The organism is Paenibacillus sp. GbtcB18 (assembly GCF_019091125.1).
Classification (GTDB): domain Bacteria; phylum Bacillota; class Bacilli; order Paenibacillales; family NBRC-103111; genus Paenibacillus_F; species Paenibacillus_F chitinolyticus.
Window position 1 is genome coordinate 287,825 of the sequence record NZ_JAGXJX010000001.1, and the last position, 115,343, is coordinate 403,167.

The 115,343-nt window shown below is 54.3% G+C and carries 97 protein-coding genes and 3 pseudogenes (2 of these 100 running past the window's edge); 72 read left to right on the top strand and 28 right to left on the bottom strand.

Features of this window, described 5'->3' with window-relative positions; translation table 11 throughout:
- The 4 genes from KVT34_RS01485 to KVT34_RS01500 form a co-directional block, all read left to right on the top strand.
- Positions 1–597, top strand: partial view of a 3-hydroxyacyl-CoA dehydrogenase family protein gene (locus KVT34_RS01485; protein ID WP_217556310.1) — the 3' portion only. Its footprint begins 276 nt before the window's first position; only the last 597 of its 873 coding nucleotides appear in the window; the start codon falls outside the window, past its left edge; it ends in the stop codon at positions 595–597.
- Positions 594–1,811, top strand: coding sequence for an acetate/propionate family kinase (locus tag KVT34_RS01490; protein ID WP_217556311.1), 1,218 nt, complete (start codon positions 594–596; stop codon positions 1,809–1,811). The genes KVT34_RS01485 and KVT34_RS01490 overlap by 4 nt, the downstream gene beginning before the upstream one ends.
- Positions 1,812–1,910: 99 nt before the next feature.
- On the top strand, positions 1,911–3,206 hold the full coding sequence (gene asnS / locus KVT34_RS01495) for an asparagine--tRNA ligase (RefSeq protein WP_217556312.1): 1,296 nt from the start codon (positions 1,911–1,913) through the stop codon (positions 3,204–3,206).
- Positions 3,207–3,279: 73 nt separating this feature from the next.
- Complete coding sequence (locus KVT34_RS01500) at positions 3,280–3,969, top strand: DnaD domain-containing protein (protein ID WP_217556313.1); 690 nt, start codon at positions 3,280–3,282, stop codon at positions 3,967–3,969.
- 115 nt (positions 3,970–4,084) lie between these two features.
- Here the strand turns inward: KVT34_RS01500 and mtnB are convergent, their stop codons facing one another.
- The 8 genes from mtnB to KVT34_RS01540 form a co-directional block, all read right to left on the bottom strand.
- On the bottom strand, positions 4,085–4,723 hold the full coding sequence (gene mtnB / locus KVT34_RS01505) for a methylthioribulose 1-phosphate dehydratase (protein WP_217556314.1): 639 nt from the start codon (positions 4,721–4,723) through the stop codon (positions 4,085–4,087).
- Positions 4,720–5,388, bottom strand: a complete 669-nt coding sequence (locus KVT34_RS01510; protein ID WP_217556315.1) for a 2-hydroxy-3-keto-5-methylthiopentenyl-1-phosphate phosphatase — start codon at positions 5,386–5,388, stop codon at positions 4,720–4,722. Before KVT34_RS01510 ends, mtnB begins: the two co-directional genes overlap by 4 nt.
- Positions 5,385–6,689, bottom strand: coding sequence for a 2,3-diketo-5-methylthiopentyl-1-phosphate enolase (locus tag KVT34_RS01515; protein WP_217556317.1), 1,305 nt, complete (start codon positions 6,687–6,689; stop codon positions 5,385–5,387). Before KVT34_RS01515 ends, KVT34_RS01510 begins: the two co-directional genes overlap by 4 nt.
- 42 nt (positions 6,690–6,731) lie before the next feature.
- Positions 6,732–7,586, bottom strand: a complete 855-nt coding sequence (gene proC, locus KVT34_RS01520; protein WP_217556318.1) for a pyrroline-5-carboxylate reductase — start codon at positions 7,584–7,586, stop codon at positions 6,732–6,734.
- 64 nt (positions 7,587–7,650) lie between these two features.
- On the bottom strand, positions 7,651–8,898 hold the full coding sequence (locus KVT34_RS01525; protein ID WP_217556319.1) for a glutamate-5-semialdehyde dehydrogenase: 1,248 nt from the start codon (positions 8,896–8,898) through the stop codon (positions 7,651–7,653).
- Positions 8,899–9,044: 146 nt separating this feature from the next.
- Positions 9,045–10,169: a glutamate 5-kinase gene (gene proB / locus KVT34_RS01530; protein ID WP_217556320.1), complete on the bottom strand. Its 1,125-nt coding sequence runs from the start codon at positions 10,167–10,169 to the stop codon at positions 9,045–9,047.
- A gap of 519 nt (positions 10,170–10,688) precedes the next feature.
- A complete protein-coding gene (locus KVT34_RS01535) occupies positions 10,689–11,945 on the bottom strand; it encodes a pyridoxal phosphate-dependent aminotransferase (protein ID WP_217556321.1) in 1,257 nt (418 codons plus the stop codon).
- 112 nt (positions 11,946–12,057) lie between these two features.
- Positions 12,058–13,341 (bottom strand): right-handed parallel beta-helix repeat-containing protein, encoded by a 1,284-nt coding sequence (locus tag KVT34_RS01540; protein ID WP_217556322.1) that lies wholly within the window; start codon positions 13,339–13,341, stop codon positions 12,058–12,060.
- Positions 13,342–13,553: 212 nt separating this feature from the next.
- Here KVT34_RS01540 and KVT34_RS01545 point away from each other — a divergent pair, with 212 nt between their 5' ends.
- Positions 13,554–14,369 (top strand): carbon-nitrogen family hydrolase, encoded by an 816-nt coding sequence (locus KVT34_RS01545; protein ID WP_217556323.1) that lies wholly within the window; start codon positions 13,554–13,556, stop codon positions 14,367–14,369.
- A 100-nt stretch (positions 14,370–14,469) separates the two neighbouring features.
- Here the strand turns inward: KVT34_RS01545 and KVT34_RS01550 are convergent, their stop codons facing one another.
- Positions 14,470–14,634, bottom strand: coding sequence for a DUF1328 domain-containing protein (locus tag KVT34_RS01550; RefSeq protein ID WP_042228371.1), 165 nt, complete (start codon positions 14,632–14,634; stop codon positions 14,470–14,472).
- 103 nt (positions 14,635–14,737) lie between these two features.
- On the bottom strand, positions 14,738–15,175 hold the full coding sequence (locus KVT34_RS01555; protein ID WP_217556325.1) for a YflT domain-containing protein: 438 nt from the start codon (positions 15,173–15,175) through the stop codon (positions 14,738–14,740).
- Positions 15,176–15,629: 454 nt separating this feature from the next.
- Between KVT34_RS01555 and KVT34_RS01560 the strand changes: the two genes are divergently transcribed.
- The 7 genes from KVT34_RS01560 to KVT34_RS01590 all read left to right on the top strand — a co-directional run bounded on the left by KVT34_RS01560 (position 15,630) and on the right by KVT34_RS01590 (position 25,309).
- A complete protein-coding gene (locus KVT34_RS01560; RefSeq protein ID WP_217556326.1) occupies positions 15,630–16,769 on the top strand; it encodes a SpoIIE family protein phosphatase in 1,140 nt (379 codons plus the stop codon).
- A 49-nt stretch (positions 16,770–16,818) separates the two neighbouring features.
- Positions 16,819–20,496: a response regulator gene (locus KVT34_RS01565; protein ID WP_217556327.1), complete on the top strand. Its 3,678-nt coding sequence runs from the start codon at positions 16,819–16,821 to the stop codon at positions 20,494–20,496.
- Positions 20,497–20,581: 85 nt separating this feature from the next.
- Positions 20,582–21,451: a CheR family methyltransferase gene (locus KVT34_RS01570; RefSeq protein WP_217556328.1), complete on the top strand. Its 870-nt coding sequence runs from the start codon at positions 20,582–20,584 to the stop codon at positions 21,449–21,451.
- 46 nt (positions 21,452–21,497) lie between these two features.
- Entirely contained in the window at positions 21,498–22,682 is a 1,185-nt protein-coding gene (locus KVT34_RS01575; RefSeq protein ID WP_217556329.1) for an ATP-binding protein, read from the top strand.
- 339 nt (positions 22,683–23,021) lie between these two features.
- Positions 23,022–24,203 carry a glucose-1-phosphate adenylyltransferase gene (locus KVT34_RS01580; RefSeq protein WP_217556330.1) on the top strand — a complete coding sequence of 394 codons (1,182 nt, stop codon included), beginning with the start codon at positions 23,022–23,024 and terminating at the stop codon, positions 24,201–24,203.
- A 13-nt stretch (positions 24,204–24,216) separates the two neighbouring features.
- Positions 24,217–24,609 (top strand): YflT domain-containing protein, encoded by a 393-nt coding sequence (locus KVT34_RS01585; protein ID WP_217556331.1) that lies wholly within the window; start codon positions 24,217–24,219, stop codon positions 24,607–24,609.
- Between the two features lie 64 nt (positions 24,610–24,673).
- Positions 24,674–25,309, top strand: coding sequence for a hypothetical protein (locus tag KVT34_RS01590; protein ID WP_217556333.1), 636 nt, complete (start codon positions 24,674–24,676; stop codon positions 25,307–25,309).
- Between the two features lie 417 nt (positions 25,310–25,726).
- Here the strand turns inward: KVT34_RS01590 and KVT34_RS01595 are convergent, their stop codons facing one another.
- Positions 25,727–25,885 (bottom strand): hypothetical protein, encoded by a 159-nt coding sequence (locus tag KVT34_RS01595; RefSeq protein ID WP_164977122.1) that lies wholly within the window; start codon positions 25,883–25,885, stop codon positions 25,727–25,729.
- A gap of 40 nt (positions 25,886–25,925) precedes the next feature.
- The gene (locus KVT34_RS01600; RefSeq protein ID WP_217556335.1) at positions 25,926–26,387 is read right to left on the bottom strand and encodes a Dps family protein; all 462 of its coding nucleotides are present in this window, start codon (positions 26,385–26,387) and stop codon (positions 25,926–25,928) included.
- A gap of 194 nt (positions 26,388–26,581) precedes the next feature.
- On the opposite strand from KVT34_RS01600, the gene KVT34_RS01605 reads away from it, so the two are divergent.
- From KVT34_RS01605 to KVT34_RS01630, 6 genes are all read left to right on the top strand, one after another.
- Positions 26,582–27,040, top strand: coding sequence for a DUF948 domain-containing protein (locus KVT34_RS01605; RefSeq protein ID WP_042228358.1), 459 nt, complete (start codon positions 26,582–26,584; stop codon positions 27,038–27,040).
- Positions 27,041–27,186: 146 nt separating this feature from the next.
- Positions 27,187–27,522, top strand: coding sequence for an STAS domain-containing protein (locus KVT34_RS01610; RefSeq protein WP_217556336.1), 336 nt, complete (start codon positions 27,187–27,189; stop codon positions 27,520–27,522).
- A gap of 20 nt (positions 27,523–27,542) precedes the next feature.
- A complete protein-coding gene (rsbW, locus tag KVT34_RS01615) occupies positions 27,543–27,992 on the top strand; it encodes an anti-sigma B factor RsbW (protein ID WP_042228356.1) in 450 nt (149 codons plus the stop codon).
- Positions 27,989–28,768, top strand: a complete 780-nt coding sequence (locus tag KVT34_RS01620) for a sigma-70 family RNA polymerase sigma factor (protein WP_103995048.1) — start codon at positions 27,989–27,991, stop codon at positions 28,766–28,768. Before rsbW ends, KVT34_RS01620 begins: the two co-directional genes overlap by 4 nt.
- A gap of 93 nt (positions 28,769–28,861) precedes the next feature.
- On the top strand, positions 28,862–29,803 hold the full coding sequence (locus tag KVT34_RS01625) for a magnesium transporter CorA family protein (RefSeq protein WP_217556337.1): 942 nt from the start codon (positions 28,862–28,864) through the stop codon (positions 29,801–29,803).
- A gap of 147 nt (positions 29,804–29,950) precedes the next feature.
- Positions 29,951–30,265 (top strand): hypothetical protein, encoded by a 315-nt coding sequence (locus KVT34_RS01630; protein ID WP_217556338.1) that lies wholly within the window; start codon positions 29,951–29,953, stop codon positions 30,263–30,265.
- A 102-nt stretch (positions 30,266–30,367) separates the two neighbouring features.
- Here the strand turns inward: KVT34_RS01630 and KVT34_RS01635 are convergent, their stop codons facing one another.
- The 4 genes from KVT34_RS01635 to KVT34_RS01650 form a co-directional block, all read right to left on the bottom strand.
- Positions 30,368–30,697: a DUF5665 domain-containing protein gene (locus tag KVT34_RS01635; protein WP_042228351.1), complete on the bottom strand. Its 330-nt coding sequence runs from the start codon at positions 30,695–30,697 to the stop codon at positions 30,368–30,370.
- 130 nt (positions 30,698–30,827) lie between these two features.
- Complete coding sequence (locus KVT34_RS01640) at positions 30,828–31,193, bottom strand: YtxH domain-containing protein (RefSeq protein ID WP_217556339.1); 366 nt, start codon at positions 31,191–31,193, stop codon at positions 30,828–30,830.
- A gap of 79 nt (positions 31,194–31,272) precedes the next feature.
- Entirely contained in the window at positions 31,273–31,533 is a 261-nt protein-coding gene (locus tag KVT34_RS01645; RefSeq protein ID WP_009675502.1) for a GlsB/YeaQ/YmgE family stress response membrane protein, read from the bottom strand.
- A gap of 101 nt (positions 31,534–31,634) precedes the next feature.
- Positions 31,635–32,549: a LysR family transcriptional regulator gene (locus KVT34_RS01650; protein ID WP_217556340.1), complete on the bottom strand. Its 915-nt coding sequence runs from the start codon at positions 32,547–32,549 to the stop codon at positions 31,635–31,637.
- Between the two features lie 129 nt (positions 32,550–32,678).
- Between KVT34_RS01650 and leuC the strand changes: the two genes are divergently transcribed.
- The 11 genes from leuC to KVT34_RS01705 all read left to right on the top strand — a co-directional run bounded on the left by leuC (position 32,679) and on the right by KVT34_RS01705 (position 50,533).
- Positions 32,679–34,100, top strand: a complete 1,422-nt coding sequence (gene leuC / locus KVT34_RS01655; protein WP_217556341.1) for a 3-isopropylmalate dehydratase large subunit — start codon at positions 32,679–32,681, stop codon at positions 34,098–34,100.
- Positions 34,101–34,135: 35 nt separating this feature from the next.
- Positions 34,136–34,744, top strand: a complete 609-nt coding sequence (leuD, locus tag KVT34_RS01660) for a 3-isopropylmalate dehydratase small subunit (protein WP_217556342.1) — start codon at positions 34,136–34,138, stop codon at positions 34,742–34,744.
- 298 nt (positions 34,745–35,042) lie between these two features.
- Entirely contained in the window at positions 35,043–36,455 is a 1,413-nt protein-coding gene (locus KVT34_RS01665) for an N-acetylmuramoyl-L-alanine amidase family protein (RefSeq protein ID WP_254634499.1), read from the top strand.
- 21 nt (positions 36,456–36,476) lie between these two features.
- Positions 36,477–37,061 (top strand): GerMN domain-containing protein, encoded by a 585-nt coding sequence (locus tag KVT34_RS01670; RefSeq protein ID WP_217556343.1) that lies wholly within the window; start codon positions 36,477–36,479, stop codon positions 37,059–37,061.
- Between the two features lie 38 nt (positions 37,062–37,099).
- Positions 37,100–39,787: an S-layer homology domain-containing protein gene (locus KVT34_RS01675; RefSeq protein WP_217556345.1), complete on the top strand. Its 2,688-nt coding sequence runs from the start codon at positions 37,100–37,102 to the stop codon at positions 39,785–39,787.
- A gap of 153 nt (positions 39,788–39,940) precedes the next feature.
- A complete protein-coding gene (nth, locus tag KVT34_RS01680) occupies positions 39,941–40,600 on the top strand; it encodes an endonuclease III (protein WP_042228337.1) in 660 nt (219 codons plus the stop codon).
- A 29-nt stretch (positions 40,601–40,629) separates the two neighbouring features.
- On the top strand, positions 40,630–40,908 hold the full coding sequence (locus KVT34_RS01685; RefSeq protein ID WP_009675599.1) for a hypothetical protein: 279 nt from the start codon (positions 40,630–40,632) through the stop codon (positions 40,906–40,908).
- Between the two features lie 199 nt (positions 40,909–41,107).
- Positions 41,108–44,890: a dynamin family protein gene (locus tag KVT34_RS01690; RefSeq protein WP_217556346.1), complete on the top strand. Its 3,783-nt coding sequence runs from the start codon at positions 41,108–41,110 to the stop codon at positions 44,888–44,890.
- A gap of 710 nt (positions 44,891–45,600) precedes the next feature.
- On the top strand, positions 45,601–47,385 hold the full coding sequence (locus tag KVT34_RS01695) for an ABC transporter ATP-binding protein (RefSeq protein ID WP_217556347.1): 1,785 nt from the start codon (positions 45,601–45,603) through the stop codon (positions 47,383–47,385).
- Positions 47,378–49,228, top strand: coding sequence for an ABC transporter ATP-binding protein (locus KVT34_RS01700; RefSeq protein WP_217556348.1), 1,851 nt, complete (start codon positions 47,378–47,380; stop codon positions 49,226–49,228). Before KVT34_RS01695 ends, KVT34_RS01700 begins: the two co-directional genes overlap by 8 nt.
- A gap of 168 nt (positions 49,229–49,396) precedes the next feature.
- The gene (locus KVT34_RS01705; protein ID WP_217556349.1) at positions 49,397–50,533 is read left to right on the top strand and encodes an acyltransferase; all 1,137 of its coding nucleotides are present in this window, start codon (positions 49,397–49,399) and stop codon (positions 50,531–50,533) included.
- Positions 50,534–50,600: 67 nt separating this feature from the next.
- On the opposite strand, the gene KVT34_RS01710 is transcribed toward KVT34_RS01705, so the two are convergent.
- Complete coding sequence (locus KVT34_RS01710; RefSeq protein WP_217556350.1) at positions 50,601–51,284, bottom strand: hypothetical protein; 684 nt, start codon at positions 51,282–51,284, stop codon at positions 50,601–50,603.
- Positions 51,285–51,538: 254 nt separating this feature from the next.
- On the opposite strand from KVT34_RS01710, the gene KVT34_RS01715 reads away from it, so the two are divergent.
- Genes KVT34_RS01715 through gyrA form a run of 5 tightly spaced genes read left to right on the top strand, consistent with a single transcriptional unit; the run spans position 51,539 to position 58,844 of the window.
- The gene (locus KVT34_RS01715) at positions 51,539–52,348 is read left to right on the top strand and encodes a GDSL-type esterase/lipase family protein (RefSeq protein ID WP_217556351.1); all 810 of its coding nucleotides are present in this window, start codon (positions 51,539–51,541) and stop codon (positions 52,346–52,348) included.
- A 15-nt stretch (positions 52,349–52,363) separates the two neighbouring features.
- The gene (locus KVT34_RS01720) at positions 52,364–53,350 is read left to right on the top strand and encodes an ABC transporter ATP-binding protein (RefSeq protein ID WP_217556352.1); all 987 of its coding nucleotides are present in this window, start codon (positions 52,364–52,366) and stop codon (positions 53,348–53,350) included.
- A complete protein-coding gene (locus KVT34_RS01725) occupies positions 53,343–54,335 on the top strand; it encodes an ABC transporter permease (RefSeq protein WP_217556353.1) in 993 nt (330 codons plus the stop codon). The genes KVT34_RS01720 and KVT34_RS01725 overlap by 8 nt, the downstream gene beginning before the upstream one ends.
- Before the next feature lie 48 nt (positions 54,336–54,383).
- Positions 54,384–56,357: a DNA topoisomerase IV subunit B gene (gene parE, locus KVT34_RS01730; RefSeq protein WP_217556354.1), complete on the top strand. Its 1,974-nt coding sequence runs from the start codon at positions 54,384–54,386 to the stop codon at positions 56,355–56,357.
- A gap of 24 nt (positions 56,358–56,381) precedes the next feature.
- Entirely contained in the window at positions 56,382–58,844 is a 2,463-nt protein-coding gene (gyrA, locus tag KVT34_RS01735; protein ID WP_217556355.1) for a DNA gyrase subunit A, read from the top strand.
- A gap of 17 nt (positions 58,845–58,861) precedes the next feature.
- On the opposite strand, the gene KVT34_RS01740 is transcribed toward gyrA, so the two are convergent.
- Entirely contained in the window at positions 58,862–59,029 is a 168-nt protein-coding gene (locus KVT34_RS01740; protein WP_009675479.1) for a hypothetical protein, read from the bottom strand.
- A gap of 96 nt (positions 59,030–59,125) precedes the next feature.
- Here KVT34_RS01740 and KVT34_RS01745 point away from each other — a divergent pair, with 96 nt between their 5' ends.
- Positions 59,126–59,293 carry a hypothetical protein gene (locus tag KVT34_RS01745; RefSeq protein WP_217556356.1) on the top strand — a complete coding sequence of 56 codons (168 nt, stop codon included), beginning with the start codon at positions 59,126–59,128 and terminating at the stop codon, positions 59,291–59,293.
- A gap of 314 nt (positions 59,294–59,607) precedes the next feature.
- Positions 59,608–60,012 carry a MarR family winged helix-turn-helix transcriptional regulator gene (locus KVT34_RS01750; RefSeq protein WP_009675620.1) on the top strand — a complete coding sequence of 135 codons (405 nt, stop codon included), beginning with the start codon at positions 59,608–59,610 and terminating at the stop codon, positions 60,010–60,012.
- Here the strand turns inward: KVT34_RS01750 and KVT34_RS01755 are convergent.
- Together KVT34_RS01755 and KVT34_RS01760 are read right to left on the bottom strand one after the other, a co-directional pair.
- Positions 59,977–60,714, bottom strand: a complete 738-nt coding sequence (locus KVT34_RS01755; RefSeq protein ID WP_217556357.1) for an RluA family pseudouridine synthase — start codon at positions 60,712–60,714, stop codon at positions 59,977–59,979. The two genes, KVT34_RS01750 and KVT34_RS01755, sit on opposite strands and share 36 nt — an antisense overlap.
- A gap of 3 nt (positions 60,715–60,717) precedes the next feature.
- Positions 60,718–61,584 (bottom strand): class I SAM-dependent methyltransferase, encoded by an 867-nt coding sequence (locus KVT34_RS01760; RefSeq protein ID WP_217556359.1) that lies wholly within the window; start codon positions 61,582–61,584, stop codon positions 60,718–60,720.
- Positions 61,585–61,835: 251 nt separating this feature from the next.
- On the opposite strand from KVT34_RS01760, the gene glgB reads away from it, so the two are divergent.
- From glgB to KVT34_RS01795, 8 genes and pseudogenes are all read left to right on the top strand, one after another.
- Positions 61,836–63,785 carry a 1,4-alpha-glucan branching protein GlgB gene (gene glgB, locus KVT34_RS01765; protein WP_254634567.1) on the top strand — a complete coding sequence of 650 codons (1,950 nt, stop codon included), beginning with the start codon at positions 61,836–61,838 and terminating at the stop codon, positions 63,783–63,785.
- Positions 63,775–64,923, top strand: coding sequence for a glucose-1-phosphate adenylyltransferase (locus KVT34_RS01770; protein WP_217556361.1), 1,149 nt, complete (start codon positions 63,775–63,777; stop codon positions 64,921–64,923). The genes glgB and KVT34_RS01770 overlap by 11 nt, the downstream gene beginning before the upstream one ends.
- A gap of 7 nt (positions 64,924–64,930) precedes the next feature.
- Positions 64,931–66,040: a glucose-1-phosphate adenylyltransferase subunit GlgD gene (gene glgD / locus KVT34_RS01775; RefSeq protein ID WP_217556362.1), complete on the top strand. Its 1,110-nt coding sequence runs from the start codon at positions 64,931–64,933 to the stop codon at positions 66,038–66,040.
- Between the two features lie 111 nt (positions 66,041–66,151).
- Positions 66,152–67,573: pseudogene (gene glgA / locus KVT34_RS31660) on the top strand (glycogen synthase GlgA); the annotation flags it as partial.
- 225 nt (positions 67,574–67,798) lie between these two features.
- A pseudogene (locus KVT34_RS31665) lies at positions 67,799–69,487 on the top strand (glycoside hydrolase family 13 protein); the annotation flags it as partial.
- A 266-nt stretch (positions 69,488–69,753) separates the two neighbouring features.
- Positions 69,754–71,022: a hypothetical protein gene (locus KVT34_RS01785; RefSeq protein ID WP_217556364.1), complete on the top strand. Its 1,269-nt coding sequence runs from the start codon at positions 69,754–69,756 to the stop codon at positions 71,020–71,022.
- A 116-nt stretch (positions 71,023–71,138) separates the two neighbouring features.
- On the top strand, positions 71,139–71,756 hold the full coding sequence (locus tag KVT34_RS01790; protein ID WP_217556365.1) for an NUDIX hydrolase: 618 nt from the start codon (positions 71,139–71,141) through the stop codon (positions 71,754–71,756).
- A gap of 97 nt (positions 71,757–71,853) precedes the next feature.
- Positions 71,854–72,306 (top strand): DUF4362 domain-containing protein, encoded by a 453-nt coding sequence (locus KVT34_RS01795; RefSeq protein ID WP_217556366.1) that lies wholly within the window; start codon positions 71,854–71,856, stop codon positions 72,304–72,306.
- A gap of 253 nt (positions 72,307–72,559) precedes the next feature.
- Here the strand turns inward: KVT34_RS01795 and KVT34_RS01800 are convergent, their stop codons facing one another.
- On the bottom strand, positions 72,560–75,322 hold the full coding sequence (locus KVT34_RS01800; protein ID WP_217556367.1) for a discoidin domain-containing protein: 2,763 nt from the start codon (positions 75,320–75,322) through the stop codon (positions 72,560–72,562).
- 250 nt (positions 75,323–75,572) lie between these two features.
- Between KVT34_RS01800 and KVT34_RS01805 the strand changes: the two genes are divergently transcribed.
- From KVT34_RS01805 to KVT34_RS01855, 11 genes are all read left to right on the top strand, one after another.
- Positions 75,573–77,876 (top strand): DUF4962 domain-containing protein, encoded by a 2,304-nt coding sequence (locus KVT34_RS01805; RefSeq protein WP_217556368.1) that lies wholly within the window; start codon positions 75,573–75,575, stop codon positions 77,874–77,876.
- 97 nt (positions 77,877–77,973) lie between these two features.
- Complete coding sequence (locus KVT34_RS01810; protein ID WP_217556369.1) at positions 77,974–78,291, top strand: cupin domain-containing protein; 318 nt, start codon at positions 77,974–77,976, stop codon at positions 78,289–78,291.
- Between the two features lie 40 nt (positions 78,292–78,331).
- Positions 78,332–80,170, top strand: coding sequence for an alpha-L-fucosidase (locus tag KVT34_RS01815; RefSeq protein WP_217556370.1), 1,839 nt, complete (start codon positions 78,332–78,334; stop codon positions 80,168–80,170).
- Positions 80,157–81,179, top strand: coding sequence for a glycoside hydrolase family protein (locus tag KVT34_RS01820; RefSeq protein ID WP_217556371.1), 1,023 nt, complete (start codon positions 80,157–80,159; stop codon positions 81,177–81,179). The genes KVT34_RS01815 and KVT34_RS01820 overlap by 14 nt, the downstream gene beginning before the upstream one ends.
- Positions 81,173–81,808, top strand: a complete 636-nt coding sequence (locus tag KVT34_RS01825; protein WP_217556372.1) for an SGNH/GDSL hydrolase family protein — start codon at positions 81,173–81,175, stop codon at positions 81,806–81,808. The genes KVT34_RS01820 and KVT34_RS01825 overlap by 7 nt, the downstream gene beginning before the upstream one ends.
- Positions 81,809–81,869: 61 nt before the next feature.
- Positions 81,870–82,820, top strand: a complete 951-nt coding sequence (locus KVT34_RS01830) for an ABC transporter permease (RefSeq protein ID WP_217556373.1) — start codon at positions 81,870–81,872, stop codon at positions 82,818–82,820.
- 16 nt (positions 82,821–82,836) lie between these two features.
- The gene (locus KVT34_RS01835) at positions 82,837–83,709 is read left to right on the top strand and encodes a carbohydrate ABC transporter permease (protein ID WP_217556375.1); all 873 of its coding nucleotides are present in this window, start codon (positions 82,837–82,839) and stop codon (positions 83,707–83,709) included.
- Positions 83,710–83,821: 112 nt separating this feature from the next.
- On the top strand, positions 83,822–85,372 hold the full coding sequence (locus KVT34_RS01840; RefSeq protein WP_217556376.1) for an extracellular solute-binding protein: 1,551 nt from the start codon (positions 83,822–83,824) through the stop codon (positions 85,370–85,372).
- Between the two features lie 134 nt (positions 85,373–85,506).
- The gene (locus KVT34_RS01845; RefSeq protein ID WP_217556377.1) at positions 85,507–86,526 is read left to right on the top strand and encodes a response regulator transcription factor; all 1,020 of its coding nucleotides are present in this window, start codon (positions 85,507–85,509) and stop codon (positions 86,524–86,526) included.
- Entirely contained in the window at positions 86,523–88,451 is a 1,929-nt protein-coding gene (locus KVT34_RS01850) for a cache domain-containing sensor histidine kinase (RefSeq protein ID WP_217556378.1), read from the top strand. The genes KVT34_RS01845 and KVT34_RS01850 overlap by 4 nt, the downstream gene beginning before the upstream one ends.
- 243 nt (positions 88,452–88,694) lie before the next feature.
- Positions 88,695–91,253: a glycoside hydrolase family 95 protein gene (locus tag KVT34_RS01855; RefSeq protein ID WP_217556379.1), complete on the top strand. Its 2,559-nt coding sequence runs from the start codon at positions 88,695–88,697 to the stop codon at positions 91,251–91,253.
- A 136-nt stretch (positions 91,254–91,389) separates the two neighbouring features.
- Here the strand turns inward: KVT34_RS01855 and KVT34_RS32315 are convergent.
- Positions 91,390–91,551 (bottom strand): annotated as a pseudogene (locus tag KVT34_RS32315) (manganese catalase family protein); the annotation flags it as partial.
- 302 nt (positions 91,552–91,853) lie between these two features.
- Between KVT34_RS32315 and KVT34_RS01865 the strand changes: the two are divergent.
- Both KVT34_RS01865 and KVT34_RS01870 read left to right on the top strand, forming a co-directional pair.
- Positions 91,854–93,038: a hypothetical protein gene (locus tag KVT34_RS01865; RefSeq protein ID WP_217556380.1), complete on the top strand. Its 1,185-nt coding sequence runs from the start codon at positions 91,854–91,856 to the stop codon at positions 93,036–93,038.
- 20 nt (positions 93,039–93,058) lie between these two features.
- Positions 93,059–93,787, top strand: a complete 729-nt coding sequence (locus KVT34_RS01870; RefSeq protein WP_217556381.1) for a L,D-transpeptidase family protein — start codon at positions 93,059–93,061, stop codon at positions 93,785–93,787.
- A gap of 80 nt (positions 93,788–93,867) precedes the next feature.
- Here the strand turns inward: KVT34_RS01870 and KVT34_RS01875 are convergent, their stop codons facing one another.
- Complete coding sequence (locus tag KVT34_RS01875; protein ID WP_217556383.1) at positions 93,868–95,763, bottom strand: MHYT domain-containing protein; 1,896 nt, start codon at positions 95,761–95,763, stop codon at positions 93,868–93,870.
- Between the two features lie 282 nt (positions 95,764–96,045).
- On the opposite strand from KVT34_RS01875, the gene KVT34_RS01880 reads away from it, so the two are divergent.
- From KVT34_RS01880 to cysK, 5 genes are all read left to right on the top strand, one after another.
- Positions 96,046–97,557 (top strand): sensor histidine kinase, encoded by a 1,512-nt coding sequence (locus tag KVT34_RS01880; RefSeq protein ID WP_217556384.1) that lies wholly within the window; start codon positions 96,046–96,048, stop codon positions 97,555–97,557.
- Positions 97,535–98,224, top strand: coding sequence for a response regulator transcription factor (locus KVT34_RS01885; protein WP_217556385.1), 690 nt, complete (start codon positions 97,535–97,537; stop codon positions 98,222–98,224). Before KVT34_RS01880 ends, KVT34_RS01885 begins: the two co-directional genes overlap by 23 nt.
- 114 nt (positions 98,225–98,338) lie before the next feature.
- Positions 98,339–99,634, top strand: coding sequence for a hypothetical protein (locus KVT34_RS01890; RefSeq protein WP_217556386.1), 1,296 nt, complete (start codon positions 98,339–98,341; stop codon positions 99,632–99,634).
- Positions 99,635–99,699: 65 nt separating this feature from the next.
- Complete coding sequence (locus KVT34_RS01895; protein ID WP_217556387.1) at positions 99,700–100,473, top strand: ankyrin repeat domain-containing protein; 774 nt, start codon at positions 99,700–99,702, stop codon at positions 100,471–100,473.
- Positions 100,474–100,577: 104 nt separating this feature from the next.
- Positions 100,578–101,513 carry a cysteine synthase A gene (cysK, locus tag KVT34_RS01900; RefSeq protein ID WP_217556388.1) on the top strand — a complete coding sequence of 312 codons (936 nt, stop codon included), beginning with the start codon at positions 100,578–100,580 and terminating at the stop codon, positions 101,511–101,513.
- Positions 101,514–101,610: 97 nt separating this feature from the next.
- Here cysK and KVT34_RS01905 read toward each other — a convergent pair whose 3' ends face one another.
- Positions 101,611–102,486, bottom strand: a complete 876-nt coding sequence (locus tag KVT34_RS01905) for an SDR family oxidoreductase (RefSeq protein ID WP_217556389.1) — start codon at positions 102,484–102,486, stop codon at positions 101,611–101,613.
- 268 nt (positions 102,487–102,754) lie between these two features.
- Between KVT34_RS01905 and KVT34_RS01910 the strand changes: the two genes are divergently transcribed.
- The 6 genes from KVT34_RS01910 to KVT34_RS01935 all read left to right on the top strand — a co-directional run bounded on the left by KVT34_RS01910 (position 102,755) and on the right by KVT34_RS01935 (position 107,503).
- Positions 102,755–103,723 (top strand): helix-turn-helix transcriptional regulator, encoded by a 969-nt coding sequence (locus KVT34_RS01910; protein WP_217556390.1) that lies wholly within the window; start codon positions 102,755–102,757, stop codon positions 103,721–103,723.
- Between the two features lie 14 nt (positions 103,724–103,737).
- Complete coding sequence (locus KVT34_RS01915; RefSeq protein ID WP_254634500.1) at positions 103,738–104,052, top strand: hypothetical protein; 315 nt, start codon at positions 103,738–103,740, stop codon at positions 104,050–104,052.
- Positions 104,053–104,073: 21 nt separating this feature from the next.
- On the top strand, positions 104,074–104,286 hold the full coding sequence (locus tag KVT34_RS01920; RefSeq protein WP_217556392.1) for a hypothetical protein: 213 nt from the start codon (positions 104,074–104,076) through the stop codon (positions 104,284–104,286).
- Entirely contained in the window at positions 104,287–104,703 is a 417-nt protein-coding gene (locus KVT34_RS01925; RefSeq protein WP_217556393.1) for a hypothetical protein, read from the top strand.
- 367 nt (positions 104,704–105,070) lie between these two features.
- Positions 105,071–105,727, top strand: a complete 657-nt coding sequence (locus KVT34_RS01930) for a formylglycine-generating enzyme family protein (protein WP_483311424.1) — start codon at positions 105,071–105,073, stop codon at positions 105,725–105,727.
- A gap of 297 nt (positions 105,728–106,024) precedes the next feature.
- The gene (locus KVT34_RS01935) at positions 106,025–107,503 is read left to right on the top strand and encodes an Lsa family ABC-F type ribosomal protection protein (protein ID WP_217556394.1); all 1,479 of its coding nucleotides are present in this window, start codon (positions 106,025–106,027) and stop codon (positions 107,501–107,503) included.
- Positions 107,504–107,792: 289 nt separating this feature from the next.
- On the opposite strand, the gene KVT34_RS01940 is transcribed toward KVT34_RS01935, so the two are convergent.
- Both KVT34_RS01940 and KVT34_RS01945 read right to left on the bottom strand, forming a co-directional pair.
- The gene (locus tag KVT34_RS01940; protein ID WP_217556395.1) at positions 107,793–108,158 is read right to left on the bottom strand and encodes a hypothetical protein; all 366 of its coding nucleotides are present in this window, start codon (positions 108,156–108,158) and stop codon (positions 107,793–107,795) included.
- A 263-nt stretch (positions 108,159–108,421) separates the two neighbouring features.
- Entirely contained in the window at positions 108,422–109,081 is a 660-nt protein-coding gene (locus KVT34_RS01945) for a helix-turn-helix transcriptional regulator (RefSeq protein WP_217556396.1), read from the bottom strand.
- 166 nt (positions 109,082–109,247) lie between these two features.
- Here KVT34_RS01945 and KVT34_RS01950 point away from each other — a divergent pair, with 166 nt between their 5' ends.
- The 3 genes from KVT34_RS01950 (at position 109,248) to KVT34_RS01960 (ending at position 111,884) form a co-directional block, all read left to right on the top strand.
- Entirely contained in the window at positions 109,248–110,606 is a 1,359-nt protein-coding gene (locus tag KVT34_RS01950) for an MFS transporter (protein WP_217556397.1), read from the top strand.
- A gap of 146 nt (positions 110,607–110,752) precedes the next feature.
- Positions 110,753–111,109, top strand: coding sequence for a HesB/IscA family protein (locus KVT34_RS01955; RefSeq protein WP_217556398.1), 357 nt, complete (start codon positions 110,753–110,755; stop codon positions 111,107–111,109).
- 247 nt (positions 111,110–111,356) lie between these two features.
- Positions 111,357–111,884 carry a GNAT family N-acetyltransferase gene (locus KVT34_RS01960; protein ID WP_217556399.1) on the top strand — a complete coding sequence of 176 codons (528 nt, stop codon included), beginning with the start codon at positions 111,357–111,359 and terminating at the stop codon, positions 111,882–111,884.
- Positions 111,885–112,005: 121 nt separating this feature from the next.
- Here KVT34_RS01960 and KVT34_RS01965 read toward each other — a convergent pair whose 3' ends face one another.
- Positions 112,006–113,637, bottom strand: a complete 1,632-nt coding sequence (locus KVT34_RS01965) for a glycoside hydrolase family 10-like protein (protein WP_217556400.1) — start codon at positions 113,635–113,637, stop codon at positions 112,006–112,008.
- Positions 113,638–113,843: 206 nt separating this feature from the next.
- Here KVT34_RS01965 and hmpA point away from each other — a divergent pair, with 206 nt between their 5' ends.
- Positions 113,844–115,061: an NO-inducible flavohemoprotein gene (gene hmpA, locus KVT34_RS01970; protein WP_217557222.1), complete on the top strand. Its 1,218-nt coding sequence runs from the start codon at positions 113,844–113,846 to the stop codon at positions 115,059–115,061.
- 42 nt (positions 115,062–115,103) lie between these two features.
- On the opposite strand, the gene KVT34_RS01975 is transcribed toward hmpA, so the two are convergent.
- Positions 115,104–115,343 carry the 3' end of a Crp/Fnr family transcriptional regulator gene (locus tag KVT34_RS01975; RefSeq protein ID WP_217556402.1) on the bottom strand. It continues 258 nt past the right edge of the window, so 240 of the gene's 498 nt are visible here — the last part of the coding sequence; its start codon lies beyond the right edge, outside the window; its stop codon occupies positions 115,104–115,106.

The window sequence follows — 115,343 nt, forward strand, 5'->3', positions numbered from 1 at the left end:
GATCTGGATCTTAAAAAGAGCTTGTTCCGGAAGCTGGACGAAATTTGCGGCCCGGATCTGATTCTGGCTTCCAATACGTCCACGCTCAGTCTTACGGAACTGGGCGCTTCTACGAAGCATCCGGAGCGTGTGATCGGCCTTCATTTTATTCATCCGGTTGCGAAAATCGACCTTGTCGAAATTATCCGCGGTCTGAAAACCTCGGAAGACACGTACATGCTGACACGCCGCTTTGTGGAAGATGTGATTCAGAAAACGGCGATCAAGGTGTACGAGTCGCCCGGTTTTGTCACGTCCCGGCTTATCTGCCTGCTCATTAACGAAGCGGTTCATACGCTCGCCGAGCGTGTGGCTTCGGCGGAAGATATCGACCTCGCGATGCGCAAAGGCTACGAGTTCCGGCACGGGCCTCTTGAAATGGCGGACCGCTTCGGACTGGACTCGGTGCTGGCCGCGCTGGACCGGATGTTCCGTGAATTCGGCGAATTGAAGTACCGTCCGTCCTTCCTGCTGAAGCAGATGGTGCATGCCGGACATTTGGGCGTTAAAACCGGCGAAGGATTTTTCCGGTACGATAAGGAAGGTGACAGAATGTGAATATTCTCGTCATTAATGCAGGAAGCTCATCGGTCAAATATCAGTTGTACAATATGAAGGATGAGAGCGTACTGGCTAAAGGCCGCGTAGAGCGGATCGGGCTGGATTCGGCCATTCTCACCCACGAGCCGGAAGGAAAGACCGAGGTCCGTGAGGTCAGCGAAATTCTCGAGCATACGACGGCGATCAAAAAAGTGCTGGATAAGCTCGTCCATAAAGAGCACGGGGTTTTAAAGTCGGTGAATGAAATCGATGCGGTGGGTCACCGTATCGTACATGGAGGGGAAGCGTTTTCTTCCTCGGTAGTCGTCACGGACGAAGTGAAGAAGGAGATCAAGCGCTTGTTCGACTTGGCGCCGCTCCATAACCCTGCTCACATGCTGGGGATTAACGCCGTCGAAGCGAACATGGGCGACGTGCCTCAGGTGGTCGTTTTCGACACGGCTTTCCACCAGACGATGCCTTCTCACGCTTACATGTACGCGATTCCGAAAATCTGGTACAGCAAACATAAAGTCCGGCGCTACGGCTTCCACGGCACCTCTCACCAATATGTGAGCGAGCGTGCCGCCCGGTTCCTGGACCGTCCGCTGGAAGAGCTTAAAATCGTGTCGGCCCATATCGGGAACGGCGCAAGCTGCACGGCTATTCAAGGCGGCAAATCCGTGGATACGAGCATGGGGCTTACCCCGCTTGAAGGCTTGATGATGGGAACGCGGAGCGGAGATCTCGATCCGGCAGTCGTCACATTCGCGATGGGCAAAGAGGACTTATCCCTCAATGAAGTGAACTCCATGCTGAACAAGCACAGCGGGCTGCAGGCCATATCCGGACTGAGCAGCGATATGCGTGAAATTACGGAAGCGATGGACAGCGGCGACAAAAACGCGAAGCTGGCGTTCGACATGTATACGTACAGGCTGCGTAAATTTATCGGTTCTTATGCGGCGGCGATGAACGGCATAGATGTATTGATTTTTACCGCCGGCGTAGGCGAAAATTCCGTTATTTTGCGCAAAGCGGTATGTGAGGGATTGTCCTATCTCGGTCTTGAACTCGACTCCGAGCGCAACATTAACGGATGGGGAATCGAGAAGCGTATCTCGACGGACGATTCGAAGGTAGAGGTGCTGGTCATTCCGACGAACGAAGAGTGGATGATCGCGCGGGATACGTTTGAACTGGTGAACGGACTGAACGAAGCGAAGCGGTAAAATGATTTTTTTTACCACTGGTTTATAGTACAATAGGTGGATGGGAGAAGACGGCCATAGAGCCGTCTTTCCATGTCAACCCAAGGAGGAAGACGTTAGATGAGCAGTGTGAGTACGATTCATGAAGTCAAGGACCATGTCGGCGAATCCGTAAGAATCGGATGCTGGCTGCACAACAAACGCAAGAGCGGCAAAATTCAATTTTTGCAGCTGCGTGACGGAACCGGCTTTATTCAGGCGGTTGTCGTAAAAAGCGAAGTGAGCGAGGAAGTCTGGGAAGCCGCTTCGAAATTAACCCAGGAAAGCTCGCTTTACGTGACGGGCTCGGTTCGCGAAGAACCGCGCAGCAAGAGCGGGTATGAACTGACGGTTGAAGGCGTGGAAATAATTCAGATTACCCAGGATTATCCGATTACGCCGAAGGAACACGGCGTCGATTTCTTGATGGATCACCGCCACCTGTGGCTGCGTGCTCCGCGTCAGCGCGCCATTCTCGTTATCCGCGCGGAGATTATCCGTGCGATTCAGCAGTTTTTCGATGACAAGGGCTTTCAGCTTGTCGACCCGCCGATTTTGACGCCATCCTCCTGCGAGGGGACGACGAATTTATTTCATACGAAATATTTCGATGAAGACGCTTATTTGACCCAAAGCGGTCAGCTTTACATGGAAGCCGCCGCTATGGCGCTGGGGAAAGTGTACTCCTTCGGGCCAACTTTCCGTGCGGAGAAGTCCAAAACGCGCCGTCACCTGATAGAGTTCTGGATGATCGAGCCTGAAATGGCGTTTGTCGATCACGAAGAGAGCCTTCGCGTACAGGAGCAGTTCGTTTCCCATGTGGTTCAAACCGTTCTGAAAAACTGCCGCAGCGAGCTTGAGACGTTGGGCCGCGATATCTCCAAGCTGGAGAAAATCCAGGCTCCGTTCCCTCGCATCACATACGATGAAGCGGTTCAGTTCCTGCAGGACAATGGCCATGAATTCCCTTGGGGAGAAGACTTCGGCGCTCCTCATGAAACGGCTATCGCCGAGAAGTACGAGAAGCCCGTCTTCATTACGCATTATCCGACGGGCATTAAAGCCTTCTACATGAAACCGGACCCGAACCGTCCGGAAGTCGTGCTCTGCGCCGATATGATCGCACCCGAAGGGTATGGCGAGATTATCGGAGGAAGCCAGCGGATCGACGATCCGGAGCTGATGGAAGAGCGCTTCAAGGAACACGAGCTGTCTTCCGAAGCGTACCAGTGGTATATGGATCTGCGCAAATACGGCACGGTTCCGCATTCCGGATTCGGACTCGGTCTGGAGCGCACGGTCGCCTGGATCTGCGGTCTGGAGCATGTGCGTGAGACGATTCCGTTCCCGCGTCTGCTTTACCGTCTTTACCCGTAATACCCGGATGGGACACGTCCCGCACTTACGGGCTGGCCGGGCAACCGGCCGAATAGGATAGAGGAGGATGGATTTGAAACCGAACGATAACGATCGCAAGCGGGTAGAGCGGGCTCTCCTTGCAGGTATGACAGCAGGAACCGTGGCCGTTCCGCATCTGCTTTTGAGGTATTATCACCGGATGAAGCTGTCCGAACTTGAAGCCATGCTGCTTATTCATATCCTGGCTTTCCAGGAGAATGAAAAGAAAGATTTCCCGACGCACGATGAGATTCAAGACCGGATGACTGCTCCGCAGGATCAAGTGATCGAAGCGATTCAAAAGCTTGTGAACAGCGGTGTGCTCCGGATTGAGCAGGAAATCGACAGCGTGTCGGATATCCAGTACGAGCGGTACAATTTGAGGCCGATGTACGAAAAAATCGCGGGCTGCTATGCGGAAGACCTCCTTCAGAAAGCGGCCAGGCAGGCGGAGGCCCAGAAGACGGAAGCACAGCCCGGACGGGAAAAGGACGTCTATTCGATCTTCGAAGCGGAATTTGCCCGGCCTTTGACTCCGATGGAGCTGGAAACGATAACGAGCTGGCTGGATAGGGACGGCTACAAGGAAGAGCTTGTGCTGGCCGCCCTCAAAGAGGCCGTTTTCGCGGGCAAAGTCCATTTCCGCTATGTGGACCGCATTTTGCTGGAATGGAGCCGGAACCGGATTACGACAGTGGAGCAGGCGAAAGAATTTACGCAGAAGTTCAGAGGCAACCGCTAGTCCGGTCCACTCGTTCTTACAGAACAGTCCGCCCCGCTAAACAAGAAACCCCCGATTGGATTCTCTTCATGAGATTCCTTCGGGGGTTTTTGCGTGTTGTTAGGGCGAACACGTCTTATTTTTTTAGAAGGTGCCAGCGGTATACATATTCGAACATGAATTCGAATGCCTCCAGATGCCGCTTGGCTTCGGCCACGCTTGCGCCCCAGGCGTAAATCCCGTGCTTGCGCAGCACGATCCCCGGAATGCGCGGAACAATGGCGCCCTGCACCAGCTCGGCGATTTTCGGAATGTCGGCGTAATTCGGCAGGACGGGAATTCGGATAGTGGCATCTTCTTCCCAAATGTTGAGCGCTTTAATGATTTCGATACCCTCTACCGGGATAAAACCTTCCTCGCCGTACAGTTCGGAGGCCAGGTTGTTGAACATGGTATGCACATGTAAAATGGCGCCTGCACCCGTATACTTGTAAATTTCACAGTGGATCAGGGTTTCGGCGGAAGGTTTCAAACGGGTCGCCTCGACCGGTGTTCCCTTTTCATTGACGAGAAGGAAGTCTTCCGGCGATTGGAGGGACTTGTCTTTCCCGCTGGATGTCACGGCAAACGTGAAGTTCTCCGGGGTGAACTCGCCGACGCGTACGGACAGATTTCCGCTGGTAGCCGGAAACCAGCCCCGGGCTGCCAGATTTGCTTTGATCTCGCGCAGTTCGTCATACGCGTGCTGTTTTTGCTCCAAGGTCAATTCGGTCATGCTTGTATCGTCGCCTCCAGGTCGCGGATAATATCGTGGAACGTTTCGAAAGGCACGTAAGGCAGCTTCAGTTCCTCGCAAAGCTCAATAAGATGAGAGCGGGCATAGACGTTCTCCACCAGCTTCGCTCCCTCAAAATCGGTTACGCTGTCCCCGATAAGAATGCGCTCATAGTCGTCTGCGGGATAGGAACGGATAATCGACGTTTTGCACATTCCGCAGTCCGCTCCGCAGTGCTCGTCACAGGCGTGCGGCCACAAAATTTCGATGGTTTCGCCTTCAAATGAACTTCCGTTGCAGTAAATATGCTCACGTGGGATATCAAACGATTCCAGGAGCGGATAGACGAAAAAGTCGATCCCGCCGCTTGTCACGAGCAGTTTGATGCCGTTTTGTTTGCAATAGGCGACGAAATCGGAAAAGCCTTCGCGGATGACCGCATTCGAGATGGCAAACTCGATTACTTCTTGTTGACGGGAAGAAGGGAGCAGCCGGAACATTTCGCCGACCGCGTGTCTGACGGAGATCGCCCTTTCTTCCACGAGACGTTTCACGATCGCTTCCCAGCCGGGCGGATCGAAATGTTTCATAATCGCTACGATGTTGTCGCTAACGGTAATCGTGCCGTCGAAATCACAGAACACGATCTTTTGTCGGGTACTCAAGATTTAACCCCCCAGGCTTCGATTGCGGCTTTCAATTCCGGATGCTGCTGAGCGGCTTCCTGGAGCGGTTTCCCGTCCAGCGTCGCGCGGATCGCCTGCCGGAAAGCTTGTCCGCCGGCAATGGCGCCCATGGGATGGCCATGAATCCCGCCGCCGGCGTTAACCACGACATCCGTGCCGAAATCACGCAGGATGAGCGGAACAAGTCCGGGATGGATTCCGGCCGAAGGGACGGGGAAGCTTGTTTTAAGCGCTGCGCTTACGTGTGCGGAAGCGGACGGCTCACGTTCAGGGCCTTCCGCCGCGGAATGCCGATACAGATAGTCCTGCTCGAGGTTCTCTGTAAGCAGGACCTGTTTAATCGCCAGGTTCTCTTCACGCGGCATCACGACGGAGCCGTACGGGGAAGGGAACAGGACGAGATCGGCCCCGGCTACCCGCATCAGCTTACCGAGCAGCAGGGAGGCGGAAATGCCGTACTCCGGAGAAGGATAGAACGCACCGGCCATAGCGGGATGCGCCATAATCGGCACGGAGATGTCCGGGTCGGCGCTGAGCTCGCACAGCGTATCGAATCCGTAAGCGAGCACATTGAACAAAAGCGCGTTCGCCCCGGCCTGGATCGCTTTCTTCGCCTGATCGGCCAGCTTGGACGTCGGGCCGGTCAGATTCGTCGCGTAGAGCAGCTTCTGTCCCGTCACTTCGTATGCGCGGCGTGACGCTTCCATGCAGACGGCTACCCTTTTCTCGATAGGGGTAAGCGGGTTCTCGAACAAAATCTCGTCGTCTTTAATGAGATCGACGCCGCCTGCCGCCTGCGCGTAGAACTGTTCCCTTAGTCCCTCTAGATCCTGGCCGATGACGGATTTGAAAATGCTCATCAGAAGCGGCCGGTCGTGTACGCCGAGCAGCTCTCTTACGCCTTGAAGACCGAATTTGGGACCGGCAAAAGCCGAAAGAAACGACTCCGAAAAGGACAGGTCGGTCAGTTTGATTTTCCCGTCCATGGACAGCTTGCCGAAAACGGTGACAAGCAGGGCGGGAAGGTCCCGGCTGAAATTCACATCGGGATAGGCGATACGGATGTCCGCGTAACGTCTGGATTCGGGTGAAACTTCCCCGGCTTCGCGGACGTCGACGGAGACTACATGACCCAGATGCTGCTGCATCTGGGCTTTGCGGGCTTCCGGCAGAGCGGTCCAGCTTCCTACGGTCAGACCGACCGCGATCCCCTGCGCTTTTTTGTTAAAATCGGCTGTATCGTCATAACAGCGGTAAGTCGCCAAACAGTAGGAACTCACAACATATCACCTGCTTAAGAAAAGAATAGGAGGCAGAACGCCTTAACGGATATGGGGAGCGATTTCTGCGCCCATTTCCTTTGCGCGTTTTGCGGAGCTGAAAACAGCGGCGGCTACGGCTTCCGGGAACTTGTAGCGTTCCAGCGTCTGCAGAGCGGCTAAGGTCGAACCGTTCGGGGAAGTCACTTTGCGTCGGAGCTCCGCGGGTTCTTCTCCCGTACGTTCCACCATGTGAACGGCTCCGAGCAGTGTCTGCATGGTGAGCCGGCGCGCTTCGTTCTCGTCGAGTCCGCCCGCGATGCCCGCCTGAATTAAGGCCTCCATAAAATAGTATACATAAGCGGGACCGCTTCCGGAAAGTCCGGTTACGATTTCTAAGTAATCTTCAGGAACGGCCGTCACCATTCCGACGGCTTCGAACATTTTCGTCGCGAGCTCCTGCTGCTCCTCGGACACATTTTCGGAGAAGCTCATGCCGGTTGCGCCAAGGCCGATGGTCGACGAAGTGTTGGGCATGGTCCGTACGACCGGCATTTGGGTATCCAGCAAAATTTCGATTTTGCGGATCGTCAGCCCGGCGATGACGGACACGAGAAGCTGGCTGCCGTTAAGCATCGGTTTAAGCTCATCGAACGAAGCTTCCACGTCTTTGGGCTTCATGCAGAGCACGACGATGTCTGCGGACGAGATACGTTCTCTTTTGACCGCCGGATCACAGCTCGCTTCGACGCCGTACCGCTCTCTCAGCTCTTGCAGCCGTTCTTCATTTTGCCGGTTGGATGCAAAAACTTGCCCGGGCGTCGTGATTCCCCGTTCGATGAGGCCGCGCAAAACAGCCTCAGCCATGGAGCCTGCACCGATAAAAGCGATGCGTTTAGTGTGGATTATGCTGTTCACAAGTCTCACTCTCCTGTATGTGAAGACCCGTTCCTTCGCGGAACGGATCTCTTTATTCATGGAATTATTCCCGGATTTGGCCGTCGCCATAAATTCTGTATTTGGTGGAAGTCAATGCGGGAAGTCCCATCGGGCCTCTCGCATGAAGCTTTTGTGTGCTGATGCCGATTTCCGCTCCGAAGCCGAATTCGAAACCGTCCGTGAAGCGGGTGGAGGCGTTGTGATAAACGGCGGCCGCATCGACTTCCTGCAGGAAGCGGGATGCGTGAGCTTCGTTCTCCGTCACGATACATTCGGAGTGCATGGTTCCGTGATGACGGATATGAGCGAGAGCCTCATCCAGGGAGTCCACGACTTTGACATTCAGGACATAGTCGTTGTACTCGGTATCCCAGGCTTCGTCGGCCGCCGTTTTAATTTGCGGGGCCAGCTCGCGGGATTGCGGGCAGCCGTACAGCTCGACACCCAGAGCGGACAGCTTTCCGACCAAGGCGGACAGATGTTGCTCGGCGTGGCTGCGGTGTACGAGCAGCGTTTCCATCGAATTGCAGACGGAGGGGCGCTGCACTTTCGCGTTGATGGCAATCTTCTCCGCCATCTCGGGTTTCGCCGATTCGTCGACGAACGTGTGGCAGATCCCGGCTCCAGTTTCAATAACGGGCACTGTCGCGTTTTTGACCACGTTTTGAATGAGAGAAGCTCCGCCTCTGGGAATGAGCACGTCAAGCAGTCCGTTCAGCTTAAGCATTTCATCAACCGAGGCCCGGTCGGGATCGGAGATAAGCTGCAGGGCGCCCGGAGGAACGTCCGTGCCTGCCAGCGCGGTTTGCAGCACTTCTACGATCCGTTCATTGGAGCGCAGCGCTGAAGAGCCACCGCGCAAAACGACCGCATTTCCCGTTTTGAGGCAAAGTCCGGCGGCGTCGACGGTCACATTCGGGCGGGCTTCGTAAATCATGCCGATGACACCGAGCGGCACGCGGATTTTCTCGACGCGCAGACCGTTGGGCCGGGCAAACGATTCGAGCTGATCGCCGATCGGATCGGGCAGCTCGATGATCTGGCGGAGTCCTTCGGCCATACTTTTGATCCGCTCGGGCGTGAGGGCCAGCCGGTCCAGCAGAGAAGTGCTAAGGCCGGTATCGGCGCCCCGCTTCAGATCCTCGGCGTTGGCTGCGATAATGGAGTCTTGCTCGGCGACCAGGGCCTCCGCCATTCTTAAGAGAGCGGTATTCTTCTGACCGGTGGTTAAGTTGCCGAGACGGGAAGAAGCTTCTTTCGCGATGGTTGCTTTTTGTCTGACTTCACTCATGAGGCTCACTCCTTAGCTAATCGAATTGGATTTCATTTTTCAATAAAAACAACGGAGCCGAATCCTGCAATTCTGCAATCCGGCGTTCCGGGATTTTTTCCGCCTTACGGCAGATGCCCTATAAAGGCAAGGGATCGCCGCAGATATCACGTGTTTTGCGAAGCGCGGTAAGCTTGAAGCGTGACCCACTCATCCCGGTGAATGACCTCGATGCGGGGAACCTCGACTCTACGCTGGATTTCCCCGGTGCCCAGTCCCATAACGGCTTGGAGCTGCCAAGCCACGTAATTGGCGACGCCGCGCCCGATCACGGAACCGTCTTCGCCGCGCACCTCGATTACATCGCCGGGGTGGAAATCGCCTTCGACGGCGGTGACGCCCGCAGGCAGCAGACTTTTGCCTCCGGACAGGAGAGCATTCTCCGCGCCTTGGTCGACGGTTACTTTGCCCTGTGGAACGGAGTGAAACCCGACCCACTGCTTTTTGATGGACAGCGTATGGTCGGCGGCGGAGAAATACGTCCCCCGGCCGTTCCCTTCAGCGGCCAGCTTCAGATCATGCGGTTCCGTGGCGCGTCCGACGAAGACGGGAATCCCCCCGCGCATGGCGATGCGGGCCGCTTCGATTTTGGAGCGCATGCCGCCGGTGCCTACGGAGCTGCCGGACCCGCCGGCGATCCGGTAAAGCTCGTCGCTGATTTCATCGACACGCTCGATCCGGCGCGCGTCTTTGTTTTTGCGTGGGTCGTCCGTATACAAGCCGTCTGTATCCGTAATGATGATCAGTTGCCCCGCTTTGAGCAGATTGGCTACGAGAGCCGACAACGTATCGTTATCTCCGAATTTGATCTCATCGACCGACACGGTGTCGTTCTCGTTGATAATCGGAATAAAGCCGCGCCGGAGCAGCTCTTCCATCGTTGCGGTCGCATTGGAGACCCGCTTGCGGCTCGTGAAATCGTCCCGGGTCAGCAGGATCTGGGCAGCGCCGATACCGTGTTGGTGAAAAGCTTCCTGATAAGCGCGCATGAGCAGCGCCTGACCGACGGAAGCGGCCGCCTGCTTTTCGTGAAGCAGCTTCGGCCTTGTTTTATAGCCGAGGAAAGAGAAGCCTGCCGCCACGGCTCCCGATGTGACGAGCACGACTTCGAAGCCGTTTTGCTGAAGCCGGGCGAGTTCGGCGGCAAAATAGGCGATTGGAGCCGGGTTTAATCCTCCGGCATCCGAGGTAAGCGAGCTGCTTCCTATTTTTACAACGATTCGCTGCTGCATATTTTCACTTCCTTAGGAAAACGGTCCGTACGACCGTCTAATTTACGATTGGTTCCGGTCTTGCTGTGCCTTCTTCAAAAGAACGCGGGCCGGACGGCAGGGAAGAGCCGCATGAAAGAATGCAAAAAAGGCTCTCGTCCTCGTAAAGGACGAAAGCCTGGGCTTCCGCGGTACCACCTTCGGTTGACGCGCCGTCCGAGCGGACCTGCCGGCACCATTTGAGAACAGGGGCCATACATAAACAAAGTCCGATCGAGATGCACATCCATCTCTGTCCCTGATAACAGCAGGGGACTGTTCAGCTCGTCGCTGACCGTTCCGGGGCGGGTTCGGGAAAACTGCTGCAAAGCTCTTTCAGCCGGGGAGCTTTTCTCTGAAGCAAAGCGGGTGATCCTTACTATTCCCATCACAACGTTCGATGTTTTCTTACTAGGATAGCACGCGTGCCGCCGGTTGTAAAGAAGGGTTCTCCGGGAAGGAGAACCCGATCCGTTTCGGCGGATTATTGCGGATTACTTGTCACTTGTCGAACAGATGAAGCTTGCCGATGCGCCGGACGGCTTCTTGCAGGCGTTCTTCACCCGTCAGTAATCCGAGTCGGACGTACCCTTCGCCGTGTGTGCCGAACCCGATGCCGGGTGCCACGACGACTTTGGCTTCGTTCAGCAACAGATCGGCAAATTCCGCCGAACTGTATTTGCGGGGCACGGGAAGCCAGGCGAAGAAGGACCCCTGTGAAGGCTTGGCTTCCCAGCCGATTTCGTTCAGCGCGCCGAAAAGCGCATTGCGGCGGCTTTCGTAGACGGCTCTAAGCTCGTGCACGCAGTCCTGGGGAGCGGTCAAAGCGGTGGCCGCAGCGGCTTGTATCCCGCCGAACAGGGAGACGTACATATGATCCTGCATGAGATTGATGATGCGGATAATGTCCGGGTTGCCCAGCGCGAATCCGACCCTCCACCCGGCCATGTTATAGGTTTTGGAAAGCGTATAAAACTCTACGCCGACTTCCTTGGCCCCCGGCCGTTCGAGGAAACTGACGGGCCTGCCGCCGTCGAACCCGATTGCGCCGTAAGCGAAATCGCTGGCCACGACAATCCCGTTCTTCGCGGCGAAAGCGATCGTTTCGTCGTAGAAGGCTTCGGAAGCCGTAGAAGCGGTCGGGTTGTTCGGATAGTTGATGAACATGAGCTTGGCGCGTCTTACGTCGTTTTCGGACAACGATCCGTAATCCGGCAGGAAGGCGTTGTCTTCACGCAAAGGCATGAAGGCCATTTCGGCGCCGGCAAGCGCTACACCCGACCAGTAATCGGGATAGCCCGGGTCCGGCACGAGGCAGACGTCTCCGGGATTCAGCAGGCACTGGCTGATTTCGACGAGTCCGGTTTTGCCGCCGAATAGAATCGCCACTTCCGTCTCCGGGTCCAGGGTGACGCCGTAATCTTCCCGATAGCGTGCGGCAATCGCTTCTTTCAGGAAGCCGTACCCGCTGAAGGGCGGATACTTGTGGTACAGCGGGTTCTCCGCGGATTCCTGAAGAGATTTTACGATATGGGAAGGGGTGGGACGATCGGGATTCCCTTGTCCGAGATTGATGACATCGTGCCCCTGGGCGATTTGGGCATTGGCTTTTTTGACGAGTCCCGCAAAAAACTGCGAAGGCAGGCTTGCCATACGGCTGGCCGCTTCGATCTGCAAAGGTCTTACGGGCGCGTTCGTTGAGGGGGCCTGGCTATGATCCGGCTGAGCGGACCGGCCGGTTTGTAGGTTTTCGTTCATGATTTACTGCCTCCATCATGCTGATCCGTTAGGGATAAACCCGGTGTGATCCTAAATTTACCCCTACTTTATCATGATTTCAAAAGGATGTATACCACTCGGAATTGTCCGTTTAAAAGCTGTCTTTGACGGTTCCCGTTCCTTCGTCGAGAACGTTCTGCCCGTTGCCGGTTCCTCCGTTGCCGAAGAGCAGGCTGCCTGTGCTTTTCTTGCCGGAAATCCGGATTCCGGCTGTTTTACAGCCGCTGAACAGATTGCCGCTGGCCGCGGTTTCGCGGGAACCGGTTTCTCCTCTCGATTCGATGTGAATGCCGCTTGCGCCCAAATTGCGGAACGTTCCGCCGTGAACCGATGCACGGACCGCGTTGCTGATCACGATGCCGTTTCCTTTGATTCCTTTCAGCACATTGCCTTGAAGGGTATGGTCCGCGGGTTGGAGTTTGCCGGACTCCTGATCGCCTTCCAATCGGATGCCGTCCCCGTCGAGACTGGTGATCTCATTGTGGGAAACGGTACAGCCGGAGACATTGCGTTTCAGCAGAATGGCGGTTATCCCCGATTTGGCGGCATCCAGATTGGTGATCCGGTTGTAAATAATATCATTCCGTGCGGCAGGTTCGGCTGCCTGATCGGATTGAACGAGGAAGGCGTACTGGTCGATGTAGGTGACGTCATTGGACTGGATCACCGACCGGGAACAACCTCCGTCCAGATACACGGCTGTGTTCGTTACGCTCTTGAATGTGTTGCGGAAAAAGGTGTGGCCTTCGCCCCCGCTGCAGTAAATGCCGGTGCCGTAATGCGGTTTACCCGGTATATTGCCCAGAATAAGCTCGAAGTCGCAGTGATCCACCCGGCACGAGTGGCAGTTTCTGAGTAAGATCGGACTTGACAAGGTGAAAAAGCGGCAGTCCGTGATGCTGACATGGCTCGCTTGCAGCAGAGAAATGATGCTGTCTTCGACTGGTGAAGCGACAGCTCCGGGCGCACTACCGCCGTGGAAGGAGAGGCTGGCGATTTCGATATCCGATGCGGGCGGCAGGGAGGTGAAAGCGCAGCCGGCGGTAGCCGTCAGAGTCGTCTGACTGATCCCCGCTCCCATAATCCGTATGCCGCTTTTCAGCTGAACCGGCTTGGTCAGGATATACCGGCCCGCGGGTATGTAGACGATGCCGCCGGTCTGGGCGGCTGCGTGAACGGCGCTCTGAATCCCGGCGGAGTCCGTGTCGCCGTAGGAGCCCTGCCCCAGGGCGCCGTATTCTTTGACGTTATGGATAAGCGTCTCCGCTCCGCGCGCTTTGACCGCGGAAGGAAGCGAACCGGCAGCCATAACGGCTCCAGCCGCGCCGAGTGCGGCGAGCAGCTTTCTTCTGCTGAGAGGACGGGACGAATTCATAGGTATCTCTCCTTATCGCTACTTGATTGGATGGTTGAACATGAAATTCGCCGCGGGACCAGGATTTTCCTTCCAATGGTTTGACGAAAGAGAGTTTGGTTCCCTTTTTACCCTAGTTGGGACTGGAAGAAAAGATTTGATCTATGAGGGGCGATCCTCTATCATAAAAGCAGACTGACTTACCCGGCAGACTAAAATTAGGAGGTGCTCAGGTGGATAATCAGCAATCGGTTCCGAATAAAGTCCGTCTTGCGCTTATTCAAATGGATATTACAATCGGAGAGCCGGAAATAAACCGACGGAAAGTAGAGCAGCTTCTTCTGGAAGCGGTCGGCGGCGCGCAAAAACCGGACATTATCGTGCTTCCCGAAATGTGGAACACGGGGTATGCCCTGGACCGGATTCATGAGCTTGCCGATCCGGAGGGCCGTATAACCCGGGACATGCTCGGCTCTTTTGCCAAAGAGCATGGGGTACATATCATCGGAGGCTCCGTAGCGGAGAAGAAGGGCGAGGAAGTTAAAAACACCGTTTACGGATTTAACCGGAACGGCGAAGAGATTCTCGAATATTCCAAAATTCATCTGTTCCAGCTGATGGACGAGCATTTAAGCCTTGCCGCCGGCAGTCGAAGGGGCAGTTTCGATCTGGACGGGATTCCGGCCGCAGCCGTAATCTGTTACGACATCCGGTTCCCGGAGCTTACCCGCAAGCTCGCTCTGGACGGGGCGCAGATGCTCTTCGTGCCCGCCGAGTGGCCGCATCCGCGGCTTCATCATTGGCGTACTCTGCTGATGGCGCGTGCTATCGAGAATCAGATGATCGTCGTTTCCTGCAACCGGGTTGGAGAAAGTAAGGGAACCTCATTCTTCGGTCATTCCATGGTGATTGATCCTTGGGGCCAGGTGCTGGCCGAGGGCGGGGAAGAGGAAGAAATCATTTTCGCCGAAGTCGATTTGGCCGAAGTGGCCTCCGTACGCGGTAAAATTCCCGTATTCGCCGACCGCCGACCTGCCGTATACGAATAAAGCGAACGCCAAAAACGCAGTCCCTCGAAATGAAGGACTGCGTTTTTATCGTTCCCTTTTAATGGGGAAAGAGTTAATGGATGAAAGTCGGAATCCGGCGTCAGACGGAAGACCTTCGACCTGTTATCAGGGTGATGACGAACAGGATGAGGAACAGGAAGAATAGGACTTTGGCGATACCGGCAGCGGCGCTGACGATTCCGAAGAATCCGAAAATACCCGCTACAATCGCGATGATCAGAAAAATCATAGCCCATTTTAACATGAGAAACCCTCCCTTAAACGATAGTTTTTTTATTAATACGTCGTGTGAAATACGCTAACGGCTGTACAAGTATGGCTTCACGGCCACAGTCTGTCTGCCTTATTCAGAACAGATTGCTGTTGTGGTTATCGCGGCCGCTCATGTAAATGCCCGTAGGCGGGAGTGTCGTTTCATCTCCGCGAAGACGTCCGTCGTGAGGATAGCCGTCGCCGTCGCGGTCCGCATAAGCGATCACAAGGATTTTTCCGCGGTCTAGCTCCTTCTCATAGGTATCCGCTTCGGAAGAACTCAGGCCGAGCGATTCCATTTTGGCACGGAGCTTATCGCCTTTCGAACGGAACAGGTTGGCGGCGGCCGTCATCAAGCCTTCCTCCGCTACACCGACTTCATTCGTATTCGTCATTTCCGCCACGCCTTCGGTACGGTCGTTATCATGAGTCATCACGTAAATTTCATCCAGGTTAAACCCTTCGGCCTGTAAATTTTTTACCTCGCGCAGGGCTTGTTCTTCGTTAGCTGCAAGTCTCACTTTGGTTTCCATGTTCATTCTCCTCCTTATCGTTTAAGCCGCAGCTTTCTTGTCTTATTGCGGATGCCGCGGCGACTTCGTGGTTCAGGTTGTTTGCCTGTCGTTCATGACTCTTATTAACCGCCCTCCTTTTCGCTGAAACAAAACTATTGACAAATTCGCCTGTATATGAACTATCAAATCTTTCCTGATTCAAGAGTCGTTTTCTGGGTTACTTTTAAAGAGGATATTTTATATAATAGGATAGATATGCAGCTACCTTTCTTTTCAGGCCCACGGCAATCTCTCACGATACCGGCGGGATACAAAGTGTGCGGTAGTCGATATATTCCCCCAGACCGGCGCGCTTCGGCTATACACGATGTGGCGGTAAGAAAGCGGACGCGGACGGTTTGGTTACAAAATACTCCCAAGTAGATCAAGGAATCACGGACAGAAGAATTCCACTATAAAAGGAGAACATGGAATGAGCATCATGATTGTAGACGATAATCCGGTCAATCTTATTGTGATCGAAAAAATATTGAAAAGCGCGGGCTACTCTAATATGCATCGCGCTTCTTCTGCTATGGAACTGTTTGACATGCTGAAGATCGACAATCCGAGTTCCTCGGATTTACAAATCGATTTGATTTTGATGGACCTGATGATGCCGGAAATCGACGGGATCGAAGCCTGCAAAAAATTGCAGCAAATCGAAGAACTGAAAGACATTCCGATTATTATCATCACGGCCATGGGAGATTCCATTAAACTGGCGGAGGCTCTGGAAGCGGGAGCGATCGATTACGTAACCAAGCCTATCAACAAAATCGAGCTGGTAGCCCGGATTAAATCCGCCCTGCGGCTCAAATACGAGAAAGACTGGCACAAAGAGAACGACAACCGGATTCGTTCCGAGCTGCAATTGGCCAAAAACGTTCAGAGCAGCGTACTCAGCCTGCCGATCGAAACCGAGAAAATCCGAATCGAAGCGTACTACAACCCTTCTTATGAGCTTGCGGGAGATTTGTACAACTGGTATCCCATAGACGAAGACCGTTACGGAGTGATGCTGCTGGACATTATGGGACACGGCATTTCTTCGTCGCTCGTCTGCATGTTCATCTCCTCGGTCCTTCGGGATACGATTACCAAATTTGTGACGCCGGAGCTTGTAATTGCCGAACTGAACCGGTATATGAACCGGCTGCATAACGACCAGAATCATTTGAATTATTATTTCACGGCGATTTATATGTTGGTAGATACGAAGAACAAAACCATCGACTACGTAAATGCCGGCCACCCGCCGGGCTTTCTTATGAACGACAGCGGTGAGGCGATTCCCCTTGCCAACGGAACCTGTGCGGTCGGATTTTTCGAGGAAATGGTTATCAAGCCCGGTCGGATCGCTTACACGGGAAAATCACGGATTCTGCTTTATACCGACGGACTTCTCGAGGAAATAGAAGAGGCCGAGACGGAGCTGCCGACGCGCCTTATCTCGGCCGTTCAGCAAAAAGGGGATATGGGACTTCACGCGGTAGTGGACGAACTGCTGGACGAAGAAGTCCAAAATAATCACATGGATGATATTTGTCTGATCTGGATCGATATTCCTTGAGGATGGGTCGTTTACAGAGAAAGGAATAAAGGGGAGAGGGACGTTTTATATGAAAATATCAACAAAGCTCATGGCGGGTTTCGGGCTTTTGTTTATCTTGATGTTCGTGCTGGCGGGCATCGGGACGACTCGGATAAGCAGTATCGACGAGAGCCTCGATAGCGCGTTTGTCAACCGTTTTAACAAGACACGGATGGCCTACACGGCCCGTTCGGACGTCAATACGATCGCCAAATATATGGCGAATCTGCTGCTTAACACAGACCCCAATCAAGTGGGGGCCAAAGAAAACTTGGCTAAAGCGAACACTTACAAAGAGAAGCTGAAAGAAGGGGTAAACGCTCTCCAGAAATCCGCCGATTCGGATGTGGAGAAGCAGCTTACCTATGAGACGGTCAAAAGTACCGAAAATTTTATGTCCTACCTGAATCAGGCGATCGAGCTTTACGAAAACGGCAAAATCGTGGAAGCCAACAAACTGAGAACCGATATCGGCGTAACTTATCAGGATCAGGTAACGGATAGTGTGGATCATTTGACGCAGTATCTGGACGATAACGTACAAAAAGGGATTAACGAATTTAAAGCTTCCAACAGCAAAACGCTGCTCATGACCATTGTGCTGACAGTGGCCGCTCTCGTGATCGGCCTGGGAATCATGTACTGGATCATGCGCAGCTTGTCCCGTGGGCTCGCCCTGCTGACCGGCATGATCAAAGGTTTCGGTAACGGCCGGTTTGACCCGGGATACCGCGTTGAGGTGACGACGACGGACGAATTCGGCAAAGTTGCCGATGTTTTCAATACGATGGCCGACGACCTGGAAGAACTGATGCACAACGAACGGACCTTCAATAAGCAGAACGAAGATCAGGCATGGCTGAAGTCGAATGTGGCGAATATGAGCATGCTGCTGCAGGATCAGACCAACATGCATGACCTGACGAACCGCTTTATCTCGGAAGCGTCCCGGATGATCGGCGCGACGTTCGGAGCGGTGTATCTGTTGGAGCGGGAGGGCATGAGAACACGGCTTGTCCTCTCCTCCGCTTACGCGTTCGACAAAGATCCCGAGGACAATCTACTGCCCGAGTTCGCGCTCGGTCAGGGTCTTGTCGGCCAGGCGGCCGCCGACGGGCGGCGGATTATGGTCCAGGACGAAGTGGATAAGTATTTGACTATCCAATCTTCTTTCGGACAGCTGGACGCGAAATATCTGGTTGTCGAACCGGTCGTATCCGAGGAAGAAGTCGGAGCCGTCGTTGAATTTGCGGGACTGAAAATGCTCAGCGAGAATGAACTGGATCTGTTGGAACAGTTGACGGAGAATCTCGCGGTTTCCATCGGAAGAATCCGTTCCCGCGAACGGGTCGAGGAGCTTCTCCGCATGTCGCAGGCATTGACGGAGGAACTGCAAAGCCAGTCCGAAGAGCTCATTTCCCAGCAGGAAGAACTGCGTACTTCCAATGAGAAGTTGGAGGAGCAGACGAAGGCGCTGAAAGCGTCCGAAGAGCTGCTGCAGTCCCAGCAGGAAGAGCTGGAGCAGAATAACGAAGAGCTGCTCCGCAAAACGAAGCAGCTCCAGATCCAGGTTCAAGAAACGGAGCTGGCTAACCGCCAGATTGAGGAAGCCAAGGAAGCGCTGGAGAAGCAGGCGTTCGAGCTGGCGATGGCTTCAAAGTACAAATCCGAATTTTTGGCCAATATGTCGCATGAACTGCGTACGCCTCTTAACAGTATGCTTATTCTTTCGCAGATGCTTGCGGAGAATAAAGACAGCAACCTGTACGACAAGCAGGTGGAATACGCGGAGACGATTCACTCTTCCGGCTCCGATTTGCTCAAATTGATCAATGATGTCCTCGACCTTTCGAAGGTAGAAGCCGGTAAAGTAGAGGTCCAGGCCGAGTATGTTCTTGTGCCGGATATCATGGAAACGATCCAGCGTTCGTTTGAACAAGTTGCGCGCAAAAAGGCGCTGGGCTTTGAAATTACGACCGACAGCGGCGTTCCGCGCATGCTCTATACGGACAGCATGCGGCTGGAGCAGATTTTGCGGAATCTGCTGTCGAACGCCTTTAAATTCACGTCCCAGGGCTCCGTGCATTTGCATGTCTATCCCGTCAAGGAGGGAGAGCCGCAAATTGCTTTCTCCGTCAAGGATACGGGAATCGGGATCGCCGAAGAGAAGCAGCAGATTATCTTCGAAGCGTTCCAGCAGGCCGACGGGACGACGAGCCGGCAGTTCGGCGGAACGGGACTCGGGTTGTCCATCTCCAAGCAGCTCGCGAGCCTCCTCGGCGGTACGATCGAAATCTGCAGCCGGGAAGGGGAAGGCAGCACGTTCACGCTGTTCATCCCGCATCGGAAGTATTCCGAGCGCGTAGGAGGATCAGCGGAGGCGGCTGCCGCGGGAGAGGAGCGACAGGCCCTGCCGCTTCCTGGCGCGTCGGCAGTGCCGCAGCTTTCGGCACCTGCGCCCGTGCCGGTTAAACCGGCTCCGAAATTCGCCCAGCGCGAGGTGGAGGACGACCGGAGCAGCATCACCGAGAACGATAAAGTGCTGCTGATCGTGGAAGATGACGTGCACTTTATGAACGTGCTCGTCGACATGGCCCGCAGCCGCGGATTTAAGGCTCTGGTCGCGATGCAGGGAGATATCGGGCTGCAGATGGCGAAAGAGTATAAACCGGACGGCATCATCCTGGATATCCAGCTGCCAATCGTCGACGGCTGGTCGATTCTCGTCCAGCTCAAGAACAATGCCGAGACCCGGCATATCCCGGTACACGTGATGTCGGTTGTCGACGAAGTGCACCAGGGGCTCTCTATGGGCGCGATAGCCTATATGCGCAAGCCTTCCAGCAAGGATGTGCTGGAGCAAGCCTTTGTCGAGCTGGAAGGGTTCATCGATCAAAATCTGCGGAAGCTCCTGCTTGTAGAGGATGATCCCGTCCAAATGAACAATCTGATCGAGCTTATCCGTCACGACGATGTCCTTATCGAAGTGGCGAAAACGGCGGATGAAGCGATCGTGAAATTAAGAGAACTGCATTTCGACTGCATGGTTCTTGATATCGGCCTAGCGGATCAGTCCGCATTCGATCTGCTGGAGCGGATCAAAGCCGAGGAAGAGCTTCGCCGTCTGCCGATTGTTATTTACACGGAAAAAGAATACGATAAGAAAGACGAGATGAGACTTAAGAAATACGCGGAGTCCATCATCATCAAGAACGTGAAATCGCCGGAACGGCTTCTTGACGAAACGGCACTGTTCCTCCACAGGGTGGAAGAGACCCTGCCGGAGGAGAAAAAGCGGATTCTGCAGCGTCTTCACAGCAGCGAAGCGGTATTTGCCGGCAAGAAGGTACTTCTTGTCGATGACGATATCCGCAACGTGTTTGCGCTATCCAACCTGCTGGAAGGCTACAATATGAAGGTGCTGTTCGCGGAGACCGGGCGCCAAGCCTTGTCCATTCTTGAAAAGGAACCGGATCTTGATCTCGTTCTGATGGATATCATGATGCCGGAAATGGACGGTTATGAGGCTATGAAAGAGATCCGCAGCATGCCGCAATTCGATAATCTTCCGATTATCGCCCTGACCGCGAAAGCCATGCGGGATGACCGGGAGAAGTGTATACGGGCCGGCGCGTCGGATTATATAACAAAACCGATAAATAATGATCAGTTAATGTCTCTAATTCGCGTTTGGTTGTTTAAGTAAGAGAAGGAGCAAATGCGAACCCTCTGAATAAGAACCATCTAAGACGTGCCGCGGGGTCGATTCGGAGGAGAAGGAGAGAGACAATTTGGATTCGAATTTTCACCCTATAGATCAATTGCCGACTTTTTCCGGTCTGCAGGCCGAGCATGAACGCATCGAGATCAGTCTGTTGCTCGAGGGCATTTACCGGATTTACGGGTACGACTTCCGCAATTATTCGTACCCGTCTATCCGGCGGAGGATCTGGCACCGCATTCTGGCGGAGAAGCTGACGACCGTCTCCGGCCTGCAGGAGAGGGTGCTGCACGACCGGGAGTGCCTGGAGCGCCTGCTGTCGGATCTGGTGATTCACGTAACCGAGATGTTCCGCGATCCCGAGGTGTTCCTCAGCTTCCGCCAGAAAGTGGTTCCCCTGCTCCGCCAGTATCCGGCGATTCGCATCTGGCATGCGGGCTGCGCCACCGGAGAGGAAGTTTACTCCATGGCGATCCTGCTGCACGAAGAGGGGCTCTATGACCGCACCCGGATTTATGCGACGGATATAAACGAGGATGTGCTTAAAAAGGCGGAAAAAGGAATCTATCCGCTGCGAAGCATGAAAGACTATACGAGAAACTACCTGCAGTCCGGAGGCAAGGAAGCTTTCTCGAAATACTATACGGCTTCGAAGGATTCCGTTACGTTTCATTCCTTTTTGCGTGATAATATTGTTTTTGCCCAGCATAACCTGGTTACGGATCGCTCGTTTAACGAGTTCCATGTGATTTTGTGCCGGAACGTATTGATTTATTTCAATACCCAGCTCCAGAACCAGGTGCATACGCTCATCTACGAAAGCCTGGGACCGTCAGGGTTTCTGATTTTGGGCGATAAAGAAACGATCACTTTCACCAAGCACGCGTCCGCTTACGAAGCCGTCAGTACAGCCGACAAAATTTACCGCAAGGTGCAGTGACGCTGCATTAGATGAGGAGACGAGTTGGAGGAAGGGGTTTCTCGAAGTGAACTTGGATGAACCGATTAAAATACTGATGGTAGACGATCAGCCCGAGAATTTGCTGGCGCTTGAAGCCGTTCTTGCGGAAGAAAACTACCATCTGGTAAAAGCAGGCTCGGGTGAAGAGGCCCTTCGATGTTTATTGCACGACGATTTCGCCGTAATTGTCCTGGACGTTCAGATGCCGGGCATGGACGGTTTCGAGACGGCCCGTTGGATCAAATCACGGGAGAAATCGAAGGATATCCCGATTATTTTCATTACAGCGGCTTCCCATGAGAAGGAGCATGTCTTCGCGGCTTATTCCGTCGGCGCCATTGATTATATCGTCAAACCATTTGTGCCTCACACTTTGAAAGCGAAGATCGAAGGCTTCGTGAACCTGTACCTCGTTCAGAAAAAGCTCCAGCACCAGTCGGAGCTGCTGAATATGCGGACACAGGAACTGCTGACGGCTAAGGAAGCGGCGGAATCCGCCAACCGGGCCAAATCCGAGTTTCTTGCGCTGATGAGCCATGAAATCCGCACGCCCATGAACGGGGTCATGGCGATGACCGATCTGCTCCTGGAAACGGAGCTTTCGGATGAACAGCGGGAATATGCCGATACCATTTCGCGGAGCGGTGCCGCGCTGCTGCATATTATCAATCAGATTCTCGATTTCACTAAACTCGAATCTTCCAAAATGGAGATGAACACCGAGCCGTTCGATTTGGAGGTCTGCATGGAAGAAACGATGGACCTGTTCTATGGCGAATGCCGCAAAAAGGACCTCAATCTGGAACGGGATATTGCGGAGAATGTTCCAACCCATCTCATCGGGGATGAGCTGAAGCTCCGTCAGGTGCTCATTAATCTGATCGGCAATGCGGTTAAATTCACGGAGACGGGCGGCATTAAGGTTCAAGTGACGAATTTGGGAAAAGCCGGGGACAGCAGCCGGATTATTCTTCAATTCCGGGTCCGCGATACGGGGATCGGAATTCCGGCCGAGAAAAGAAACCGGCTGTTCCAGCCTTTTACACAGGTGGACTCTTCGATGACACGGAAATACGGAGGAACCGGCTTGGGGCTTGTCATTTGCCAAAATCTTGTGGAACTCATGTCCGGGAAAATGGAAGTTCACTCAGAAGAGGGCCAAGGCACCGAATTTGTTTTTACCGTACAAGCGGAAGAACTCCGCGTTTGATAAAAGCTTCGTAAACACGCGCAGAATGCGGTTTGCGGGGCTTTTTTTGTTGTCTTTTTTTATTGTTTCAAAGGAAGGGGAGGCGGTGTAAGAACAGGTACTATCGAGATATAGAGGCGGGTGGGAATAAGAAAGAAGCGGCACATAACGGGCTGACCCCTTAACAGCAATAGTTTTACAGATTGTACAAATAAAAGCGAACAAATCAAATTAAGTTGATTATGAATTCTCCGCACGGGGTATTTAAAGTTAGACAAGTTTTACTTGGGATTAAATAAACGAGAACTCTTTCTTATAGAAAAATAAAATCGACAACTACGAAAGGATCAGGTGACAGAGATGAGAAAACAGAGTGTAGCTTTACTACTAGCAGGAGGTGAAGGCCGCCGACTCGGTGCCCTTACCCAAAACACGGCGAAACCGGCGGTTCATTTCGCGGGCCGCTACCGAATGATCGATTACGCGCTCAGCAACTGCCGCAACTCCGGCGTGGACACGATCGGTGTTGTCACCCAATACAAACCGGAATCCCTTCATCAGCACATCGGAACGGGTGAAGCTTGGCTCAGTAAAACGGACAAAGGGTGCGTCGAAGTGCTTTGCTCGAACCAGGAGCATGTAATCGGCAACGAATTTACGGGAACGGCAAACGCGGTCTATCAGAACCGCCATTTTATCGAAAAGCACGATCCGGAATATGTATTGGTGCTTTCGGGCGACCACATTTACCAAATGGATTACAGTAAAATGATCGAACAGCATCAAAAGCTCGGTTCGGTCGCGACGATCGCGGTTAAGCCGGTAGGCTGGGACGAAGCGAGCCGCTTCGGAATTATGAACACGGACGAGGAAGGACGTATTGTCGAGTTTGAAGAGAAACCGGCACAGCCGAAGAGCAATCTGGCTTCGATGGGAATTTACGTATTCAACTGGGATTTCCTGAAGAAAGTGCTGGAGCGTGACGATTTGTCGGCAGATTCTTCCCACGATTTCGGTAAGGATGTCATTCCGATGATGGTCGAAGAAGGGGTTCGCGTTCATTCCTTCTCTTATGAGGGCTATTGGAAGGATGTCGGCACGATCGACAGCCTATGGCAGGCACAAATGGACCTGCTGAACGGTTCTCCGCTTATGAGCGAACTGGAATGGCCGATGTATACGGCCCCGATTGCCAGTGTAAAGCCTCACGTCGACCGTACGGCTAAAGTCGACCGTTCCCTGATCAGCGAAAACTGCGCCGTGTACGGTCAAGTTCAGAACTCGGTAATCTCTCATGGGGTTTACATAGGCAAAGGCAGCGTTCTGACGGACTGCGTGATTATGCCGAATGTCCGGATAGGGAACAACGTAAAGCTCCATAAAGCCATTATCGGCGAGGGAAGCGTATTGTGCGACGGTGTTACGGTAGGCAAGACGGATGCCCAGACGATTAGTGTGGTCGGAGATCATGAGGTGCTATACAAGATCAACGACAAAGCTCCGAAAATTTACCTGCCTCGTCTCGAGCAGCGTATCGGTTAAGGGGGATATTCACATGAATCATTCCATTATTGTCGTCGACAGCGAGAAGGAAATCCGCGATGTCATTCGTCAGCTTCAAACCGCCGGGTGTGAACCGCACTGCATTCATGTGCTGTCCGATGAAGCGGTAGACACGGAGAAGATGCTGAGGCCGCGTTATACAAGCCGTATCGGCTTCTCCGCAGAGCAAATGGCCTATACGATGGCGACTATTTTCCGCGGCAGCGGCATGGCGATGCGCTCTAAGCTCATCTCGCTGGGGCTGGCGGGAAGCGCGATCGCTTATTACGAAGAAGAAATTTCGCGGGGGCGCATTGTAGTCGTGGCGGTTCCCAGCCAGTTTGTTTATGCCTATGATGCCAGCTATGCGGATCAAGCGTTTGAAGCTTCCGCTGCGGGCCAATAATTTCAAACTCTGTAATCATCCCTTAGCCGCTCATGACCCCAATACGTCTTAGGAGGGACTCCAGATGAACAAGAAATCACTGACGATGGCGCTGCTTGGCGGTGCGCTGCTTTTCAGCGGCGCTCATGGACTTGAGGAGCCTGCGTCCGCAGGTGCGGATGACGGACTCATTTCTAAGGCGGCGCCTCCTTTGGTTCTTGGCGCTGGAGGTGCCATTCCGGAGATAGCGGGATACAAGACGGCTAATGCTAACGGTACGGTGTCGGCAATGCCGGCGGTAGCTACGGCCGAAGTAACGCCTGCAGGGACGTCCGGCTCCGTTAAACTGGAACGCGTAAACGGCATCTCTCTGTCCGACGATGTGAATGCGATTGTGAAGCGGAAGGGGGAGCCGGATTCTATCCGGAAGGATGAATTTTTCGGTGACACGAAAATTCTTGAGTATCCGGATTGCCGCGTCGCCGTGGGTGAATATGGGGTTGAATATGTAGAAGTTACCCCGGATCACAAACAGATCAATATCGACGGCAAGCCGGTGGCGAATAATTTGCAGGCGCTCGAAAAGACGCTGGGAGAGCCTTACTGGGTAGCCGAGGACGGCCTGGTCTATACGCAGGACAGTCAAGCGCTGAAATTGTTTGTAGACCCTGACAGCGGCCAGTTAAAATCGGTTCATTTCTTCTCCAGTGTTACGGAATAAGAACGAATTGCTTGAATCCTAGTAAGAAGGTAAAACCCGCTTAAAGCGGGTTTTTTGTTGTTGTTTTGTTTCGGATAAGATCAGAAGCCGAGACTGAGACGGGCTAAAGGGAGGGGACAGACACCGTTGTGTAGGGTAACGTGGAGCAGCCGGAAGCCATGACCAGATCAACGCAGACCCGAAAGGGCCTAGTTCCTAGCATTTATGGCCGATTCGATTGATCAGACCCGACAACCCGATAACCAGGCAGCCGACTTGGCATGTCGGAAGGACTAGAATCATATAAGATGCAGCCGATAGGTTTTCTCTATTTTGCGAACTTCTAAAGCGCCTATACACGCACGTGTTGAACATAGAGCATGGGTGCTAGTAAAACAAAAAATCAGCCTTGCAAGAAGGCTGATTAAAGGAGATCTATTAAAATTTAGGGAATACATATTTAATGAGGAAGTAAAGGAAACCAAAGAAGATGATGAGATAGGCCGCATATTTGATAAAAGTAGAAGCGACGGCGCTCGAATCCGATCTTTTCTCAATGTGTCTCTGCTCGATGTCGACATTTTTGTCTTGATCCATGGGTACCCCTCCTTCCTTCACCGGATCATTTGCGGTAGTCTTAATCGTTTATGTAAGACTCCAGCATCCAGATGTGTTTTTCAAGGTTGGTGCAGATTTCAGTCAGCATATCGGCCGTACCGGGATCGCCTTCGTTTTCGGCGGTTTCGATCGCTTCCTTGGATTCTTTCGTAATGGTGCGGAAGTCTTGAATAAGCTCTTCTACCATTTGGCCGGCATTGCGCTCCGGAGAAACTTCTTTGATAGAAGAATTCGTTTGGAATTCTTTCGTTGTGGAAAGCGGGCTTCCCTTAAGTCCCAGAATACGCTCGGCAATCGTGTCGAGGTAAAGATCGGCTTCTTTATAGAGCTCTTCGAATTTTACATGAAGAACGAAGAACGAAGGGCCCTTGAGGTACCAATGGAACTGATGCAGCTTGACGTACATGACACCCCAGTTCGCCACTTGTTTATTCAGTAAAGTTACGGTTTGTTTTTCTTTAGCTGTAGATGTTTTAGCCATGCTTATTTCCTCCCTTGTACTCTGAATAGTCGTGTCTACAAGCTCATTACCCGCAGTCTTACCCGGCGAAACAAGGCAAATTATAAAGGGAAATCCCGTGTTTCAAAGTGCCCGGCAGGTGGTAAAATTGAGATGAGTCGGTCGATCCGGCGGGTTTCATGAGCAAGGTTCACGTATAAGGGAGGGGATAGCTTATGATATGGCAAATTAGCTTAGCGGTTATTGCGGTTGCCTTTGTGGTGCTCGTCGTTTTTCTGGTGAAGACACTCCGGTCGGTGACCGATCTTGTTGCCCAGACGAACCAGACCATTCAGCAAGTTCAGCAGCAGGTGACGGTAGTAAGCCAGGAAGCAAACGAACTGCTTCGTCATACCAATGAGGTTAGCCTGGACGTGCGCAACAAGCTGCATGCGCTCGATAAAACCTTTTACACCATTAAAAATGTCGGGGATGTGGTAAGCGAGATTACGACTTCCGTGCGCCAGACCTCGGCTACCGTAACGAATACAATGAGAAACAAAGTGGAGAAAGAGCTGAACTCTCCGAAAAGCATCGTGAACCGAATCGCGCCTCTGGTTCCGGTAGCGGTCGATATGTGGAAGAGATTGAAGCAGAGCCGCACGACGAACAGCAAAAGCGTAGCCGTCAAGTAAGACGGCTTCTTACAAAAACAGCCCGAAGCGGGCTGACAAAAACAAGAAAGATAAAAAAGTTGTTTCACTTGGAATTAGGGCGGGTAAAGTAAGTAGTATGCGCAGGTATTATAATTGGTGGGTCATTGACTAAGGAGGACAAATAAATGGTGCAAGAAAACAAATTCCGGATGGAAAAACAAATTACAGATGATGATAACATCATTTCTTTGATTGGGGAGCTGGATCTTTCCAAGGCTTCCGAATTTAATACAAACGTGGACCCGTTTGTGCAAGATGTGGGACGCAAACTTATTCTCAATCTTAAGGAACTGACCTATATCGACAGCACGGGTATCGGAGTTATCCTTACGATTATCAAAACCCGTCACGCTTTAAAAGCGCCTTTTGCGGTTGAGAATGTCCCTCCCAAGGTCCAGAAGTTGTTTGACCTTACGGGGTTGACACCGTTTTTGTCGGCTGTAGCGAATACTGTGAATTAAGAAAGGAAAGAAAAGGGTCTATGGAATCCAAAAATCGTACTGTGAGTTTAACGCTGCCCGCTGAAGCTGAATACATCGATCTTGTCCGTTTGACGCTCTATGGAATCAGCTCCAAGATGGGGTTCTCTTATGAAGATATCGAAGATATGAAAGTCGCCGTTTCGGAGGCTTGCAACAACGTTGTGGTTCACGCTTACGAGCCGGGCCAGGGCGGCAAAATGGAAGTTCATTTCGAAGAAGTGGAAGGCGGCATCAAAATTATCGTGCAGGATCAGGGTCTAAGCTTTGATCATGTCACGAAAGTGGGTTCCGCCGACTCTTTGCACAACAAATCACTCGATGAAGTGAGCAGCGGCGGCCTCGGATTATATCTCATGCAAGCCCTGATGGACCATGTAGAGGTGAAAGGGGATCATGGGACTGTAGTCATCTTAACGAAGCTGGTCAGCAAAAGTGAGGAAATGGTATGAAATTACAATCCGAGAGGAAAGAGATGGAGCATATCCATGATCTGATTCGACAGTATCAGGAAACCGAATGCAATGATATCGCTACCTCTTTGCTTATTCAATACGAGTCTACTGTGAAAATGGCCGCGGCGAAGATGTCCCGCAACCGTCCGGATCTGTATGAAGATCTGATTCAAATCGGGCAAATCTCCCTGTTGAAGCTGTTTAAACAGTTCGACCCTTCTCACGGTGTGCAGTTTGATGCTTACATGATGAAGAGCATTATCGGCCACATGAAGAATTATCTTCGTGACAAATCCTGGTATATTCAGGTTCCGAGACGGATTAAAGAAAAAGGATTCCAGATCCAGCAGGCGATCGATCATCTGACGATGCGGCTGGAACGCTCCCCCAATGTCAACGAGATTGCGGAAGAGCTGAGTCTGACTGTCGAGGAAACGATTGAAATTTTGGCCGGACGTGAATGCTATCATTATGTGTCCTTGGATATGCCGCTTTCAACGGAAGAGAACGGGTCGACGATTGGCGATGTATTGGGTACTCAAGTGGATGAGTATCTCAATGTCGACAATAAACTCGATTTGCAGGAGGCGCTGAGCCACCTCAAGCCTGAGGAGCAGAAAGTCCTGATGCTGGCTTACGTGGATGGATATTCGCAAAGAACCATCGCCCAGGATCTTGGCGTTTCTCAAATGAGCGTATCCCGTATTCAGCGAAGGGCGCTGGATAAGCTGCGCAAATATTTCGAGAAGAACAAGCCCGGTGAAGGAGCTTGACCCGTTCATGCAGCAATAGAACCTGCAGAAAAGAACACGTTGCTATAGCGTGTTCTTTTTTAATGACAGCATTCTGGTAAAGGAAGGGTGTACATGGAAGATAAAGAGCTGGAATCTTCATCGAATTGGGTTTGGCACGACCTGCATGATAAGGAAGGAGATCTGAATGTAGCGGTCGAAGCGCTGCCCGAAGAGCTGAAACCGCTCGTGAAACAGGCCGCAGCGGAACCGTTCGAGGCCCGTTTATACCGGAATAAAGGAAGCGAGCTGCTGGAGGGAGCTTTTTATTACGATTTTGATTCCAAATGCCGGGAAGGCACTCCGATCTTTCATTTTCTAGTCAACGAGCATCATCTCGTTACGATCAATTTCAAAGAAGAGCTGTTGTCTCCCTTCGATCCGGACTTGATCCGCGAACAGGCCTTGAATGCCAAGAATGCGCTGGAAGGTCTTTTCGTTATCCTTGGCTATATCGCGGAGCGGCTGCTGCATGTTCTGACGGATTATGAGAAAAGGATGCGCCAGGTCGGGGAGCATATGAGAAAAAGAAACAACTCCAAGCTGCTGGACCGCATCCTTGACCGCCGTCACGAGCTGCTGGACCTAACTAAATGGGTGCGTCCGCTCAAAGACACGATGATGACGACCAAAGAGTTGTTTGTCGAGAATATGGAAGAAGGATTGGAACACCGCAGAATGTGCATCAAAATCGAGCGGATAATGACGCGGTTGAAGCTCTACACGGAAGAGGTAGAGGCTCTGCTGGCCCTGGATACGAGTATTGCGAACTACCGGGGGAATGAGATCACGAAGACATTGACGGTCTTTACGGCCGTATTTGCGCCGCCTACGATGCTGGCGGGAATATGGGGCATGAACTTCGAGAATATGCCGGAGCTGAAGTGGACGGCGGGCTATTATCTGGCCTTGGGTCTCATCGTCGCTCTCCCAATTGTAGTCCTCGGCTGGCTTCATTGGAAAGGCTGGACAGGCGATATTATCAAGGGAAAAAACAAACATTCCAATCTGAAATAAACGGATGGGCTCCGTAAGGGGCCGGTCCGGCTTTTCGGATAACGGCCGGCTGTCAGAAGAAACGGTTTCAAGCAGGAAGAAACATGGGTAAATACTATCCATACCCAATTAAAATGAATTCCCACTATAATGGAGGCGGTGAGTCTTATGACAGTCAAATATACGATCGACTGTGAAGGCAGCGAGATTCTGGTTCGTGAAGTTGACGGAGCAACTTATCAGCTTTGTATACGTGCTAGTACGAACCCGCTTGGCAATGGGAATGTTTTGGAAACGTATTCAGAATTCTACCGTGCGGTCCGTGCAGCCGATCATTTTTGTGAAACCTACGCCAAGGCGAAAGAAAACGGGTTTTACCTGCAGGAGACTTTCCTGGTAAAGCCGGATAAACATCCGATTCCGGTCAGCAAAATTCTGAACGAAGAGATGCAGAGGGAACAAGTGAATGCACTCTTTGCGTAATGAAAATAACGACAGTCCGGGGCAGAGGGATCTGCTTCCGGGCTGTTTTTTGCAGAAGAAAAAAGACTGCCCGAGCCCTTGGCCCGCCGAGCAGTCTTCGTTTTATTTATACATATCCACGTAGGAAACGAGTTTCGCGATAAATTCTCCGATGATCGGCATGGACAGGAACTGGGAAACGATCCAGCCGAGCAGAGCGACTACAACCGTCGTACCGATCGTCAGGCCCAAGCCTCTGGCCAGGCCGGCCGTAAAATTCGTTATAATCCGTTTGCGCGGATTGAGATAATTTTCGAGCACGTCTTTATACTCGGAGCGTTCCAGGATGGTAGCAAGGCGTTCCAGCGCCAATTCCTTCCGGCTCGGTTCCTGAGAAGGAATCGGTACCTCTCCAGGGACTCGGCGCTCACGGGTGGGAGAAGAATGTCTCATACGGAATGCACCTCTTTCGGTCAGTTTGAACGGCTCCTGGGTGGCGGCTTTCGCCAAAACAGCCAGCTCTCCGCAGAGAAGCTGGCTGCCGATGCTCGGAACAATTTCAATGGGATGTTCCCGAAGCGGTTCAGTTCATCGGTTTATTGGACGAGTCCATGCTGTTTAGCATCTGGTCCGCACGCTCTTCTTTCATTTCTTTCACATTATCGAGAGCTCGGTTGGTGGAATTCGCTGCGCTGCTTACCAAATCCTTCGAACGGTCAACCAGATTGCTGGTCTGTTCGTTCACGCGGCTGGCAACATCCGCAACTTTCGTTTTGGCGTCGGATGCGAGTTCTTGACCTTTCGCCATCCATTCGGAATATTTGGCCGAGAGATCTTCCCTCATTTCACGGCCTGTTTTAGGGGCAAGAAGAAGGGCGGTGATCGCGCCTACACCTGCACCTACCAGAGTACCAAGCAATACGCCATTACCTTTGGATTCGTTAGACATGTGATCCATCTCCTTTACCTGAAGTTCATTTTTTTAAAACACAAAATACATTTATAGAAATGTGAAGTGTTTCCGCGTGTTAAGCATTGGTGCGGTGAAAAGCGCGGCTGGCAAGACCGATCAGGAAAACGAATAACGCTGCCCCGATAATAGCCGGAATGACAGAGAAGCCGCCGATTTCGGGACCCCAACTGCCGAGAAGCAATGAACCGAGCCACGCTCCGACAAAACCGGCCAGCATGGAACCCAGTATGCCTCCCGGCATATTGCTTCTGACGATCGCGTCGCCGATAATCCCGATGACTACGGCCATTATAATGGTAATAATGAAGCCTATCATGGTTCCACTCCCCTTTATCTTGTTGATTCTGCCGTACTTTTTTCTACCCGGCAGGAAGCGAGATGAAACAAATGGAGTTTGCACGAATTCCTTATATCCGCTTATTCGAAGCTGCCCTGCTCTTTCATGACCGCCTGAATCGTCTCGATAAAGGCGTCCGCCGCCTTCGAAAGGTAACGACCCCGCCTGTGGGCGATCACCAGCGTCCGGGACGGATGATTCCGGAGTGGAAGGTGAATAGGGGACAGCTCGCTGCGCGTTCTTTTGGCGATCAGATAAGGAACGAAGGCGATGCCCATTCCGGCGGCGACAAGAGACTGGACCGTCTCCATGTTGGAACTCTCGAAGACGATATTCGGAGTGAAGCCGGCTTCCTGACACAGGGCGACGTTGATTTTACGGAACCCTTGGCCTTTCTTAAGTGCGATGAACGCTTCGCTTTCCAGTTCGGAGATCGTGACAGGCTCCCCGTTTTCCATGTGACGCTTGGCAAGAGGATGGCTTGGCGGAAAGGCGATGACGATTTCTTCTTCCAGCAGGTGGGAGTACACGAGTGAATCTTCCTGCAAGGGGAGGGAGAGCAGGGAAATGTCCGTTTGACCGCTGGTCGTCAATTTCTCCAGATTGGCGGAAGTCTCCTCGACGAGAACGACCTCGATATCCGGGTAGGCGGCCTGGAAGACGGGCAGCACATAAGGCATGATCGTAGAGCCGGTGATCGGCATGCTTCCGACAACGAGCTTGCCCTTTTTCATCTGAGAGATATCTTCCATCTCCTGCTTCAACTGCTCGAGCGAATCAAGAATGGCCTGGGCTTTATCTACAAAAATAGAACCGGCGTGAGTCAGCTCTACCGAGTTGGTGCTGCGCTGGAAAAGCAGAACGCCTATTTCGCGTTCGAGCTTGGACAACTGCTGGCTGAGCGAAGGCTGGGCGATATGAAGCTTTTCGGCCGCCCGCGAGAAGTTGCGCTCCAGTGCGATTTGTACGGCGTATTGCAGCTGGCGAAGTTCCATATGAAGACACCTCTGATTATTGGTTTTACCTATGAAGGTTATAGTTATTATATCTTGGAACAATGAAGAAAGAAATGATAGCATAAGATTATCAATTAATTAACGGAATCTTTAGCTGGGGTGAGCGACATGAGCAAAAAAACATTATTCGAAAAAATTTGGAATAACCACGTGATTTACCAAGAAGAAGGAAAACCGAGCATCTTGTACATCGATCTTCATCTTGTGCATGAGGTAACTTCTCCGCAGGCATTCGAAGGACTCCGTCTGAGCGGGCGCCAGGTGCGCCGTCCGGAGCTGACTTTCGCCACGATGGACCACAACGTGCCTACGAAAGACCGTTTTAACATCAAGGATCCGATTTCCAAACAACAGATTGACACGCTTTCGCAGAACTGCCGCGATTTCGGCGTTACCCTGTTCGACCTGAACCATGTGGATCAAGGCGTTGTCCACGTTATGGGGCCTGAACTCGGTTTGACTCATCCGGGCAAGACGATCGTTTGCGGTGACAGCCATACGTCCACGCACGGTGCTTTCGGGGCCCTGGCGTTCGGGATCGGCACAAGCGAAGTCGAGCACGTGCTGGCTACCCAGACGCTGCAGCAGGCGAAGCCGAAGACGCTGGAAGTTCGCGTAAACGGCGCCCTGCCCGTAGGCGTGACCGCAAAGGATCTTATTCTGGGCATCATCGCCCAGTACGGAACAGACTTTGCGACAGGCTACGTCATTGAATACACAGGCGAAGCGATCCGCGGATTGTCCATGGAAGAGCGCATGACCGTCTGCAACATGTCGATCGAGGCCGGTGCGAGAGCGGGACTGATCGCGCCTGACGAGACGACGTTCGAATACCTGCGCGGCCGCCAGTATGTGCCGCAGGACGCGGCTTTCGACCAGGCCGTCGAAGCCTGGAAGCTTCTGACTACGGATGAAGGTGCATCCTACGACCTCGTCGTTGACTTCGACGCCGCGTCCCTCGTGCCGCAGGTTACCTGGGGCACGAGCCCGGGCATGGGCACGGGCGTAACGAACAGCGTGCCTAACCCGCAGGAAATGGCGACGGAGAACGAGCGTAAAGCGGCCGAGAAGGCGCTTGAATATATGGGCCTTGAGCCCGGAACACCGATGACGGAGCTTGCCGTCGACCGCGTATTCATCGGTTCCTGCACGAACGGCCGCATCGAGGATCTGCGTCGTGCGGCGGCCGTGGCGAACGGCTACAAAGTCAATGCGAACGTCAACGCCATTGTCGTTCCCGGTTCGGGCCGCGTTAAGCTGCAGGCCGAGAAAGAAGGCCTCGATAAAATCTTTATCGAAGCGGGTTTCGAATGGCGCGATGCGGGCTGCAGCATGTGCCTCGCCATGAATCCGGACGTTCTCAGCCCGGGCGAGCGCTGCGCGTCCACATCGAACCGCAACTTCGAAGGCCGTCAGGGCCGCGGAGGCAGAACGCACCTTGTTTCTCCGGAGATGGCCGCGGCTGCGGCGATCGAAGGCCGCTTCACGGACGTGCGCGGCTGGACGTACAGAGTGCCGCAGGAAGCGTAACCAGAACGAGATAACAGGAAGCGAGGAAAACAATCATGGAAGCATTCAAACAACACACCGGACTCGTCGGACCGGTTGACCGTGTCAACGTAGATACAGACGCTATCATCCCAAAACAATTTTTGAAACGTATCGAGCGCACCGGCTTCGGACAATTTCTGTTCTTCGAGTGGAGATTTACCGAGGACGGTCAGGTGATCCCCACGTTTGACCTGAATAAACCGCGTTATCAGGGAGCATCCGTGCTCATTTCACGCGCTAACTTCGGCTGCGGATCTTCCCGTGAACACGCGCCGTGGGCGATTCTCGATTACGGCTTCAAAGTCGTCATCGCGCCTTCTTACGCGGATATTTTCTACAACAACTGTTTCAAAAACGGCATCCTGCCGATCAAGCTGAGCGAAGAACAGGTGGAAGAATTGTTCCAACGCACGGCGAAGCACGAGGGCTACAAGCTCAATGTCGATTTGGAAAACAAGACGCTGACCGACGAGTACGGTCTGAAAATTGATTTCGATCTTGACGAGCACCGCCGCCAATTCCTTCTTCAAGGGCTTGACGATATCGGGCTGACGCTGCAGCACGCGGATAAAATTTCCGCTTACGAAGCACAGCATCAAGAACGCCTTGCACTGAATCTGTAAACGGCGTGTCCGCCTTTTTACCAATAGCCGTTCCCTTCCACAGGGAACGGTTTTTCGCCGTTTCCTTCTTTTCCAATATATCTCTTTAAATCTATCAAACAGCCCCAAAAAAGCCGATATACAAGGTTATTAGGCGAAATAGTGCAACTTTTGGCATTAAACCTGCGTCTAACTCTATGTTCGGCGCCGTCGAATCTATGCTCTCGTTGTCCGACCGTAGCATAATTTGGTAGAATAGAGAAGAGGCGGGCAACTCGGCGAGAAGAGACGAACGCTGAAAAATAAGTGTAAGAGGTGTATGATGAAACTTTGGTCCACTGTCGCCACGCTGCTCATGATCGCTCTGCTCCTGCCCTCATTGGCTTTCGGTGCAACGTCCCCCCCAACCGCTAAAATCGTGCTGGACGGTAAGACGCTGACAACCGAAGTGGACCCGCTCAACGTGGATGGTAATGTGTTGGTTCCGATTCGGCAAATTTTCGAGAAACTCGGCGCCAAGGTGACCTGGGATCAGTCGAAGCAGACCGCGACTATTGTTCGTGACAGCATGAAGATCCAGCTTACGGTCGGGGACCGCAATCCGGTCGTCAACGGAAGCAGGGCTGAACAACTTGAGGTCGCCCCGATGAACGTGAAGGGCAATGTGCTCGTTCCCGTTAGGTTCGTCGGACAGAAAATCGGCTACGATTTCAAATGGGTACAAGCAACCAGCACAGTACAAATCTTCCCGAAGAGCGGACAAGGCTCCGGTGCGGGAACACCGCCCACAACGCCGACTCCGACACCGACGCCAACGCCGAATCCCGGCCAGGTATCGGATAAGGTGCTTGTGAAAACGATCGAACTGACCAAGGATCAGCTTCTGGTCGGAACGGACAAGAAGTCTCCCCAGGCGAATGTATTCAAGCTTACCTCGCCGGACCGGATCGTCATCGATCTGCCGGGTACGGAACTTGACGCTTCGCTCGCCGCCAAACTCGTCAACAATGTCGGAGAAGCCTCTTCCCTGCATCCGATGGTGGAGAAGGTAAGGTTTTCGAATTTCGACAACGATCCGGCTACCGTAAGAATTACGCTTGACATGAAAGGGAAAGCGGATCTTACGATCAGCGCCGCAGCGGGACAGGCCAACCTGCTCGTTGGAGTTTTGAAAGCTCCGGAACCGGGTAAAACCAAATACAAAGTCGTTATTGACGCCGGTCACGGCGGAACCGATTCAGGCGCGGTTTCCCTGACCAATAAGAAGGAAAAGGATTTTGTACTGGCCGTAGCGAATAAAGTAGCGAAGCTGCTGGAGAAAGAACCGAACATCCAGACCTATATGACACGTTCCACGGACACTTTTGTCACACTGAAAGGCCGTTCCGAATTTGCCAATAACCTGGATGCCGACCTGTTCCTTTCGATCCACGCGAACAAGGCGACTCCGACAGCCGGCGGTACCGAAACCTTCTATTACGAGCGTGCGGACAGCAAAGCCTTCGCGAACGTCGTTCAGAAGCATTTGCTCGAAGCAACCGGGTTTAAAGACCGGGGTGTTAAAGAAGGCGACCTGCACGTCGTAAGAGAAACGAAGATGCCGGCAGCACTTGCCGAAGTCGGATTCCTGTCCAACGCGCAGGAGGAAGCCCTAATGTACACGTCCGCTTTCCAGGACAAAGTCGCGGCCTCTTTCGTAGCTGCCATCAAAGAGTATTTGAAGATTTCGTAATAAGCAAGGAGTGGGTGTAGCATGAAGAAAAAACTATGGGTACAGGGAATCGTGGTAGGCTCTCTGGTATTGGCAGTCGCTTCAGGCTGCGGCCAGAAGCAGCAGCCTCTGGCAAGCAATAACGGAGGTTCCACACCGGATCCGGTGCAAACCGTCAGCCCTTCACCTGAACCGACTATTTCCGTAAAGCCGTCACCATCTCCTACACCGGAGGTTAAACAAACTGAGATTAAAGCTTATTACAGCGATCCGGATCTTACGAAGCTGGTAGAGAAGAACGTCAAAATTTCTTATAAAACCGAAGGGGACAAGTATAAATCGGCCCTGGAAGCTTTGAAGAAAAGCGACGATACCCAAGCCGTACCGCTTTTTAAAGACGTGACGTTCCAGTCGGTTAAGTTCGAGAAGGACGAGCTCAAGCTGGACCTGAAAATGGGCGAGTCCGCTCAGCTCGGCTCGGGCGGGGAACAGTTTTTCCTGGATGCCCTGAAGAAAACAGTGTTCCAGTTCCCGGAAGTGAAAGCTATCTACATTACGAAGGACGGCGGACAGGTGGAATCCCTGATGGGCCATATGGATCTGCCTTACCCGATTAAACGCAAATAAAGAGAGAACGTGCAATCGAGAGGAGAACACGGGCAAGCATGAAAACGAATAAAACCGCAATGTTGCTGGCAGGCGCTTTGATCGCCTCCAGCATTTCTTTAAGTCCGGCTTATGCGGATAACAAGACAACTGATACTTCGACATCTACACAAGCTGCACTTGCAGCGGAGCTTAAAAAGAGTTTTCCGGACGTGGTGAACACTCACTGGGCTCTGAGACATATTACCAAACTCGCGCTTGAAGGCATTGTTGAGGGTGACGAGAAAGGCAATTACCGTCCCGAAGCTTCCGTCTCCCAGCAGGACGTCATTATTATGGCCGTCCGCACACTGGGACTAGAATCCAGCATCAGCGAGAATACGTCTTACAATCTCCCGCTGAAAGTGGATACATACGCTCAGAAATATGTAGCGGCCGCCATTGAGAAGAAGCTGATTTCCGTGGACGAAGAAAAGGACGGCTCGAAAAACTGGGGCAGCAAGCCGGCTTCCCGCGAATGGGTGGCGAAGTTGACGATCCGGGCGATCGGACAGCAGGAAACGGCTAACGGTCTTACGGACGATACACCGGCGTTTACCGATCTGAAGAGCATTTCTAGCTGGGCTAAGCCTTACATCAGCGCGGCTACCGTGCTGGGAATCGTAGACGGCTTTGAAGACGGAACTTTCCGTCCGAAGGGAGAAGTCACCCGCGCACAGATGGCTACGTTCCTTAGCCGGGCCGAGCGTCACAGCAAGAACTTGTCGACCCGCGTCGTTCGCGGTTACGTGAATCATGTCAGCGCGGATAAGATCAGCATTTTCGACGAGAAGGGGAAAACCACTTCTTACAAATTGACGCCGGAATCCGTTTTCTACGGAAACAAGAACGACAATCCGATCCAGCCATCGGAGCTCGCTTACACATATCAGGTTTCCCTTGTTCAACAGGGCGGAACGGCTTATTATGCCGAGATTCTCAAAGACGAGGACCGCTCCGAGAAGATTAAGGGTACGCTGCTGAACGTGAAGGACCGCAAGCTTACGCTGGATAACTTCGAAGCGTACGAAATCGGCAGCGGAGCTTTGGTGCTGGATGCCAAAGGTCAGGAAATCAGCCTGTCTTCGCTCGTCGTGGGCAGCAAGCTGGAAATCCGCCGCAACTCCATCACGGGAAGCAAGGAATACGGTCAAGTCGTTGTCCGTGAAGTGCCCGTGAACAAAACGTCCGAAGGTACGGTTCAAAGCGTGAACGGAGACACCGTAGCGGTCGTGGACTTGACGAGCGGACAATCGGAGTCGTACACATTGGCCAAAAATCCGACGATCGTAGATGCGGATAACCGTCTCGTGGACAAAACCGCAATCAAAGCGGGAGACGCCATCTCCTACACGATCGAGAACAGCCAAATCACGCAGGTCAAAATCAAAACGAGAACCGGCGTCAGCAAAACGGTTAAAGGTACCTTCTCCAGCCTTAGTAGCGATAAAACGGGTATCTTCTACAAGGAAACGGACGGCAGCTTCGGCGCGGGCAAATTAGCTCCTAACGTTCAAGTTGTTATCGACGGCGTAGGTTCTCCGAGCCTATATGACCTGTATGAAAATGACGAGCTGACGATGGATATCGCGAACGACCAGATCGTGAAAATTACCGTGACGAACCGCTCGATTTCCAATCTTTTGTTCGCTACGTTTATCCGTTTCGATTCGAAATACAATCAGCTAAACGTTCAGCATGCGGACGGGACACCGGGTGCGTACACGATCTCGGATAACACCATCGTTACGTTCGGCGGGACGTCGATGTCGTTTAAAAACTATACGGGCTTCGCTTCTCTCTTCACGGAGGGCAAGAAAGTCGACCTGAAAGTATCGAAGAACAAGGTGACGGCGATTCAGCTTTCCCTTGATGTCAGCGGTACGATCACGCAAATCAACACGGTAGCCAACGAAATGTCGATCCGTGCGAACAACGGACAGTCGTTTACATTCAAAATGTACTCGCCGGCCGTAGAAATTCCGAACAAAAGCGGCGCAACCCTTGCCGACCTTAAAATCGGGGACCTGGTAACGGCGTCTATTGATTACAATCAGACAGGCGTAACGAAAGTAGTCGTCGACCGTTCCACGCTTGTAAAGGTTCAGTATGTAAACAGCTCCCAGCAGGTTACGGCCGTAGACGAGCTTAACAACGGCATGACATTTACACTGAAAGACACCAAAATTGTCAAAAGCGACGGTACGTCCGCGACAGCTACGGATATTTTGCCGGACGATTACCTGTATGTGACCTATAAAGGCGGAAGCGTCGTGAAAGCGGAGATCGTAAGCCCGTCCCGCGGAAAAGTGACGAATGTGGATTCCGTCAACGGCACGCTGACCATTCAGGAGCCTACGGGCAAAATCCAGCTTTACACCATCGGCACGGATGCAGTGGTTAAGAACGGTACAACTCTGATCGGCCTGAATGCGATAAAAGCCGGAGATCGCGTCCAAGTGATTAAGCAGTCGAACGGAAAAGTCAACGTCCAACTCGCCGCTGCCATGTCTAAGACATTCAGCAGCTACGAATATTCGGTGAACCAAATCCAGTTCGAATCTGGCGGCTCTACCGAGCGCTACAACATCCACCGCAGCGCCTACTATCATAAAGGCACCGAAACCCTCACCGCATCCTCTTTCAACAAAGGGGAGACAGTAACGGTTTACATCGTGGATAACAAAATCATCGAGATGGAAAAGTAAGGATTGCCTGGCCGTCCTCTCACGAGGGCGGTTTTTTGTTTGTCCGAATTTTTTTGAAAAATGTTCGCATTTGTTTGCATCCTTCCATTGCAACCTGACAAACATTCCGCTACACTTGTAAAAGGAAAACGGGGAATTGAAGAAGAGGTACTCATGAATCAGAAGGTAAGGCACATTTTGGACACGATTGGTGAAATGTTTCCAGATGCTCACTGTGAATTGAACCATTCGAATCCGTTCGAGTTAACCATTGCGGTGCTTCTTTCCGCCCAGTGTACAGATGAAACCGTGAATAAAGTCACCCAGACGCTGTTTCAAAAATATAAGACGCCGGAAGATTATTTAGCCGTCCCTCTGGAGGAGCTTGAGCAGGACATCCGTCGTATCGGTTTGTACCGCAACAAGGCGAAGAACATTCAGAAGCTGTGTCAACTTATTCTTGAACGCTACGACGGCCAAATTCCGACCACGCACGAACAACTGGTGGAACTGCCCGGTGTAGGCCGTAAAACGGCTAACGTAGTCGTCTCCAATGCTTTCGGAGTCCCCGCAATCGCCGTCGATACTCACGTGGAGCGGGTGTCGAAGCGGCTGGGGCTGGCGGGCAAGGACGACTCCGTACTCGAAGTCGAGAAGAAATTGATGCGAAAAGTGCCTCGCGAGGAATGGACCTTGACGCATCACCGGCTTATTTTTTTCGGAAGGTACCACTGCAAGGCACAGTCGCCGAAATGCGATATTTGCCCGCTGCTTGATATCTGTCCGGAAGGAAAAAAACGTATGAAAATCAAGAAAGTAAGCAAAACTAGTTAAAAAGAATGTGTAGTGAGGGATGAGTAGAAATGAAATGCATAGCTGTTTACACGAAAGATTTTGAACTTTTTTCCGATTTGTACGAGACAATCATGAACACACCGCTCTCCGAAAATGAAGAAAAAGAAATTCAAGGCGTTATCGTCAGCGAATCCGGCGAAGTGCCTGAGAACTATCTCGAAAAAATGAGAACAAAACCGGAAGTGGTTGTCATGAAAGTGAAAGAAGGCGATATTACCATCCTTCAACACGGCGACGTTTTTGAAATCTTCCTTCCGGAAGAAAAAGAAAGCGCAGTGGTTTCTTAACTCGCGCTGCTCCGCACCAACCGGGCTTCCAAGCAGGTTACCCGTCTGTCCGCGCAGGGACACACCGATATTTCGGCGTTGTTTCCGCGCGCGACGGACGGGTTTTTGCGTATAAACAGAAATTGACTTCCGGAACACCCGGGATTACACTTAAACCGATATCAATGGCATGGGAGATTAGAAGGAGATTAGAAACTCAATGAATGGACTTATGGAGCAAAGAAAGGACGAGGTTCTCCGCGCATTTGACCGTCTTCGGGAAGAAATGAAGGGGGCCGGCGACGGCGCGCGGGTGCGTAAACTGATTCAACTGGAAGAAAAGCTCGGCGGTGAGAAGACCATCCTTGCGTTCTGCGGGCATTTCTCGGCGGGCAAATCCACTTTGATCAATACTTTATGCGGGCACCGGCTTCTGCCTTCCAGCCCGATTCCGACGAGTGCGAACATCGTTAGCATTGAGAGCGGGGAAGAAGGGGCGGAAGTCGTTCAGAGGAGCGAAGGCGAGGAAGAAGCCAGAAAACGGCGGATTCCGCTGAGCGAACTCGACGCTTACTGCGTCAACGGAACGGATATCGAGGAAGTTCGTATTTCGTATCCGCTGCCTTTTCTCGGGGAGCACGCCGTGCTTCTGGATACTCCCGGAATCGATTCCACGGACGGGGCTCATCACATGGCTACGGAGTCGGCGCTTCATCTGGCCGATGCGGTTTTCTATGTCATGGACTATAACCATGTGCAATCGGAAGTAAACCTGGCCTTCACGAAACAGATGAAAGAGCGCGGCAAGCCGCTTTATCTGATCGTGAACCAAATCGATAAACACCGGGAAGAAGAGCTTTCTTTCGATACGTACAAAGAAAGCGCACTGGAAGCATTCCGCAGCTGGGGCATTTACCCGGACGGAATGTTCTTCGTGACGATGAAGCAGCCGGACCATCCGCGCAACGAGTCTGGCAAGCTCAAATGGCTGCTATCCCGATTGATCGGGATGCAGCAAGAGCTTCGCGAAGCGAGTGTGGACGCGGCGGCGGATCATCTGATCGGCGAGCACATCCAGTGGCTGAGGGAACAAAGCGAGCCGCAGAAAGCGGTTCTGCGCGAGCGTGTGGACGAAGAGGAGTCGGCCGGAGTACTGGCCGAGTACGAGGAGCTGACACGCCGTCTGAACGAAGCGCAGTCGCTGCCCGGCCACCTGACAGACTCGCTGAGGAAAGAGATTGCGGCGATCATCGACAATGCGAATGTAACGCCCGCGCTAACCCGCGACAAAGCGCATGAATATTTGCTCAGCCGGAAGCCGGGTTTCAAGGTCGGCTTCTTCGGTGCGGCCGCTAAGACGGCTGCGGAGGTGGAGCGGCGTCTGGACGTATTCCGCGAGGATTACGCCGAGCAGGTTCACGCCCAGATGGACTGGCATCTAAGGGACGCGCTTCGCAGAGCGTACAGCGGCATTGGCATGACCGACGAGAAACTGCTGGCCGATATCGACGCGTTCAGCGTGGAAGTCACTTCTTCGTGGCTCGCTTCGCAGGTCAACACGGAAGCCTTGTTCGGGAACGAATACACGATGACGTACATGCGCCAGACAGCCGCGGAGCTGAAAACGGCCGCGCGCCGCTCGGCGCTCGCGATGATCGACCGCCTTGCCGGTCTTGCCGGCAGCTGCTCGGTCCGGCTCGATTCCGAGCTGGCGCCCGATCTGCGGCAGCTCGAAGAGCGGCTCGGCGCTCTGCGCGAGCTGAAGCGCTTCGAACGCGAGGAAGCGGCCCGCGAGGAGGCGCTGCGCGCCCTGGCCTCGTGGCCGCACGCAAAGGCGTTCGAACTGCCGGATCTTGCCGCTTACCGCGGCGAAGAGGCCGCGGTAAGCGGCGTGCTGCACACGTCCGAGATGGAGACGATCCTGCGCGCGGCTCATACCGCGCCGGGGGATCGTGACAGCCTCGCGGACGGAGAAGGCGGCGCGGCTGCTGCACAGCAGAACGCTCCGGCTGTCGGAGCGTCTGCAGCGTCTGCGGGCGACAACGCCGCCTCAGACGCCGCGGCGACGGCCGCTGGCGGCCTGCAGCTCGGCGGCGCGAAGCGCGCGGAACGCCGCGCCCAGGATCTCGCGGCGGCGGCGGATCTCCTCGGCGATATGCCGTCGATGAGATCGATTGTGCGCTCGCTGCGCGAGAAGGCCGAACGTCTGCGGCATAAGACGTTCACCGTCGCCTTGTTCGGCGCTTTCAGTGCCGGCAAGTCGTCCTTCACCAACGCGCTGATCGGCAAGCGCGTACTGCCCGTGTCGCCGAATCCGACGACGGCGGCGATTAACAAAATCGTGCCGCCTACGGCCGATTGGCCGCATGGAACGGCCAAGGTGCAGATGAAGACGGCGGAAGTGATGCTCCAGGACGTGCTGTTCTCCCTGGATGTGCTGGGCGTCCGGGCATCCGCCATGGAAGAGGCGCTGGCCGCTATCCGCGGGCTTACGCCGGAAAGCGTGACGGCCAAAGGCAAGCCTCACTTTACGTTCCTTAAAGCGGTTGCCAAAGGCTGGCCCGACGCCGCTCCGCTTCTCGGAACGCAGCAGAGAGTCGGTGAGGAGGCATTCGCCGGTTATGTGGCGGAAGAATCCAAGTCGTGCTTCGTCGAGTACATCGAGCTGCATTATTCCACGCCGCTTACGGAACAGGGAATCGTATTCGTGGACACGCCGGGAGCGGATTCGATCAATGCGCGCCACACGGGTGTCGCTTTCGATTATATCAAAAACGCGGACGCAATCTTGTTCGTGACCTACTATAACCATGCCTTTTCTCAGGCGGACCGTGAGTTTTTGCTTCAGCTCGGAAGGGTTAAAGACAGCTTCGAACTGGATAAAATGTTCTTTCTCGTCAATGCCGCGGATTTGGCCGCAAGCGAGGAAGAGCTGCAGGGCGTTGTCCGTCACATTGAAACGAACTTGCTTCAGCACGGAATCCGTCATCCGAGGATTTATCCGGTATCGAGCCACCTGGCCGCCGAAGGGAAGCTGTCCCGGGATACCAAAAAGCTGGAGGCTTCCGGCATAGTTCCGTTCGAACAGGACTTCATCCGCTTCACGCTGGAGGAGCTGACGGATATTTCGCTGCGTTCCGCCGACCAGGAGCTTGAACGGGCGCTGCATGTTCTCCAGGAGCGTATCGAAGGGGCGCAGCAGGGTGAAGAGGCGCGCAAAGCGCGTTTGCAGGCGCTGGAGCGTGCGGAGGAAGCGGCTGTCCGTCTCCTGAAGGACACGGACCCTGCGCCTGTGCAGCGCGAACTGGCCAAAGAAATCCAAGAGCTGCTCTATTACGTGAAGCAGCGGACGATGTACCGGTTCGGGGAGCTATACAATGCCTCTTTCAACCCGGCTTCTTTCCGGGAAGGGGGCGGGGATCCCAAAGCCGCCCTGCGCGAAAGCTGGCGCGACCTTCTTCGGATGATCGAATTCGATCTTCAGCAGGAAGTGCTGGCGACCAGTCTGCGGATCGAGCAGTTTCTGAACAAGCTGGCGAAAGGGACTTACGAATCGTGGGGAACCGGACTCCGCAAACTGCTGGAAAGCTACGAATTCGAAGCGTACGAATCCGTTTCTTTCGACACGCCGGATAACAAGCTGCCTCTGGAAGCTCCCGATGTAACGGACAAAACGCTTGCCGCTCATTTCAAGAACGCCAAGCATTTCTTCGAGGGCGAAGGAAAAAGCAAGCTGAGGGCGGAGCTCGAGGGCAGACTGAACGATCCGGTGGCACAGTTCGTAGAAAGCGCCGTAGCGATGCTGAAGGAATTGTATGCGGGACATCTGTCCGATACGTTCGCGGCGCTGGAAGAAAGACATCTTGAGAGCTACCGCGAGCATCTGGAAGGCATGAGAGACGCGCTCCAAATGCGGACGGACGTCGGCGTGCTGGCTTCGAAGCGCGACGAGCTCGCCAAATGGATTCCGTCGCGGAGCGGAGAAGCTTCGGCGGGACATTAACCGGAAACGGGATAGCCCGGCGTATTCGGCTGTTTTAACTTGCGGCAGCACGTGGTTAAAAGACTCCTGCCTCAGTACGGCTCTGCTCTTTCAGGTTAGGGTGGAGGCCCCTTTGCCAAGCCCCATACGCCGTTGCGTTACGGGGCCAACGACTGCGACGGCTGTTCTGTCCTAATTCAAATGGGTGATTTTGCTCATAGATGGGACTTCTTTTCGTCATTCTGAGCGGTCAGACAATCAGTTCACCGGTTTTCTTTTCTAAATTTTCCCGGCCCCCCGCTGTATTGCAAGCAGGCAAACCGGTCTTGAGGCAGGCGTCTCGGCGGTCAGAGCCTCCGCCGTCTTCGGTCCGCCTTGGGCATATCATACGATTCTTAAAAGAAACAGACCTTCACCGGATTTCGGGTGAAGGTCTTTCTTTTTTGACAGCAAAAGGGAGAAGTGGCGGCACGTATTTAAAGACGGATTAAAGAAAAATGCGGGTTTAGTTAGGTTTGTTATGATACCGCTTTCATTTACGGGAAATTTGATGATTTACAAGGATAGCAACTCTCAGGTGTCTAATTCGTGAACAAATGAAAGGTTAAGGGGAATTCAGCCTCTTTCCACTCGTTGCCCCCCTTCGGGGATGGTGTTAAGATTCATTAAGGTTTGCTAGGTAATGCCTTGCTCAAAATTCGGTGAACTTGGCCCATGTCCAGGAGGATACTATGGAAGTCTTTAAGGGGCTCAAACGGTTTTATTGGCCCGAACGGAAGCTGCTTTTCGCTTCTATCTTTTGCTTGATCTGCACGACGGCCCTGGGGCTTGTGTACCCGAACTTGCTGCGTTATCTCATTGATGACGTTATCGCGGTGAAGCGCTACGACCAGGTCCCGCTGCTGGCCCTATTCGTAGTAGGGGTGATTGCGGTGAAAGCGCTGTTTCAGTTTCTGCACGGGTTCAGCGGGGGGCGGCTCGGCAACCGGGTCGCGTATAACATGCGGGAAGCGATGTACGAGAAGCTCCAGTACTTGTCTTTCCAGTACTACGACAAAGCCCGAACCGGGGACCTGATGTCCCGTCTGACGGCCGATCTTGAAGCGATCCGGAACTTTATCGGCTTCGGTTTCGCGCAAATTTTGAACGTGTTTCTGATGGTTCTTTTCGGAATGGTCATGATGTTCTCGATCAGCTGGAAATTGACGCTTCTGACGATGCTGACGATGCCTTTTCTGGCTTTTGCGGCCATCCGTTTTGAAGGAAAAATCCATCCGGCCTTCCGTTCGCTCCGGGCTTCCATGAGCAATATGACGACGGCTGTGCAGGAAAATATCACAGGGGTGCGGACAGTGAAATCTTTTGCCCGCGAACCTTACGAAGTCGAGAAATTCACGCTCCGCAACGAGGAATACCGGGCGAACAACGTCATTACCTCGGAGATCTGGTCCAAGTATTTCCCGGTGATGGAGCTGATCGCGAACTTGAGCGCCGTTATTCTGCTCGGTGTAGGCGGTTATATGGTGATCCTCGGATCGCTGTCCGTGGGAGAACTCGTCGCTTTTTTCAGCCTCGTCTGGTATATCATCGGCCCTATGTGGGGAATCGGGTTTCACATTAATAACTATACGCAATCCAAAGCGTCGGGTGAGAAAATTCTCGAAATTCTCCATCAGTACGTTCATGTGAAGGACGGGGAGCATGCGGTCGAGCTGAACCCCGATACCGTAAAAGGGCATGTTTGCTTCGACCGGGTAACTTTCGCTTATCCGGATGCGGAGGCCGCTATCCATAATCTTAGTCTGAACGCACCACCCGGAACCGTCATCGGATTTCTGGGCGGAACGGGATCCGGGAAGTCGACGATTATTTCCCTGCTCATGCGGGCCTACAACGTGAAAACCGGACAGATCACACTGGACGGAACGGATATTAAAGACATCCGGCTGGAAAGTCTCCGAAATCAGATCGCGACGGTTTTCCAGGAAACGTTCCTGTTCTCCTCGACGATCAAGGGCAACATCGCGTACGGACGCAAAGACGTTACGATGGACGAGATTATCCGCGCCGCCAAGCTTGTGAAAGCGCATGATTTTATTATGGAGATGCCCCTTGGATACGACACGGTCGTGGGTGAGCGGGGAATGGGCCTCTCGGGCGGACAAAAACAGAGAATCGCCATCGCTCGCGCTCTGATTAAAGATCCTAAAATTCTTATTCTGGACGATGCGACCAGTGCGGTCGATATGGAGACGGAACAGGAAATCCAGGCGGGATTCAAAGAAGTGATGCGGGGCAGAACGACATTTATTATCGCTCACCGTATTTCTTCACTCAAACACGCCGACGAAATTATCGTGCTGGATAAAGGGCGCGTCGTACAAAGAGGGACTCATTCGGAGCTGATCCGCAGGGAAGGCCCTTATCTGGAAACGTACCGTATCCAATATTCGGATCATCCCGATGTCGCGGGAGCGGCGGATGCGCAGCAAAGGAGGGCGGCAGTCCATGAGTAACCGGCAGCGGCAGTCCGAAGAGAAAGTCAACGGCAAAGGAGCCGGGAGCGGCGAACGGTTCGTCTACCAAGATGACGAGATGCTTGAGAAATCGTTTGACTGGGGGCAGTTTAAACGTCTTGCGGTTTATATGAAGCCTTACAGCAAGCAGATTATTCCGATCGTAATCGTCATGATGATCGTCGGAGCGATAACGAAGCTATCGATTCCGCTTATCATCAGTACGACGATTGATTCGTCGCTGTACGTCGGCGGGGATGCTAAATTTTTATTCGGCATGGTCGCTTTAATGCTCGGGGTGTATATCATCCAGTGGTTGTCGAATAAATATCGCATCAAGTATACGAGTGTAATCGGCCAGCGCGTGATTTACGACCTCCGGCACGATTTGTTCCGGCACATTCAGCGGCTGTCCTTCGAATTTTTCGATAAGCGGCCGGCGGGCTCGGTGCTTGTACGTGTGACGAACTACGTGAACTCCCTTCAGGATTTGTTCACGAACGGTGTGGTCAACATGATGATCGACTGTGTCCAGCTTGTCGGGATCGTGATCATTCTGCTGACGATCAACTTCAAACTGGGAGCTGCGATAATCATTACGGTTCCGCTGATGTTCATCGTTTCGTCCCAGCTTCGCAAACGGGTCAGACGCTCGTGGCAGACGGTTAATATCAAGCAGTCCCGCCTGAACGCCCACCTTAACGAGTGCATTCAGGGAATCCGGGTCACGCAGGCCTATACGCAGGAGAAGGAAAATATCCGGTTCTTCGAACAGATGAACGAGGACAACAAACAGGCGTGGAACCGGGCTTCCAAGCTGAACCAGAGCTTCGGGCCGATCATTGAGATCACGGGCGCGATCGGGTATTTTATCCTGTTCTGGTACGGAGCGAGCCTGATCCAGTCCGGGGAGATCACAGTGGGTCTTCTCGTCGCCTTCGCAAGCTATATCGGCAACTTCTGGGAGCCGATCAACCGCATGGTGCAGATGTATTCCCAGCTTCTCGTGGCTATGGCTTCGGCCGAGCGCATCTTCGAATTTATGGATGAGCAGCCGACCGTCGGCGAGAAAGAAAATGCTGCCGAACTTCCGCCGATCCGGGGGCAGGTCAGCTTCGAGAATATCGTATTCGAATATGAAAAAGGCCGCACCGCCCTGAACCATATCAATGTGGACGTTCAGCCGGGGCAGAGCATCGCGCTTGTCGGTCATACGGGTTCGGGCAAGAGCACCATCATTAACCTGCTCTGCCGCTTCTACGATCCGACGGAAGGCAGCGTGCGTATTGACGGGAAGGATATACGCGATGTTACGCTGCAAAGTCTGCGGTCCCAGATAGGGATCGTCCTGCAGGATACGTTCATTTTCTCGGGAACGATCCGCGATAATATCCGGTTCGGGCGCCTCGATGCAACCGATGAAGAGGTCGAAGCGGCCGCCAAAGCGGTTCATGCGCACGACTTCATCCTGAAGCTGCCTTTCGGCTACGATACGGAGGTTCAGGAACGGGGGAACGCGCTCTCGATGGGGCAGCGGCAGCTGATCTCGTTCGCCCGGGCGCTGCTCGCGGACCCTGCTATCCTCATTCTGGACGAAGCGACCGCAAGCATCGACACCGAGACGGAGCTGCGTATCCAGGAAGCGTTAAAAACGCTCTTAAAAGGCCGGACTTCCTTCATGGTTGCCCACCGGCTGTCTACGATCCGAGGAGCGGATAAGATTATCGTTCTCGATCACGGGCGAATTATGGAAACCGGCGATCACGACGAACTGATGAAACATCAGGGCATTTATTACGGGCTGATTCAGGCTCAATATAAATTTTTGCAGGATGCGATTTGAATCAAGAGAACTCCTCCGGGAGTTCTTTTTGTTTGAGGGTAAAGATGGGGGCGCAATTCCCGCGAAAGCTGCCAAAGGGAAAGAATGTTAACCTTTCGCTCTCGACAGAAAGGGGCAAGTCGTGATAGGGTAATTAATTGGATGGAACACGAGTGAAGGAGGATTTGTTTGAACCGCCAGATAACTACAACAACGAGTAAACTGAAAATTTTTGAAATGGACATCGTGCGTGCCGTCGCCATTATGGCCGTCGTACTCATCCACTCGACAACCGAAGCGGCTGTATATCCGTGGGAAGGGCAGGTCGTTCCGGACGAGGGAAGTTTGTCCCAGATCATTTTGTTCACCCTTAACCGGGCCTGCCAATTTGCTGTGCCTGTCTTTATTCTGATCAGCGGACTTGTCCTGTTCTACCGGTATTCGGGAAGCTGGAGCGTGAAGACGGCCGTTCAATTTTACAAACGCCGGTTATGGAGCGTTGTCGTTCCTTATTTGATCTGGTCTCTTTTTTATTATATATACAATCCGTGGATTTCCGGACAGCCTGTAGAGTTTGACGCGAGAGAGTTTCTGGGGGACATTCAGTGGGCGGATACGGGGTATCATCTTTATTTTATGATCATTATCTTGCAGTTTTATGTGATTTTTCCGGTACTGATGTTCCTGGCCAAGTATAAATGGTTCCGTGTTTCGATGGTTCCGCTCGGTATTTTGATTCAGCTCGGCTTCTATTCCTACAACCACTGGGTAGAGATTATCGATCATTACCCTTCGCTGGCGCCGACCTACTTCAGTTTCTTCTTGACGGGCGGGTTTATAGGCCTGTATTACGATTTTTTCCGTCAAAAAATGAAGAGCGTCGTATCGTGGGCCCTGCTCGTTATGCTGGTGTCCGGCGGCACGTACGTGGAGATGTTCCTGCTTAACCGGTACGATAACCGGATGTTCGAGAACACCTGGTATGTGATCGCCATGCTGTTCTACGCGACTACTGTCTCGATAGTCCTGCTCGGAGCCGGCAAATGGCTGCTGGATAAACTGCCGGGCGCCGCGAAATGGCTGCTGCCGCTCGGTTCCTATTCGTTCGGCATTTATTTGATGCACCCGCTGATTTTAACGGCCTTCAAGCTGAAAATTCCGGCGCCGGGCGGTATGGCGGCTTACAATGTATATGTGCTGCTAAGTTTCCTTAGCGCTTTGCTCGGCTCGCTGCTGGCCGCCGTTCTCTACCGCAAAGCGGTGCGCGCATTAAAGCCGGGCAAAAGCAAACCGGCCTCGCCCGGCAACGTTCCGATGAACGGCTAGGGTCCCGCAAAGAAAATCACGTCCAAACGGACGTGATTTTCTTTATTCGGCACGGGCGAGACGCGTTTTACTCCAGGGTAAGGTACATCAAAAAAGCATAGGGGGCTTTTGAGGCTTCCTCCTCCGGCAATTTCCCGGAAATAAACGTGACGGCATTGGCGTTCGAAGCCGCAAATCCCCAGACAGCAGTCGGGGTGGAGTCGGGAATCGTAATCTTCTCTTGGAGCTTTAACAGATGGGACTGGGTAAAGAGCTTGCGGTTCACGGGGACGGTAAAGCTTGAAGTCGTAGAACCTCCGGAGTCCTTAAGGCTGATCGTGACGGTATAGGAGTTCAGAATGCCCTCATCTTTATCGTCTGTAACCTCACGGACCGAAACGATGAACTCTCCGTTGTAGTCTTTTGAAGCAGTCGTGTCCCCATTCATCATAGGCAGCGAATGCTTAGAGACCGCGGATTCGGATGCTTTTCCGTTTTCCCATACCTTGTAGGAAACACTCAAATACGTTTTGTCGCCTTTGTAGCGCACTAATACACTGCCCGCATAGCTGCCGAGAAAAGGGCTGAATTTGGCGGCGTCCCCCGCGAATAGATCGGCCGGCTCCACTACCAATTGTTCCGGGCCTGCCGCAGAAGGGAGTGGGGAAGAACTTACAGACGGAGGCGAAACCGTCGGAGCGGAGCAGCCGCCTGCCAGCAAAGCCAGCATCAACAAAACCGTCAATCGGTTCCGTACGTTTACGAGACGCATAAATGGGTTCTTCCTTTACTAGTAGGGATAAAAATGAAATAAACCTTTATTAAATTACCATATATTCCAAAACATTACCAGGGGTCGTTCATCAGGGATCGAAATATCCTTTGAAATTAGAGAACGTGTGTTCTATAATGGAGAAATCATGCCAGTGCGCAGCTTTGTCCCACCCGTTCTTCCATTTGCAAATAGGCGGACGAACGGATACTCTTTTAAGTAGGAACGGACAAGACGAGGGGGCCTCTATACCTATGAAATCGCGAACGTTATGGTTTGTTGTCGGCACAACCGGTCTGATTTCCACGCTGTTGTTTGCCGGAGGCTTCGGCTATGCGGTCAAGGATGTTCTGTCTCCGGGTTCCGGCGGGGAACAGTTGACGGCGGCTCCGAAAGAAACGCCGGCCGTGAACGAACTGGACCGGAAAAATAAAATTCAGCTCGTATCCCTGGGCGATTCGCTTACGGCGGGAACCGGAGACGGTACGGGAAAAGGATATGTGGGACGATTCCGGGAAAAGCTGGAGGAACAGACAGGCAAACCCGTTTACGTGCTGAATAATCTGGCTATTCCCGGCGCCACGACCGATGCGCTGCTTAAGGAATGGGACGGCAAGAAGACGACAGATGCGCTGAAGCAGGCGGATCTTATTTTGCTTACGATTGGCGGCAACGATATCTTCCAGGGCGGAAGCGACATTTTCACGAACAACGACCAGGGCTTCAATCCGGAAGCGGCAGCCAAACGCGTAGAGCCTACTCTAGCCAATCTCGACAAGATCCTGACGAATATCAACAAGGCGAATCCGGATGCAAAGGTGATGTACGTGGGGCTGTATCATCCTTTTTTGGATCTCGATCCGAAGAAAACCGGTTCGCTGATCGTGCAGAAGTTTAACGACGGGGCTTTCGCGCTGACGAACAAGTTTCCGAATGCCGTTTTCGTGCCTACATACGATTTGTTCGAACAAAATTTGAACAAATATTTGTTTACGGATCATTTTCATCCGAATCAGGACGGGTATGAGCGGATAGCAAGCCGGATGGCGCAAATTTTGAAGTGACAGGGGGAGTGAACTGTGGCGAGTGACCGTGAACTGGTGCTGTCTGTGCGGGATGTCCGGAAAAGCATCCGCGGCAAGGAAATTATCAAGGGCATTTCATTCGACGTGTACGGCGGTGAAATTTTCGGATTTCTGGGGCCCAACGGCTCCGGCAAAACGACGACGATCCGGATGCTCGTGGATCTCATTAAGCCGTCTTCGGGAGTCGTGACGATCTGCGGCTTCGATGTCCAGAAGCAGCACAACGAAGCGATGCAGTACGTGGGCTGTATCGTTGAGAATCCTGAACTTTACGGCTATTTGACGGGTTGGGAGAACCTGGAGCACTTCGCGCGGATGCTCCCCGACACTGGCGAGGAGAGAATCAGGGAAGTCGTCGAGCTGGTAGGCATGGATGCGCGCATCCACGATAAGGTGAAAACCTACTCGCTCGGCATGCGCCAGCGTCTCGGGATCGCCCAGGCACTTCTGGCAAAGCCCAAGCTGCTCATTCTGGACGAGCCGACCAACGGTCTGGACCCGCAAGGGATCAAGGAAATGCGGATTTTTATCCGCAAACTTGCCAAAGGCGGGCTGAGCCTGTTCGTATCCAGCCACCTGCTCAGCGAAATTCAGCAGCTCTGCGACCGTGTCGCCATCATCAGCAAAGGGCAGGTGATTGCGGTCGGGGAAGTGGACGAGCTGATCGTGCAGTCCGGCAGTACGGTTCTCTGGTCCGCGGACCCGGCTGACGAGGCGGAAGCATGGCTGGGCAGGCAGCAGGGAGTCACGGTGCTCGGACGGCGGGAAGAGCTGTCGGAAGAAGACGAGCCTGCCGTATTATCTGCGCTTCATGCGGGGGAAAGGGCGGGAACGATTGTCACGCAGTTGAGCGAAGAGCGGATTCCGGAAATAAATCGCGGGCTGGTGGACGCAGGAATCCGGATCTACGCTATCGAAATGAAACATCCGACACTGGAGGATCTGTTCCTGAGTCTGACGGAGGGTGAGAAAATTGGGTAACTTGGCGGCGCTAGTCCAGAACGAAAGCATCAAAATGGTTAAAAAACGGCGTTTTCTCGTGGTCATCCTGATCCTGCTCGCTCTCATTCCCATGTTTACTTATGCACAGATGCGTGTCTCCCAGAATACAATCAAGCAATTCGGTACGACGGATTGGAGAGCTTCGGAACGCCAGAAAATCGTGGATTACCAGCGGAGTCTCAGTTCCGCCCGTGTTCCGGAGGAATGGAAAGAGTTCAGGCGGGCACAAATAAAAATATCCCAGTATTATCTGGATCATGATATTAATCCGCAATCTCCCAACGGTGTCACTTTCACCAGAGAATTTCTGAATAACTCCATCTCGCTGTTCATTCCGCTCATCATTATGGTCATCGCGGCGGATATCATTTCATCCGAGCATTCGGGCGGCACCATCAAATTGTTGTTGACAAGACCCGTAAAGCGATGGAAAATCCTAATGAGCAAGTTGATCACGCTGATCCTCTTCGTTTCGCTCGTGGTTTTGTCAACCGCCGCGCTCAGTTATCTCATATCCGGGCTCGTTTTCGGGTACGGGGGATGGAACATGCCGGTGTTTGTCGGCTTCAAGACGAGCGGAGGAGACGTGGATCTTAGCGGGGTCCATGCCATCGACCAGTGGAAATACCTGCTGATGGAAACCGGATTTGTCTGGTTTGTCGGCATAGTGGTCGCCATACTTTCCCTGATGCTATCCGTGCTCATCCGTTCGACGGCGGCCGGAATGGGAATCATGCTGGCCGTGCTTATTTCCGGCACGATTCTGACCAATATGGTATCCTCTTGGGAAGCGGCGAAGTATTTGTTTATGGTGAATCTGAAGCTGACCGATTACATGACGGGCGCCCTGCCTCCGATTAAAGGCATGAGCCTCGGGTTTTCGCTGGCCGTTCTGTCAGTCTGGGCTGTGATCTCACTTTTTGTTTCGTTTGGGGTATTTACCCGTAAAGATATTTTAAATTAACGTATGAACCCGTTCGGGAATGGAAAAAGGAAAGAAGGAGGCGCTTCGATGACCGAGCAGCTAGAGATGATGACGAATCAACCGAACCAGCCGGCGGAATACGATGCCGATGCGATTCAGGTACTGGAGGGGCTGACGGCTGTCCGCAAAAGGCCGGGCATGTACATCGGCAGCACAAGTACTTCGGGACTGCATCATCTGGTTTGGGAAATCGTCGATAATGCGGTCGATGAACACCTCGCGAAGCATGGTTCCAAAATTGAGGTGACGCTCCATAAAGACGGATCCGTCACCGTACAGGATAACGGCCGGGGCATCCCGACCGGCATGCACAAGACCGGCATACCGACGCCGCAGGTTGTATTTACGATTCTTCATGCCGGAGGAAAATTCGGCGGCGGCGGATACAAGAAATCCGGCGGCCTTCACGGCGTCGGCGCATCGGTGACGAACGCTTTGTCCGAATGGCTGGAAGTTACGATCTTTCGAGACGGCAAGATACATAAACAGCGTTTCGAATATTGGATCGACGAGAAGGGCGTGGAGCATGTAGGGGAACCGAGAACCGGACTAGAGGTGACGGGGACCACGAACAAAACAGGTACGCGCGTTACCTTCAAGCCGGACCGCCGCGTTTTCCAGAACGGCATCGCGATCAGCTACGATACCCTCGCCGAACGGCTTCAGGAAATCGCTTTTCTGAACTCCGGGCTGGAAGTCATTTTGAAAGACGAGCGCACGGACCAGGCCGAAACGTTCAAGTACGACGGCGGAGCGAGCGAATTCGTCAAGTTCCTCAACGAGGGCAAATCGGTCATGCACGACGTGATCCACTTCGCATCCGAGAAGGACGACATCGAGGTGGAAGTCGCGCTCCAGTATAACGACGGCTATACGGAAACGATCGCTTCGTTCGTGAATTCGATTCCGACACGCGGCGGCGGGACCCATGAAACGGGTTTTAAAACCGCCTATACGCGGGCGATGAACGAATATGCCCGCAAAACCGCCATTTTGAAGGAAAAAGAGAAAAATCTCGATGGAACCGATTTGCGCGAAGGCATGATGGCGGTAATCAACATCAAAATGAGCGAGGTCGAATTCGTCGGCCAGACGAAAGACCAGCTCGGCAGCGCATCGGCGAGAAGCGCCGTAGACGCTATCGTGTCGGAGAAAATGGCCGTATTCCTGGAGGAAAACCCGCAAATCGCCCAAAGCATGCTGAAAAAAGCGATCCAGTCGGCCAAGGCCCGTGAAGCGGCCCGCAAAGCGCGCGAGGAAGTGCGCAGCGGTAAGAAAGGCCGCAGCGAAAGCTCCAATCTCGGAGGCAAGCTGACGCCGGCGCAGTCGAAAGATTACGCCCGCAACGAGTTGTTCATCGTCGAAGGCGATTCCGCGGGAGGCTCCGCGAAGCAGGGCCGCGATTCGAAGCATCAGGCGATCCTGCCTCTGAAAGGGAAGCCGCTCAACCCCGAAAAAGCGAAGCTCGCCGATATTCTCAAAAACGACGAATACAGGGCGATCATCGCCACTATCGGCGCGGGTGTCGGCTCCGAATTTGCCCTCGAGGAGAGCAACTACGGCAAAATCATTATCATGACCGATGCCGACACGGACGGCGCCCATATCCAGGTGCTGCTGCTGACGTTTTTCTACCGGTACATGAAACCTTTGATCGATAACGGCAAAGTCTATATCGCGCAGCCGCCGCTTTTTAAAGTGACTAAGAAAGCAGGCAAAAACAGCGCGGTACATTACGCTTGGACCGAAGATCAGCTGCAGGCGCTCCATAAGGAGCTGGGCAAAGGCATCGAACTGCAGCGTTATAAAGGACTGGGAGAGATGAACCCGAACCAGTTATGGGAAACGACGATGGACCCGGGAAGCCGCACTCTGCTGCAGGTGCAGATCGAGGACGCGGCCAAGGCGGAGCGCCGGGTATCGACGCTGATGGGCGACAAAGTCGATCCGCGCAAACGCTGGATTATCGAAAATGTAGACTTTACCGAATCCGAAGAGTGACTGAACGTCTAGAGGTGAACCGAGTTGAGCAGTTTGGAACAGTTTTTACCCGCGTTTCTGGAGGAAGTAGTAGGGGACCGGTTCGGCCGCTACTCTAAATATATTATTCAAGACCGGGCGATTCCCGATGTCCGTGACGGACTGAAGCCCGTGCAGCGCCGGATTTTGTATGCGATGTACGATTCGGGGAATACCCCGGACAAACCGTACCGGAAGTCGGCCAAAACGGTCGGAGATGTCATGGGTAACTATCACCCTCACGGGGACAGCCCGATTTACGAGGGTATGGTGCGCATGGCGCAGCCTTGGAAGATGGGCCACGTGCTCGTCGACGGCCACGGCAATTGGGGCTCGATCGACGACGATCCGGCCGCCGCTATGCGGTATACCGAAGCAAGGCTATCGCCCATTGCGATGGAACTGCTTCGCGATATCGAGAAGCGTACCGTGCTTTTCAAAGATAATTTCGATAATACGACCAAAGAACCCGTGGTTCTTCCTTCCCGGTATCCGAACCTGCTTGTCAACGGCGTAAGCGGGATTTCGTCGGGATTTGCGACCGAGATTCCCCCGCATAACCTGCGTGAGGTGATCGATGCGTGTACCGCGCTGATCGATGCGCCGGACATCGGCCTGGAAGAGCTGATGCGTCATATGAAAGGCCCCGATTTCCCGACGGGGGGCATCATCATGGGCGAGGAAGGCATCCGGGACGCGTACAATACGGGCAAGGGCCGTATTTACGTCCGTTCCAAGACGGAGATTCAGGACCTCAAAGCGGGCCGGCAGCAGATCGTGGTGACGGAAATTCCGTACCAAGTCGTGAAGTCGAGACTCGTTACCGCCATTGAAAATATCCGTCTGGAGAAAAAAGTCGAAGGCATTGCGGAAGTCCGCGACGAGAGCGGAAGAGACGGCATGCGGATCGTCGTGGAGCTGAAGAAGGAAGCCGACGCTCAGGGGATTCTTGCTTATCTGCTGAAAAAGACCGATCTCCAGGTCACCTATAATTTTAATATGGTAGCTATTGTGAACAAGACGCCGAAGCAGCTCGGTTTGAAAGACATGCTGTCGGCTTACATCGAGCACCAGAAGGAAGTCGTCACGTTCCGCTCCCAGTACGATCTCGAGAGAGCCGAAGACCGTGCGCACGTCCTGGAAGGGCTTGTCAAGGCGCTCAACATTCTGGACGAAGTCATCGCGACCATCAAAGCGTCCAAAAACCGTCTGGATGCCCAGAAAAATCTCGTCACCCAGTTTGGTTTCACGGAACGCCAAGCCGATGCGATTCTGGTACTCCAGCTTTACAGGCTGACGAATCTAGAGATTACTTCGCTCGAAAAAGAGCTGAAGGACGTGCAGAAGACGATTAATCAGCTGCGCGGCATTCTGGGAAGCACGAAGAAGCTCCTCGGCGTGATCAAGGATGAAATGACCGAAATCCGTACCAAGTACGGTATAGAGCGCCGTTCGGATATCCAGAACGAGGTTGAGGAAATCAAGGTTAACCTCGAAGTGATGGTGACGCCGGAAGACGTTCTCGTTACGCTGTCCAACGAAGGGTATATTAAACGGACAAGTATGCTCTCTTATACGAGATCGGGCGGCGCGGTCGACAACACAGGACTTAAGGAAGGCGACTATCTCCGCCATCTGAAGGAAGTCAACACGATCGAAAGCCTGCTCATTTTTACAAACAAAGGGCAGTATTTCCTTCTTCCCGTCCATCTCATTCCGGAGTACAAATGGAAAGATAACGGTACCGCTATCGTGAACATTATTCCGATTGCGAAAGATGACCGGATCGTGGATATGATCCCGGTGAAAGATTTTAACGAAGAAGGCAAATCGCTCGTCTTCATTACCCGTAAAGGGCAGGTCAAACGGACCGACCTAAAAGAGTATTACACGAACCGCTCCAGCGGCATTGTCGCTTGTAAAGTAGGAGCCGGCGACGAGATCCTGCATGTCCGGCTTAGCGACGGAACGAAGGATATCATGCTGGCCACGAAGCAGGGGATGAGCATCCGTTTCCGCGAGGAGGAAGTCAATCCGATGGGGCGCGCTGCGGCGGGAGTCCGCGGGCTTCAGCTTCGAGAAGGCGATGAAGTGGTTGCGGCGGATTGGGTATACGGAGATGAGGGCGAGGTGCTCGTAATCTCCGATCTCGGTTATGCCAAACGTACGCTGCTGGTGGATTATCCGCTGCAGGGACGCGGAGGCAAAGGGATCGGCACGTTTGAATTTAAGGAAGGCAAGCGCGTGAAATCTAACGGCAGCGAGCTGGTCGGCATGTTCTATTTCAAACAGGACTACGAAATCACTGCCTGGAACAGCAGCGGAGAAAAAACTGTCTTCAAAACCAACCAGGCCCCGCTTGATGACCGTAAATCGATTGGAAAGCAGCTTGTGCCGGTTTCCAAAGGCGAAAGCATTGCCGCCCTTGTTAAGAACGCAAGCCTGGATAAACGTCCGCCGAACGCGTGACAGAGCTCCATTAAAAATCAATCATAGCTGGTGGTAGGCGGATCCATCGTTTCCATGAGCTGAAAAGCGATTTCCAGTACGACCCACAGGGGCACTTGTTCGTCCAGACGTTCGAGCCAGCCCGGGTCCTTCAATAAACCAAGATCAAGTGCGCGCTGTCCCAGCGCGCTTTTTTTTATGTGCACGGGCAATCCCTCCTTCTGCTGTTTACTTACAGTGTATGTGCATCCGCCCAGAAATGTGCAGGACAACCGGCGTTTTAGAGAACAGGGGCAGGAAGCATGCAGAGCGTGGAAATAGGGAAGGGATGCGGACTGAAAGGAAAAAGAAAGAGGATAACGGAAACGGACGTCGACTTGATCCGGTCCGAATCGGACCGTGCTTACCAAATCGCGCAGATGCAGGTGGAGGGGATTTTATGCAAAACGTTAGGCGAGCTTAAGCGGTAGGAGGGATGGATTGAAAACCACCAGGGAACTTAACCGTTTTAAAGATGCCGGAGGGAAGGAGCAGAAACACCTGTGAGGAGAATAATGCTAAGAAAAAAATAAGACTAAGAAAAACAAGGCCAAAGACACAGACGCTGGTTCTTGCATTTCGGACAACTTTTCCGTCAGCAGAGCCCGTAACTTAGCGAAAAGGCGCGAAATGCCTGACTTATTGTCTTAAAGTATTAACGGCATTAACCTATATTTCGCCATTGGACACGTGATATACTTGGATTGAAGAACGGATGAGCCTTGAATCGGAGGAGTGATTGCAATTGTATTCGGTAGAATTTGCGAAACTGTGGACGAAGCTTTCCAAGGAACTCAAATCCAATATGGAAGATCAGCTTGCACCGACGATAACGGAAGGGCAGCTTCACGTGCTCGAGCTGCTTGCGGCTAACGGCACGATGAAGCCTTCCGATTTTATTGAATATTTGGCTACGACGCCGGCGGCCGTAACGACTCTGCTGGACCGCATGGAACGGGCGGGGCTTATTACCCGGAGCCGGGATGAAAAAGACCGCCGCGTCGTATGGGTCGACGCGACGGACAAAGGGAAATCCGAGCGGGAGCGCGGGCTGCAGATCCGCGAGGAAGTGCTGGACGCGTATCTCAGCCGCATTTCCTCCCACAATCAGCAGCTACTCGTTTATCTGCTCGGGAAGGTTGCGAACTAGTTCCTGCCACAAGAACCAAGGGTGACGCTCGGGAGGAGATGACCGGAAGGTCAACGTCTCCTGCTGCGTCGGATGCGGGAAGGACAACCGGGCCGACCAGAGGGCAAGCTGCTGCCCCGGTTCGTTCGCTCCGGCGCCGTACCGCTGATCGCCGTAGAGCGGGCAGCCGATGGCCGCGAGCTGCACCCGGATCTGATGCGGCCTGCCCGTGTGCAGTTTCACCAGGACGAGGCTGAGCCCTTCGGCGCTGCCGAGCACCCGGTAGTCAAGGAGCGCCTCTTTGGCGCCGTCCTTGCCGGGTTTAACCACGGATACGGTGTTTGTCCGCGTATCCTTGAGCAGCCAGTGCCGCAGAGTGCCCTGCGGCTCCTTGGGTCTGCCCCGTACGACGGCCGCGTACGTTTTGTCGAACGTCCGTGTCCGCACGCTGTCGGAGAGGCGGGAAGCCGCCTTGGACGTTTTGGCGAACACCATGACGCCGCCGACAGGCCGGTCCAGCCGGTGCACGAGCCCGAGGAAGACGTTGCCCGGCTTTTGATGCCGGCGCTTCAAGTCTTCCTTGAGCACGCTCAGAAGATCGGGATCGCGCGAGCTGTCCTCCTGCGTCGGCATATTGACGGGCTTCTCCACGACGAGCACGTGATTGTCTTCGTAGAGGACGGGAATCGCCGCCCCGTCCGCCGCATGCTTCGGTCCCGCCATAGCTTACGCCTCCCAGCGGCCGAGAATCCCGCAAGGCAGCGTCAGCTCGCTTGCGGTGATCGGAAGCCCGATTTCGCCTGCGGTGATATGTCCGCCGTAACGCTTGTGCATCGCCAAGGTCAAAATGTTTTTGAGCACTGTGGAAGAGATGCCGGTCGTATACGAATTGACGAGCAGGAACAGCGGGTTGTCCGATAGGATCGTCATGCACGTTTCGATAAACGGATACAAATCGTCCTCAAGCTTCCATGTTTCCCCGTTGGGTCCGCGTCCGTAGGACGGAGGGTCCATGATGATGGCGTCGTATTTGTTGCCGCGGCGCTGCTCGCGCTGGACGAATTTGAATACGTCGTCGGTAATGAAACGCACATGGCGGTCTGCGAGACCGGACAGCTCGAGGTTTTCTTTCGCCCACTGCACAACGCCTTTCGAAGCGTCGACATGGACGACCGAAGCGCCCGCGTAGGCGCAGGCGACAGTGGCGCCGCCCGTGTAGGCGAACAGATTCAACACTTTAATGGGACGGCCGGCATTGCTTATCTTGTCCATCATCCAGTCCCAGTTGGCGGCCTGCTCGGGGAAGAGGCCCGTATGCTTGAATCCGGTCGGTTTAATATGAAACCGGAGTTTGTTGTCATACGAGATCGTCCAGCGCTCCGGCAGGTTCTGGCGGAAGTCCCAGTTGCCGCCACCGGAAGAACTGCGCCGGTAACGCCCTTCGGCCTGCTTCCAGCTTGCCGTTTCGACCGTCAGCGGCCAAATAATTTGCGGGTCGGGACGCCGCAATACATAAGAACCCCAGCGTTCGAGTTTTTCTCCTCCGCCGGTGTCCAGGAGTTCATAGTCGTTCCAGCGATTAGCTACATACATCGGTTCATTTCCTTCTTTCCTCGCGTCAAAATGTACAGCGGTTCCTCATTCAAAAACAGCAATCCGTCCGCGGACGGATGCCGGAATAACTTGCGGTTTTTAACACCGTTTTCTTCTAAGCATCTATTGTACAACATCCCTTGATGGAAGCCAATATAAGGAGTGTGCCCGATAAAGAGCCTTTTCGTTTCACGAAGTGCCGAATCGGGTACAAAAAGATGACTATACAAGAGGGGGATGGGTTGAAGCATATGGCGGGTAAACAGATCCCCGGCTCCGAAGACATCTACTTGTTCCATGAAGGAACTTCTTATCACAGTTATCGCCTATTCGGGGCACACGCAGAGAAACGGGGTAAGACAACGGCCGTACGCTTTACCGTTTGGGCGCCTCATGCCCATGAAGTGCGCGTCGTCGGCGATTTTAACGAATGGAACGGAGAAAACCATCGCATGGAGATCGTGCCGGAATCCGGCGGAATATGGACGCTTGCGGTTCCCGGTTTGGCGGAAGGCTCCCTATACAAATATGAAATCCACACACCGGACGGCCGGATTATCCTGAAAGCCGATCCTTATGCCGTTTATTCGGAGCTTCGCCCGGGAACCGCTTCCCGCTTTTACAATTTGGACGGGTACAGGTGGGGAGACCAGAATTGGCGGCGCCGGCGCGCCCGCAAACCGGTATACGAGCAGCCTTTAAACATTTACGAAGTTCACCTCGGAACCTGGAAAAAGAAAAGCCGCGAAGAGGACGAACTTCTCACCTACCGCGAGCTGGCGGACGAACTTGTCGACTACGTTCTCGAAATGGGGTATACCCATATCGAGCTGCTTCCGCTTGCGGAGCATCCGTTCGACCGTTCCTGGGGCTACCAGGCGACGGGCTATTATTCGGTGACGAGCCGGTTCGGCGAACCGAAAGACTTTATGTATTTCGTGGACCGGTGTCACCAGGCCGGCATCGGCGTCATCATGGACTGGGTGCCCGGCCATTTCTGCAAAGACGCCCACGGTCTGCGGCAGTTTGACGGACAACCGCTGTACGAGCCGGATCAGACCCATCTCGCCGAAAAGCCGGAATGGGGAACGCTGGCTTTCGATTTCGACAAGCCGGAGGTTCACAGCTTCCTTATTTCCAACGCGATGTTCTGGATGGACAAATATCACATCGACGGCATCCGGGTCGATGCGGTAGCGAGCATGCTGTATTTGAACTTCGGCAAGCCGCAGTCCATGTGGGTCACGAACGAGCACGGAGGGGACGAAAATCCGGCCGCGATCCGGTTTTTGAAGAAATTAAATACCGTTGTCTTCGGCTCCTATCCGAACGCCTTGATGATGGCCGAGGATTCCACGGATTGGCCTCAAGTCACGTCGCCTGTCGATGCGGGAGGGCTAGGTTTCAATTACAAGTGGAACATGGGCTGGATGAACGACATGCTGAAATATATGAAGATGGATCCGATTCACCGGAAGTATCATCACAATCTGATCACGTTCTCGTTTATGTACGCGTTCAACGAAAATTTCGTGCTGCCGCTTTCGCATGACGAAGTCGTGCATGGCAAGCGGTCCATTCTGCATAAAATGCCGGGGGACTACTGGCAGAAGTTCGCCAACACCCGCGTGCTTTACGGTTATATGTCCGGTCATCCGGGGAAGAAACTTCTGTTCATGGGAGGGGAATTCGCCCAGTTCGACGAATGGAAGGACTTGGAGGATCTGGACTGGTTTTTGCTGGACTATGAGCTGCACGGCAAAATGCAGACCTATGTCCGGGCCTTGAACCAGTTCTACCTGGAGCAGTCTGCCTTATGGCAGAACGATCACGGCCACGAAGGGTTCCGGTGGATTTCGCCCGACGATTCCAGCCAGAGCGTCGTCGCTTTTATCCGCAAAGGCAAGAAGCCCAAGGACGATCTCATCGTCGTATGCAACTTCACGCCGGTCGTCCACCCGGATTACCGGATCGGCGTTCCCGAACCGGGGGCCTATGCGGAAATCTTCAACAGCGACGACGAAGCGTACGGCGGGTCGGGCCAGGCCAACCGTCAGCCGCTTGCGAGCGAAGCGGTTCCGCTGCACGGTTTTGACAACAGCTTATCGCTTCGAGTACCGCCGCTTGCCGCAGTTTATCTGAAACGATCACAAGTCGAACGTACCTCGCGACGAAAGGGGAAATCGAAAGATGCGAAGTAAAGAATGTATTGCCATGCTGCTTGCCGGAGGAGAGGGCAGACGACTCGGCGTGCTGACGCAGCAGCTGGCGAAACCGGCCGTTCATTTCGGCGGAAAGTACCGCATTATCGATTTCACGCTCAGCAATTGCACGAACTCGGACATCGACACGGTAGGGGTGCTCACCCAATACCAGCCTCTCGTGCTGAACTCCTACATCGGCATAGGCGGGGCGTGGGACCTGGACCGCAAAAACGGAGGCGTAACGGTGCTGCCTCCTTTTATGGAGCAGGGCGGAGGCGACTGGTATCAGGGGACGGCGAACGCGATTTACCGCAATATCGGATTTATCGACCGCTATGAGCCGGAGTACGTGCTGATCATCTCGGGGGACCACATCTATAAAATGGATTACGACCGGCTGCTCACATATCACAAAACGAAGGGTGCGGACGCCACGATCGCGGTGATCGAGGTCAAGTGGGAGGAGGCGTCGCGTTTCGGCCTTCTGAGCGTAAATGAAGAAAGCGAAATTACGGAATTCGCGGAAAAACCGAAAGAACCCAAAAGCAACCTCGCTTCCATGGGCGTGTATATGTTTACCTGGACGGCGCTTAAAAAATATCTGATCCAGGACAACGAAAATCCCGACTCCAGCAAAGATTTCGGGAAGGACATCATCCCGGCCATGCTGGAAGAAGGGGCGAACCTCGTAGCGTATCCGTTCCAGGGCTACTGGAAGGATGTCGGCACCATTCAGAGCCTGTGGGAAGCGAACATGGACCTGCTGGATGATCCGACCCAACTGAACCTGAACGATAAATCGTGGCGGATCTATTCCGTGACGCCTTATCAGCCTGCGCAGTTTGTTTCGGGCGGGGCCAAAGTACGCCGTTCGCTCGTGAACGAAGGCTGCTCCGTGTTCGGAGATGTGGACCACTCCGTCCTGTTCTACGGCGTACATATCGGCGAGGGCAGCGTCATCCGGGATTCCGTCATTATGCCGGGAGCGAGAATCGGCAGCAATGTCACCATCCGCAAAGCGATCATCGGGGAAAATACGGTCGTGGACGACGGGGCGGTCGTAGGAGACGGGGAAGAGATCGTGCTGATCGGCGGAGGAGAACACATACGGGCCACTACGGAGTCGAAAGGGTGAGGATAGCATGAAGCATGTAATGGGCGTTATCAATCTGGTGAACGAGCCGGACGATCTGGAAGAGCTTACGCTTCACCGCTGTGCGGGTTCGGTTCCGTTCGGAGGCCGTTACCGGCTGATCGATTTTATTTTATCCAACATGGTGAATTCCTCGATCGGCAACGTGGCCGTTTTTACCCAGCACAAGTACCGTTCCCTGATGGACCATCTGGGTTCCGGCAAGGAATGGGACCTCGACCGCAAGAGAGGCGGCCTGTTCGTGCTTCCGTCCGTCCAGGACGATCCGGCAGGCATGTCGCGCGGAGATTTGTTCCAATTTTATTCCCACCGCGATTATTTCTACCGGGGCCGGGAAGAACTGGTCATTATCGGACGCAGCCATATGGTATGCAACATTAATTTCGAAGACGCCGTCCGCTACCATGAAGATATGAGAGCGGATGTGACCGTCGTTTATAAAGAGGCGGAAGAAGAATACTCGGGAAGCTATCGCCGCCTTGCGGTACGTCCCGACGGCAGAGTGACGGTTATAGAGGACCAGACCGGACGTCTGCGTACGGATTACGTGTCCATGGAAATGTATATCATGAGCAAAGCGCTCCTTCTGGACATGGTGGAGACTTGCCTGGCGCAGGGCTACGATCATCTGGTTCGGGACGGGATCATGAAGAACATCGACAAGCTGAACGTGGTCGGATACCGTCATGACGGCTATCTCGGAATCGTGAATTCGATCCAAGGCTACTACCGGCACAGCATGGAACTGCTGGACCCGTCGGTGCTGCGGGAGTTGTTCTTCCGCAAGGATCTCATCTACACCAAGGTAAAAGACGAACCGCCTGCCCGCTACGAGGCGAACGCGAGCGTACGCAATTCCCTGATCGCCAACGGCTGCGTCATTGAAGGCAAGGTCGATAACAGCATTTTGTCGCGGGGCGTAAAAATCGGCAGGGGAGCTGTCGTGAAAAACAGCATTATCCTGCAGAACTGCTCCATTGAAGAAAATGTCGTGATCGAGAACGCCATTCTTGACAAAGACGTGTTCATCAGCCGCGGGCGTGTGTTGGCCGGGGATGTTCGCGCACCGTTCATCGCGGCGAAAATGAAAGTCATTTAAAACGGATTCCGACAATCAAAAGCCGTAACCGAACGCCGCCGAGCGGTTTTCGGTTTGGCTTTTTCAAATAGAAATTCAGAAGAAACTTAGAAGACGGGAGTGGAGACGTACATGAACATTTTGTTTGCGGCTTCGGAAGCGGCGCCTTTCGCCAAGACGGGCGGGCTGGGCGATGTAATCGGGTCCCTGCCCAAGGAACTTAAACGCAACGGAGCGGATGTCCGGGTCATTCTGCCCAAGTATGACGAAATTCCTCAAGTATTCAAAGACAAGATGGAGACGGCGAACCTCGTCACGTTCCGCGTAAATTTGGGCTGGCGCTCGCAGTACTGCGGCATTCAAACCCTGGAACACGAAGGCGTCACGTTTTATTTCGTGGACAACGAGTTTTATTTCCGCAGAAGCGGGCATTACGGATACGGCGACGATGCCGAAAGATTCGCGTTTTACTGCCGGGCCGTAATCGACTCGCTTCCGCACATCGGCTTCAAGCCCGATGTGATTCACTGCCACGACTGGCAGGCGGGCATGATTCCGGTTTTGCTTAGAGCGCAGTACAGCCCGTACTATCCGTTCTATGAGGATATCAAAACGGTCATTACGATACACAATCTGCGCTACCAGGGTCTTTTCTCCAAAGAGACGATGATGGATCTGTTCGGCCTGGATGCCGGCTATTTCAACGGGGATCAGCTCGAAATGTACGACGGCGGCAGCTTCCTGAAAGGCGGGCTGCTGTATTCCGACCGGATTACGGCGGTTAGCCCGACTTACGCGGAAGAGATCCGCACGCCGTTCTTCGGCGAGCATATGGACAGCCTGCTGCGCTATCGCAGCGAGGCGACCTTGGGCATCGTCAACGGGATCGACTACGATCTCTTTAATCCGGTGACCGACCCCCATCTGGCTGTCACGTACCGGGACTCCTTGTCCAAAAAGCGGCTGAATAAAACGCACCTTCAGCAGCGGCTGGGGCTGCCGGTTCGCGACGACGTGCCGGTTATCTCGCTGGTGACCCGGCTGGTGCAGCAGAAGGGGATCGATTTGATCCGTCACGTGCTGCCGGAGCTGCTGTCCCTGGATGCCCAATGGGTGATTGTGGGGACAGGGGACCACGAATACGAGCAGCTCTTCCGCGAAGCAGCGGCTCAGCATCCCGACAAACTGGCCGCCTACATTGCCTTCGACGACGGTCTGGCCCGACAAGTATACGCCGGCTCGGATCTCTTCCTGATGCCGTCGCTCTTCGAGCCGTGCGGAATCGGTCAGCTCATCGCGATGCGCTACCGCACGGTGCCGATCGTCCGCGAGACGGGCGGCTTGAAGGATACGGTGCAGCCTTACAATGAGTTTACCGGCGAAGGCACGGGCTTCAGCTTCAGCTCGTACAACGCTCACGATATGCTGCATACGGTCAGGCGCGCGGTGCACTTCTATCTCCATGACCAGGAAGCCTGGCGCAACCTGATAGCGAACATTAAGAAGACGGATTTCAGCTGGAAAAAATCGGCTCTGCAGTATAAGTCGCTGTACCAGGAGCTTATCCGTGAAGCGGCGGACGCGTCCAAAGAGCGCCAGAGAGCCTGGCAGGAAGCGGAACGGCGGCGCAGTGAACAGGAGGCGCAGCTGCGGGTCGCGGCGGCTCATGCGGCACAGCTGAGGGAAGCGGCTCCGGCCGCAAGCGAACGGACTCCCGCCCGGCCGAAAGCAGCGGCTGTAAGCGAGGCGGGAGAAGACGGCGGCGGGGACCCCGGTGGCAAAGCCTGGTGGAAAGAGAGCGTCGTCTACCAGATTTATCCGCGCAGCTTTAAAGACAGCAACGGAGACGGAATCGGCGATATTCCGGGCATCATCTCGAAGCTGGATTATTTGAAAGAGCTCGGCGTCGACGTGATCTGGCTGTCTCCGGTCTATCAATCGCCCAATGACGACAACGGCTACGATATCAGCGATTATCGCGGGATTATGGACGATTTCGGAACGATGGCGGATTGGGAGAAGCTGCTCGCGGAAGTGCACGGCCGGGGCATGAAGCTGATTATGGATCTCGTCGTGAACCACTCGTCGGATGAGCACGCCTGGTTCCTGGAATCCCGCTCCTCCAAAGAGAATCCCTACCGGGATTATTACATTTGGAGGCCAGGCCGTGACGGAGGGGAGCCGAACAACTGGACGAGTATTTTCAGCGGTCCGGCGTGGGAGTATGACGGGCAGACCGGGGAGTATTATCTTCATTTGTTCAGCCGCAAGCAGCCGGATTTGAACTGGGAGAACCCGAAGGTGCGCGAGGAAATCTACGACATGATGACGTGGTGGCTGGAGAAGGGAATCGACGGGTTCCGCATGGACGTCATCAACATGATATCCAAGACGGAGGGACTTCCAAGCGCAGGCGGAGACCGGTATGCATGGGGCGGGGACTATTTTATGAACGGCCCGAGGGTGCATGAGTTTTTGCGGGAAATGAACGAAAAGGTGTTGTCCCGTTACGATATCATGACGGTCGGCGAAACACCGGGTGTAACCCCGGACGACGCGGCCCGTTATGCGAATGCGGACGGCACCGAGCTGAACATGGTGTTCCAGTTCGAACATATGGAGCTGGACAGCGGCTGGGGCGGCAAATGGGAACCGTGCGACTGGAAGCTGAAGGATCTGAAAGCGACGATCGGCCGCTGGCAGACGGGGCTGCATGGCCGTGCTTGGAACAGCTTGTACCTGAACAACCATGACCAGCCGAGAATGGTGTCCCGGTTCGGCAACGACCGCGAATACCGCGTGGAATCGGCCAAAATGCTGGCGACTTTCCTTCATACGCTGGAAGGAACGCCATATATTTATCAGGGCGAGGAACTCGGCATGACGAACGTGCCTTTCAATGGGATCGAGGACTGCCGGGACGTCGAGACGCTGAATATGTACCGGGAGCGCGTCACCGAAGGCGGAGGCGATCACGAGGAGGTCATGAACGCGATCCGCGTAAGAGGCAGGGACAATGCCAGGACCCCCATGCAGTGGAGTACGGAGGAGAACGCGGGTTTTACGACCGGAACGCCGTGGCTGCACGTGAATCCGAACTATACGGAGATTAACGCGGAAGCGGCTTTGGCCGACACAGACTCTATTTTTCATTACTACCGGAAACTGATCGCGCTCCGCAAAACTTACCCGGTGATCGTGTACGGCAGCTATGAGATCGTGGCCGAAGAAGACGAGCGCATTTACGCGTATACCCGCACGCTCGGAAACGACAGGCTGTTCGTTATGCTCAACTTTACCGGTGAAACGGCTTCCTTCGCGAGCCCGTACCCGCTTCTGGCCGGGGGCGGCGGCGAGCTGCTTATCGCCAACTATCCCGTCGGGGAAGGGAGCGAGACGAGCGGTTTGGACGCGGAGCTTCAGCTTCGCCCTTATGAGGCGAGGGTCTATCTGCTGAAGGCTGTTTAAGCGGTCCCCCGCTTGGATACGAAAACCGTTCCCGCATCCTGTTGAAAGCATCTGAGACCCCGACGGTTTCAGGTGCTTTTTAACAGAAAAAGACGGGGCGGATTCGCATACGCCTCAAGTTCCGCAGAGCGCCATCGCTCGATTAAGGTGCCTCAAGCCGCGCCGCCCGGAAGAACGAACGGGCTCTGGCGCACGGGGCATCCGGCCATTTTCAAAATTCTTAAAAATGTTCCGGATAAATATCCGTTGAAGGAGGAGGAAACCCGTTGAAAAAGTGGTTGATGTCCGGTGCGGCTTTCCTGCTGCTCGCAAGCTCCGCCTCTATACTGGCTCCGCTCGGGGCGAAGGCTATGGTAGTCAACGTTCCGTGGGACGTGACGCTGCTCCGGGAGACGATGATGTACGAAGACGAAGCGTTCACCAAGCCTGCGGGAAGCCTGGCTCCTCTTCAAACCGTCCATATTGCGAAGAGGGACAGCGGGTGGAGCATGGCGGATCATACGGAAGAAAAGGGATATCTCATCGAAACGTGGCAGGGAGAGAAATGGATTAAAGCCGATCCGGAAACGCTCGTTCCCGGCAAGTATAAGGCCGAAACCTCGACGATCACTCTCGTCGATAAGCAGGAACTGTACGACGAGCCTCTTCAGGAAGCGGCCAGCGGCACGATCATTTCCCCGCAGCAGGTAACGGTCACGGGAACAATCGAATGGGATGGAGCGGACTTCGGCCCTCCCCGGACGATAACCTTCTACCGCATTAAGACATGGCTGGGGGACAAGTGGATCTACGACAGCTTTTATAAGGAAGCCGTTCGGGAAAAAGCGGTCTCCACCACCGTCGACCTTTTCCAAGATACGGACAGCTTCGAGCTGCCTTACACGGGGCTAGCCAAAACGGGAACGCTAAAACCCGGGAGGTACCCGGTGACGGCCGTATGGGAGCTGCCGCCTACGCTCGGCGACGGCAGCCCAACCTGGTATAAAGTTTCTCTCCCGGAAGGGGAACGGTGGATTTTACCCGGGGATGAGCTGGCGGGTATCCGGGAAACGACGGGCAAAATCGAGCTTCCCACCGGCGGCAAAGGGTTCGCGAAGCCGACTTATTATGACGACGAAACTTATACGGAAGTCGGGCCGGGCAGCTACGACGCTTTCGAAACGTGGAAGGACGGGGAGCTGGAGTGGGTGCACATCCGGACGGAGTCCGAAGCGTTGTGGGTTAATCCCGGGCTGGCGCTCAAAGTGCGGCCTGCCGGCATTATTCCGACGGACGAAGACATTCCGCTGACCGCGCGATCGGCAACGTACAAGTATCCAGATTGGAGTCGTATCCACAATATGAAGGGCTTTTTTGCCCCGCAGACCGTCAAAGCTTTCGAAAAGTGGCTGTCTCCCCAGGGAATCACCTGGTATCATGTTCACGGTTCCTGGGACGATTGGTGGATTCCGGAGAACGATGCCGAAGAACCTGCCGTACAGCCGGCGGATCCGGAAATGAATTCCGCGGTGTTAACCGGGCCAAGCGGACAATAAGGTTTATTTTTATTTCTGGAACCGGCATGCTAAAATGGATCTACTTGCGAGACGACACCTGATAACCCGGTGCTCGTCTTTTTTTACGAGATCAACGAATCAAGGAGGACATCAGCATGAGCGCCAAATGGCTGGAATGGGCCAAGCAGATACAAGCCATCTCGCAAATCGGGCTGGCCTACAGCAAGGACATGTACGATCTGGAACGGTATGAGATGCTCCGGGATTTGAGCCTGGAGATCATGAGTGAGTACACGGACCTTCATCAGGAGAAAATCCGGGACCTTTTCGCGAACGAAACAGGGTACGCCACCCCGAAAGTGGACATCCGCGCGGTCGTTTTCCGTGAGGGCAAGCTCGTACTTGTGCGGGAAAAGCTGGACGGGGCCTGGGCGCTGCCGGGAGGCTGGGCGGACATCGGGCTGTCGCCTTCGGAAGTGGCCGTGAAGGAAGTGAAAGAGGAGGCCGGGCTGGAAGTGAAAGCGGACAGGCTGCTGGCCGTATTCGATAAAAAATTTCACGATCATCCGGAATCTCCGTATCACGTGTACAAATTTTTTGTGCTCTGCACCGTTACGGGAGGCGAGATTCAAGGAGGACTCGAAACGAGCGAGGCGGCATTTTTCGGAAAAGAGGAACTGCCGGAGCTGTCGGCGGAGAGAAACACGAAGGCTCAATTGCTCACCATGTTCGAGATGTGCGAGGATCCCGGCAGACCGGTTTTGCTGGATTAAAGTCCATGCGGAAACATTGTGAAACGCCAAACCGGCGGAACAGCATCAGGATGGGAGCGGGGTTAACCTGATTCGGGAAGCGGGGTGGTTCAATCCTATGAACAAAAAGCTTGCGATCGTTTTAATGGGAGCGGCATTTCTTGCCGGATTTATGCCTTTTGTCGCGGTCAAAATGAACGGGTTCCAATCTGCAGCGGCTCAAGCGAACGCCGACATTCTTGTGAATCTCGATCAGCGGGATTTGAAAAGGCTGGACGAGCTCGTAGGCCGTTTTAACCGGTCCCAAGGAGATAATCTGATGGTGATTTCGCCTACAATCGACAGCGGCCCGTGGATACATGATGTGCATACGGACGGGACGGAGATTGTGTGGACGGTAGACAACACCAGGGATGCGTACAGCTCGTCGAAAGAGAAGCAAACGTACACGTGCGCCTCCGTCGAAAAAATCGAATCTTCCGAGCGGTATGTGCTCCAGTTAAGCAAGTGCGGCGGCGGGCAGAGAGACAAGCTGCCGATTCTGGATATAGACAAGAACAGGGAACGTTGAGGGAAAAAGCTTTCCTGGTCACGTCACGTAGGAGAGCAGGGATGTCTATTCCCGAATAATGCCGGTTACGACGGGCAAGGGAATGTTGTATACATGGAAAAGCAGCCGTAAACCATACGGCTGCTTTTTTAGTCCGCGCAGGGGCTTCCTGTTGGCTGCTGCCGGTGCTCGGCGGGCGGGCTTGTCCGGCACCCGCCGTCCACGCCCGGCAGGCTGCCGCACGCCCTATGCGGAGAAGAACCGGCGCGCTGCGTCATGGCTGATTAAGCGAACCGGACGCGAGCGGAAGCCGGGAAATATTTTGCAGCGCATCCGGGCCTTTTCTCTCCAGAAGCTGCTGCTTGTACAGGCTGACCGGCGTCACGTGCGCCCCGGTGGACTCCCAGAACGCTTCGCTGCGCGGTCTCGGATCGTAGGTGCTCGGCACGAGTCCGGGCACCACGGTCCCGACATGGCCGATGGCGTAGTTCTGCGCGGTCGGAGGCTGCTGCGAAGTAAGCGCGCCTTCCGTGTTCCACGTCACGTAGTTCGCGCCCGCCCAGCCGTGACCGCTTCCAAGCCATGCCCGGTCGCGGATCGAGATCGGCGCCCGGATATTGTCGTACAAGCCGCCTACCGACCATTTGTGGTGCGGCTCGCTTGTGTTGAAGTTCTTGTCCGTGGTTCCGTCCAGGAAGACGTTAGGTCCCTGCACCCGGCTGTCTACGACGAAAGCGTGGCGGGACGTCTCGACGTGATTGCGCTGGGCGAGGCTCTGCTGGCCCTGGAAGTGAATGGCGTATCTGCGGCCTCCGGTGATGATGCTGACCATATCCAGCGTCGTCGTGTCCTGGACGGTGATCCATTTCGCCTGGCGGCTGACGAGCGCCGTGGAATAGGAGAGATGGGTTGTGGTCACTTCGCGCAGCCACCCGTTTTTCACGCTGTTAAAAACGACAAACCGTTCCGCATGCTTCTCATCGGCGTAATACGGATCCGTTTTTTCGTTATCCATAACGGTGTCGATCACGCTCTTGTCGAACTCGGAGTCAACGCGCATGTTTTCCACGCCGACCTGTTCGATACGCCCGGCGTCGCTGTACTTGTACAGCTCGCCGCCGCCCCATTTCAGATCCATGGAATTGGCTAAGGGCACATCAAGGGTGATCCGGCTGCCTTCCACCTTGAGGATGGTGCGGTCAAAATCGAGGTTGAACGCGCCCCACTGCTGCGTGCCTCCCTGTCCCGGCCGCATATAAATGTGGTCCATTCCGATTTCATGGATGAACCGGTCGTTGCCGATCCGGCGGACGATGACCTTGTCTCCGGCTTTATAGGCGCTTGCATCCGCCACGTCGAAAGAAGAAGCGCCGGACGGAACGTACAGGTCGGTAATCGCCGTTTTTGAGGCGCTATCCGTCACAACGCCGGAAGTGCCGCCGATTTCGACGAGGTTGCGGGCCGTGGTGCCTGTTCCGAGAATGACCGTGCCGCCCGCATCCTGGCCTTCTCCCCGGAGGACGACACCGCTGGCGGTTATTTTCAGCGTGCCGGACACTTTGAATTGACCTTTCGTCAGCAAAACGGCGCCTCGGAAGCCATCCGGACCGAGCGGCATCTGCGATACCGAGTCGATCGCGTCCTGGATGCGGCGGGTATCGTCGCCCGCTCCGGGTGAGACGACGGCCTTCGCCTGTACGTTCGGGATCGGGACCCCGCCGCCTTTGTAGCCGCTGCCGGAAAAATCGAGAATCCGGTTGCCTTTGAAATCCGGGACATACGTCATCCGCCCGTCCTCGTTCAGGTAGGCGATGCTGCTCTGCGTTCCGGCGGCTTTCGCTTTGTCCGGCACCGTGAACGAGAAGGTGTCGTGGTAATCCGGTCTGCCGGGAGACGAGAACGTCAGCCGGATTTCGTAGCGGCCGGGGGCCGTGCTTGGTCCGGCCAATTGCACCGTTTTCCGCTGGCCTTTGTCAAACGCGGTGACCGGGAGCGTTATCCCTGGGGCGGGGTTGCCGTTCCGCCGCACTTCTCCGCTTAGCGTCAGAGCCGTGTTGGCCCGGACCGCTATGGCCGGGAGAGCATCGCCGGCTTTGAGAATCGCGGGCTGGCCGATTTCCGTGCGGAGCGCGGGATGGGACAGGCTCGTTCCGGCGATGAACGCTTCACCCTCGAATTCGGCCGGATCTTCCACGACGATCCAGAAGTCGGGGGAGTTGATTTTCCTGCCGTTCACGGTGACTTCGGCATTAACCATCGAGGCCCCGGTCTTGAGCGCTTTGACCGCTCCGGCGGAACTGATTTCGATGCTTTTGGGGGCGGAGATCCAACTGACCGCCGTGCCGGGAAGAGAGACGATGCTGCCGGAAGAGGTGACGCCTTTCACGTTTAACGTTTTCACGGCGTTTTTCTGAAGAGTCAGTTCTCCGTTGAGCGGAACTTCCTGACCGTCGTCGTTTGCGAAATAGATACGTTTCAGGTCGCTGGGCACGGGAGTTTCGCTGTTCACATCCTTCGTAAGCTGAAATTCGAACACATTCACATTCAGGTTTTTGCTGAGGGTCAGATTGAGCCGGAAATAGCGGGCCGTAACCTCTTCGAAGAAAGCGCTCTCATCTTTGCTCGGCGATTGGCTCAGGGAATAGGCGGTACTCCACGCTGCGCCGTCGGACGAATACTGGATGGCATAGGAGGCCAGATTATCCCCCCGGTTAAGCGAAAACACCGCTTTGTTGACGGATGTGTTCCGACCCAGATCGACCGCAAGCCACACATTCATATCCTCGCGGTCGGTGCTCGAAGGCTGCCAGTAGGTGGCGGCGTCTCCGTCGACGGCTTTGGAAGCTTCACGGCCGCTTACTTCGGAGCTTGCCCAAGCTGTCCGGTCCGCAGCCGGATCGGTTGCGGCCATCGGGGGTTGCACGGCCCTCTGCTCCTGGGCCCGGGCTCCCGTAGGCATCAGCAGAGGCTGGGGCAGCACGAGAGCGGCCGTCAGGACGAAAAGCAGCTTTTTTGATTTGGCGGAAAAAGCTTTCATGTTCTGAAACACCTCACCTCGTAAGAGTGGTTTAAAACACCTTCACTATAGCAGAGAGCCGCTTTAGAAAAATATGGTTTTTTTTAAGGAGTTGCCCGGGTACCCGCAATCGTAAAAAAGCACAACTCGATCTTAATTGACTCTATTCAGGCCGGCGGCAAACACTTTTATACTGGATACAGAGGACGATGGAAGCAGGTAAAAAGTTTAAGCGGCATCATAATGGCTGAACACCGGAGGGAACGATGACATGAGCAAATCTTTGTATCAACCCCGCAGCGGCGTGCTGACGGTTCAGTACGGGCCTGACGCGCAGACGAAGGTGATCGAGAATCCGCCCCGGTTCACGTGGATTCCCGCAAGGCTCGAGAAAGATTGTTATGTGCTGGAAATATCCGAACGGGACGATTTCCCATCCGGGCTTACCCGGACGTATGCTCCGGTTCCCTATAATTTTTTTACGCCGGATAAAACTTTCGCGCCCGGCACGTATTATTGGCGGTATGCGCTGTATGAGAACGATAAACGTACGTCCGAATGGAGCATCGCACGTTCATTTTCGGTACCGGAAAATCTGCCCCAAACTCCGCTGCCGGCCAAAGGCGAACGATTAAAGGAAAGCGGTTACGCGAGACCCCGGTTATGGCTGCAAGGAGAAGAGGAGATTGCCCGCTACCGCGAAAAAATCGCTGCCGATCCCGAAGGAACCGGCTGGAAGCTGTTCTACGAGCTGTCGGTTCTACCCTGGGCGGAGCGGGAGCCGCATGCGGAACCCGAGCCGTATCCGGGTAACAAGCGGACGGTGGAGCTTTGGAGGCAATCTTACATCATTTGTCAGGAAATGCTGTACGCGATCCGCCACCTGAGCATAGCGGGTAAGGTGCTGGACGATTCACGTCTGCTCGGCCGGGCGAAAGACTGGCTGCTGGCCGGCGCTTCCTGGGACCCGGCCGGCCCGACGGGCCGCGACTACAACGATGAAGCGGCATTCCGCATGGCGGGTGCCCTGGCCTGGGGCTACGACTGGCTGCACGGCGAGTTGGATGCCGAAGAGAAGGAGCGGGTGAAGCGGAGCCTGGCTGCCCGGACCCGCCAGGTGGCGGATCACGCGATCCGGCGTTCCAAGATTCACCAGGTGCCTTACGACAGCCATGCGGTGCGGTCGTTGTCGTCCGTGCTCACGCCGTGCTGTATCTCGCTTCTGCATGAAGAACCGGAAGCGGAAGAGTGGCTCCATTACACGCTGGAGTATTTCTGGACCTTATACACGCCGTGGGGCGGCGAGGACGGCGGATGGGCGGAGGGTCCCCATTACTGGACGACCGGAATGGCGGCCTTGCTGGAAGCGATCGAATGGATTCGCGACTGTACGAAGCTGAACTTGTTCGATCGGCCTTTCTTTCACAAAACCGGCGATTTTCCGCTGTATGTCTACAATCCGAACGCTTCCACGCGCACGACCTTCGGGGATAACTCAAGCCTGGGCGGGAAATTCGGAGCCAAGACGGGGTACAATATGCGCCATCTGGCGGGTGTAACGGGCAACGGCCGGTACCAGTGGTACTACGAGCGGATCAAAGAGATGAACCCGGAAGCGGCAAAGCTGTTCCACAATCACGGCTGGTGGGATTTCCGTTTCGACGAACTCGTATACCGACAGGCGTATCCGCAAATCCGGCCGGAAGCGCCCTCGGATGCGGAGCAGCTGAAATGGTTCCGCGATGTCGGCTGGGTAGCGATGCATCACCGGATGGACGATCCCGGCGAGCAGATCATGCTGCTGACGAAGGCCAGCAAGTACGGTTCCGTGAGCCACAGCCATGCGGACCAGGGGGCTTTTTATATCCATGCGTTCGGGGAGGCCCTGGCGGTGGAGACCGGGTATTACGTCGCGTTTAACAGCACGATGCACCGCAATTGGCGAAGGCAGACGGTTTCCAAAAACAGCCTCCTGATCGACGGGACCGGACAGTACGCGGACACGGACAAATCGCTTAATATGGCGGCGTCCGGCACGGTCGCTGAAGCGAAGCGGGACAAGAACGGAAGTTATGTGAAGATGGATGTGACCGCCGCTTATCTGGAGCAGGTGCCTTACGCGAAGCGGGTGGAGCGTGAAATCTATTTTGTGGACAATAGCTATTTCGTTCTGGTGGATTCGGTAGATTTGAGCCGCCCCGGTAAAATCGAATGGCTGTACCATGCCCTGTATGAAATGGATTTGCGGGAGCAGTCCTTCGGGGTGACCGGTAAAAAAGCTTCGCTGGAAGGACGCTTCGTGTTCTGCTCGTCAGGCGAGCTGACGCTTACGCAGAGCGGCGAATTTGCCGGGGTGGACGAGAAGGAGATCGAGGGCCTCGCCCGGCAGTGGCATCTTAAGGCCGAATCGCCTCCGGCGGCTTCCCACCGTCTCGTAACGCTTCTCGTACCCAAAAAACCGGATGAAGAGGACCGCTACGTTTCGTATTTTATGGACGACCAGGGCTTCGTGGTTTCCTTATATTTTACGGATAACGGAAAGACGCGGAAAATCGACGTACAGAAGGCTTTCTAGAACAAGATCACGGCGGATGCCAGGAAGGGCTGCCGGAATTGCCCGGCGGACGTAAACGGGAGCTGGAAATGTACCTTACATAAGGAGGAATCGCACGATGAGCAATATTAACGTATGGGAAGACGCGGAACCCGGAGTCAAACGCAAAATCATGCAGCCGGGACAATCGCTGATGCTGATGGAAGTCCATTTCGAGCCGGGCGCGGAAGGATACGAGCACGCTCATCCGCACGAGCAGTTGTCGTACTGTATGAAAGGACGTGTGGAATTTACGATCGACGGTGTAAAAAAGGTCATCGAGCCGGGGGAATCCATCTGCATCCCCCCTCATGCCAGACACGGCGCCAAAGCGCTGGAGGCGAGTATTCTGCTGGACTGCTTTACGCCGGTCCGGGAAGATCTCGTAAAACGTTGATACCCGTTCCAAAATCCAAAGCGGAAGAGAGGGATGCATCGTGCGCGAGAATGATCCGCTGATGGACGGAGCCGAAGCGGAAGCGAGACGCAGCCGCCAGCCGGTAAATCCCGGAGGTGAGATGTGCGCTTCCGGTGACGGAAGTTCCGATGCCAGACTGGCCTGGTGGCGGGAAGCGCGATTCGGAATGTTCGTCCATTGGGGCCCGTACTCGCTGCTCGGGGGAAGGTGGAAGGGCGAAGAAGTTCAGGCGGCTTACGCCGAGCATATCCAGCTCAGAGGACACATTCCCGTCCGGGAGTACGAGAAGGTGGCCGCGGCCATGGATATGAGCGGATTTCACGCGGACGAATGGGTCGCGGCCGCCAAACAAGCCGGCATGAAATACATGATCGTCACGGCGAAGCATCATGACGGGTATGCCATGTACGACTCGCAGGCGAGCGAGTACAACATCGTGCGGCTCGGTCCGAGCGGCCGGGACCCGATCCGCGAATTAAGCGAGGCATGCCGGAGAGGCGGGATTACGTTCTGTCTCTATTACTCGCACGCCATGGACTGGCACCACCCCGATTCCCAAGGAAATACATTGGATTACCCTGATAATATTGGCGCCTGGGACTCGCTCGAAAGCTGGACCGGGGATGAAGCGAAGAGCCGCAGGTATGACCGGTATTTGCGGGAGAAGGCATTTCCCCAAATCCGCGAGCTGCTCACGAATTACGGCCCGGTCGGCATCCTCTGGTTCGACTGCGGACACAAGATCACGGATGAGCAGGGACGCGAATTCGCCGAGCTGGTCCGTTCGATTCAACCGGGCTGCCTGATCAATAAGCGGATTCACTTCGACAAATTCGCGGATTACGGCAATCCGGGAGACAACCAGCTCAGCGTCCGGGTCACCCGGCCGGATTGGGAGTCGATTTTCACGCTGAACGATTCGTGGGGCTTCCGGCACGCCGACCGGAACTGGAAAACGCTGGAGGAACTGATCCGGATTCTGGTTGAGACGGCGAGCCGCGGCGGCAATACGGTCTTCAATGTCGGCCCCGAGGGCAGCGGTCGCATCGACGATCATTCGCGCAGGCTGCTGGATGAGGTGGGACGCTGGATGGCCGTCCACCACGCAAGCATCCGCGGCACGGAGGGCAGCCCCATCGGCCGCCCCGAGTGGGGCTGCTGCACGGCTAACCGGCAGGAACGGAAGCTGTTCCTGCACATTCTGCGGCAGCCGCCGGGCGGCAGGCTGATCGTGCCCGGCATCGCAAGCCCGGTCACCGCGATCCGCTGGCTGCACGATCCGGCCGCACCCGCGCCGCGCTTCCGGCGGCTGAACGGGCTCGACCTGCTCGTGGAGCTTCCCGGCCCGCTGCCGGATAACGCTTCTTCCGTATTGGTGCTCCAATACGAAGGGGAACTTGCAGCCGATCCGCGCAAGCGGCTGATGGAGGAAGGCGCGACGACTTTCCCGGCTTTCGACGGGGAAGCCGCCGGGGAGCGGCTGCGCTACGACACCGGCAAGAAGGGCCGGGATAACGTCACGGACTGGAGCCGGACGGGCGACAGCCTCTCGTGGACGTTCCGGGCGGCAGCGCCCGGCAGGTACGCCGTGCGCCTCTCGTACGCGGCAGAGCCCGGCGTATCGGGCGGCTCCTACTCCGTCCGCTGCGAAGATCACGCGCTCCGGGCGGAGGTCCTTCCTACGGAAGGGCCGTATGATTTTACGGTCCGTGAGATCGGAGGACTCGAAATTCCGGGTCCCGGCACATACACCTTGACCGTACGGGCCGAAGACATACGAGGCGGTTATTTGATGAATTTGCGGCAGGTGGTTATGAAAGCGTTAACGGAGGAGGAGAAGCCTCATGTTCAGTTTTAAGCCGGCTCCCGTCGGCGGCGGATTCCGCATGGAAGGGTACTGGGTCTGGTGCGGATCGGCCGTGAAAGGCGAAGACGGACGCTACCATCTGTTCGCCTCCCGCTGGCCGGACAGTCTGCCGATGCATCCCGGCTGGCTCGTCTCGTCCGAAGTGGTGCGCGCCGTATCGGACACGCCCGAGGGGCCTTACACGTACGCGGAAACGGTGCTGCCCGCCCGCGGAGCGGAATACTGGGACGGCCGGAGCACGCACAATCCGCATATCGTCCGGATCGGCGATACTTACGTGCTGTATTACATGGGCTCGACCCATCCCTTCGCGGACCCGGAGCCGGGCGAACCGCTCCGTCCGGAAGATCCGGTGACGGTCGTGGCCCGTTCCAACAAGCGGATCGGCATTGCCACGGCAAGCCGTCCGGAAGGCCCGTGGCTGCGCCGTGACGAGCCGGTGCTGACCGTACGTCCGGGCAGGTTCGACAGCTTCCTGACGTCGAATCCGGCTCCCTGCGTCCTGGAAGACGGCTCTGTGCTTCTTGTCTACAAGGCCAGGAAGTACGAAGGCTTCCGTCACGGGGAGATGACGATCGGGGCCGCGAAGGCGCCTCACTTCGAGGGGCCGTATACGCGGCTGGCCGAGGGACCGCTTTTTCCGCCGGATTTCAACATCGAAGACCCGTTTGTGTGGAAGACGGAGGACGGATTTTCGATGATCGCCAAAGACATGACCGGCCGCTTGTGCGGCGAAAAATACGGAGGCATCCGCGCCTTCTCGCCGAATGGGGTGACGTGGTCGCTGTGCGATCCGCCGAAAGCTTATTCCCGCACTTTCCTGTGGGATGACGGCGTCACGAGGGAAGCGGGCAATCTGGAGCGTCCGTTCCTGCTCATGGAGGACGGTGTGCCCACTCATCTGTTCGCGGCCGCTTCCGACGGCACGAAAGGCTTTCACGACTGTACGAGAACGTGGAATATGGTCATTCCGCTTAAGGGGGCCCCCCCGTCATGCTGATCCGAAAAAACGATGTCGTGTTGTTTCAGGGAGACAGCATTACCGACGCTAAACGGGAGCCGGGTCACGAACTCGGCAGGGGCTACGCCTGGATGGTAGCGGCCCAATTTGGCCGGATGTACCCGGAACTGGGCGTTACGTTCCTTAACAGGGGAATAAGCGGCAACCGGGTCCGGGACCTTCAGGCCCGCTGGGAGGCCGACTGCCTGGAGCTGAAACCCGACATAGTCTCGATCTATATCGGTGTCAACGACACGTGGAGAAGGTACGACCGCGGCGATCCGACATCCGCGGAAGCGTTCGCCGCCGGCTACCGGGACATTCTGGACCGGACGGTAGAGGGGCTCCCCGGCGTGAAGCTGATGCTGGTCGAGCCGTTTCTGCTGCCGGTTCCCGAAGACAGGCGGCACTGGCGGGAAGATCTCGACCCGAAAATTCACGGAGTCCGGGATCTGGCGCGGGAATACGGGGCGGCTTACGTGCCGCTGGACGGCTTGTTCGCGCAGGCCTCGACGAAGGCGCCGTGCCCGTACTGGGCCCCGGACGGGGTACACCCGTCTCCGGCCGGACATGCGCTTATCGCGGATGCGTGGCTGAAAGCGGCCGGCGTGTCACGCGCTCTTTTTTGACCCCGTCTCTACACAATATCAAGCGTATCAACAGCCAATTCCGACAGCCCAGGAGGTACTTATGGCCAGTAAAATTCAGCCGTCCGACAAAGTCAGGTACGTGCAGAGGCATGAAGTCGGATCGAATTTGCGCAAATACAAAGCGCTCTATCTGCTCTCGATTCCCGGCATTCTTTACTTTATCGTATTCAAGTATGTGCCGCTCATGGGGAGCGTCATGGCTTTTCAGAACTACAACCTGTTTAAAGGAATTACGGGCAGTCCCTGGGTCGGCCTGGACAATTTTATCCGGATGTTCGAATACGACGAGTTTTTGAAGATTTTTATGAATACGCTCCTGATCGGGCTGTACGATATCGTGATCGCGTTTCCGGTGCCGATTATTTTGGCGCTGCTGCTGAACGAAGTGCGCAAAATGGTGTACAAACGAATTCTTCAAACCGTCGTTTATATGCCGCACTTTCTGTCCTGGGTCATTATCGGGGGGATCGCGGTGGGCATCCTCTCTCCGACGACGGGGATCGTCAATACGATGCTCGGCTGGTTCGGCATGGAGCCGGTGTATTTTCTCGGGGAGAACTCCTATATCCGCAGTATTCTGATCGGTTCGGGCGTCTGGAAGGACGCGGGCTGGGGCACGATCATCTATTTGGCGGCGCTCGCCGGGGTCAACCCGGAGCTTTACGAGGCGGCCAAAATCGACGGGGCGAGCCGCTGGAAGCAGACGACGGCCATTACGATTCCGACTATTATGCCGACGATCGCGATCATGTTCCTGCTCCATATCGGGCATTTTCTCGATTTCGGATTCGAGCGGGTCTATGTGTTCCTGAACTCGCTGAACTCGGAAAGCGGCGAAATTCTCGACACGTACATTTACCGGGTCGGGCTTCTGGGCAAACAGTACAGCTATACGACCGCCATCGGGCTGTTTAAATCGCTGATCGGCCTCGTGCTTATCATGATCGGAAACCGTCTCAGCAAGAAAGCGACAGGCGAATCTTTATACTAGGGGCAGGTGATGTTTTATGGTGAAAGAAAGCAGGGGAGAGCGCTCCTTCCAGGGATTCAACTACGTGCTGCTGACGGTGGTGGCGATCTGTATGATCCTGCCGATCGTCCACGTACTGGCGAAGTCGTTCAGCAGCGAGCTGGCGCTTAACCAGGGCAGAGTATCCGTTTTCCCGGTGGAGTTTACCCTCTCCAACTTCGCGTTCGTGCTAAGCGACAGCTCCGTGTGGCAGGGCTTTCTCGTTTCCGTGTTCGTGACGGTCGTCGGCACGCTCATTAACTTGATCGCAACGACCTCGCTGGCGTATCCGCTGTCTCGTCCGGAGTATATCGGGCGCCGGTATTTGCTGCTTATGGTGCTCGTGACGTTTATTTTCAGCGCACCGCTGATTCCGAACTATCTGCTGATCAAAAATCTGGGGCTGCTGGACACGGTCTGGTCGCTCATGATTCCCGGCATGATCAGCGCCTATAATTTGTTTATCATGCGCTCGTTCTTCTCCGGCCTGCCCGGCGAGCTTGTCGATTCCGGCAGGATTGACGGCTGCGGCGAAATGCGGCTGATCTGGAGCATCGTGCTGCCACTGTCGAAGCCGGTTATGGCGACGATGGGCTTGTTCTACGCGGTGGCCCACTGGAATTCGTACTCCAATGCCTTGTATTATATCAATAACCGGAATCTGTTTCCGCTGCAGGTCAGGCTTAGAGAAATCGTGATTACGGACAATTTCGGCGAGATGACGTCCACCTTCGAGAATACGCTGAATATTTCGCCCGAAGGCATCAAAATGGCCGTAATCGTTGTGGCGACCGTGCCGATCCTGCTGATCTATCCTTTTTTGCAGAAATACTTCATTAAAGGTATGCTTATCGGGTCGATTAAATCATAAAAGAACACAATGCCAAAATAAGAATCCCAATACCCGTAAAAATCTCCAGCCTTTATCATGAAAATGTACCAGGGTCTCATCACGAGGAAGAGAATGAAAGGAAGGGTTCTTGATGAAAAAAGGTTGGGGTGTACTTCTCGCGGCAGTTCTCACTACCGGGACGCTTGCGGGCTGCAATTCCAAGGAACCGGCAAAAGAAAGCGCGGCGGGCGCGGGTCCCGTTAAATTCTCCGTCTCCTTCTCTACGGGGGGCAACGCCTATCTGGAATCCGCATCGGATATCAACAAAGACAAATGGGTGCTGGAGCTGGAAAAACGCACAAACACAGACCTGGATTTGAAACCGCTTTCTCACAAGGAATTCGATCAGAAAATGAGCCTGATGTTCGCAGGCAACGACATCCCGGATGTTGTCAGTAACTTGCGCGGCGGACCGACAACGTCCTCCATGTCCGGGTCGGTGGAAGCCGGCGTATTCATGCCGCTCGATGATCTGCTCAAGGAAAACGCGCCGAATCTGATGAAGCTCGTTCCGAAGGAAGCCTGGGAGGAAACGTCGTACGACGGCAAAATTTACGGCATCCCCGGCTGGCTGACCAACCCGTCGAGACGGGCGACCTTCATCCGGACGGATCTGCTGGAGAAAGCGAATCTGAAGCAGCCTGTCACCGTCGAGGAATATTTGGACGTTTTGCGGGCTTTCAAGAAGATGGGCGTCGAAAACCCGTACCAGATCCGCGAGCAGTTCAAATATGCGGACACGTTCCTGGGCGCTTACGATGTCATGCCGTATCAGTTCGAGCTGATGAACGGCGAAGTCGTCCCGAAATTTTTCGATGTGGAAAATATGACGAAAGCTCTTCAAACTTACAAAACGATGTATGAGGAAGGACTCATTCCGAAAGATTTTGCAACCGTTTCCCAAACCGACTACAACAAAAATATCGCGGCAGGCAAATCCGGCATCTGGTCGGCGAACGGAGAGGCCCTGCTGAGTTTCCGGGGAAAGATCAAAGACGCGGTGAAAGACGGCAAAGTCGATATCGTCGCATCTCCCAAAGGTCCCGAAGGAAAGGGCGGACACGGAGTGTACGGGTATATTTCCACGGCGAAGTATATCAACAGCAAAGTGGATAAGGAGAAAGCCAAGAAGATCATCCGATTCTTCGACTGGATGAGCACGGAAGAAGCCGAAGAGTTCTTTACCTTCGGGATCGAAGGCGACACGTATACGAAGGAGAACGGCAAAATCAACTACAAGCAGCCGAAGACGAAGGAAGAAATCGACGAGGCGAACTACCGCCAGACGACGCTCTGGATGGTTCACGACCTGACCTACAACAAGAAGCTCTCCGAATTGACGGAGGACGGCAAGGATATGGTAAAAGCGTTCGATAACGTGCTGTCCAAGGAAGGCGTAGGCGGCATTACGTTTACGACGAGTCTGACCTCCTTTACGAAATACCCGGATCTGGCTTCCGGCGGGGATACGGGTCCCAAATTCATTCTGGATCAGATGATACAGATGATTTACGGCAAACGTCCGATCTCCGACTGGCCCAAAGTGATTGAAGAGTACAAAGCCAAGGGAGGCAAAGAAATCATTAAGGAAGCTACGGAACGGTACAACAAGAAAGAAGGCGTGGTTGACCGCGCCCGTTAAACAAAGCTAAACTAAAGCTGGAATGAAAGCGTTTTAATTCCGGCTACCCAAAAGGTTCGCCTCCCTTGCAGACGTTATCGGGGAGGCCCCCTTTTTTTGCAAAAACACATACTTCGGGACGGGGAGCTGTTACCATGCATTTGTTAATCGTCGACGATGAGCCGATTATTCGCAAAGGCCTCGTAAAAATGGCGGAGCTTTATCCGTTCGAATTCGCGGGCATTCATACCGCCGCTAACGGCGCGGCCGCACTCGAAATCATCCGGGAGCACGAAATCGATCTGGTGTTTACCGATATCCGGATGCCGAAGATGGACGGGCTGGAGCTGTGCCGGATCATTCACGAGCAATACAGTCACATTCCGTGTATCGTGATTTCGGGTTTCGGCGATTTCTCCTACGCCCAGAAATGCTTGTTCTACGGGGTGAAGCATTATTTGCTGAAGCCGGTGACAGCGCCGGATCTTCATGAGGTTCTGGCCGATTTTATGAAAAACCGGGTCAAAGGGTTCGTGGCGTTATCGGATTGCGTGGACGTGATCGAACAGATGGAACAACTGGTCTGGAATCTTGAAGAGGACAGGCTGCGAACGCTCATCGGGGAGTGGAAGCAGAACTGTCTGACCAGCGGAATGAACTTGCTCCAGCTCCGGCAGCTCATCAAGGAATGCATGGGGCTGCTTCTGAAGAGGCTTCAAGCCAGGGGCCTTCCGGTCAAGAACGAATGGGAAGACAAGCGGTGCGTATCCAAGGATCAGCTCTTCGAGGAAATGCAGACCCGGCTGGGGGACATCATGGAGAAGCTGCTTCAACAGCGCAGCGGCACGTACAAAAACCTGCTCGACGAAGTGAAGACGTATATAGACACGCATCTGGCGGAGGAAATAACGCTCGACGAGGTGGCCGAGATGGCCGGCTTTACTCCGACCTATTTCAGCTCCATGTTCAAGAAAATGACCAATGAAACGTTTGTGAAATACCGCATCAAGAAACGCATGGAGAAGGCGCAGCAGCTTCTGGCGATCCCCCATATCCGCATCGTCGATGTGGCCGCCAAAGTCGGGTACGAAGACTATCCGCATTTTACGAAAATGTTCAAGAAAACGACCGGCTATTCCCCTTCGGAATACCGGCAGCAGTTGGGGATTAAATGATTAAATGGAACCTTTCGCGCAAAATTTTTCTCTACTTGCTCTCGATAATCTTGATCACCTTGACCTCTGTCGGGATCTTTACGTATAAAAAGGCGTCCGATGAGCTGGATAAGCAAAACCGGCTTCATATGAACCAGATTTTAACCAATGCGCTCCATCATACGGATGTATATGTGAAAAGCTACGACCGGCTGACGATTTCGCTGCTGACGAACCGGGACATCAAAAAATTCGTCGATCTTCCTCCGGTTCCCGAGCCCTACGACTATTACAAGTTCTGGAGCACGATCCGGGAAACGGCGCTGCAGCCGATCTTTATCCGTAACCCGGAGATTGTGTCCATGTACGCCATAAGCTTTGCGGGCAACGGCATCTACGGCTACAGCAACGATCAGGCCGAGGGAACTTACCCCCGGGAACAGACGCTGGGCCAACTGGAGCGGCTGAAGAGCGTCACGGAACCGGACGGAACGCTGAGCATTACGACGGACAGCATTGTTCCGGCCATGAACGGGAACGTAATCCGGCTGTCCCGGCAGATCAAAGGGCTGCAGTCGGCGGAATACAAAGGAATTCTGGCCGTCGAAATCCGTTCGAACGATCTTTCCATGCTTTGGAAAGGGATCGATTTGGGCGAAGGCGGCTACTTCTTCATCGTCAACGACAAAGGCGAGATGATTTATCAGCCTACGAAGGACGGAATCGGCCCGAAGACGCTGCCGGAGCTGCTGCCCCGGATTATCCATTCCGGGGAGACCGTATCCTTTGAGCATAAAGGGCCGGGCGGGGAGGAGCGGCTTTACATGAGCCGCAAGTCATCTTACTCCGGCTGGAATCTCGTCGTTTCGATGCCCCTGAGCGAGCTGAAAAAGCCGGTGACGGCCATCCGCACGACGACGATTCTCATCGGCTTGTTTACACTGGCTATCGCGGTCGCGCTCGCGTACCGGTTCGGCCGCTCGATCACCCGGCCGATTCTTGTGCTCATCCAGGGCATGCGGCAGACCGAGCAGGGCAAGTGGTCCACGGTGCCGCTGCCGAACCGGCGGGACGAGATCACGGAGCTTATGCAGCGCTATAACCTGATGGTAGGGCGCTTGTCGGAGCTCGTGGAGCAGGTCTACGAAGGTGAACTCAAGCAGCAGAAAACCCAGCTTGAACGCCAGCAGGCCGAATTTCAGGCGCTTCAGCTGCAAATCAATCCTCATTTCCTTTACAACACGCTGGAAACGATCGTGTGTTATGCCGTCGTGCAGGATTCCGAGGAAATTTCGGAAATCGTCAAATCCATGGCCTATATGCTGCGCTATTCGGTTCAGACGAACCTGGAGGAAATTACCGTCGCCAACGAGCTGAATCATGTACTGAACTACATGATTATTTTGAAGCACCGGCACGAACGGGAATTCGAGCTGGACGTTGCGGTTCCGCCCCAGTTTCTGCTTAAGAAAATGGTGCGGCTTACCCTGCAGCCGCTGATCGAGAATGTGTTCCAGCATGCTTTTCCCGATGGTCTGGAAGATCATCACTGGATCCGGATTGATGCCGGAGAAGAAAGCGGGAGGTTTTGGATCTCGGTGGAGGACAACGGGACCGGGATGACCCGGGAGACGCTGGAGAACCTTCAGTCCAAGCTGAAAACACAGCAGTTGACGGATGCTTCCGCTGCGGCAGGAATGGAAGAAAGCGGACGGGGCGGGATCGGTGTGCTGAACGTGCACCGGCGGATACAGCTCGTATTCGGAGCGGAATTCGGCCTTCGTGTCGAAAGCGAACCGGGCATCGGGACGAAGATGACGATGATCATGCCGGTTTCAAAGCCTGCCAACGGAGGTCCTGAAGAAGGCCGTGGCGAATTGGCGGAGTTCCGAAGCACCGGGCGCCCCGAACCTTGGGACAAAGAAGGGACCGGAAGAACGGAGTAAAAGGTAGAATCGGAGCGTGTAGAACGAAAGATGCAGGCGGAACATGAAGAGCTGCAGATAAAGAATGGCAAATGAAACATAAAGTACGAAACATGAAGTACGAAACATGAAGTACGAAACATGAACATTGCGTGACACCACGTGAAACAAATAGGTGAGCGTCACACAAACAGTTAAATTACAAAACAGGCGGGCGTCTCGTAATTCGGTTACGGCCCGGGGAACCTGTAGAGGAGGCAGGCCATGACCGCTAACAAACTCTGGTATACTAGGCCCGCCCAAGCGTGGACCGAAGCGCTGCCCGTGGGGAACGGAAGGCTGGGCGCCATGATTTACGGCCGCGTGGAGGAAGAAGTGATCTCGCTTAACGAGGAAAGCTTGTGGTACGGGGGGGCCAAAGACCGTACGAATCCGGAGGCCGCCGCCGCTCTTCCGGAAGTGAGAAGGCTGCTCATGGAGGGCCGCGTGACCGAGGCGCAGGAGCTGGCGCACATGGGGCTGACTCCGATTCCGAAATATGCCGGCCCGTTTCAGCCGCTGGGGGATCTACGCATCTGGTTCGCGGAGCATGAACCGGATGCGGGGACTTACCGCCGGGAGCTGGACCTGGCGTCGGGCCTGTGCCGCGTCGAGTATGCGTGGCGAGACGCAGGCTGCACCAGGGAGCTGTTCGCAAGCGCCTCGGCGGGGGTGTTGGCCTGCCGCCTCACAACCGATCACCCGGAAGGACTGAACTTCCGGTTTCATCTGGGGCGGCGTCCCTTCGACGAAGGAGCGGCGCCCGACGGCCCGGATGCGGTGCTCATGCAGGGGCGCTGCGGCCCGGACGGCGTCCGCTATGCCGCGCTTGCGAGCGTGAGCGCCGAAGGCGGCGCGGTCCGCACGATCGGCGACTTCGTCCATGTGGCGGGAGCCGCCGAAGCGACGATCTATGTCGCCGCGCAGACGAGCTTCCGCCACGGGAATCCCGCGGCCGTTTGCCGGCGGCAGGTCGAGGAGGCCCGGCGAAAGGGCTACGAAGCGGTCAAAGCGGAGCACGGGGCCGACTATATGCCCCTGTTTGCGCGAATGAGCCTGGAGCTCGGTACGCCGGACGCGGATATCCGGCTTCTTCCCACGGACGCGCGGCTTGATCGCATCCGCGAAGGCGGGGAAGACCCGGAGCTTCTTGCGCTGTTTTTTCAATACGGACGCTATCTGCTCCTGGCCAGTTCACGGCCGGGTTCGCTGCCGGCGAACCTGCAGGGAATCTGGAACAACGATTACCAGCCTCCGTGGGAGTGCAATTACACGCTGAACATTAACCTGCAGATGAACTATTGGCCTGCGGAAGTATGCAATCTGAAGGAATGTCATGAACCCTTGTTCGACTTTGTCGACAGGCTCGTCGCAAACGGAAGGGAGACCGCCCGGAAGCTTTACGGGTGCAGGGGGTTCGTGGTGCATCACAATTCGAACTTGTGGGCGGAAAGCGGCATCAACGGGATGCTTCCGAGGGCGGCTGTCTGGCCGATGGGCGGGGTGTGGCTCGCGCTTCATTTGTGGGAGCATTACCGGTTCGGCGGGGAACGGCGCTTTCTTGCCCATCGGGCGTATCCCGTCATGAAGGAAGCCGCGCAGTTCCTGCTCGATTATATGACGGAGGACGGCGAGGGCGGACTGCTCACGGGCCCTTCCGTATCGCCGGAGAACAAATATGTGCTTCCCGGCGGCAAAATCGGCTATCTGTGCATGGCTCCCGCCATGGACATCCAGCTTGTGCGCACGCTTTTCGGGGCCGTCCGCGAAGCGGCGGGCGTGCTGGCGCGTGAGCTGGATGCGAGGGGCGCGGAGCGGTCGGAACCGGGCTGCCTGGACGGCGGCGTCGACGGCGCGGCAGCCTTCGATGGGCCACCGGCGGGTCTGGCGCCTTACGCCGGCGAACGCGAAGCGCCGGGCGCCGCTCAGCCGGAGCCGCCCCCTTCAGGCGGCGCTGACGGCCCGACCGTCTCCGCGGAGGCCAGAGTCACCGGCGACAAAGCCCGCTGCGGCGGACATGCCGCCGCCCGCGAAGACGCCGTCCCGCCGGGCGAAGCCGAGTGGCTGGAGCGGCTGTCGGCGGCGGAGTCCCGTCTGCCGCAGCCTGCGACGGGCAGCCACGGGCAACTGCTCGAGTGGCTTGGCGACGAAGAGGAGGCGGACCCGGGCCACCGGCATATCTCGCACCTGTTCGGCTTGTTTCCGGGCGAGCTTATTTCCCCGGTTCGGACGCCGGCCTTAGCCGAAGCGGCCAGGGTATCGCTGGAGCGGCGGCTGGCGTGTGGCAGCGGCCATACCGGCTGGAGCCGCGTGTGGATCGCGCACTACTGGGCAAGGCTGAGGGATGGGGATGAAGCTCATCGCCACCTGACAGCTCTGCTTCGCCATGCGGCCGATCCGAACTTGTTTACGGAGCATCCGCCGTTTCAGATCGACGGGAACCTGGGAGGGACGTCCGCGGCAGCCGAAATGCTGCTCCAGTCCCAGGAAGGGATGCTGGATCTGCTGCCCGCACTGCCATCGGCCTGGCCGAGCGGCCGCGTCAAAGGGCTGCGCGCCCGAGGGGGGTATGAGGCGGATTTGAAGTGGGAACGAGGCCTGTTGACCGCAGGACGTGTTGCCACTTCTGTGGCCGGGACCTTGCGTATCGGGTACAAGTTGCCGTTTACCGTTTACCATGACGGCAAGAAAGCAGCGGGTAAAAGCCGGTTTTCCGAGTCTTGCGGACTTTATGTGACGGACGTCGAACATGAAGCTCATACGGTTGTGGAGATCCGGCTTTGAACGCGGAAGATGCAGCCGAGAATTAGACGATAAAAAGGCTCTTCTCCCAGGGAGAAGAGCCTTTTTCTTATTTTTTAACCGCTTGTTTCAAGCTTTCCCATTCGTCCAGGTCGTGATGCAGCTCGGAGGCGGGAACCTTCTTCGGTGCAGGTACTTGTCCTTTTTGGAAGAGATATTGCATCATGACAGTCATTTCGCCGAATTGTCCACCCAATACTTCCTGCACTTGGCGGGCCAGCATAGGGTCCGGCCGGTCTACTTTTACCTCGAACTGCAATTCTTTCTGATGACGGAACATAGGTTAACTTCCTCCTTCGATTTCAGATGCCTGAAGAAAATAAAATGAACTTGTAGTCGGTTCCCGACTGTTCATTACCCGTTCGGTCCGAGCTAAAACATAAAAACGGATTTTGCTCGGGCAATAAATCTACGGCGGTTTCCGGAATCCGACACATTTCTTTGGATGTTCCGGCAGACGGACCAACAATTTGCACATCGCTTCACATGATTTCGGAGCTTTGGAGAAAACTATCCGGGAAGGAAAGACCATGCTCAACGGAGAGGTAAAACAGAAAGAAGCGAAGCGAGGTGAAAAACGAAATGATTACGTGGATACGAAGCTTTTTCTTACTGCTGGCCGCCGGGGGAATCTTGCTTCGTCCCGAATCGGCTTATGGATTTTCGGCGGCCGGGGATGCCGGGAACGTTGTACTTTCCGTACAGACGTCGCCGGATGCGGCTTACCGGAGCGAAACCGGGGTTACGCTGAGCGTACGTAAACTTTTCGGCCAAAGCTTACGTAGAAAGGCGGAATCCTTCCCGTATACGGATACGTTGATGAAGGTGAGGGAAACAGGAGGAGAACGCATCTACCCGGTCAGCGCCATGGGAGAGCTCTACGATTCATCGGGGCACGAAGTGATCCGGCCGGGCGAGTCGCTTAGAGGGGAACTTGTGAAACAAATCGCGCTTCTTCGCCGCAAGCATTACGGAGAGCTCATTTCCTGGAACGACGCGCAGAAAGCCGTCCCCCGTCAGGCCAAATTCGAGGTACTCGATCTGGAAACGGGACTTGCGTTCCGGGTTCAACGCAGAGCGGGACGGCAGCATGCGGACGTTCAGCCGCTTACGAAGAAGGATACGGCGGTTATGAAGTCGATCTACGGGGGCAAATGGAGCTGGAACCGCAGGGCCGTTCTCGTCCGTTACGACGGGCACAGTTATGCCGCTTCCATGAACGGAATGCCCCATGGGGGAGACGGCATCCCGGAGAACGGGTTCAGCGGGCATTCCTGCATCCATTTTGCGGGCAGCACGACCCATAAATCCCGGTCCAAGGACACCGCTCACCAGTTTATGGCTCACAGAGCCGCAGGTATGGCGGGCAGCTTCGTCGGGAAGGCTTCGCCCCAGGAGCTGGCCGATCTGGTTATCACGGCTTTGGACCAGCACGATGACGCGATGCTGGAGCTTCTCGGCCACCCGCATAACCGGGATCGGTTGGAAGAGCTGAAGAAAGACAGCCGGTCTTTCGTATCCGTACGCAGATTGACGGAATGGAAGCCGGAAGAAGCACGTAAAGCGGAAGAGGAGTATGTTTTTGAACTTCCGGTTGAACTTGCCTTCGAAGAAGAGGGGAAACGTCCGCGCAAAGCGATTTGCCGTTTCGTTTTCACCCGGGCTTCTTTGTACGATCCATGGGAGCTGACACAGTTCGAATATCCGGAGCCCGACCGTCCGGGTAGGCGTACCGAAGACGGAAGGAACAGTCGGCAAAAAAAATAAATGCGGGCGCGGGGATCAACATGAACAAAGGACAAACGCTTTTGAAGATAAAGGGAGTCGCGCTGACCGCTGTATGCCTGCTGAATGTTCTGCTGCCGGGAAATGCCGCGGCAGAACGTGTAACGTTACCGGCAGACGTGACGGAACCCGCGATTCCCATCGTTGCGGACCGGGGGCCTTTCTCGATCGAGGTATACCCTCTGCGGCACAAGCTTGTCGTATTCAAAGACAAGAAACATTATAAAACCTACCCGGTCGCGGTCGGAAACTTGGAAACGCCTACGCCTGTCGGCGAGTATCAGGTGATTTATAAAGGCAAGAACTGGGGACCTTCTTTCGGACCGCGCTGGCTGGGCCTGAATGTTCCGTGGGGAGCGTACGGCATCCATGGAACGAACAAGCCTCATTCCATCGGCCAGCATTTGAGCCATGGCTGCATCAGAATGAGAAATCGCGACGTGGAGGAGCTTTACGACCTCATTCCTATCGGCACCAAGGTGACGATTGCGGGGCACGTTCTGGGCGATCCCGGCCATGAACCGAGAAAGCTGGCCCAGGGAGATATCGGGGCGGATGTCCAGCTCATTCAGAACCGGCTGAAAAGCGCAGGCTATTACAGCGGTGTCTGCAACGGGAAGTTTCTGGCTTCGACGGCCGAAGCTATTCGGAAATTCCAGCGGGACAACGGGCTGAGAGCGGATGGCGTCGTGTCCAAAAGCGTCTATGAGAAGCTCGGTCTGATGGAATAAAAAAAGAAACCTCCAAACCCGTCGGGATTGGAGGTTTAGTTTCTTCTCGTGCGGGTGGGAAGGGAATCATGGATTAGGAATCACCCGACTTCCTGGCCGTCTCCTTCGTCCATAAAATGGCGGAGCTCCCGCAGCCGGATCGTAAACCGGAATTCCGTCCCCACACTCCGGCCGGGAACGGCCCAAATCCGGCCCTGCATGAGCGTAACGAGCTTGCGGCAGATGGCGAGCCCCAGGCCCGTTCCCTCATATTTACGGTTCGACGCCCCGTCCAACTGGGTGAAAGGCTGGAACAGCCGGTCCAGCTTGCTGCAGTCGATACCGATACCGGTATCGGTGACGGCGAATTCGAGGAGGCATCCCTCATCGCCGCGTTCCGAGAGCCGGACTTCAAGAGAGATAAGGCCTTGATCCGTAAATTTAACGGCGTTGCCGATCAGGTTGACGAGAATCTGGCGGACACGGCCGTAATCGCCGACGAGAGTTTCCGGCACGGCGGGGTCTATGGACGTGTCCATGGCGAGCTCTTTGTTGCGGATAATAATCGCAAAGAAATCAAAGCATTCCCGGATAAGCTCGCGAAGCTGAAACGGCTCCTGGTGAAGCGAAATGCGTCCGGCTTCCATTTTGGACAGCTCCAGAATGTCGTTGATGACCCTTAGGAGAGCTTGCGAGCTTTTGGCCTGAAGCGCCAGCAGTTCCTGATCGTCCGGGGACTCCGCAGACTCCGACAGGAGTTGGTTGATTCCGATAATGCCGGTCAGCGGCGTCCGAATCTCGTGGCTCATCGTGTCGAGGAACTCGCTTTTCGTTTTGACAGCGCTTTCAGCTAAATCCTTGGCTTTCCGCAGTTCTTGTTCGACCACGATCCTGTCGGTGATATCTTTGGATACGAAATAGACGAGCAGTTGCCGGTTGTGTTCGAGCGGAAAAACCGAGGTGCGGTGATATTTTCGCGCTCCCTGCTTCGTGCGGATGGACACTTCGATTTTCGAAGGCTTTCCTCGGGCCGCCTCCGCGAGGGCAGTCATGACTTTCAATTTTTCTTCCCGGGAATAAAGAAGATCGTGCAGGGAGAGGAGCATAAGCTCCGCTTGCGTGTAGCCCGTGTTGGCATACACGGACGGGTTCGCGCTGACGATCATTTTTTTGACGGGATCCATGCAGATGACAAGATCGGGACTATGCTCGAACAGAGCGGTATATCTCTGCTCGTTGAACCGTAAGGCGGTAAGCACGTTCTGCCGGTCGCGGTACAGGACGAGCACAACCCAGAAAAGCACGCAGAAGGTCGTACAACCGACAAGAACCGTCAGCAGCGTGTTGCCTATAATCGAGCTGCTAGTAAGAGAAAGCTCGCGGTCGGACGGCGTAAAAGAAGCCCCCGCCATCGCCGTGTAATGCATACCGGCAATGAGGCCCCCGACCAGCAGGCTGCCTCCGGTTTTCCAAGGCGAAAGCAGGTTGTAAGCAGGCAGTCCGCGTGCGTGGATCGCCAGTGCGAGCATAAGGTACGAGGCGAGCAGGGCCAGCGCGATCGATACGATCAGACTGCCGGGCGTCTGGTGATACACGGCCGGTATTTTCATGGCAAGCATGCCGGAGAAATGCATGGAAACGAAGGCGAGCCCCGCCAGCAGGCCGACGGCTGTGAAAAATCGTTTTCCAAGCTTCCGGTCCGGGGCCAGGATTAGCAGCGACAAGAAAACCGCGAGAATGGGCAGCATTAAAGAGACGGCGAGCAAAGGCAGATGATAATGGACTTCGAAAGGGAACTTCAAGGCCAGCATGCCCAAGAAGTGCATGGACCAGACGCCCAGCCCCGTTACGACAGCGGTCAGCAGCATTTTACGGAAAGAGCGGTCGCCGCGCAGCAGGCGGTCTGCCATGTCCAGCGCGGTACAGGAGGTCGTCATGGACATCAGAATCGAGAGAATGACCAGCAGCGCATCATAATTCCCAGCTTCATGTTGCATTATCATATCTCCTATAACTAATATTCCTGTACTTCCCATAGTAAAGGATGCAAGGGTGGGAAGTCTACCTGAAATCGCTTATTTTTCGACTAATTACTACATAAAAATGCATAAAATTAGAAATTTTACGAGAAAATAAAACGTTTTCATCAAAATTCTCTTAATTTTATTAAGAAAAAGATTGATCTCCCAAAGCGGAAAATTTATTTTGATCCCCGTCAAATTCCCTGGTAGACTGTAGGAAATCTTCACGATTTAAATCATCTGGAGGCAAAAACAATCATGTCCATCCGTGCCCGTCTGCTTGCTTCCTTCACTTTGCTGCTTGTCGCCACGGTGCTGCTTTTTACGGCCGCCGCTTTTATCGTAACGACAGCAGTAACGGGTGATGTGAGGGGCATTTCTTCTTTTTATAACGTCCATCTCCGGTTGAAGCCGCTTACGACCGAACAGGAGACGCTATTTCTCGATCTTAAGCATCTTGCCAAAACGAAGCCCGAGGAACTGCTTGTACCGGACACCTACAAAGAATACGATTTTCAGCTAAAAGTCGCAAAGGCCTCCCTCCTGATCCGTAAAGGGTCCGGCAGCGCGTTTATTTCACCGGCGCTGGCGGAAAACCAACCCGCAGCCGTCCTGCCTCCGTACGAAGCGGAAAACGTGCACATGAGAAGCACTTTGCAGACGGGGAAAAACTTTTTCGGCTATGCCAAATACGACTTCCGGTTTGCGGACGGCGAACAGGGAAGGCTGTTCGTGTTCCGGGAGGTCAGCCCGTTCGCCGTTCTGATGAGCAAGCTGCTGCCTCTGTTCGTGTCGGTGCTGTTTCTGCTGCTCGTCGGCTCGAACATCTACATCTACCTGTTCCTCACCAGGCGGATGATCCGGCCGCTCAACCGCCTGCGCGCTTCGGCGGCTCGTATCCAGCGGGGAGACTTGCGGTTCCGGATCGAGCCGGGCGAAGACGAGATCGGGCAGGTTTCCGCGGCTTTCGAGGAGATGAGGGGGAAGCTTCAGGAATCCGAGGAGCTGCAGAAGCAGTACGAAAACAATCGCAAGGAGCTTATCGCCAACATCTCGCACGATTTGAAAACGCCCTTGTCCGCCATACGCGGCTATGTGGAAGGAATCCGGGACGGGGTGGCGGATACGCCCGACAAGCTCGAAAGTTATGTGGATATCATTTACAGCAAAGCGGAGGAAATGGATCACCTCATTGAGGAGCTGTTCCTTTATTCCCGGCTGGATCTCAATAAAGTTCCGTTTGCCCTGCAGGAAGTGGACCTGACGCGTTTTGTCGCGGACGTGGTGTATGAACTGCGTTTCGAGCTGGAAAAAGAGGGCGTCGGACTGGAAACCGACGGACACTCAACGGGGCCTTTGTATGTCCGGATAGATCCTATGCACATGAAAAGGGTCGTGAACAACGTAGTCGGAAACAGCCTTAAGTTTATGGAGGGGCCGCAAAAAACGATCGCTTTCGATCTCCGGCGGGACGGGGGAGCGGCTGTGCTTGAAATAACCGACACCGGTCCCGGGATCGATCCCGCGGCGCTGCCTCATGTATTCGACCGGTTTTACCGGGCCGAGACGTCCCGCAACCGGGAGTCGGGCGGCCAGGGACTGGGGCTCGCCATCGCCCAACAGATTGTCGACAACCACGGGGGAAGCATCTACGCGGAGAATGCCTCGGAAAACGCGTCTACGCAACATCCGCAGACAGGCACGCGGATTGTAATCCGGCTCCCGCTGCTGAAAGGAAATCATACCGATGAAAAAAATTCTGATCATTGAAGACGAGGCGACGATCGCCCAATTGCATAGGGATTACTTGAATTTGCACGGGTTTCAGGTCGAGATTTCGACCCGGGGAGACGACGGGCTGCACAAGGCGCTCACGGAAGGCTTTGATCTGATCGTCCTGGATCTGATGCTTCCCGGAAAAGACGGTTTCGAGGTATGCCGTCAAATCCGCATGGCCATGGAAGTTCCCATTCTCATCGTATCCGCCCGTAAAGACGAGTTCGATAAAATCCGCGGGCTCGGCATGGGCGCCGACGATTACATGACCAAGCCGTTCAGTCCGGGCGAGCTGGTTGCGCGCGTGAAGGCGCACTTAACGCGTTATGAAAGGCTGGTCGGGCTGAAGGAAACGGCGCCGGGAGAAATTCGTATCCGTGAACTGGCCATTGAACCGGAATCGCGCCGGGTTTATATCCGGGGGAAAGAAGTGCCGCTTCCCGCGAGGGAGTTCGATCTCCTGTTATTTCTTGCCCGTCACCCCAACCGGGTTTTCCGCAAGGAGGAAATTTTCGAAAAAATATGGGGAATGGATTCAATGGGGGACATTGCGACGGTAACCGTTCATGTGCGGCGTATCCGCGAGAAAATCGAGACCGATCCTTCCGCGCCGGAATATATCGAGACGATTTGGGGAGTCGGCTACCGGTTTTCGGGCTGACGGGGAGAGATGTTCGCTGTTTAGAAAAAGTTTCGAATTTGTTTCCGGGCCGTTTAGTTTCGTTCTGTAGGATGAAATCAAGAACTTATTACTCACCTTACAGGAGGAACTTTTATGAAAAAAACTTTGCTTCAACTGCTGACGGTTTCGGCTGTAGCCGCTTCGGTCATGCTTCCTTTGAATGCCGCTCCTGCTGCCGCATCCGCATCCGCTCAATCCGCCAAGACTCCGGCCGCGTCCGCGAACGGAGACCTTGCACCGGCTGGGCATTACTCGGACCATGGGAGATTGATGCTGACCCAGCAGGAGCTTGTCAGCCGGATCGCCCAGCTCACAGAGAAGAAACCTCTGGTCATTCAGCAGTGGCTGAAAAACTACGAGCCCGATGCGCGTGTCACTAAAGGGGAGGCGGCCCGTCTCGGATTTAAGGCAATTGCCCATATTCCGTCGGAGCATGCGGCCGTGACGGATATCAAGGTGCTGTCCGCGGCGACGCTTGAAATCACGTTCGATTCCCCTTTGACCGCGGCCGATGTGAATCTGGACAAAGCGAAAGCGAATTTTCAATTCGACAACGGGATGACGATCCGCAACGTTCCGCAGCTTAAGAACGGAGCCCGCTCCACGTATGTGGTGCCCGTAACCGTTCAGCAGCCGGGCAAAACATACAGCCTGACGTACAAAGGCAAAGCCGCAGGCAAGTTCACGGGCTCCGCCCACACGGTAAAATTAGCGGCAGCCCGGCAGGTAACGGCAGATACGTTCGAGCTGGAATCGTTCCGTAAAGACGGAGTGGTCGATTACGGATATGTGGTCGAGTCGTACTTCGGTACGCGCGGGGGGCTGGAAATGTACCTGAACGACCGCAACGCAAGCGGCGGAAAATCGTACGACATCATTTCCTCGCTCCGGGATATGTCCGTCACGCTCACGCCGGAGGGCGGGCAGCCGATCCGGGCCGCTTATGTTCCGTATACGCAGGCTACCGACGACAGACAGGCGCCGAAATTCCGCCTTCCTGCCGGACAGACGCTGACTCCCGGCGTAACATACAAGGTCACGTCAGATTGGGCGACTGTGACGGAAGCGTCTTTCACCGCCCGTTCCACCGCGCCTCTTGTGATCGCGTCCGCAAAAGCCGTCAGCCCGGCCTCCGTCGACATTACGCTTGCGGCCGACCCGCGTGACGAGCTGTTCTCCGGCCGCAGCGTAGAGCTGACGGACGGAGACGGCAAGAAGCTGACGGCCGTCTACAAGGTAACGAGCCGCAAAGGAGCGGTCGGCACGTTCGAGCTGCCGGCAGGCACGCAGCTGAGTCCCGGCAAGTCTTACACCGTCACGGCGTCCGGCTCGTGGGCAACCCAGCAGGGCAAGATCAGCTTGAACACCGATGCTTTGAAAAACAGCTAAACGCAAACTTCGAAAAGACCTCCGCGGAGGTCTTTTGCCTATAGAGTTTAAGGAGGCGGCTGCCGATGTTCATGCGAATCAATGGCTTTATCCCGGCTCTGATCGTCCCGGTTCTGATCTCCGCGGCTGCGTCCGGATGCGGGACGGCCGTCAGCCCGGACCCGGGAACGGCGCCAACGCCGGTATATCAAGAATCGCAAGTACCGGAAACGGAGGGGAATGGAAAGATGGAAATGCATAATGAAAAAAACACGCAGCTGCTGGAGGCGGCTGCGCAAGGTGACGCGGAGAAGGTGCGGACGCTGATCGGGGAAGGAGCCGATGTGGACGCGCGGGACAGCCAGGGGAATACGGCTGTAATGGCGGCCGCGATCAACCGGCGGCACGAAGTCGTCCAAGTGCTGCTGAAAGCCGGAGCGGATGTGAATATCCGCAACGACCGCTCCGACAATCTGTTCCTGTACGCCGGCGCCGAAGGGGATATGGAGCTGCTGCGGCTGGCCATATCCGCGGATGCCGATCCCGCTCTCACCAACCGGTACGGGGGGACGGCACTCATTCCCGCTTCGGAACGGGGGCATGTGGACATTGTGCGGGAGCTGCTCACCCGGACCCGGGTGGACGTGAATCATGTGAACCGCCTGGGCTGGACGGCGCTTCTGGAAGCCGTCATCCTCGGCGACGGAGGAGAAGCTCACCAGACGATTATCCGCCTGCTGCTGGAGCATGGGGCGGACGTCAACCTGCCGGACGGAGACGGTGTCACGGCTTACAGGCATGCCGTCTCCCGCAATTTCACGGCAATCGCCGCGATGCTGGAAGCGGCCGGAGGCCGCTAAAAGGCAGGCTGCCCCGATTTGTCATCTTCCCCCGTTGGTGGTATCGTAGAATGATAACCGACTAACATGATAGGGATAGAGCATCTCAAACGGGGGATAGAATCATGGCAAACATTGCAACGAATTTGACGCAGTTGATCGGCAACACACCGCTGCTGGAACTGGTGAATTTCAGTAAAAAACAACAAGTTGAGGCGCGTCTGCTGGCTAAGCTGGAGTATTTTAACCCGGCGGGCAGCGTAAAGGACCGCATCGGATACGCGATGATCAAAGACGCGGAAGAGAAGGGGCTGCTCCGTCCGGGATCCGTCATTATCGAGCCGACGAGCGGAAATACGGGCGTCGGCCTTGCTTTCGCGGCCGCGGCCCTCGGCTACAAGCTTATCATCACGCTGCCGGAGAGCTTCAGCATCGAGCGCAGGAAGCTGCTTGCGGCGCTTGGCGCGGAGCTTGTTCTGACACCGGCGGAAGAGGGGATGTCGGGCGCGATCCGCAAGGCGGAGGAGCTTGGGGCCGAACTGCCGGGCGCTTTCGTGCCGCAGCAGTTCGAGAATCCGGCGAATCCGGACGTACACCGCCGGACGACCGCTGAAGAAATCTGGCGGGATACGGACGGGGCCGTCGATATATTTGTCGCCGGAGTCGGTACGGGCGGAACGGTTTCCGGGGTCGGACAAGCGCTCAAAGCGAAAAATCCCGCGGTGAACATCGTCGCCGTGGAGCCGGCTGATTCGCCTGTCCTGTCCGGGGGAAAAAGAGGCATGCACAAAATCCAGGGAATCGGAGCCGGCTTCGTGCCGGGAAATTTCGATTCCTCCGTGGTCGACGAGATTTTGACCGTGAAAAACGAGGAAGCTCTTACGACGGCCCGTCTGCTGGCGAGAAACGAAGGGCTGCTCGTCGGAATTTCTTCCGGAGCGGCCGTTCATGCGGCTTCCGTGCTGGCGGAGCGCCCGGAGAACAAAGGCAAGACGATCGTAGTCCTGCTGCCCGATACCGGGGAACGCTACCTGTCTACCGATTTGTTCCAGGAAGAGTAGGATGGGGGGTCCTCTCCCAACCCGCATAAAACACTTTAAGGCAGCCACCTGAATCGTGGCTGCCTTATTTGGCGTCTTAAGCGTTCCGCCGCTCGTCTTACAAGCCGTGCTCCGCCGCATGCCGGCCCCAATGCGGTCTTCTGCCGTCGACATCGCTGAAGCCGTATTCGTCGGACAATCCCCAGCTCGTCAGCACCTTGCCCGACTTCGTGAATTTGTCCGGATCGGCGGCAAGCGCGGCGATTCCCCGTCCGATATAGAACGGAGTTTCGGACTCGCTGTAATGAGGCTCCTGCGCGATGGCGTCTCTCCAGTTTTCTTCTTTGACGCCGAAATGATCAAGCATCGCTTCCGAGCGCAGAAAACCCGGGGTGACGGCTGCCGCCGTTACTCCGTGCGGCTTTAGATCCGCGGCCATCGCCTCCGCCAGGTGAATGGCGGAAATTTTGGCCAGACTGTAATATAAGTTCCCCCGGTAGCGGTAATCGAAACCGTCTGTAATTTCGAGAATCATGCCCTGCTTGCGGGACACCAGCAAAGGGGCCCCGTAATAGCTGGTGAGCATATGGGAACGAACCGCACGCTCCTGAATGAGAAGTCCGTCCTGCAGGGAATGCTCCCAAAACGATTTTCCCCACTCGGTCAAAGGATCTCCGCCCCACACATCGTTCACCAGGAGGTCGAGCCTGCCGTTCTGCTCCAGTTTTACCCGCTCGAAGAGCGCTTTGACATCTTCTTCTACCGTGTGATCCACGCGGACGGCGATTCCCCAGCCTCCTTTAGCGGTCACAAGCTCGGCCGTTTCCTCGATCGTTTCGCTGCGCCCCATGTTGGAGAGGTTTCCCCGGACACTGCGCCCCGTGCAGTACACGGTCGCTCCCGCCTCCCCGAGCATGGCTGCAATGCCTCTCCCGACGCCGCGAGTCGCTCCTGCCACTACGGCGATCGTTCCTTCCAGTGGTTTCGATTTCATCGCGATCTCTCCTTTTTGGTCTCAACTAACAGCGGATTGCTGTAGCTGTGCAGGCAGCGGATCGATTAGCCGCCCGCAACCTGTACCCAGTATAAGAGGGGATATATGACAACCCTTGTCATAATTGCTATAGTAAATTGAACGAAAAGCCCTGCGCGTTCAGAACTGCCGATCGGGAATAACGGCCAAGCAAATCCGGGTCAACCAAAACCGCTGCGGAAAGAGAATGGCCGGGGATGCCTAAAAAGGGAAGAAAAGAGGAATAACGATGAGAGCCGACCGATTGCTGTCTCTTTTATTATTGCTGCAAAACCAGGGGAAAATGTCGTCCCGCGAACTCGCCGAGAAGCTTGAGGTGTCGGAACGGACCATTTTCCGGGACATGGAGGCGTTGAGCGCGGCGGGCATTCCGGTTTATGCGGAGCGGGGGTCGGGCGGTGGATGGTCCCTGACGGAAGGCTACCGCACCCGGCTGACCGGCATGAAAGCGGAAGAAATCGCGACGCTTCTGATCGCGAACGATTCCGCCCTGCTGTCGGATCTCGGCATGAGCAGCGAATACGACAGCGCCTTCCAGAAGCTGCTGGCCGCTTCGCCTGCGTCCATGCGGCAGGAAACGGAGCGCGTCCGGCAGCGCATCCACATCGACGGGGCGGGCTGGCACCGCTCGGCGGAGCAGCTTCCCCATCTTCCGCTTGTACAGGAAGCGGTGTGGGAGGAGAGGAAGCTGCTCATCCGCTACCGGCGCGACGACCGGATCGCGGAGCGGCTCATCCATCCGCTCGGCCTTGTCGCCAAAGGCAGCATCTGGTATGCGGTTGCCGAAGCAGAGGGAGAGATGAGAACCTACAGAATCTCCCGGCTGCTTGACGCGGAGCTCACGGAGGAACATTTTACAAGGCCCGCGGCATTCGATCTTGCGGGGTATTGGGAACAGTCACTGAAAGAGTTTACGGCAAAGCTTCCGCGCTATCCCGCAAAGATTCAAATCAGGGAGCCGGAATTTCACCGCTTTTCGAGAGAACGGTTTGCAAAAGTACGGAATCTTAGCGAGGCCGTTAACGGCTGGGTGGAAGCGGACACCGAATTCAATACGTTGGAATCGGCAATAGGCATCCTGCTCGGTTACGGCAGCAGCGTGTATGTTCTCGCACCGGAAGAACTTCGTTTGGGATTAATCGCGGTGACGAGAGAGATATTGAAGCTTTACGACAATAAGGCGAATAAAGAGCTATGAAGAAGATTTAAGGGGTGGTAAAATATAACAAATGGGCAGAGAAAACCGTTAAAAGAGTAAAACCGGGTATAAAAGTGCCTGTTTTCGTTTCCGTCAAACTAGTGGATGGTCCGATCCAGTTATTCATGCAGGTTATACTTATCTATATTTCGCTCACAAGTTTCATAGTGACGCTTTACGGAGAAAATATACAGCATGCTTATGTTTTCGGCGTCCCTACTCATTTAACGTTCCGCTTCCGCGATAAGGGAGCAATGGAGGCTCTAAGCAGCTGGGAAGAGGCCCGGAACATCGCTTTTACCCGCAAAAGCTTTATAAGATGGATCTAAGCTCTAGTTACAGGAAGGAAGATGGAAGTGGATAGTGGTGCAACTGCTGCGGTAAATCCGTTCGTACTGGTTCAAATGCTGATGATGGCGGGGTACGTGGTCCTGCTTGTACTAGGGATCGTTCTTCTGATCGTGTTAATCAGGCTCGCCCTCAAAGCGAACAAAGCTCTTGATACGTACATGGCATCCAAGCCAAATACGGTGGTGCTCCCGCAGGAAATGAAGGAGATCTGAATGGTTCCGCTGAAAATCAGGCTGGTTTATAACGTCATCTTTTTGGGTACGTTCGGAGTCCCTTTTTATTTCGTGTACCAATTCATTTTCTTCGACTCGACGACACACCCGGCCCAAACGATCTATTTTGGTCTGATCTCTCTGGCGGGGATGAATATCCGGCTTCGTGAAAAACTATTGTATGTTCCCCAGAAAGAATCCCGCAAAAAGAAAATGTTCGTGGGTGTGCTCGGCCTAAGTATGTTAACCGGTGTCTTCGCTTATTACGAAGGCTGGCAGACGGCCTTGCAGAAAGTGCCGCTTGGGATGCTGCTTATTATGGGAGGGCTGTATGCGGGGCACAAACTGCAAGAAAAGCTCATCTCCGTCCGGTTTCGAAAGGACAACATTCCGGAGGAAAGTTCCGTATCCTCTTAGGATTGCGGTCCCGCCTTACCCCGGACCAACGCTAGGAATCACAGGCTTTCCTATAGAAAGAACCCTAACAGGCCTTAGAAAACCGCGATTATCGCGGTTTTCTAAGGCGGTCGCCATGGCTTTAACCTGTAATCATAGTTATGCAGATAAGCGTCTCCCATGGTACGGTATCGCTTGATCATACCGCTTAATATGCTGTCGACTAGCCGTATTTTGCTGATCGTCGTGGGAGTCTGAAACCATAGACCGTGCTTACAATCGATGCAGGGATAATTTTATATTGATTAACGGTTCCAAGCACGGTAAGATTTGTAAAATCAAGAGTCGTTGGGAGGAAGGCCGTTTGTCAGATGAACGACCAGCATACATGGACCATCCGATGGTCAACATTCCGGGCGGAGAAATCGAATTAAGAGACGACCGTGTCCATACCAAATGGAAAGCCGAAATAAGACCGTTTCTGCTTGCCCGTTTTCCTGTAACCGAGGGGCTTTACAAGGCAGTTACGACGAATTCACCCTATACACTGGACGAAAATTTGAAGCCGGTTGTGAATATTTCCTGGGAGGAAGCCGTTTCTTTTTGTAATTTATTTTCACGGCAGGCCGGACGGAAAGAATGTTATTCGATAGGCGGAGACGGTAAAACGATCCTGTGCGATTGGGAGGCGGATGGCTACCGGCTTCCTACGGAAGCGGAGTGGCAGTACGCATGCAAAGCGGGGACTGCCGGTTACAGATACGGAGATCTGGATGAGATAGCGTGGTACAACGAAAATTCGGACGGCGGGGCACACGAAGTAGGGACCAAAGAACCGAACGCCTGGGGACTTTACGATATGCTGGGGAATGTCTGGGAGTGGTGCTGGGACGTCTATGACGAAAAAGTGTACGGCTCCTACCGGATTTTCCGCGGAGGCAGTTGGGCGGAAGAGGCCAGGGGCTGCGGGGCAACGTGCCGTCGCCGGAGCCATCCGACCTTTGGCATAGACGATCTAGGATTCCGCCTGGCCCGGTCGAGTTAATTTCCGAGGGGCAGCGGTTGCAAAAAACTAGCGGGTATGCTACTATGTCAATAATTTACTGAATGGAGTTGAAGAGGATAATGTAAAATTTCTTGCTTATAATAATAAAACATAATAGCGAGAATGATCGCTAGTTTTATGTATTATTATGCAAGAAAGTTACATCTCCTTTTCAACTCAAATCGGATATACAGGTCTGACCCCGTCGCGGGTCGGATTTGTTTTTATATTTGAGCTGCGGGAAAGGTAACTTTCTTGCAGCTCTTATTTTTTTATTCAAAGGAGGAGGATTCTATCATGTCATTGATTAGAGTCTCTAACCTGACTTTCGCTTATGACGGCAGTTACGATAACATATTCGAAGAGGTAAGCTTTCAGATCGATACCGATTGGAAATTGGGTTTTACCGGGAGAAACGGCCGTGGGAAGACCACGTTTCTGAATTTGCTGCAGGGCAAGTACGAATACAGCGGAACGATTTCCGCCCAGGTTCAGTTTGAATATTTTCCTTATCCGGTGGATCACAAGGAAAATCTGACGCTGGATGTGATCTCCGACATTTTTCCGGATTATGTTCATTGGGAACTGATGCGCGAGCTCTCCTTGCTCAAAGTTTCCGAGGATGTGCTGGACCGGCCATTTGACTCGTTGTCGAACGGGGAGCAGACGAAAGTGATGCTGGCGACTTTGTTTCTTAAGGAGAACAGCTTTCTGCTTATTGACGAACCGACCAACCATCTCGACATGGAAGCGCGCAAACTGGTCAGCAGCTATCTGAGGAACAAAAACGGATTTATTCTGGTCTCTCACGACAGGGCTTTTCTCGATCATTGCGTCGATCACATTCTGTCCATTAACAAGACGAATATCGAGATCCGGAAAGGCAACTTCTCGGACTGGTGGACAAACAAAGAAATGCAGGACGAATTTGAGCTTGCGGAGAACGAAAAGCTGAAAAAAGACATCAAGCGGCTGTCAGATGCGGCCAAACGGACAAATAACTGGTCGCATGAGGTCGAGAAGACGAAAAACGGGACAAGAAATTCCGGTTCCAAGGTAGATAAAGGATACATCGGTCATAAGTCTGCCAAAATGATGAAACGCTCCAAAAACATCGAGCAAAGACAGCAGTCCGCGATTGAAGATCGTTCGCAGCTCCTGAAAAACATCGAAAGCTCCGAAAGCTTGAAGATTTCCCAGCTAGTTTATCACAAAAACCAGCTTGCCGAGCTTGACCACGTGTCGATTCAATACGGGGATAAGACGGTCTGCAGCGATATCAGCTTTACGGTGGAGCAGGGAGAGCGGATTGCGCTTTCGGGTAAAAACGGCTCCGGAAAATCAAGTATTCTGAAACTGATTCTCGGCGAAGATATCGACTATACGGGCACTTTCCGAAAGGGGAGCGGGCTGAAGATATCCTACGTATCGCAGGATACCGCCCATCTGCGGGGAAGCTTATCCGACTACGCCCGGGAAAACGGGATAGACGAAAGCCTGTTTAAATCAATCTTGAGAAAATTGGATTTCGCGCGGGTCCAATTCGAGAAGGACATTTCGTCCTATAGCGGGGGGCAGAAGAAGAAGGTGCTGATCGCCAAAAGTCTGTGCGAGCAAGTTCATCTGCATATCTGGGATGAGCCGCTTAACTTCATCGACGTCATCTCACGGATGCAAATTGAAGAGCTGCTGCTCGAACACAAGCCGACCCTACTTTTTGTGGAGCATGACCGTGAATTTTGCGACAATATCGCGACCCAGGTAGTGGAGCTTTAACTTCTTTGGACACATTAGATAACTTTGTCACCGCATAGATCGGTAAATTTAATGCGAGAAAGCGTCTGCGTGTACGGTGCTTTCTCGCATTTCTTTGTGAATCCGCCCGTAATCTAACATCCTGACATGGAAAAAATAAACGAGCAGAGCAAGTGCTCTGCTTGTTTATTTTTTAAGATGTATAGATGTACGACGTTGGTATTAGCAGCGACCCTGTTATTGGAGTCGTCTTTATGCATCAGTTGCTCAGTCTCTACCCGATTACGAAAATCGGTCATAGTGCGATGGATTAATTGTAATTCCGGAGGTAGACCGTGGCCGATGAAGAACTATAAGAAGTTACTTTTGCATAGTAAGAACATCCTTCTTGCATATAAACAACGCTACTATCTTCAGTTTTTGAAGGTGAAGTATTCAAAGTAAGAAGCTTATCTCCTCTCCCCGGACAAGCTTGCCACAGATCGGCAGTCGCTAGTCCTTGAGATTGTAGGGTGATTTTACCGGCCTTGTTTGCCCCTGCAATATTTCTCGTGTAGTCCGGCGCTGATTGTGTCACAGTTAGGGAAGTGGAATCACCAGGGACAGCTAATGCTGAGCTTGCACCTACAACAGTCAGTATGGCAGTTAAACCTAAAGACAATAAACTTTTTTTCAATATAAACACCTCCTATATTTGTAAAATAAAGATAACATCGCCATTTTATTGGGTCAATCGCTTACTGGAATTAAGTCATTTTATTACCAAAAAAAGTAATGAAAGTTCAATTTTGTTTGTGTATTTAGAAGGATGCGACCTAAGTAGTGGAGCTTCAACTTTTATTGGCATACTCGAACACCGCAGTCCTTCAGGACTGCGGTGTTTTTTTGTGCGCAACTTCAATTAGTTGAATTCAATTGTTTTTCTCTGCTCTCTTGGGGTCACAAATTATTTTCCCTAACGCGGTATACACATTTTCCTGCCCCGGCCAAAATATACTCGACACGTTCAACGAGAACATGCTCTCCGAGGAGGGTATTAAATAATTGCAGTTCATTCTTACATAACCCGGTACATGCGGCAGCAGCTTCACAGATCGGACAATGCTTCTCAATAAACAAAAAGCTTCCGTCGCCTTGATCCTTGACCTCGGCCATATAGCCTTCGACGGTTCGGATTTCGGCCAGTTTGTCCAGCTTTTCTCTTACGCCAGATGCGCCGTCAAGGTGCTGGAGATATTGCTCCTGCATATTTTTATTCCGGACAGCCAGCAGCTTGTCCAGCCCCTCGTTTCCGAAAGCCTCTTTCATGGAATGGATCAGACTGACGGATAACTCGGAATATCCGCTAGGAAAAAAACGATCAGCCTCGGGAGTTAATCTCCACAGCTTTGTCGGCCGGCCCATGGGGCGGGCTTCTTCTTCGTAAGTAACCAATCCTTCTTCTTTCAGCGCATTTAAATGTTGACGAATCGCCATTCCAGATAGCGAAAATTTAGAGGATAGTGCCACAACATCCGTTCCCCCCTGCTGCTTGAGCAGATCAATGATCGCTCTCCGGGTACTAGTCGAGGCATCCTTATGGGTTCGATTTCGGTTCATCATGAATCTCCTTATTCAGCAGCGGGATCTAGTTCACTTTCTACATTTTAAACAAAAATGTTGACAAAGTCAAAATCGGACTGTAATTTAAACTTTATCAACATAAATGTTTACTAAGTATCCGGATACGATGTATACATAAAAATTTTCTTGGAGGTCACTTTTCATGACGTCTAGTTCTCAAAGCATTTTCAGCCCGCGTTATTTTGCGTTGTCCATAGGAATCATACTGTCGGTGATGGCAGTCGGATTCGAAGGGTTATCGGTCACGACGATTGCCCCTTCCATTGCCGGTGACTTGAACGGCCTTGACCTATTCGGCTGGATATTCAGTACTTATCTGCTTGCGCAGATTATCGGCACCTTGGTCGTCGGTCGAATCATTGATAGACAAGGACCAGCAGCACCGTTCACTTTCGCGCTTATTTTGTTTGTCGTCGGGCTGATCGCTGCCGCAACGGCAGGCGATATGTATACGATGATAGGGGCGCGGGCTATGCAGGGTTTAGGGGCCGGAGCTATGATGACTTGCGTGTACACGGCAATATCCTTAAGTTATCCCGATGAATTGCGTGCCAAAATCCTCGGCGCATTCGGTACTGCCTACGTTCTTCCGTCCATGCTCGGTCCGTACGTTGCGGGTCTTATCGCGGATCAATGGTCCTGGCGGTTTGTTTTCTGGGGAATACTGCCGATCCTGATTGTTTCGGCACTGCTGAGTTTACCTGCATTCAGGAAATTAAAAACACAGGGGACACAAGGGGATAGCGGGGCTTCAGCCACATGGCTGGCCTTACTGTTAACGGTAGGTACGGGGATTTTCTTGGTGGGTCTAAGCATGCTGCCGATCTTTACGGGGTTTGTTTTAGTCCTTATCGGCTTAGCGCTGATGGGATATCCGCTGCTCAATTTGCTTCCCAAGGGCACTCTTGCTTTCCGAAGAGGCATGCCGGCTATTCTGGCGACACGCGGACTGTTCTTCGCTGCCTATGCCAGCACACAAAATTTCTTGGTATTGGCTTTAATCGATGTGAAAGGGATTACTCCTTCTCAGGCCGGATTAATTGTAGCGAGCGCCGCGTTAAGCTGGTGCCTCATTGCCTATTTGCAAGGACGCTGGGATGCGGCGGACCAAGGCCGGGGACGTCATACAAGAATTATTCTGGGTGTGCTGCTGCTTGCAATTGGAATTGCCTTGGTATTTTGGGTGCCTGTTGTGACAGTGGCCGTTGCGGTTACCGGCCAAATCATAGCCGGAATCGGAATTGGACTTGCGCATCCTATTAGCGGGGTTGTGGCATTTTCCCAAACGGGGAATGGAGATGTTGGAGAAACTTCGGCAAATCTGCAATTCGCGGATTCTTTTACACCTGGCGTGGTCATCGGGATAGGCGGCTCTATTCTTGTCGTTTGTCAAGCCGCAGGGATGTCGCTGCAATCCGGATTAATTGTAACGATGGGCTTTCATCTCTTGTTAATCGTAACGAGTCTATTCGCCAGCACCCGGATCAGACCGGCAAACTAACCTAAAAAATAAGCCTTTTAAAAATACAAATACAGCCGTTCCATGTCCTTTGTGAGGTGGAACGGTCCATACAAGCCATATTAGATCGGCTCCTGTTGCAAACATACCGGCTAACCCCAAATGACGTTCAAAGGAGAAATACAACGATGATAGAGGTCAGTGAAGCGGCATCAGAAAAAATCGTCGAAATCTTATCAAGTGCTAATGCCCGAAATTCTTTTCTTAGAATAGGCGTTGAAGAGGGGGGATGCAGCGGTTTATCCTATAAGCTTATAGCGGATGAGCAGAAAACAGAAGGTGATATCTTACTAAATAAAGGTGAATTTAGTCTATTGGTTCATACGAATAGTATTCCATATATAGAAGGTCTTCAAATTGATTATGAAGAAAGAGGAATGATAGGCGGTTTCACCTTGAATAATCCTAATGCAAAAGCTTCATGTGGATGTGGAGCTAGTTTCAGAATGGAAAATTACCGTGGGGAAGTTAAAAAATGTGAGTAGCCTATGAAGGCCAACTTGGTTTCAAACGTAAATATGTAAGGTGTTAAGAAATGGGATGGCCCGGGACGGAATCGTACCGCCGACACTAGGATTTTCGGTCCTATGCTTCTGAGGAGTCATTTTCTAGGCTTTACGGCACTCTTGACGAATGCGGGAACAGTCCGAAAGACTCCTTTTGTGAGAGAAGGTCTTTTATTCTTTCATGAAATCCCGTATATTTTTCAAAAGGAGTAAAGGAGCTGCCCGTATGAAGGAAGAACTGCGAGAACTGAATTTGAAGGAAGGCTCGGATATCTTTGAAATGACGCGTGAAATCGGCCTGGGGGCGAACGGGTTCGTGAACAGCTTTTACAGCGAAACCCGGGACGAGTTTTACAATCTGCTGCTTAAAAATTATAACATGGCCCGGGCGAAGCAGCTGCCGGAGGGGCTTGTCCCGCAAACGGTGTATTGGCTTTACGCGGACGGCAGACCCGTCGGCTACGGGAAAATGCGCCACGCGCTGAACGGCCAGCTCAAGAAACGGGGCGGCCACATCGGTTATGTCATCCGCCCGACGGAACGGGGCAAAGGCTACGCCAAGCTGCTGCTGCAGCTCCTGCTTCGGGAAGCCGCCGTCAAAGGCATACATGAAGCGCTGCTGACCTGCAACGAAGATAACGCGCCGTCGCGCCGGGTGATCGAAAGCTGCGGGGGCGTTCTGCAGGACACCATCGACGGCATTTGCCGCTACCACGTTCCCGCCGGGCGGGTACTCGGATCGACCGGCACGTAGCCGATTTACCGGACGCGTAGAACGGGCCGGGCATTAAAGCGGTTAAGCCGCTTACCGCTCCCGCCATGTTCAACCCATAAAAATACCCTCCATCCCGATAAGCGGATGGAGGGTATTCGTGTTATTTCGCCTTCGCGAACCTGCCCGGCACATCGGCGGAGGCGGTCCGGCTCGTCGTGCTTTCGTTATGCAGCCGGTCCAGCGCGGTCACGACATAACGCAGGGGCTTCCCGGCCGGGGCGGCGCGGTCGGTGAACGACTGGGCCCCGCTTCCGCTTCTGCGGACGGTGCCGATCAGGCGTGGAGCTTCGGAGCCGCTGCCTTCGGCGCGGTAGACGGCATAGTAGGCCGGGTTCCCACCGCCGTCGCGCCAGTCCAGGCGGACGCCGTCCGCGGTGCCCTCGGCGGTGAGAGCCTTCGGCGGCTGGGGCGCCGCGCTTCCCAGCCAAGGCATGGGCGGCACCAGCGCCGGGCTGGCATACAGCTCCGTGTTCAGCCGGTCGCGGAATCCGAGGGGATTGCGGCGGATATCCTTGAGACTGAACAGGATGCTGCCGCTGATTTTGCCGGCGCTGCGGGCGTTGAACTTGAGCTGATCCGGCAGCTCGTCGGGGTTTTGCCAGCCCGGCGGGTCCTGCTGGCCGATTTTGAAGGGCGCGTGCCCGATGTACAGTTGGACCGGTTTGCCCTCGGTTTCTTTGATCCACCAGTCGGCCAGCTTATCGTAGGCGGCGGGCTTGAAGCCGAAGTTCCAATACAGCTGCGGAGCGATATAATCGACCCAGCCGGCGTTGATCCATGCTCTCGTATCCGCAAAAAGCGTGTCGTAATTCGTCGTGCCCGCCGTCGTTTCCGATCCGGTCGGGTCCGCATTCTGGTTGCGCCATACGCCGAACGGAGAAATACCGAATTTGACGTAGGGCTTTTCCTTTTTGATGGCGGCGTGAATGGCTTCAACGAGCCGGTTTACGTTATCCCTGCGCCAATTGGGCTTGGAGCTGAATTCCGATTTTCCATATGTTTGGTAAGCGGAATCGTCGGGAAAATCTTTGCCTTTTTCGGGATACGGATAAAAATAATCGTCGAGATGAACGGCGTCGATATCGTATTTTTTGACCACTTCGGTAATGCCGGCCACGACAAAATCCCTGACCTCCGGTATGCCGGGGTTGTAATAGCGGGTTCCCGCATAAACCGCCACCCAGTCGGGGTGCTTCAAAGCCGGATGATCGGCGGCAAGCTTCGCGGTATCTTTGGTTTTTCCGATGCGGTATGGATTGAACCAGGCGTGGAATTCCAGGTTGCGCTTGTGCGCTTCCTCGACCATAAAAGCGAGAGGGTCATATCCCGGTGACTGGCCTTGTTTCCCCGTCAGGACATCCGACCAGGGGCCGTACTCGGAAGGATAAAGAGAGTCGGCGTTGGGCTTGACCTGTACGATGACGGCGTTCATGCCCACATTCTTGGCTTCGTCCAGCATGGCGATGAACTCCTGCTGCTGCTTGGCGGCGGACAGCCCTTGGCTCGACGGCCAGTCGATGTTCCAGGCCGTGGCGATCCAGACGGCCCGGAGCTGCCGGGGGGCGGATAAAGCCTGATTTTCCGCTTGTGTAATCGAGCCTGTCTTAGAGCCCGCGGCGCTCAGCGTTTGGGCCAGCAGCGATTTCCGGCCCTCCAGGGACCCGGTCAGAAGCACGAGCAAGGCTGCTGTAAAGGCTAATGCGACCAGTGCGGCGATGTGCTTTTTGTTCATGAGTGAAGACATCCTCCTTGCAGGTGATACCCCATTCTATGAGGGGACAACCGACTCTATGACGAAAAAAGCCAAAGGGAGAGATGCTAGAGTGTTCACAAAGAGTGTTCACAAAGCTGCAATAAGCGGTGTGATTGGAATCACCCGGGAAAGGGATGTGATTTTTTATACTGAGAACAAGAACGAACACGAAGGGGAGATTAATGATGTTGAAACCCGAAACGATCGCCATTATCAAGTCCACCGTACCGGTGCTGGAAGTACACGGAAAAGCCATTACGACCCGGTTTTACGAAAAGCTGTTCAAGAGCCACCCGGAGCTGCTGAATCTGTTCAACCACGGCAACCAGAAGCAGGGTCGGCAGCAGACGGCTCTGGCCAACGCAGTGTATGCGGCGGCCGTTCATATCGACCGGCTTCATGAAATCATGCCGGCCGTCAAGGGGATTGCCCACAAGCACGTTAGTCTGGGCGTGACGCCGGAGCAGTATCCGATTGTCGGCGAGAATTTGCTCGCGGCGATCTCCGAGGTGCTCGGCGAGGCGGCGACGCCGGAGATTCTCGGCGCTTGGAAAGAGGCATACTCCGTAATCGCCGGGGCTTTTATCGGCGTGGAGACGGAAATGGCGGATAAGGCACTCCATCAGCCGGGAGGCTGGGCGGGATACCGCAAGTTTACGGTGCAGAAGAAAACGCCGGAAAGCGGGAACATCACGTCGTTTTACTTGGTACCGGAGGATGGGGGAGCGCTGGCGGCATTCGAGCCGGGTCAGTATGTGACCGTGCAGATGAAAATCCCCGGACGGGAACATCTCGTGAACCGTCAGTACAGCTTGTCGGACCGTCCTGGACTGCCGTATTACCGGATCTCGGTGAAGAAGGAGACGGGCACGGATACCCGCGAGCCGGGAGTCGCGTCGACTTATCTTCACGAAGACGTGCGGGAAGGCGACACACTACTGCTTTCCGCTCCCGCCGGCGATTTTACGCTTAACCGTTCCGCGGATACGCCGGTCGTGCTCCTGTCCGCTGGAGTCGGCTTGACGCCGATGATAAGCATGCTGAGAACGATCCGGTCCGAGCAGCCGGCGCGGTCCGTGACGTTCATCCACAGCGCTGCCTACGGCGGACTGCACGCCATGAAGGACGCGATGACAGCGGCGGCGGATGAAACCTGCCTGCGCACGCATATCTGCTACACGCACCCGACGGAAGAAGACAAAGCCGAGGGAGCCTTTCATTCGGAAGGCCGGCTGACGGCGGAGAAGCTGAAGGAAATAACGGCGGAAGCCGGCGGACATGCCGACTATTATATTTGCGGCCCCGTTTCGTTTATGCGCGACATGATCGGGCATTTGCGGAAGCTGGGTGTCCGGCCGGAATCCGTTCACAATGAATTTTTCGGTCCGTCCCTCGTCCTATAATAAAAAAACGGGTCCGCTATGGCGGACCCGTTTTCTTGGCGCTTATCGCTGCTTCCGGAGAAGCCGGTTGACCGTCTCGCGCCGCAGACCGACGAGCTGCCCGATCTCTTCCTGGGTCAGCACATCGCCAAGCGGAATGTCCCCGACATAGCGGGCGAACCACTGACCGAGCAGCTCGATTTTGCGGGCGGGGGTGAGCGCGGTAAGCTGATCGATGCGCTGCTGCATCACCCTCAGTTTCTCTTGCAGCACAAGAGCGGCATCCCGGTAGCGGAGAGGATT

Bases quoted from the DNA above. Each gene is read 5' to 3' on its own strand.
- KVT34_RS01865 (WP_217556380.1), top strand. From the start codon at position 91,854: ATGATTACGTGGATACGAAGCTTTTTCTTACTGCTGGCCGCCGGGGGA.
- parE (WP_217556354.1), top strand. From the start codon at position 54,384: ATGACCGAGCAGCTAGAGATGATGACGAATCAACCGAACCAGCCGGCG.
- KVT34_RS01895 (WP_217556387.1), top strand. From the start codon at position 99,700: ATGTTCATGCGAATCAATGGCTTTATCCCGGCTCTGATCGTCCCGGTT.
- KVT34_RS01925 (WP_217556393.1), top strand. From the start codon at position 104,287: ATGGTTCCGCTGAAAATCAGGCTGGTTTATAACGTCATCTTTTTGGGT.
- KVT34_RS01930 (WP_483311424.1), top strand. From the start codon at position 105,071: ATGGACCATCCGATGGTCAACATTCCGGGCGGAGAAATCGAATTAAGA.
- KVT34_RS01555 (WP_217556325.1), bottom strand. From the start codon at position 15,175: ATGGAAACCAAAGTGAGACTTGCAGCTAACGAAGAACAAGCCCTGCGC.
- KVT34_RS01755 (WP_217556357.1), bottom strand. From the start codon at position 60,714: ATGGCGGGACCGAAGCATGCGGCGGACGGGGCGGCGATTCCCGTCCTC.
- KVT34_RS01610 (WP_217556336.1), top strand. From the start codon at position 27,187: ATGGTGCAAGAAAACAAATTCCGGATGGAAAAACAAATTACAGATGAT.
- KVT34_RS01665 (WP_254634499.1), top strand. From the start codon at position 35,043: ATGATGAAACTTTGGTCCACTGTCGCCACGCTGCTCATGATCGCTCTG.
- KVT34_RS01885 (WP_217556385.1), top strand. From the start codon at position 97,535: ATGAAAAAAATTCTGATCATTGAAGACGAGGCGACGATCGCCCAATTG.
- hmpA (WP_217557222.1), top strand. From the start codon at position 113,844: ATGTTGAAACCCGAAACGATCGCCATTATCAAGTCCACCGTACCGGTG.
- KVT34_RS01890 (WP_217556386.1), top strand. From the start codon at position 98,339: ATGAAAAAAACTTTGCTTCAACTGCTGACGGTTTCGGCTGTAGCCGCT.
- KVT34_RS01695 (WP_217556347.1), top strand. From the start codon at position 45,601: ATGGAAGTCTTTAAGGGGCTCAAACGGTTTTATTGGCCCGAACGGAAG.
- KVT34_RS01965 (WP_217556400.1), bottom strand. From the start codon at position 113,637: ATGAACAAAAAGCACATCGCCGCACTGGTCGCATTAGCCTTTACAGCA.
- KVT34_RS01710 (WP_217556350.1), bottom strand. From the start codon at position 51,284: ATGCGTCTCGTAAACGTACGGAACCGATTGACGGTTTTGTTGATGCTG.
- KVT34_RS01960 (WP_217556399.1), top strand. From the start codon at position 111,357: ATGAAGGAAGAACTGCGAGAACTGAATTTGAAGGAAGGCTCGGATATC.
- KVT34_RS01955 (WP_217556398.1), top strand. From the start codon at position 110,753: ATGATAGAGGTCAGTGAAGCGGCATCAGAAAAAATCGTCGAAATCTTA.
- KVT34_RS01565 (WP_217556327.1), top strand. From the start codon at position 16,819: ATGAAAATATCAACAAAGCTCATGGCGGGTTTCGGGCTTTTGTTTATC.
- KVT34_RS01625 (WP_217556337.1), top strand. From the start codon at position 28,862: ATGGAAGATAAAGAGCTGGAATCTTCATCGAATTGGGTTTGGCACGAC.
- glgD (WP_217556362.1), top strand. From the start codon at position 64,931: ATGAAGCATGTAATGGGCGTTATCAATCTGGTGAACGAGCCGGACGAT.
- KVT34_RS01550 (WP_042228371.1), bottom strand. From the start codon at position 14,634: ATGTTAAAATGGGCTATGATTTTTCTGATCATCGCGATTGTAGCGGGT.
- KVT34_RS01645 (WP_009675502.1), bottom strand. From the start codon at position 31,533: ATGATAGGCTTCATTATTACCATTATAATGGCCGTAGTCATCGGGATT.
- KVT34_RS01800 (WP_217556367.1), bottom strand. From the start codon at position 75,322: ATGAAAGCTTTTTCCGCCAAATCAAAAAAGCTGCTTTTCGTCCTGACG.
- KVT34_RS01875 (WP_217556383.1), bottom strand. From the start codon at position 95,763: ATGCAACATGAAGCTGGGAATTATGATGCGCTGCTGGTCATTCTCTCG.
- KVT34_RS01770 (WP_217556361.1), top strand. From the start codon at position 63,775: ATGCGAAGTAAAGAATGTATTGCCATGCTGCTTGCCGGAGGAGAGGGC.
- leuD (WP_217556342.1), top strand. From the start codon at position 34,136: ATGGAAGCATTCAAACAACACACCGGACTCGTCGGACCGGTTGACCGT.
- nth (WP_042228337.1), top strand. From the start codon at position 39,941: ATGAATCAGAAGGTAAGGCACATTTTGGACACGATTGGTGAAATGTTT.
- KVT34_RS01540 (WP_217556322.1), bottom strand. From the start codon at position 13,341: ATGAATTCGTCCCGTCCTCTCAGCAGAAGAAAGCTGCTCGCCGCACTC.
- KVT34_RS01920 (WP_217556392.1), top strand. From the start codon at position 104,074: ATGGAAGTGGATAGTGGTGCAACTGCTGCGGTAAATCCGTTCGTACTG.
- KVT34_RS01595 (WP_164977122.1), bottom strand. From the start codon at position 25,885: ATGGATCAAGACAAAAATGTCGACATCGAGCAGAGACACATTGAGAAA.
- KVT34_RS01910 (WP_217556390.1), top strand. From the start codon at position 102,755: ATGAGAGCCGACCGATTGCTGTCTCTTTTATTATTGCTGCAAAACCAG.
- KVT34_RS01685 (WP_009675599.1), top strand. From the start codon at position 40,630: ATGAAATGCATAGCTGTTTACACGAAAGATTTTGAACTTTTTTCCGAT.
- KVT34_RS01880 (WP_217556384.1), top strand. From the start codon at position 96,046: ATGTCCATCCGTGCCCGTCTGCTTGCTTCCTTCACTTTGCTGCTTGTC.
- KVT34_RS01810 (WP_217556369.1), top strand. From the start codon at position 77,974: ATGAGCAATATTAACGTATGGGAAGACGCGGAACCCGGAGTCAAACGC.
- KVT34_RS01950 (WP_217556397.1), top strand. From the start codon at position 109,248: ATGACGTCTAGTTCTCAAAGCATTTTCAGCCCGCGTTATTTTGCGTTG.
- KVT34_RS01690 (WP_217556346.1), top strand. From the start codon at position 41,108: ATGAATGGACTTATGGAGCAAAGAAAGGACGAGGTTCTCCGCGCATTT.
- KVT34_RS01835 (WP_217556375.1), top strand. From the start codon at position 82,837: ATGGTGAAAGAAAGCAGGGGAGAGCGCTCCTTCCAGGGATTCAACTAC.
- rsbW (WP_042228356.1), top strand. From the start codon at position 27,543: ATGGAATCCAAAAATCGTACTGTGAGTTTAACGCTGCCCGCTGAAGCT.
- KVT34_RS01700 (WP_217556348.1), top strand. From the start codon at position 47,378: ATGAGTAACCGGCAGCGGCAGTCCGAAGAGAAAGTCAACGGCAAAGGA.
- KVT34_RS01605 (WP_042228358.1), top strand. From the start codon at position 26,582: ATGATATGGCAAATTAGCTTAGCGGTTATTGCGGTTGCCTTTGTGGTG.
- KVT34_RS01590 (WP_217556333.1), top strand. From the start codon at position 24,674: ATGAACAAGAAATCACTGACGATGGCGCTGCTTGGCGGTGCGCTGCTT.
- cysK (WP_217556388.1), top strand. From the start codon at position 100,578: ATGGCAAACATTGCAACGAATTTGACGCAGTTGATCGGCAACACACCG.
- KVT34_RS01830 (WP_217556373.1), top strand. From the start codon at position 81,870: ATGGCCAGTAAAATTCAGCCGTCCGACAAAGTCAGGTACGTGCAGAGG.
- KVT34_RS01580 (WP_217556330.1), top strand. From the start codon at position 23,022: ATGAGAAAACAGAGTGTAGCTTTACTACTAGCAGGAGGTGAAGGCCGC.
- KVT34_RS01635 (WP_042228351.1), bottom strand. From the start codon at position 30,697: ATGAGACATTCTTCTCCCACCCGTGAGCGCCGAGTCCCTGGAGAGGTA.
- KVT34_RS01640 (WP_217556339.1), bottom strand. From the start codon at position 31,193: ATGTCTAACGAATCCAAAGGTAATGGCGTATTGCTTGGTACTCTGGTA.
- glgB (WP_254634567.1), top strand. From the start codon at position 61,836: ATGGCGGGTAAACAGATCCCCGGCTCCGAAGACATCTACTTGTTCCAT.
- KVT34_RS01905 (WP_217556389.1), bottom strand. From the start codon at position 102,486: ATGAAATCGAAACCACTGGAAGGAACGATCGCCGTAGTGGCAGGAGCG.
- KVT34_RS01715 (WP_217556351.1), top strand. From the start codon at position 51,539: ATGAAATCGCGAACGTTATGGTTTGTTGTCGGCACAACCGGTCTGATT.
- KVT34_RS01840 (WP_217556376.1), top strand. From the start codon at position 83,822: ATGAAAAAAGGTTGGGGTGTACTTCTCGCGGCAGTTCTCACTACCGGG.
- KVT34_RS01670 (WP_217556343.1), top strand. From the start codon at position 36,477: ATGAAGAAAAAACTATGGGTACAGGGAATCGTGGTAGGCTCTCTGGTA.
- KVT34_RS01855 (WP_217556379.1), top strand. From the start codon at position 88,695: ATGACCGCTAACAAACTCTGGTATACTAGGCCCGCCCAAGCGTGGACC.
- KVT34_RS01845 (WP_217556377.1), top strand. From the start codon at position 85,507: ATGCATTTGTTAATCGTCGACGATGAGCCGATTATTCGCAAAGGCCTC.
- KVT34_RS01585 (WP_217556331.1), top strand. From the start codon at position 24,217: ATGAATCATTCCATTATTGTCGTCGACAGCGAGAAGGAAATCCGCGAT.
- KVT34_RS01825 (WP_217556372.1), top strand. From the start codon at position 81,173: ATGCTGATCCGAAAAAACGATGTCGTGTTGTTTCAGGGAGACAGCATT.
- KVT34_RS01650 (WP_217556340.1), bottom strand. From the start codon at position 32,549: ATGGAACTTCGCCAGCTGCAATACGCCGTACAAATCGCACTGGAGCGC.
- KVT34_RS01620 (WP_103995048.1), top strand. From the start codon at position 27,989: ATGAAATTACAATCCGAGAGGAAAGAGATGGAGCATATCCATGATCTG.
- KVT34_RS01805 (WP_217556368.1), top strand. From the start codon at position 75,573: ATGAGCAAATCTTTGTATCAACCCCGCAGCGGCGTGCTGACGGTTCAG.
- KVT34_RS01525 (WP_217556319.1), bottom strand. From the start codon at position 8,898: ATGAGTGAAGTCAGACAAAAAGCAACCATCGCGAAAGAAGCTTCTTCC.
- KVT34_RS01870 (WP_217556381.1), top strand. From the start codon at position 93,059: ATGAACAAAGGACAAACGCTTTTGAAGATAAAGGGAGTCGCGCTGACC.
- leuC (WP_217556341.1), top strand. From the start codon at position 32,679: ATGAGCAAAAAAACATTATTCGAAAAAATTTGGAATAACCACGTGATT.
- KVT34_RS01945 (WP_217556396.1), bottom strand. From the start codon at position 109,081: ATGAACCGAAATCGAACCCATAAGGATGCCTCGACTAGTACCCGGAGA.
- KVT34_RS01790 (WP_217556365.1), top strand. From the start codon at position 71,139: ATGAGCGCCAAATGGCTGGAATGGGCCAAGCAGATACAAGCCATCTCG.
- KVT34_RS01675 (WP_217556345.1), top strand. From the start codon at position 37,100: ATGAAAACGAATAAAACCGCAATGTTGCTGGCAGGCGCTTTGATCGCC.
- KVT34_RS01535 (WP_217556321.1), bottom strand. From the start codon at position 11,945: ATGAACGAAAACCTACAAACCGGCCGGTCCGCTCAGCCGGATCATAGC.
- KVT34_RS01850 (WP_217556378.1), top strand. From the start codon at position 86,523: ATGATTAAATGGAACCTTTCGCGCAAAATTTTTCTCTACTTGCTCTCG.
- KVT34_RS01630 (WP_217556338.1), top strand. From the start codon at position 29,951: ATGACAGTCAAATATACGATCGACTGTGAAGGCAGCGAGATTCTGGTT.
- proB (WP_217556320.1), bottom strand. From the start codon at position 10,169: ATGCAGCAGCGAATCGTTGTAAAAATAGGAAGCAGCTCGCTTACCTCG.
- KVT34_RS01600 (WP_217556335.1), bottom strand. From the start codon at position 26,387: ATGGCTAAAACATCTACAGCTAAAGAAAAACAAACCGTAACTTTACTG.
- KVT34_RS01760 (WP_217556359.1), bottom strand. From the start codon at position 61,584: ATGTATGTAGCTAATCGCTGGAACGACTATGAACTCCTGGACACCGGC.
- KVT34_RS01935 (WP_217556394.1), top strand. From the start codon at position 106,025: ATGTCATTGATTAGAGTCTCTAACCTGACTTTCGCTTATGACGGCAGT.
- KVT34_RS01795 (WP_217556366.1), top strand. From the start codon at position 71,854: ATGAACAAAAAGCTTGCGATCGTTTTAATGGGAGCGGCATTTCTTGCC.
- mtnB (WP_217556314.1), bottom strand. From the start codon at position 4,723: ATGACCGAATTGACCTTGGAGCAAAAACAGCACGCGTATGACGAACTG.
- asnS (WP_217556312.1), top strand. From the start codon at position 1,911: ATGAGCAGTGTGAGTACGATTCATGAAGTCAAGGACCATGTCGGCGAA.
- KVT34_RS01560 (WP_217556326.1), top strand. From the start codon at position 15,630: ATGAGCATCATGATTGTAGACGATAATCCGGTCAATCTTATTGTGATC.
- KVT34_RS01820 (WP_217556371.1), top strand. From the start codon at position 80,157: ATGTTCAGTTTTAAGCCGGCTCCCGTCGGCGGCGGATTCCGCATGGAA.
- KVT34_RS01745 (WP_217556356.1), top strand. From the start codon at position 59,126: ATGCAGAGCGTGGAAATAGGGAAGGGATGCGGACTGAAAGGAAAAAGA.